The organism is Butyrivibrio sp. AE3003 (genome assembly GCF_000686065.1).
GTDB classification, from domain to species: Bacteria; Bacillota; Clostridia; order Lachnospirales; family Lachnospiraceae; genus Butyrivibrio; species Butyrivibrio hungatei_A.
The window spans coordinates 2,825,908-2,941,250 of sequence record NZ_JMLX01000001.1 but is presented as its reverse complement, the minus strand read 5'-3'; the positions used below and the strand labels follow the sequence as shown (position 1 = coordinate 2,941,250).

106 protein-coding genes, 5 tRNA genes, 3 rRNA genes and 1 riboswitch (3 of these 115 cut by a window edge) are annotated in these 115,343 nt (G+C 41.0%); of the genes, 20 read left to right on the top strand and 94 right to left on the bottom strand.

Annotated features, from left to right (window positions below):
• From mfd to CD00_RS19515, 3 genes are all read right to left on the bottom strand, one after another.
• Positions 1-24 carry the beginning of a transcription-repair coupling factor gene (mfd, locus tag CD00_RS0114120; protein ID WP_026656549.1) on the bottom strand. 3,531 nt of this gene lie to the left of the window's left edge, so the window shows 24 of its 3,555 coding nt (coding positions 1-24); its start codon is at positions 22-24; its stop codon lies beyond the left edge, outside the window.
• The gene (pth, locus tag CD00_RS0114115) at positions 25-594 is read right to left on the bottom strand and encodes an aminoacyl-tRNA hydrolase (protein ID WP_026656548.1); all 570 of its coding nucleotides are present in this window, start codon (positions 592-594) and stop codon (positions 25-27) included.
• Positions 595-787: 193 nt separating this feature from the next.
• Positions 788-1,900, bottom strand: a complete 1,113-nt coding sequence (locus CD00_RS19515; protein ID WP_051199179.1) for an Ig-like domain-containing protein — start codon at positions 1,898-1,900, stop codon at positions 788-790.
• A gap of 200 nt (positions 1,901-2,100) precedes the next feature.
• Here CD00_RS19515 and CD00_RS0114105 point away from each other — a divergent pair, with 200 nt between their 5' ends.
• Positions 2,101-2,382, top strand: a complete 282-nt coding sequence (locus CD00_RS0114105) for a hypothetical protein (RefSeq protein ID WP_026656547.1) — start codon at positions 2,101-2,103, stop codon at positions 2,380-2,382.
• Positions 2,383-2,460: 78 nt separating this feature from the next.
• Here the strand turns inward: CD00_RS0114105 and spoVG are convergent, their stop codons facing one another.
• The 3 genes from spoVG to CD00_RS0114090 are packed head-to-tail and all read right to left on the bottom strand — an operon-like array spanning position 2,461 to position 5,183.
• Positions 2,461-2,739 (bottom strand): septation regulator SpoVG, encoded by a 279-nt coding sequence (gene spoVG / locus CD00_RS0114100; RefSeq protein ID WP_026514385.1) that lies wholly within the window; start codon positions 2,737-2,739, stop codon positions 2,461-2,463.
• A gap of 55 nt (positions 2,740-2,794) precedes the next feature.
• Positions 2,795-3,913, bottom strand: coding sequence for a glucose-1-phosphate adenylyltransferase subunit GlgD (gene glgD / locus CD00_RS0114095; RefSeq protein ID WP_026656545.1), 1,119 nt, complete (start codon positions 3,911-3,913; stop codon positions 2,795-2,797).
• 1 nt (position 3,914) lies between these two features.
• Positions 3,915-5,183 (bottom strand): glucose-1-phosphate adenylyltransferase, encoded by a 1,269-nt coding sequence (locus CD00_RS0114090; RefSeq protein WP_026656544.1) that lies wholly within the window; start codon positions 5,181-5,183, stop codon positions 3,915-3,917.
• A 249-nt stretch (positions 5,184-5,432) separates the two neighbouring features.
• Here CD00_RS0114090 and murC point away from each other — a divergent pair, with 249 nt between their 5' ends.
• From murC to CD00_RS0114070, 4 genes are all read left to right on the top strand, one after another.
• The gene (gene murC / locus CD00_RS0114085; protein ID WP_026656543.1) at positions 5,433-6,827 is read left to right on the top strand and encodes a UDP-N-acetylmuramate--L-alanine ligase; all 1,395 of its coding nucleotides are present in this window, start codon (positions 5,433-5,435) and stop codon (positions 6,825-6,827) included.
• Between the two features lie 275 nt (positions 6,828-7,102).
• A complete protein-coding gene (locus CD00_RS0114080) occupies positions 7,103-8,206 on the top strand; it encodes a DnaD domain protein (protein WP_242827223.1) in 1,104 nt (367 codons plus the stop codon).
• A gap of 159 nt (positions 8,207-8,365) precedes the next feature.
• Positions 8,366-9,349, top strand: a complete 984-nt coding sequence (locus CD00_RS0114075) for an ATP-binding protein (RefSeq protein WP_026656541.1) — start codon at positions 8,366-8,368, stop codon at positions 9,347-9,349.
• A complete protein-coding gene (locus tag CD00_RS0114070) occupies positions 9,349-10,563 on the top strand; it encodes a ribose-phosphate pyrophosphokinase (protein ID WP_026656540.1) in 1,215 nt (404 codons plus the stop codon). Before CD00_RS0114075 ends, CD00_RS0114070 begins: the two co-directional genes overlap by 1 nt.
• Before the next feature lie 36 nt (positions 10,564-10,599).
• Here CD00_RS0114070 and CD00_RS0114065 read toward each other — a convergent pair whose 3' ends face one another.
• A complete protein-coding gene (locus tag CD00_RS0114065; protein ID WP_026656539.1) occupies positions 10,600-11,253 on the bottom strand; it encodes an HAD family hydrolase in 654 nt (217 codons plus the stop codon).
• 143 nt (positions 11,254-11,396) lie between these two features.
• On the opposite strand from CD00_RS0114065, the gene CD00_RS0114060 reads away from it, so the two are divergent.
• Complete coding sequence (locus CD00_RS0114060) at positions 11,397-12,026, top strand: lactate utilization protein (RefSeq protein ID WP_026656537.1); 630 nt, start codon at positions 11,397-11,399, stop codon at positions 12,024-12,026.
• A gap of 111 nt (positions 12,027-12,137) precedes the next feature.
• On the opposite strand, the gene CD00_RS0114055 is transcribed toward CD00_RS0114060, so the two are convergent.
• Both CD00_RS0114055 and CD00_RS0114050 read right to left on the bottom strand, forming a co-directional pair.
• Positions 12,138-12,872, bottom strand: a complete 735-nt coding sequence (locus CD00_RS0114055; RefSeq protein WP_034462149.1) for a DNA/RNA non-specific endonuclease — start codon at positions 12,870-12,872, stop codon at positions 12,138-12,140.
• 68 nt (positions 12,873-12,940) lie between these two features.
• Complete coding sequence (locus tag CD00_RS0114050; protein ID WP_026656535.1) at positions 12,941-15,664, bottom strand: hypothetical protein; 2,724 nt, start codon at positions 15,662-15,664, stop codon at positions 12,941-12,943.
• Positions 15,665-15,716: 52 nt separating this feature from the next.
• Here CD00_RS0114050 and CD00_RS0114045 point away from each other — a divergent pair, with 52 nt between their 5' ends.
• Positions 15,717-16,223 (top strand): DUF402 domain-containing protein, encoded by a 507-nt coding sequence (locus tag CD00_RS0114045; RefSeq protein WP_242827224.1) that lies wholly within the window; start codon positions 15,717-15,719, stop codon positions 16,221-16,223.
• Here CD00_RS0114045 and CD00_RS0114040 read toward each other — a convergent pair.
• The 7 genes from CD00_RS0114040 to CD00_RS18510 form a co-directional block, all read right to left on the bottom strand.
• On the bottom strand, positions 16,217-17,413 hold the full coding sequence (locus CD00_RS0114040) for a cell wall hydrolase (protein WP_242838977.1): 1,197 nt from the start codon (positions 17,411-17,413) through the stop codon (positions 16,217-16,219). The genes CD00_RS0114045 and CD00_RS0114040 overlap by 7 nt on opposite strands.
• 13 nt (positions 17,414-17,426) lie before the next feature.
• A complete protein-coding gene (locus CD00_RS0114035; RefSeq protein WP_026656532.1) occupies positions 17,427-17,909 on the bottom strand; it encodes a deoxycytidylate deaminase in 483 nt (160 codons plus the stop codon).
• A 9-nt stretch (positions 17,910-17,918) separates the two neighbouring features.
• Complete coding sequence (gene upp, locus CD00_RS0114030; protein WP_026656531.1) at positions 17,919-18,548, bottom strand: uracil phosphoribosyltransferase; 630 nt, start codon at positions 18,546-18,548, stop codon at positions 17,919-17,921.
• 33 nt (positions 18,549-18,581) lie between these two features.
• On the bottom strand, positions 18,582-19,010 hold the full coding sequence (gene rpiB / locus CD00_RS0114025) for a ribose 5-phosphate isomerase B (RefSeq protein ID WP_026656529.1): 429 nt from the start codon (positions 19,008-19,010) through the stop codon (positions 18,582-18,584).
• 87 nt (positions 19,011-19,097) lie between these two features.
• A complete protein-coding gene (locus CD00_RS0114020) occupies positions 19,098-20,156 on the bottom strand; it encodes an L-threonylcarbamoyladenylate synthase (protein ID WP_026656528.1) in 1,059 nt (352 codons plus the stop codon).
• A 1-nt stretch (position 20,157) separates the two neighbouring features.
• Positions 20,158-20,643: a glycosyl hydrolase family 18 protein gene (locus CD00_RS19510; RefSeq protein WP_051594221.1), complete on the bottom strand. Its 486-nt coding sequence runs from the start codon at positions 20,641-20,643 to the stop codon at positions 20,158-20,160.
• A 25-nt stretch (positions 20,644-20,668) separates the two neighbouring features.
• Positions 20,669-21,976, bottom strand: a complete 1,308-nt coding sequence (locus tag CD00_RS18510; RefSeq protein WP_051594220.1) for an SH3 domain-containing protein — start codon at positions 21,974-21,976, stop codon at positions 20,669-20,671.
• Positions 21,977-22,651: 675 nt separating this feature from the next.
• Between CD00_RS18510 and CD00_RS0114010 the strand changes: the two genes are divergently transcribed.
• Positions 22,652-23,449, top strand: a complete 798-nt coding sequence (locus CD00_RS0114010; RefSeq protein WP_026656527.1) for an adaptor protein MecA — start codon at positions 22,652-22,654, stop codon at positions 23,447-23,449.
• Positions 23,450-23,526: 77 nt separating this feature from the next.
• Here CD00_RS0114010 and nifJ read toward each other — a convergent pair whose 3' ends face one another.
• The gene (gene nifJ / locus CD00_RS0114005; protein ID WP_026656526.1) at positions 23,527-27,057 is read right to left on the bottom strand and encodes a pyruvate:ferredoxin (flavodoxin) oxidoreductase; all 3,531 of its coding nucleotides are present in this window, start codon (positions 27,055-27,057) and stop codon (positions 23,527-23,529) included.
• A 423-nt stretch (positions 27,058-27,480) separates the two neighbouring features.
• Here nifJ and CD00_RS0114000 point away from each other — a divergent pair, with 423 nt between their 5' ends.
• A complete protein-coding gene (locus CD00_RS0114000) occupies positions 27,481-27,651 on the top strand; it encodes a DUF362 domain-containing protein (RefSeq protein ID WP_026656525.1) in 171 nt (56 codons plus the stop codon).
• A 114-nt stretch (positions 27,652-27,765) separates the two neighbouring features.
• Here the strand turns inward: CD00_RS0114000 and dnaB are convergent, their stop codons facing one another.
• From dnaB to CD00_RS0113960, 8 genes are all read right to left on the bottom strand, one after another.
• A complete protein-coding gene (gene dnaB / locus CD00_RS0113995; protein ID WP_026656524.1) occupies positions 27,766-29,109 on the bottom strand; it encodes a replicative DNA helicase in 1,344 nt (447 codons plus the stop codon).
• Positions 29,110-29,112: 3 nt separating this feature from the next.
• Positions 29,113-29,559: a 50S ribosomal protein L9 gene (rplI, locus tag CD00_RS0113990; RefSeq protein WP_026656522.1), complete on the bottom strand. Its 447-nt coding sequence runs from the start codon at positions 29,557-29,559 to the stop codon at positions 29,113-29,115.
• Complete coding sequence (locus CD00_RS0113985; protein WP_026656521.1) at positions 29,560-31,617, bottom strand: DHH family phosphoesterase; 2,058 nt, start codon at positions 31,615-31,617, stop codon at positions 29,560-29,562.
• 125 nt (positions 31,618-31,742) lie between these two features.
• Positions 31,743-34,109, bottom strand: coding sequence for a phosphoketolase family protein (locus CD00_RS0113980; RefSeq protein ID WP_026656520.1), 2,367 nt, complete (start codon positions 34,107-34,109; stop codon positions 31,743-31,745).
• A gap of 420 nt (positions 34,110-34,529) precedes the next feature.
• Positions 34,530-34,715 carry a hypothetical protein gene (locus CD00_RS0113975; RefSeq protein ID WP_185750461.1) on the bottom strand — a complete coding sequence of 62 codons (186 nt, stop codon included), beginning with the start codon at positions 34,713-34,715 and terminating at the stop codon, positions 34,530-34,532.
• Between the two features lie 61 nt (positions 34,716-34,776).
• Positions 34,777-36,003, bottom strand: a complete 1,227-nt coding sequence (locus tag CD00_RS0113970; protein WP_026656518.1) for a M48 family metallopeptidase — start codon at positions 36,001-36,003, stop codon at positions 34,777-34,779.
• A 16-nt stretch (positions 36,004-36,019) separates the two neighbouring features.
• Positions 36,020-37,027, bottom strand: coding sequence for a hypothetical protein (locus CD00_RS0113965; protein WP_026656517.1), 1,008 nt, complete (start codon positions 37,025-37,027; stop codon positions 36,020-36,022).
• Between the two features lie 35 nt (positions 37,028-37,062).
• Positions 37,063-38,163: an MBOAT family O-acyltransferase gene (locus tag CD00_RS0113960; RefSeq protein WP_026656516.1), complete on the bottom strand. Its 1,101-nt coding sequence runs from the start codon at positions 38,161-38,163 to the stop codon at positions 37,063-37,065.
• A gap of 5 nt (positions 38,164-38,168) precedes the next feature.
• On the opposite strand from CD00_RS0113960, the gene CD00_RS20900 reads away from it, so the two are divergent.
• The gene (locus tag CD00_RS20900; protein WP_255346803.1) at positions 38,169-38,300 is read left to right on the top strand and encodes a hypothetical protein; all 132 of its coding nucleotides are present in this window, start codon (positions 38,169-38,171) and stop codon (positions 38,298-38,300) included.
• Positions 38,301-38,716: 416 nt separating this feature from the next.
• Here the strand turns inward: CD00_RS20900 and CD00_RS20435 are convergent, their stop codons facing one another.
• The 4 genes from CD00_RS20435 to CD00_RS0113935 form a co-directional block, all read right to left on the bottom strand.
• Positions 38,717-39,016, bottom strand: coding sequence for a hypothetical protein (locus CD00_RS20435; protein ID WP_207640504.1), 300 nt, complete (start codon positions 39,014-39,016; stop codon positions 38,717-38,719).
• Between the two features lie 189 nt (positions 39,017-39,205).
• Positions 39,206-39,388, bottom strand: a complete 183-nt coding sequence (locus tag CD00_RS0113945) for a hypothetical protein (protein WP_242827226.1) — start codon at positions 39,386-39,388, stop codon at positions 39,206-39,208.
• Between the two features lie 184 nt (positions 39,389-39,572).
• Positions 39,573-39,746 carry a hypothetical protein gene (locus CD00_RS0113940; protein ID WP_026656512.1) on the bottom strand — a complete coding sequence of 58 codons (174 nt, stop codon included), beginning with the start codon at positions 39,744-39,746 and terminating at the stop codon, positions 39,573-39,575.
• 68 nt (positions 39,747-39,814) lie between these two features.
• The gene (locus CD00_RS0113935) at positions 39,815-40,456 is read right to left on the bottom strand and encodes an HAD-IA family hydrolase (RefSeq protein ID WP_026656511.1); all 642 of its coding nucleotides are present in this window, start codon (positions 40,454-40,456) and stop codon (positions 39,815-39,817) included.
• A gap of 183 nt (positions 40,457-40,639) precedes the next feature.
• On the opposite strand from CD00_RS0113935, the gene CD00_RS0113930 reads away from it, so the two are divergent.
• Positions 40,640-41,284 carry a DUF4867 family protein gene (locus tag CD00_RS0113930; protein ID WP_026656510.1) on the top strand — a complete coding sequence of 215 codons (645 nt, stop codon included), beginning with the start codon at positions 40,640-40,642 and terminating at the stop codon, positions 41,282-41,284.
• An 88-nt stretch (positions 41,285-41,372) separates the two neighbouring features.
• Here the strand turns inward: CD00_RS0113930 and ltrA are convergent, their stop codons facing one another.
• From ltrA to CD00_RS0113765, 31 genes are all read right to left on the bottom strand, one after another.
• A complete protein-coding gene (gene ltrA, locus CD00_RS0113925; protein ID WP_026655921.1) occupies positions 41,373-42,767 on the bottom strand; it encodes a group II intron reverse transcriptase/maturase in 1,395 nt (464 codons plus the stop codon).
• A gap of 522 nt (positions 42,768-43,289) precedes the next feature.
• Positions 43,290-43,682, bottom strand: a complete 393-nt coding sequence (locus tag CD00_RS0113915) for a hypothetical protein (RefSeq protein ID WP_026656509.1) — start codon at positions 43,680-43,682, stop codon at positions 43,290-43,292.
• The gene (locus CD00_RS0113910; RefSeq protein ID WP_026656508.1) at positions 43,666-44,250 is read right to left on the bottom strand and encodes a hypothetical protein; all 585 of its coding nucleotides are present in this window, start codon (positions 44,248-44,250) and stop codon (positions 43,666-43,668) included. The genes CD00_RS0113915 and CD00_RS0113910 overlap by 17 nt, the downstream gene beginning before the upstream one ends.
• Positions 44,243-45,217 carry a hypothetical protein gene (locus tag CD00_RS0113905; protein WP_026656507.1) on the bottom strand — a complete coding sequence of 325 codons (975 nt, stop codon included), beginning with the start codon at positions 45,215-45,217 and terminating at the stop codon, positions 44,243-44,245. The genes CD00_RS0113910 and CD00_RS0113905 overlap by 8 nt, the downstream gene beginning before the upstream one ends.
• Entirely contained in the window at positions 45,210-48,335 is a 3,126-nt protein-coding gene (locus CD00_RS0113900; RefSeq protein WP_026656505.1) for a DEAD/DEAH box helicase, read from the bottom strand. The genes CD00_RS0113905 and CD00_RS0113900 overlap by 8 nt, the downstream gene beginning before the upstream one ends.
• A 110-nt stretch (positions 48,336-48,445) precedes the next feature.
• Positions 48,446-49,357: a serine/threonine protein kinase gene (locus CD00_RS0113890; protein ID WP_026656504.1), complete on the bottom strand. Its 912-nt coding sequence runs from the start codon at positions 49,355-49,357 to the stop codon at positions 48,446-48,448.
• Positions 49,350-50,654: a hypothetical protein gene (locus CD00_RS0113885; protein WP_026656503.1), complete on the bottom strand. Its 1,305-nt coding sequence runs from the start codon at positions 50,652-50,654 to the stop codon at positions 49,350-49,352. The genes CD00_RS0113890 and CD00_RS0113885 overlap by 8 nt, the downstream gene beginning before the upstream one ends.
• A 123-nt stretch (positions 50,655-50,777) precedes the next feature.
• A riboswitch (cyclic di-GMP riboswitch) is annotated at positions 50,778-50,861 on the bottom strand.
• 108 nt (positions 50,862-50,969) lie between these two features.
• Positions 50,970-52,247, bottom strand: a complete 1,278-nt coding sequence (locus tag CD00_RS0113880) for a sensor histidine kinase (protein WP_026656502.1) — start codon at positions 52,245-52,247, stop codon at positions 50,970-50,972.
• The gene (locus tag CD00_RS0113875) at positions 52,244-52,957 is read right to left on the bottom strand and encodes a LytR/AlgR family response regulator transcription factor (RefSeq protein ID WP_207640503.1); all 714 of its coding nucleotides are present in this window, start codon (positions 52,955-52,957) and stop codon (positions 52,244-52,246) included. Before CD00_RS0113875 ends, CD00_RS0113880 begins: the two co-directional genes overlap by 4 nt.
• A gap of 16 nt (positions 52,958-52,973) precedes the next feature.
• Positions 52,974-53,771: an ABC transporter permease gene (locus CD00_RS0113870; protein WP_026656500.1), complete on the bottom strand. Its 798-nt coding sequence runs from the start codon at positions 53,769-53,771 to the stop codon at positions 52,974-52,976.
• Complete coding sequence (locus tag CD00_RS18505; protein ID WP_207640502.1) at positions 53,737-54,624, bottom strand: ABC transporter ATP-binding protein; 888 nt, start codon at positions 54,622-54,624, stop codon at positions 53,737-53,739. Before CD00_RS18505 ends, CD00_RS0113870 begins: the two co-directional genes overlap by 35 nt.
• Positions 54,625-54,789: 165 nt before the next feature.
• Complete coding sequence (gene rpsR, locus CD00_RS0113860; RefSeq protein WP_026489979.1) at positions 54,790-55,053, bottom strand: 30S ribosomal protein S18; 264 nt, start codon at positions 55,051-55,053, stop codon at positions 54,790-54,792.
• 19 nt (positions 55,054-55,072) lie between these two features.
• Positions 55,073-55,528 (bottom strand): single-stranded DNA-binding protein, encoded by a 456-nt coding sequence (locus tag CD00_RS0113855; RefSeq protein ID WP_026656499.1) that lies wholly within the window; start codon positions 55,526-55,528, stop codon positions 55,073-55,075.
• Positions 55,529-55,546: 18 nt separating this feature from the next.
• Entirely contained in the window at positions 55,547-55,834 is a 288-nt protein-coding gene (rpsF, locus tag CD00_RS0113850; protein WP_026514351.1) for a 30S ribosomal protein S6, read from the bottom strand.
• Positions 55,835-55,941: 107 nt separating this feature from the next.
• A complete protein-coding gene (locus CD00_RS19920; protein ID WP_074461860.1) occupies positions 55,942-56,115 on the bottom strand; it encodes a DUF951 domain-containing protein in 174 nt (57 codons plus the stop codon).
• Positions 56,115-56,831: an NAD-dependent protein deacylase gene (locus CD00_RS0113840; RefSeq protein WP_026656497.1), complete on the bottom strand. Its 717-nt coding sequence runs from the start codon at positions 56,829-56,831 to the stop codon at positions 56,115-56,117. The genes CD00_RS19920 and CD00_RS0113840 overlap by 1 nt, the downstream gene beginning before the upstream one ends.
• Before the next feature lie 28 nt (positions 56,832-56,859).
• The gene (locus CD00_RS0113835) at positions 56,860-57,768 is read right to left on the bottom strand and encodes a S1 RNA-binding domain-containing protein (RefSeq protein ID WP_026656496.1); all 909 of its coding nucleotides are present in this window, start codon (positions 57,766-57,768) and stop codon (positions 56,860-56,862) included.
• Between the two features lie 78 nt (positions 57,769-57,846).
• A tRNA-Cys gene (locus CD00_RS0113830) sits at positions 57,847-57,917 on the bottom strand.
• A 27-nt stretch (positions 57,918-57,944) separates the two neighbouring features.
• Positions 57,945-58,016 (bottom strand) — tRNA-Glu (locus tag CD00_RS0113825).
• Between the two features lie 60 nt (positions 58,017-58,076).
• A tRNA-Asn gene (locus CD00_RS0113820) sits at positions 58,077-58,149 on the bottom strand.
• A 103-nt stretch (positions 58,150-58,252) separates the two neighbouring features.
• A 23S ribosomal RNA gene (locus CD00_RS0113815) occupies positions 58,253-61,118 on the bottom strand.
• A 222-nt stretch (positions 61,119-61,340) separates the two neighbouring features.
• Positions 61,341-61,413 (bottom strand) — tRNA-Ala (locus CD00_RS0113810).
• Positions 61,414-61,418: 5 nt separating this feature from the next.
• Positions 61,419-61,536 (bottom strand): 5S ribosomal RNA (rrf, locus tag CD00_RS0113805).
• 192 nt (positions 61,537-61,728) lie between these two features.
• Positions 61,729-63,273 (bottom strand): 16S ribosomal RNA (locus CD00_RS0113800).
• Together the 16S, 23S and 5S rRNA genes with 4 tRNA genes alongside form the textbook arrangement of a ribosomal RNA operon.
• Positions 63,274-63,481: 208 nt before the next feature.
• Positions 63,482-63,946 (bottom strand): CvpA family protein, encoded by a 465-nt coding sequence (locus CD00_RS0113795; RefSeq protein ID WP_026656495.1) that lies wholly within the window; start codon positions 63,944-63,946, stop codon positions 63,482-63,484.
• A 47-nt stretch (positions 63,947-63,993) separates the two neighbouring features.
• Entirely contained in the window at positions 63,994-65,217 is a 1,224-nt protein-coding gene (locus CD00_RS0113790; protein ID WP_026656494.1) for a DUF5711 family protein, read from the bottom strand.
• Positions 65,218-65,271: 54 nt separating this feature from the next.
• The gene (locus tag CD00_RS0113785) at positions 65,272-66,309 is read right to left on the bottom strand and encodes an aldose epimerase family protein (RefSeq protein ID WP_026656493.1); all 1,038 of its coding nucleotides are present in this window, start codon (positions 66,307-66,309) and stop codon (positions 65,272-65,274) included.
• A gap of 30 nt (positions 66,310-66,339) precedes the next feature.
• The gene (recR, locus tag CD00_RS0113780) at positions 66,340-66,939 is read right to left on the bottom strand and encodes a recombination mediator RecR (protein WP_026656492.1); all 600 of its coding nucleotides are present in this window, start codon (positions 66,937-66,939) and stop codon (positions 66,340-66,342) included.
• Entirely contained in the window at positions 66,939-67,286 is a 348-nt protein-coding gene (locus CD00_RS0113775) for a YbaB/EbfC family nucleoid-associated protein (protein ID WP_026656491.1), read from the bottom strand. The genes recR and CD00_RS0113775 overlap by 1 nt, the downstream gene beginning before the upstream one ends.
• Before the next feature lie 2 nt (positions 67,287-67,288).
• Positions 67,289-68,887, bottom strand: a complete 1,599-nt coding sequence (gene dnaX, locus CD00_RS0113770) for a DNA polymerase III subunit gamma/tau (protein WP_026656489.1) — start codon at positions 68,885-68,887, stop codon at positions 67,289-67,291.
• A 36-nt stretch (positions 68,888-68,923) separates the two neighbouring features.
• Positions 68,924-69,997 carry a 6-phosphofructokinase gene (locus tag CD00_RS0113765; protein ID WP_026656488.1) on the bottom strand — a complete coding sequence of 358 codons (1,074 nt, stop codon included), beginning with the start codon at positions 69,995-69,997 and terminating at the stop codon, positions 68,924-68,926.
• 124 nt (positions 69,998-70,121) lie between these two features.
• Here CD00_RS0113765 and CD00_RS0113760 point away from each other — a divergent pair.
• Positions 70,122-70,208 (top strand) — tRNA-Ser (locus CD00_RS0113760).
• A gap of 188 nt (positions 70,209-70,396) precedes the next feature.
• Here CD00_RS0113760 and CD00_RS0113755 read toward each other — a convergent pair.
• From CD00_RS0113755 to CD00_RS0113730, 6 genes are all read right to left on the bottom strand, one after another.
• The gene (locus CD00_RS0113755; RefSeq protein WP_026656487.1) at positions 70,397-71,542 is read right to left on the bottom strand and encodes a Yip1 family protein; all 1,146 of its coding nucleotides are present in this window, start codon (positions 71,540-71,542) and stop codon (positions 70,397-70,399) included.
• A 244-nt stretch (positions 71,543-71,786) separates the two neighbouring features.
• On the bottom strand, positions 71,787-72,452 hold the full coding sequence (locus tag CD00_RS0113750; RefSeq protein WP_026656486.1) for an NUDIX hydrolase: 666 nt from the start codon (positions 72,450-72,452) through the stop codon (positions 71,787-71,789).
• Between the two features lie 8 nt (positions 72,453-72,460).
• The gene (locus tag CD00_RS20245) at positions 72,461-72,631 is read right to left on the bottom strand and encodes a DUF6472 family protein (RefSeq protein ID WP_175531841.1); all 171 of its coding nucleotides are present in this window, start codon (positions 72,629-72,631) and stop codon (positions 72,461-72,463) included.
• A complete protein-coding gene (locus tag CD00_RS0113740) occupies positions 72,628-72,960 on the bottom strand; it encodes a cupin domain-containing protein (protein WP_026656485.1) in 333 nt (110 codons plus the stop codon). The genes CD00_RS20245 and CD00_RS0113740 overlap by 4 nt, the downstream gene beginning before the upstream one ends.
• A gap of 123 nt (positions 72,961-73,083) precedes the next feature.
• Positions 73,084-73,887, bottom strand: coding sequence for a YARHG domain-containing protein (locus tag CD00_RS0113735; RefSeq protein WP_026656484.1), 804 nt, complete (start codon positions 73,885-73,887; stop codon positions 73,084-73,086).
• 203 nt (positions 73,888-74,090) lie between these two features.
• Entirely contained in the window at positions 74,091-75,650 is a 1,560-nt protein-coding gene (locus CD00_RS0113730) for an ASKHA domain-containing protein (protein WP_026656482.1), read from the bottom strand.
• Positions 75,651-75,830: 180 nt separating this feature from the next.
• Between CD00_RS0113730 and CD00_RS0113725 the strand changes: the two genes are divergently transcribed.
• The 5 genes from CD00_RS0113725 to CD00_RS0113705 all read left to right on the top strand — a co-directional run bounded on the left by CD00_RS0113725 (position 75,831) and on the right by CD00_RS0113705 (position 82,575).
• A complete protein-coding gene (locus CD00_RS0113725) occupies positions 75,831-77,021 on the top strand; it encodes an SPFH domain-containing protein (protein WP_026656481.1) in 1,191 nt (396 codons plus the stop codon).
• A 15-nt stretch (positions 77,022-77,036) separates the two neighbouring features.
• Positions 77,037-78,092, top strand: a complete 1,056-nt coding sequence (locus CD00_RS0113720; RefSeq protein ID WP_026656480.1) for a hypothetical protein — start codon at positions 77,037-77,039, stop codon at positions 78,090-78,092.
• 36 nt (positions 78,093-78,128) lie between these two features.
• Positions 78,129-79,022, top strand: coding sequence for a TPM domain-containing protein (locus CD00_RS18500; protein WP_051594218.1), 894 nt, complete (start codon positions 78,129-78,131; stop codon positions 79,020-79,022).
• Positions 79,023-79,124: 102 nt separating this feature from the next.
• Positions 79,125-80,891: a GGDEF domain-containing protein gene (locus tag CD00_RS0113710; protein ID WP_026656479.1), complete on the top strand. Its 1,767-nt coding sequence runs from the start codon at positions 79,125-79,127 to the stop codon at positions 80,889-80,891.
• Positions 80,884-82,575 (top strand): GGDEF domain-containing protein, encoded by a 1,692-nt coding sequence (locus tag CD00_RS0113705; protein WP_026656478.1) that lies wholly within the window; start codon positions 80,884-80,886, stop codon positions 82,573-82,575. The genes CD00_RS0113710 and CD00_RS0113705 overlap by 8 nt, the downstream gene beginning before the upstream one ends.
• Here the strand turns inward: CD00_RS0113705 and CD00_RS19505 are convergent.
• From CD00_RS19505 to CD00_RS0113610, 20 genes are all read right to left on the bottom strand, one after another.
• Entirely contained in the window at positions 82,570-83,199 is a 630-nt protein-coding gene (locus tag CD00_RS19505; protein WP_051594217.1) for a hypothetical protein, read from the bottom strand. The genes CD00_RS0113705 and CD00_RS19505 overlap by 6 nt on opposite strands.
• A complete protein-coding gene (locus CD00_RS0113695; protein WP_026656477.1) occupies positions 83,196-84,038 on the bottom strand; it encodes a metal ABC transporter permease in 843 nt (280 codons plus the stop codon). The genes CD00_RS19505 and CD00_RS0113695 overlap by 4 nt, the downstream gene beginning before the upstream one ends.
• Complete coding sequence (locus CD00_RS0113690) at positions 84,035-84,745, bottom strand: metal ABC transporter ATP-binding protein (RefSeq protein ID WP_026656476.1); 711 nt, start codon at positions 84,743-84,745, stop codon at positions 84,035-84,037. Before CD00_RS0113690 ends, CD00_RS0113695 begins: the two co-directional genes overlap by 4 nt.
• A gap of 16 nt (positions 84,746-84,761) precedes the next feature.
• Complete coding sequence (locus tag CD00_RS0113685) at positions 84,762-85,850, bottom strand: metal ABC transporter substrate-binding protein (RefSeq protein ID WP_026656475.1); 1,089 nt, start codon at positions 85,848-85,850, stop codon at positions 84,762-84,764.
• A 91-nt stretch (positions 85,851-85,941) separates the two neighbouring features.
• Positions 85,942-86,265: a hypothetical protein gene (locus tag CD00_RS0113680; protein WP_026656474.1), complete on the bottom strand. Its 324-nt coding sequence runs from the start codon at positions 86,263-86,265 to the stop codon at positions 85,942-85,944.
• 209 nt (positions 86,266-86,474) lie between these two features.
• Complete coding sequence (locus CD00_RS0113675) at positions 86,475-87,758, bottom strand: sensor histidine kinase (RefSeq protein ID WP_026656473.1); 1,284 nt, start codon at positions 87,756-87,758, stop codon at positions 86,475-86,477.
• The gene (locus CD00_RS0113670) at positions 87,742-88,896 is read right to left on the bottom strand and encodes a hypothetical protein (protein WP_026656472.1); all 1,155 of its coding nucleotides are present in this window, start codon (positions 88,894-88,896) and stop codon (positions 87,742-87,744) included. The genes CD00_RS0113675 and CD00_RS0113670 overlap by 17 nt, the downstream gene beginning before the upstream one ends.
• 17 nt (positions 88,897-88,913) lie before the next feature.
• Positions 88,914-89,585 (bottom strand): LptM family lipoprotein, encoded by a 672-nt coding sequence (locus tag CD00_RS0113665; protein WP_026656471.1) that lies wholly within the window; start codon positions 89,583-89,585, stop codon positions 88,914-88,916.
• Positions 89,585-90,319, bottom strand: coding sequence for a response regulator transcription factor (locus tag CD00_RS0113660; protein WP_026656470.1), 735 nt, complete (start codon positions 90,317-90,319; stop codon positions 89,585-89,587). The genes CD00_RS0113665 and CD00_RS0113660 overlap by 1 nt, the downstream gene beginning before the upstream one ends.
• Before the next feature lie 327 nt (positions 90,320-90,646).
• Positions 90,647-91,951: an MFS transporter gene (locus CD00_RS0113655; RefSeq protein ID WP_026656469.1), complete on the bottom strand. Its 1,305-nt coding sequence runs from the start codon at positions 91,949-91,951 to the stop codon at positions 90,647-90,649.
• Positions 91,952-91,989: 38 nt separating this feature from the next.
• The gene (locus CD00_RS0113650) at positions 91,990-92,964 is read right to left on the bottom strand and encodes a GTP-binding protein (RefSeq protein ID WP_026656468.1); all 975 of its coding nucleotides are present in this window, start codon (positions 92,962-92,964) and stop codon (positions 91,990-91,992) included.
• Between the two features lie 186 nt (positions 92,965-93,150).
• Positions 93,151-94,215: an NAD(P)-dependent alcohol dehydrogenase gene (locus tag CD00_RS0113645; protein WP_026656467.1), complete on the bottom strand. Its 1,065-nt coding sequence runs from the start codon at positions 94,213-94,215 to the stop codon at positions 93,151-93,153.
• 222 nt (positions 94,216-94,437) lie between these two features.
• Entirely contained in the window at positions 94,438-94,926 is a 489-nt protein-coding gene (locus CD00_RS0113640; RefSeq protein WP_026656466.1) for a hypothetical protein, read from the bottom strand.
• A 128-nt stretch (positions 94,927-95,054) separates the two neighbouring features.
• Complete coding sequence (locus CD00_RS0113635; protein WP_026656465.1) at positions 95,055-96,077, bottom strand: acyltransferase family protein; 1,023 nt, start codon at positions 96,075-96,077, stop codon at positions 95,055-95,057.
• Positions 96,078-96,192: 115 nt separating this feature from the next.
• Positions 96,193-98,577 carry an HD-GYP domain-containing protein gene (locus tag CD00_RS0113630; RefSeq protein ID WP_026656464.1) on the bottom strand — a complete coding sequence of 795 codons (2,385 nt, stop codon included), beginning with the start codon at positions 98,575-98,577 and terminating at the stop codon, positions 96,193-96,195.
• A gap of 18 nt (positions 98,578-98,595) precedes the next feature.
• Positions 98,596-99,369 (bottom strand): response regulator, encoded by a 774-nt coding sequence (locus CD00_RS0113625; RefSeq protein WP_026656463.1) that lies wholly within the window; start codon positions 99,367-99,369, stop codon positions 98,596-98,598.
• A gap of 9 nt (positions 99,370-99,378) precedes the next feature.
• Entirely contained in the window at positions 99,379-102,165 is a 2,787-nt protein-coding gene (locus tag CD00_RS18490; RefSeq protein WP_081811926.1) for an ATP-binding protein, read from the bottom strand.
• Positions 102,122-103,609, bottom strand: coding sequence for a ligand-binding sensor domain-containing protein (locus CD00_RS20760; protein ID WP_051594215.1), 1,488 nt, complete (start codon positions 103,607-103,609; stop codon positions 102,122-102,124). The genes CD00_RS18490 and CD00_RS20760 overlap by 44 nt, the downstream gene beginning before the upstream one ends.
• 12 nt (positions 103,610-103,621) lie before the next feature.
• Positions 103,622-105,757 carry an HD-GYP domain-containing protein gene (locus CD00_RS0113615; protein ID WP_051594214.1) on the bottom strand — a complete coding sequence of 712 codons (2,136 nt, stop codon included), beginning with the start codon at positions 105,755-105,757 and terminating at the stop codon, positions 103,622-103,624.
• 307 nt (positions 105,758-106,064) lie between these two features.
• Positions 106,065-106,595, bottom strand: a complete 531-nt coding sequence (locus CD00_RS0113610; RefSeq protein ID WP_026656461.1) for a cysteine hydrolase family protein — start codon at positions 106,593-106,595, stop codon at positions 106,065-106,067.
• A gap of 157 nt (positions 106,596-106,752) precedes the next feature.
• On the opposite strand from CD00_RS0113610, the gene CD00_RS0113605 reads away from it, so the two are divergent.
• A complete protein-coding gene (locus CD00_RS0113605) occupies positions 106,753-107,211 on the top strand; it encodes a GNAT family N-acetyltransferase (RefSeq protein WP_026656460.1) in 459 nt (152 codons plus the stop codon).
• A 1-nt stretch (position 107,212) separates the two neighbouring features.
• On the opposite strand, the gene CD00_RS0113600 is transcribed toward CD00_RS0113605, so the two are convergent.
• The 6 genes from CD00_RS0113600 to CD00_RS0113575 form a co-directional block, all read right to left on the bottom strand.
• Entirely contained in the window at positions 107,213-107,686 is a 474-nt protein-coding gene (locus tag CD00_RS0113600) for a DNA-deoxyinosine glycosylase (protein WP_026656459.1), read from the bottom strand.
• Complete coding sequence (locus CD00_RS0113595) at positions 107,683-108,270, bottom strand: nitroreductase family protein (protein WP_026656458.1); 588 nt, start codon at positions 108,268-108,270, stop codon at positions 107,683-107,685. The genes CD00_RS0113600 and CD00_RS0113595 overlap by 4 nt, the downstream gene beginning before the upstream one ends.
• Before the next feature lie 64 nt (positions 108,271-108,334).
• Entirely contained in the window at positions 108,335-108,964 is a 630-nt protein-coding gene (locus tag CD00_RS0113590; protein ID WP_026656457.1) for a hypothetical protein, read from the bottom strand.
• Complete coding sequence (locus CD00_RS0113585; protein WP_242838976.1) at positions 108,954-110,234, bottom strand: AAA family ATPase; 1,281 nt, start codon at positions 110,232-110,234, stop codon at positions 108,954-108,956. Before CD00_RS0113585 ends, CD00_RS0113590 begins: the two co-directional genes overlap by 11 nt.
• A 94-nt stretch (positions 110,235-110,328) precedes the next feature.
• Entirely contained in the window at positions 110,329-111,480 is a 1,152-nt protein-coding gene (locus CD00_RS0113580) for a sensor histidine kinase (RefSeq protein WP_026656455.1), read from the bottom strand.
• Complete coding sequence (locus tag CD00_RS0113575; protein WP_026656454.1) at positions 111,480-112,184, bottom strand: response regulator transcription factor; 705 nt, start codon at positions 112,182-112,184, stop codon at positions 111,480-111,482. The genes CD00_RS0113580 and CD00_RS0113575 overlap by 1 nt, the downstream gene beginning before the upstream one ends.
• Positions 112,185-112,344: 160 nt before the next feature.
• Between CD00_RS0113575 and CD00_RS0113570 the strand changes: the two genes are divergently transcribed.
• A complete protein-coding gene (locus tag CD00_RS0113570) occupies positions 112,345-113,064 on the top strand; it encodes an ABC transporter ATP-binding protein (protein WP_026656453.1) in 720 nt (239 codons plus the stop codon).
• A 3-nt stretch (positions 113,065-113,067) separates the two neighbouring features.
• The gene (locus CD00_RS19495; protein WP_051594213.1) at positions 113,068-114,588 is read left to right on the top strand and encodes an ABC transporter permease; all 1,521 of its coding nucleotides are present in this window, start codon (positions 113,068-113,070) and stop codon (positions 114,586-114,588) included.
• A gap of 53 nt (positions 114,589-114,641) precedes the next feature.
• Here CD00_RS19495 and CD00_RS0113560 read toward each other — a convergent pair whose 3' ends face one another.
• Positions 114,642-115,343, bottom strand: the 3' portion of a protein-coding gene (locus tag CD00_RS0113560; protein WP_026656451.1) for a histidine kinase dimerization/phospho-acceptor domain-containing protein. It continues 18 nt past the right edge of the window; 702 of the gene's 720 nt are visible here — the last part of the coding sequence; its start codon lies beyond the right edge, outside the window; it ends in the stop codon at positions 114,642-114,644.
• Position 115,343: a 1-nt sliver of a winged helix-turn-helix domain-containing protein gene (locus tag CD00_RS21425; RefSeq protein WP_334291140.1), read on the bottom strand. 140 nt of this gene lie beyond the right edge of the window; only 1 of the gene's 141 nt is visible here; its start codon lies off the right edge, out of view — the gene reads right to left on this strand; only part of the stop codon is in view: it crosses the right edge, with 1 base visible at position 115,343. The genes CD00_RS0113560 and CD00_RS21425 overlap by 19 nt, the downstream gene beginning before the upstream one ends.

Sequence of the window (115,343 nt, the reverse complement as noted above, 5' to 3'; positions counted from 1 at the left end):
TAAAGGAGTTGTTATCGCTCTCATTTATTTTTTACCGTTAAATTTGTTCATGGCACTGTCAACGCCGTTCTCCATTATCTCGCAGACCGCATCGACAGCTCGTCCTATTCCGTCCTTGATTCCGGTAGCATCCTCGCCCTCGAAATGGCCGAGAACCCAGTTCACCATATCGTATTCCTTGGGCTTCTTGCCAACTCCGACACGAACTCTGCTAAACTCGTCGTGTCCAAGCTGCGCAATGATATTCTTAAGCCCGTTGTGTCCGCCGGCGCTTCCCTTAGGTCTAACCCTGATCATACCCACATCGAGCTCAACGTCGTCCGAGATCACGATGAGTTCTGTCTTGGTATCAACCTTGAAATAGTCACAGATAGGCCTTATCGCTTCTCCGCTTAAGTTCATATATGTAATAGGCTTTACAAGAATAACCTTCTGATCACCTATCTTTCCTTTTCCATACACAGCCTTGAACTTTGTCTCCGTGAGACCAATATTATATTTATCCGACAATGCGTCTATTGTTTCAAATCCCACATTGTGTCTTGTTCCGAAATATTTCTTTTCGGGATTTCCAAGTCCCGCTATCACATACATATTGCCAAAATCCTCTTCTTTTTTTGAAAAAAATTTCTTTATTATCCCTAACACTACTACATCTCCCTTGATATTACAATGTATAAAGCCTATTCAAAGTATACTTTGAAAGTTGCTTATAGTCCAACTATGAGCGCAAAAAGAAGACTGCACCGGAGTTTTGTTTCTCAGATGCAGCCTAGATTCTAATAAGTTATCTTATTTTATCAATATTGTGAACGCATTCGTCAAGTCCTATGATTTTAGTTGTCGATAAGCCGGTGTTCTCATCGTTTTCTATTTTTATGACAAAATCAATTCCAGCTTTCAGTTTATAACCTTTATATGTAACATTGATATCTGTTTGATTTGGCTGTGTATTCAATAGACTTGAAACCTCTATTACCAATCCATCCGGACTGCCTGGATCCGAAACAGTTATTTCACAAGAAGCAGTAAATGCCCCATCTTCTGATGTTGCAGTAATTACAGCACTCCCCGGTTTGAACGCACTAACAAATCCATCCGGATGAACCAACGCCACAGCACTATCGCTGCTACTCCATGTAATATTTTTGTTCGAAGCATTCTCCGGAAAAAAATTCACAGCAAGTTGCTTGTGTTCATATTGATTGAGTGTAAATGAATTTTCGCTAAATGAAATTCCGGACAAAAACTTTACTTCGGATTTAGGTATCAATTTTACGCCATGCATCTCTGCCCTTATTTCCATGTACAAAGAATTATCAAGAGGATACCTCAGCTGTTCAGGCGCTTTATTCCAAGGTTCTACAACAAACATGTTGTCATCGATGTATAAATTGGGACTATCAATATAATCCTTAAGTTCCAAGTGACCACCATTTATTCTAATACTTGAATCACTGTCAAAATGAGTACTGATATGATGTCCGGAAATATAGCCACCATTAATTGTGATATTCTTATAATATATTCCTATATTCTCTGGAAGTATAATAGAGCCGCCATTTACTTCAAGATTAATATCACCAGCTACCGAACTACTATATTTTATCGTTCCGCTATTAAGGATCATTTTTCCTGAATCAAATAACTTAACACCTCTTAGCTCAAGCGTTCCGTTTCCGGATATAGTTAATTCATGACCGTTTATGCCAATATAAAAAAGACTTTTGTCAGTATCAAGATTAAGAACACTATCTTCCTTAATTTCTAATTTTTCTCCCTCATTAAGCTCACTAAGATTAATTACTGTCGGCTCGGCAGCCTTTATCGGTTTACAACACAATACCAATGATAATAAAAACAGTGCAAAGCAAATAAACAATGAATGACTCTTTTTCATACGTTTTTCCTCCAATGTACATTTTTTCGTTATTGTAAGCACAATATATTAAGAATAGCATGCATTTTCGAAAATTCAACATATTTTTGACGAACAAATATACAAAATAAGTAAATTGAATAATAAATCAAAACAAAATGTGTTATTATATCATACAGAGGTTTATTACAAAAAATTAAATAAGGAGCTGGGGAAATACTATGGGAAACGTGATGATTGTCTCGCTACACATTTTTTTGGCTACAGTATGTTTATGGTCTATGTACAAGGCAGCAAAAAGACTTGTTGCTAAGAGAGCCGACAAAGAAGAGCATATTGATGATGTTTATGAATATGCCGGATTCGTAATAGCTGTAATTATGGTACTGATGTATATTGCTCTTATATTTATGGGGGCATACGGAATTACAAGTGCATGCCCGTTGGCGTGTGCGGCAATGTGCGTGAACAATCAGCGTTTAAATAACGGGAATGAAGCTTAATTTATATAAAAAGGCTTGCGGAATGGTCATTCAATCCGCAAGCCTCATTTTTACTCAATATTCTATTCAGCCGTTATGTCACGCTTCCCCCTCGCTGTCTTCTGCGGCTGCTTTATCATAAGCTTCCAGGATTGTGTCCTGAAGAACCTTTCTCATATCTGAGTTGATCGGATGTGCGATGTCACGATATTCGCCGTCCGTAGACTTCTTGCTGGGCATTGCAATGAACAAGCCTCTCTCGCCTTCGATTACCTTGATGTCATGAACAACAAATTCATTCTCAAATGTAACCGATACGATTGCGCGCATTTTTCCTTGTTTTGTAACTTTTCTTACTCTGACGTCTGTTATCTTCATCATATAACCCCCTCTTGGTCAAATAAATTTCATGAAGTCTGCAGTAATGGTTTACTTAGATCATGTATCTTTCGTTATTTTCAATAACTATTTTAATGCCGTCATCTTCCTTGTAGTAAGAGTTTGCCTGGATCGTGCCGTGACTTTCAACGATACAGTTCTCAATATGTGTATTGTCGCCGATGTAAACATCATTTAAGATGATAGCATTCTTAATGTAACAATTGTTTCCTATAAAAGCACCTTTAAATATTACGGAATCTTCTATTGTTCCGTTTATGATGCATCCGCTGGAGATAATGCTGTTTTTTACATTAACTCCTACGTTGTACTTGGCGGGTGGAAGGTCTACGACTTTCGTGTAGATTCCCGGATATTCTCTAAAGAAATACTGTCTTATCTCCGCTTTCAGGAAATCCATATTCGTCCGGAAGTAATCTTCAACGGAAGCGATGTTGTTCCAGTACTCTTTTATCTTGTATCCGTAGATGCGCTTCATATCTTTGTATCTGACAAGAATGTCACGCACAAAATCATATCGCCCTTCTTTATCAGCCTTCTCAATAAGTTCAATGAGTTGCCTTCGTCTGACCACGTATATTCCGCAGGATATCGTATTCGACCGCGATATTACAGGCTTTTCTTCAAATTCCTCTATCCGGCTCTCTTCATTCATTCTCACAGTTCCGAATCTCTCGGTATCCGTGTTTGCCGGCATATCCTTACACACAACCGTTATATCGGCCTGTTTCTGTATATGGTATTCGAGGAGTTTTCCGTAGTCCATCTTGTAAACGCAGTCACCGGAAGTAATGATCACATACGGTTCATGGCACGCTCTGAGGAAATCAAGATTCTGCGCAATCGCATCAGCCGTTCCCCTGTACCATAAGTTTCCGGATGCTTTTACCGCCGGGGTAAATACATATAAGCCGCCCTGCTTTCTACCAAAGTCCCACCACTTGGATGAACTCAAGTGTGCATTTAAGCTTCCCGCATTGTACTGAGTAAATACGGCAACCGTCTGAATATGAGAGTTTGTCATATTACTCAGGGCAAAATCGATACTTCTGTAAAAACCTGCCACAGGCATTGCGCAAACCGCTCTCTTCTGGGATAATTCCTGCATCCTGCTACTGCTGCCGCCCGCTAAAATTATGCCAATCGCCCTCATATCAATCACCTGCCTTATCTAGTGTCTTGCCGCTGTCAAGTTTACCGTCGCTGTAATCCTTTTCAGCAGTCACACCCGAGATAACCGTATTCTTTCCAATCGTCACATTGTCGGGAATAACCGACTTCTCTCCGATAGTGCAGAGACCTTCACAATAGATATTGGGCTTCGAGTCGTTTTCTTTTTCCTCAAAAGCTCCGATTCTTACGTTGTTTCCTATAGTAACCTTCTCGGCGATGATTCCTTTTTCTATGTTGCAACCCTCACCAATAACGGTCTCATTCATTATTATTGAATTGCTGACCACAGTACCTTTCCCGATCTTTACTCCGGGGCTGATAACTGAGCTGTACACCTTTCCGTAAATCTCACAGCCTTCGCCGATGATACTTCTCTCAACGGCGCTTTCGGGTCCCAGATACTGAGGCGGTTGAACCCCGCTGGAAGTGTATATCTTCCAGTATTCCTCATAGAGGTTGAATTCGGGGACAATGTCTATAAGCTCCATGTTTGCCTGCCAGTATGATGTAAGAGTTCCCACATCTTTCCAATAGCCGTCAAACTCGTATGCATATAATGACAATCCCTGTTCCTTGCAATAAGGAATAATATGCTTACCAAAATCAAGTCCCGACTGATCCTTATTGTTAATAAGAGAATCTTTTAAAGCTTCCCAGGAAAAAATGTATATACCCATTGATGCGAGATTGCTTCTTGGATGCTCAGGTTTTTCCTCGAAATCCACGATCTTCTTATTTTCATCTGCGATCATTATTCCGAACCTGCTTGCTTCCTCCATCGGAACCGGCATAACCGCAATGGTTACATCCGCTCCGCTTGATTTGTGAAAGTCAAGCATAGTCTCATAATCCATCTTATATATATGATCTCCCGAAAGGATCAGTACATAATCCGGATTATAATTTTCCATATACTCAAAGTTTTGGTAAATAGCATTGGCAGTACCGGTATACCATTCACTGTTGGAGCTTTTTTCATAAGGAGGAAGAACCGTGACTCCTCCGAAATTTCGATCAAGATCCCACGGTATACCTATTCCAATGTGAGAATTAAGCCTAAGCGGACGATACTGTGTAAGAACACCCACAGTGTCCACTCCAGAATTGATACAGTTACTAAGCGGAAAATCGATAATTCGATACTTTCCACCAAAAGAGACAGCCGGCTTTGCCATCTTTGCTGTCAACACTCCTAATCTGCTTCCCTGGCCCCCCGCCAGCAGCATGGCGATCATCTCTTTTTTTATCATGTTCCACCTCGTTGCGGATCCGGCTATAGCTGCCGGTTTTTGATACACCAAACTCACTGTCCTGTATTACAGAAAAAAATGTTACCTCTTATATATGAGTATATCATAAACATATTATTTAAAAAACATAAATACTCTAAATATAGAATATATTTTCACTCAATCAGGTTTCCGTTTTTGACTTTGTAAAAAATCGTGTTACAATATAGATTACGTTATAAAACGTATTCTATGAAATGAGGGTTTTTTATGTACACAATTGATTTCAGTAAGCCATCGCACGTTTATTTTATGGGGATAGGCGGTATCTCAATGAGCGGTCTTGCTCATATATTAATAGAGAAAGGATTCAAAGTTTCAGGTTCGGATTCAAAAGAATCCCCAATGACAAAAGCTCTTTCCGACCTTGGAGTTAACATTATGTACGGTCAGTGTGCTCAGAATATCACAGATGCGAGCCCTATTGACGTTGTTGTACATACAGCTGCCATCCATCCCGACAATCCGGAGTTCATGGCTGCAAAGGCAGCAAATATTCCCATTTTGACAAGAGCCGAGCTTCTCGGTCAGATAATGAAGGAGTATAAGATTCCCATCGCGATCAGCGGAACTCACGGGAAAACTACGACTACTTCAATGCTTTCAAAGATTCTTCTTGAAGCAGATACAGATCCCACACTTTCAATCGGTGGCGTATTCAGCGACATAGGCGGAAATATCCGCGTAGGAAAATCTGATTTCTTTGTTACCGAAGCTTGTGAGTACACTAACAGTTTCCTCAGCTTCTTCCCTAAGATCAGTGTTATTTCCAATATAGATGCGGATCACCTTGATTTCTTCAAGGATCTTGATGATATAAGAAACTCTTTTTCCAAATTCGCACATCTTCTTCCCGATGACGGAACACTCGTAATAAACGGTGACATCGAGAACGTTGGCGCGATCACAGAAGGACTGGGCTGTGAAATAATAACATACGGTTCAAAAGAAGATTTTGACTACTATCCTTCTGATATAGAATATGATGAGCACGGAAATCCTTCATTTAAGGCTCATATCCCCGGCGGAAAAGTGCTTGATGTCAAGCTCGCGGTACCGGGACTTCACAATGTGTACAATGCGCTTGCTTCAATCGCTGTAAGCAATATTCTCGGAATAGATTCCGATGTGGCAACAAAAGCTCTTTCATTATTCGGAGGCACAAGCCGCCGTTTCGAACACAAGGGAGAAATACACGGTGTTACCATCATTGATGACTACGCCCACCATCCCACAGAGATAAAGGCTACGCTCACTGCAGCGCAGAATTATCCACACAACAAGATATGGTGCGTATTCCAGCCACACACATATACAAGAACCAAGGCACTTCTTGATGAATTTGCCGAAGCACTTTCATTTGCCGATAAAGTGGTACTTGTTGACATCTATGCCGCAAGAGAGACAGATACATTGGGCATCAGCTCACGTACCCTCTGTGACAAGATTGTTGAACTCGGCCATGATTGCACGTATTTTCCTACTTTAGATGGCTTTTCAGAAGTCGAAAAATTTCTTTTGCAAAATTGCACTAAAGGAGATTTGTTGATAACCATGGGTGCCGGAGATGTAGTAAAAATCGGCAACGAGCTACTTGGTAAGTAATACTTTTCCACTTTTCCACTTTTTTGGTTCAATTTATAAAATACATTCTTCGTGGATAACAGTCAGACTTTTCAACAAGACCTATTTTCCCGGTCTTTTTGAGAGTTTGGCTGTTTTTTTAGATTTTTTTAATAATAATCCACGTTATCCACATTATCCACAAAGATTTCCACTTTTTGCAAGACGCTCAGATTCCGCTTCTCTTCGTCACTTTTCCCATATCATATTAAAAATTACCATGCTATAATCCTACATGTGATGAAAAAGTAAAGCAGGTGATTAGAGAGATGATGGGGCGAGTAACTATCAGTACTAAGGTGGGGGAGGATTCTACCAGTGTTTCAAATATCTTTATAGATGAATACATGCAGGATGCTAACGATGCGCAGATAAAGATCTACCTTTATTTGTTGCGCATGATGAAGGCCAATCTGCCTACAAGCGTTTCTGCGTTGGCAGATAAATTCAACCATACCGAGAAGGACGTAGTGCGTGCTCTCAAGTACTGGGAGAAAAAGGGTCTTATCAGTCTTGAATACGACAACTCGGATACACTTATAGGAATACATATGGAAGATATTACTTCTCAGAAACCGGTCGCTCCACGCAAGAGCGAACCAATTATGAGAACTGTTCCCGCTTCCAAACCCGAAAGCACAATTAAGGCAAAACCTAACTATACTGCCGCTGAACTCAGTGCTTTCAAACAGTCTTCCGCTGCGAATATCGTGTTCCCTGCAGAACAGTATTTTAAAAGACCTCTTACATCGACAGAGCTTATGACTCTGTTCTACATAAAGGATGAACTTAAGTTTTCTGATGATCTTTTGGACTATCTGATGCAATATTGCGTCGATAATCATAAGGCTGATTTCAGGTATGTGGAAAAAGTCGCAATAAACTGGACTCAGCAAGGCATCAAAACGCCAAAACAGGCTCGCGTGGAGAATTTCAAACATGATCACGAGATAATCGAGATCATGAAGGCACTCGGTATGGAAAATAGTCCCACGGAAAAAGAAGGAAACTTCATTAAATCGTGGCGTAGGGAGTTGGGTTTTTCAATGGATATCATTATGGAAGCCTGCGACCGTACTGTTATGGCGACACAGAAGAATCGTCTCAAATATTGTGACTCAATTCTTCGAAACTGGCATGCCAACAATGTTTCTTCAAGGGAGGATATTGCCAGACTTGATGCTGACTTCACTGAAGATCTCCGCAAAAAGAGATCGAAGGCTTCCGTGGCATCCATTAATACCAAAATCCGCTCCGACGAATCATATATTCGCCCAAGCGGAGTCCAGAACCGCTTTAATCAGTTCCAGCAAAATACATATAATTTTGCTGAGCTTGAGAAGCAGCTTTTGGACAACTGATGCTCATATTTGATTGGGGAATCAGATACGGGTACATACATACTCGGCCCTGTACTTTGGCTCGGTGGCGGCACAAGCCTTCCCTGAAACACGTACAGGGCATAAGTATGTAAGCGAAACGAATAGTGTAGCGATTTGCATTTTGAAAGGTATAAACATATGGCATTGACCAACGCGCAATTCGATGAAATAATGCACACTTATGAAGAGATGCGCTCTCTTCACAGACAGGAACTCGAGGAGCGAAAGCGCTCCGTCTACGAAACCATCCCCGGATACAGGGAACTGGAGGACAAGTCCTCTACCATAAGCGTTGATTTCGGAAAAAGACTTCTTTCAGGCGAAAGGCTTGACCGCTCGGTGTTAAGGCACCAGCTGGCAGAACTCGCCCGTCAAAAAAAATTGCTTCTTACCGAATCCGGATTTTCCGATGATTATCTCGATATGGGCTACTCCTGCCCTTATTGCAAAGATACAGGTTATATCGGTAATGAAAAATGTCACTGTTTCAAGCAAAAGATAATTGAAAAGCTCTACGACAGATCAAATCTCAAAGAAATGGCAAAGACTGCCAACTTTAAACTTGTAAATGAAAAATATTATCAGGGCGACGATCTGCAGAGATTCCGCGGTGCGCTAAAGACCGCTGAACTTTTTGTAAACTCTTTTAACTCTGACTACCAAAATCTTTTCATTTATGGTACAGTGGGTGTTGGCAAATCATTCCTGTCTACTTGTGTTGCCAATGAGCTGCTAAAAAAGGGACACTCCGTGATTTATTTCAGCTCATCGGGCTTGTTTGAACTTCTGGCAGAAAATTCATTTGACTACAAGAACAAACAAGAACTTCGCGGAATATATGATGATATCTATAACTGTGAACTTCTTATAATAGATGATCTCGGTACGGAGCGCACAAACAGTTTCGTGTCTTCCGAGCTTTTTTCATGCTTAAATGAACGAGATCTTCGCAAGAAGTCAACAATCATTAACACTAATCTGTCTTTGGAAGAAGTACAGATTATATATTCGGACCGTATTTTTTCAAGAGTTGCTAGCAACTATAAACTGCTAAAGCTCTCAGGTCCTGACATCAGGAAAATCAAAAAGATTGCCATAAAAGAAAGTGAGGATTTTCAGTAATGCCTAAAAAAGAAGAGAAACGTAATCTGGAAACAATTCCCGTTGGATCATTGGGAATCATTCCATTAAAAGGTGTTAAGACCTTGGCTGAAAAGGTTGATTACTATCTCGTAAAATGGAGAGCCGAAAGAGAAAACGAACACAAAGGAAGCTTGGCCTTTACAGGTTATGAAAGACCATCTTATATCCTTGAAGCAGAGGTACCGAGATTCGGAACAGGTGAAGCAAAAGGTGTTATTAAAACTTCCGTTCGTGGAGATGACCTCTTTCTTCTTGTAGATGTTTGTAACTATTCACAGACATACTCAATGTTTGGCAGAGAAAATCACATGTCTCCTGATGATCATTATCAGGATCTTAAGAGAATTATCGCTGCTGTCGGAGGAAAAGCCAGAAGAATAACCGTTATCATGCCTTTCCTCTATGAATCAAGACAGCATAAGAGAAATTCAAGAGAATCTTTGGACTGTGCTATTGCCCTTCAGGAACTTGTAAGCATGGGCGTAGACAACATCATTACATTTGATGCTCACGATCCGAGAGTACAGAATGCTATTCCTCTTAACGGTTTTGAGACCGTTAGAACAACATATCAGTTTATCAAAGCACTTCTTAGAAATGTCTGGGATCTCAAGATTGATTCAGACAACATGATGGTAATAAGCCCGGATGAAGGCGGAATGAGCCGTGCAATCTATCTTGCAAGTGTGCTCGGTCTCGATGTGGGAATGTTCTACAAGCGTCGTGACTATACACAGGTTGTAAACGGAAGAAATCCTATCGTTTCTCACGAGTTCCTTGGAACAAGTGTTGAAGGCAAATCTGTTATCATTGTCGACGATATGATCTCCTCAGGCGAAAGTCTTCTTGATGTTGCCAAGGCTCTTAAAGAGCGTAAAGCTGCAAGAATCTATGCTTTCTCAACATTTGGTCTTTTCACAGGCGGACTCGATGTATTTGATGAAGCATACAAGAACGGTATCATAGATAAAGTCTTCACAACAAACCTTATCTATCAGACACCTGAGCTTCTCTCTCGTGAATGGTACATAAGCTGTGATATGAGTAAGTATATTGCTTACCTTATCGATACTCTTAACCACGACGCTTCTATCAGCGATCTTCTCAATCCTGTTGAGAGAATCAACAGTATTATTGAAAGATACAACAGCGGCGAGCTTAAGGCTTCACTTGAAGCAGAGAAAAAAATCTGATAAAAAATACGAACTGTTTAGTTGAATGGAATCCACTCAACTAAACAGTTCTTTTATATTGATCAAAGAATCAATCTTCTTATATAGTACCTTCTGCAATTCTTCATCAGGCTGCGTCAGATCGGGAATCATGATAACATTGCAACCTGCGCGGTATGCGCTCATCACGCCGTTTGGTGAATCTTCAACAGCAAATGTTCTGTCCGGTGAAAGTCCAAGTTGCTCACACGCATATGCATATATATCAGGCGCGGGCTTTCCTTTTTCTACCATGTTTGCACATATTATCTTATCAAAGTATTCAAATAGTCCTATCTTTTTAAGATAACGCTCAGTCCTCTCATAATCATTGGCTGTAGCAATACATGTAAGTATTCCGTTTTCACGAAGCCAGGTAAGTATCTCTTTTGCCCCAAACTTAAGTGGTATTCCGCTCTCGCGTATCATCTCTTCGACAAGACCTTTTCTGTACTCTCTTACTTTCATATAGTTAAAGTCTTCGCCGTACCACTCTTTGAATTTCGCAGGTGCAAAAGGCCTCCCAAGAGACCTAAGTTCAAGCGCCTTCTCTTTTTCCATGGTATATCCGAAATGCGCAAGTGCCTTTGGCCACGCAATCTGATAATACTTCTCCGTATCAGTCAAAGTCCCGTCGAGATCAAAGATCACTGCTTCTGCTTTTTTATCCAAATCTATACCCTCACTCTATCTGCTTTTTCCACTATCCTATAATACCATGACTTCGTATTATTTATATTCCTATCCCACAATACTTTGTAATATAATTACCTATATGATTTCTTAATCGTTCGACTAAGGAGGTTTCTATGGCAATAAACGAAAACATTACGAAAAGAAATACCCTGCTTGCACAGAAAGTGATAAAGGGTCTTGAATCAAGAAATATGAGTGGATATTTTGCATCTTCCAAAGAAGAAGCACTTAAACTCGCAATGGTTCTGATTCCCACCGGTTCAAGCGTAACTATGGGCGGCGCAATGAGCGCTCACGAGATTGGTCTTGTACAGACATTAAAAGAAGGCAACTATAACTTTATCGACAGAGATGCATATGAAGATAAGCGCGCAGCCATGCTTGCTGCCTACGATGCAGATGTCTTTCTCTCAAGCGCAAATGCGATTACGGAAGACGGCGTCCTTGTCAACATTGACGGAAACGCAAACCGTGTCTCTGCAATCGCTCAGGGTCCCAAAAAGGTTGTATTTATCGTTGGCATGAACAAAGTATGCCCGGACGTTGACAGCGCCCTTAAAAGAGCAAGAAACGTTGCAGCGCCTATAAACGCTCAGCGCTTTGGGCTAAACACACCATGCTGCAAAACAGGTTCATGCATGGACTGCAAATCACCTGACACAATTTGTTGTCAGTTCCTCGTAACACGCTTTTCCAGGCATGCAGAGAGAATCCACGTTATCCTTGTAAATGACACTCTTGGATTCTGATCTTAGTAATATGAATAATAAAAAAGTTGGAGGTATTCTCCAACTTTTTTATTATATCTTCCTTCTTTATATACTTTATAATTCTAAAACCCTGATTCAATCAGTATTATCTTAAATTTCTTCAAGCCAGTTGCTGCCGTCGGCATAATTTAGCACTACTCCGGGCTGAACATTATAGCAAAACACATTAAAGCATATTCCTGCTCCGCCGTCCTCAACAGACAGTGCCTCGATATTCACTCCGCTGCATAAAAGGTTATCGCCTTCAAATACAGGTGTAACACGATACATTACGTGATTACCACTCTCCTTTACATATGACGCAACCATATTTTCATACGGAAGCATCCCATCCACGTTCAAGTATCTTGTTCCCGTCACGAAGTTCTTGTCATTGTCATTCTCTCCGGTCAGCTGAAATCCGATAAGGTGGCATCTGTTATATAAGTACGGAGGCTTTGATTTTACAACTCCCGGATACTTATTTTGCTTCCAGCCTGTAGGCTTTATCCTTGCAATAGATTCGCGCTTCTCGGTAGGCATAATATCCTGTCCAACACAGGCGACTGCTGTTGTACACCTTCCAAGAGCATCCTGTTCACCATATCTTTCAAACGATTGATCAACAATCTCATCCTCGGTAAATGTAGGTTTATTACCATTTACCTCTACAGAGGCGTTTCCTGAATAATCAGTTTCTGCGCTTACACTACTTGTAACACTTGTATCAGGTAATAATTCCGGATAAAAAACGGAAAAATAAACCGCGCAAAGTAGTGAAAGCAACGCCATGATTTTTTTGTAGTGTGCAGTCAGTTTTGTTTTTTTCTTCTTTTTCCTAGCCATATTAAGCTATTCTGCTACACTAAAGTGAAAATCCTGTGTCCTAAGTATGTTTTTTCAGAAAACTTTGCTTATTTTTCATTAGGTACATAAGAAATGAAATGATTTCCGTTTTTAGCAAACCAATCTTTCGCATCAGTCATGCCAAGCTTCTGAATTCTTCCCGCTCTCGGATCCAAATAATCAATATTCTGATTGTCATATCCAAGAAGCATTACGGCATCATCATTATTCAAAAATGCCATTACGGGAAGACCCTTACTTATGTAGTACAAAACTGTATCAAGCGCACATCCGTCAAGCTTAACTATATTTGCATCGGTAAACTGCGACCTCAAAATGTCTTCAACACTGTTTCCGCTTGCAAGCGAAGATTCGACATCCACATTTCTTCCGCCATAGTGATACAAAATAAGATCGATACAAACCGCTGTGGGATTCTTTGTTGTAATACCCTCATAGTTCTCTATCTTCTCTGTAAGCGAACCGATACGGTTATATGAAAGCCTGTCGCCCTTTCTCCAAATATAATTATTGGTATCTCCGACAACCGCTCCGAACTTAAGCTCAGCATCCTTAACAGCCTTCGCAGAATCGGTGTAAACTTTTGCCTTTCCTTTCATATCATATACATAATAAAAAGGATTTTTTCCCGCATCTCGTTTAAGTTCCACCTCAACGTTTCTGCTCTCTTCAAACAAAATCTGATTAGGTGTAAGAACTCTTATCTGCTTAGACTTTATTTCATTTTTGGTGCTGATCTGAACAATCTTCTCATACTCATCAACCGCAACCTGAGTTACTTTGTTTCTGACCTCTTTGTCCTCCTGAGTATACTTGAAGACATAATCATTCTCCATTCCAAGTTCATCAGTACTCTCATATTCGCCGTTTTCATTCTTTTTCACGGAATAGAAATTAATCTGCTTACCGATTTTCTTAATACCCGTTACATAACCGTATTCACTCGGCACCTCCCTGTCATCCAAAGGCTTGCTGCCTTCCTGCAGTGCCGCCATATTATGAACCTGTATTCTATACATCAGATATAAAGGATTGCCCAGCTGATCCTTAGCTACATCTCCGGCCCTTACGAATCCATAGACAAAATCTTCACCCCTAAATCCCATAAGGATTACCTTTTCGCCATTTTCAGCTGTTATCTCTTCTTTTACTTTCGTATCAAGATTCATTACATCAAATTTGGTCAGATCATCTCCCTGCCATGCAATTGTTCCCTCTGATTCCGAAATCTTATACGATCCTGCACCTATATCTTCAACGGCAAGATTATAAGTTCTGTCTGTGAGATTAACCTCATAGATATTCTGATCGAGCATTATATAAAGTATGTTACTGTCATTTACATAAGCAAGTGTATCCACGCAATCTTCAAGGATTTCCGCAGCCTGTCCGCATTCAATAAATACCTGCTCTTCAACAGCATTTAATGAAGCACTGTAGTTATACACCGCTATACCGACTCTTCCTTCATGTATACCTCTGTTCATGTATCCGGCAACAACAAAACGCACATCGCCGTCTTCATCCACATTAAGAATCTTTACCTTGTTGTTATCCCAGTTCGCTCTTATGTCGTCATTCTCTTTGTCATAGAATCCAAAAATATATGCAAGACGACCATCTACATTGTTATAGGAAAAAAGCCTGTTCTCACTTACAAATGCAAATACACTTCCACCTTCGCTTACTCCGCCGCTTTCCTTAAATTCAAAATCCGGTTCACAGATTCCCAGCGTAATTGAATTCTTACCGACAGAATAAGAAGACGTATCAAAAATACAGTTCATTTTTCTTTCGAAATTCAAAATGAACGGCCTCTTCTTTGTCCACTTTACCCTATAAACTTCCGTGACATTATATAATCTGTTGTCATTACCTTCCTGAGTGGTCACTCTGTACTGAAGCTTATAAGTTCCGACATCACTCTGGATATCATTTACATATATCTGAGGTTTGGTATGATCGGTTATCCTGACATCAACCGTTTCCTCTTCTTTATCCTTATCTTTTCCCAGACCGTTATTATTCTTGCTCTTGGTATCCACAGTACTCTTATCAAGAAGAGTTCCCCACGTCACTTGATCGAAGCTGCTGTGCAGATTAACTCTGGAAAAAGTATCATTCTTCTCTTTATCTTTATCTGTCTCAAGGTACTTCGCATATTCAGCTTTTGCTTTTTCCCTGTCGAACGTAGCTTCAGAAAAGCCTGTTATAAAGTCTATCTCGTTGTCGATGTTGTATCTCGTCTCATCTTCTTCCGTCCAGACAATCCTCGTATAGTACTTTGCCACAGAATTATTGACCTCAACCTTTATAACAAGCATATACTCTCTTCCGGCCAAAATAAGGTCCGCAACAGGCGCAAGCTGAATCTTACAATCAATGGTATTATCATGCTCTTTGAATTCAGTCTGATCCTCATCGGCAATAAGTCTATTGTCTTTACCGATATTTCTAAGCTCAAATCCCACATTCGATATCTTCTGACCGAAAGTATTGATTTTAAAAGACATGGTACGGTCCGCATTTATCGGCCAAACCGTTCCCCTTACATAGTTGGCGTTAACCTCCGACAGATACCCGTGAAGAGGATTAACCTCTTTATCGCCGCTCCGCATGGTTATGACAGGAAGCGATGCCGGAGACATCTTAGCGGTCATATCAGCCTTATCGATGTTAGACAACTTGCTGATCACAAATATTGAAATGATCAGAATGCCGAAAAAATATGCAATTTTAATAGTTGTTTTTTTGATAGTATTATCACGCATAATTGACTTTCAAATTTAATAATAGTAATATTTTCATAATATAATCATCAATATGGAAAGGAAAAATATGAATTATCCTGTTCTATATCGAAAACGTTTCATACCGGATGAATGCGTTGAACTTAAGGATGACGAGATTCTTAAGCTTGACGACTCTGTCATGATCACCAAATGGAAAGCTCTCAAAAAAAGATCTGATATATGCAACGGCTATTCCTGCTACTACTTCAAAGAGGGCTACAAGATCAGCAAATTTCTCAAAGCCGACAACACTCTTTCGCGCTGGTACTTTGACATCATAACCTATGACCGCGATACAAAGTCCAATACACTTACCGTGATCGATCTTCTTGCCGATGTCATAATCTTTCCCGACGGCAAGATGAAGATTGACGATCTTGATGAATTATCCGAAGCTTTTGAAAAAAAACTAATCAACGAGTCTTTGCTCAAAAAAAGCCTGCTCTCTCTGAACAGACTCCTTAACGAAATCTACGAAAATGGCATATCTTCACTGACAGCGCCCATAGAAGAAATCATATCCGGGCAAGATCAGTAAAATACATGTCCTCCGATATTACGTCCCGAAAGACCGGGAATAGGAGTTCTGAAATATACGCAGTTTTCGACATTCGAATAGCCTTTCATGGCCTCATCCGCTGCCTGAAAACATGATGCGGTAGCACGCCCTTCAGCAAGTGCAAGAGCAAGTCTTCCGCTCGCAACAGGCGAAAACTGCCTATTCTGGTAAATCACACCAACAACTGTATCCGGATAAACAGAACTAAGCACCCTGTTTATCACGACCGCACCTACTGCGACCTTTCCCTCATAAGGCTCTGCTCCTGCTTCACAATATATGAGGTTTGCAAGCAGATACCTGTCCCCTTCGGCAAACGTTACTTCCGAAATATCTCTCCATGTAGATGCCGCTGCCAATTTGGAAAGTCGCATCTCTTCCGCAAGTTTTGCTTCGAGCTGCTTTATATCTTCTTCCTGCGCTTTTATCTGTGCTTCAATCTCCTCAGCCTTTGCTTCCGCGTCAGATATATCATTTGCATACTGCTGAATTGTTCCCGAAGTCTGGCTCACGAGTCCCGCAACTCTGCTTTGTTCAGCCTGTTGTTTGGCATGATACATATCAAGCTGCTCTTTCTCGCTCTCAAGAGTTTCCTCTTTTTCCTCGATCAGCTCTTTTATCTGAATATATTCCGTAAGCTTCCTTCTGTCATAAGAAGTAAGCTGCTCAATATACTGATTCTGATTGAGAAAATCCGAAAAATTACTGAAGCCGAAAACCATCTCCATTACCATGAAGTTCTGCTTCTCATAGATAAACTGAATACGCTTTTTCATGGAAACATACTGGTTCTCCTGATCCTGCTTTGCAGCGTCAAGTTCTGCCAGTGTATTCTCAATCTCATTTTCTTTGCTTCCTATCTGTTCCTCAATCTGTTCAAGATTGTTACTTACTTCGCTAAGCTGTGTATTGAGCGTATTAAGCTGACCTTGCAAAGATGACTTTTCCTCGTTCATCTCTTCAATATCTTTTTTCTTGGTATCTAATTCATTTTCTGATTGGGCTTTTCTGTCTTTTGCATCCTGAAGCTGTTTCTTGGTAGATTCCGTGGCATACGAAATAGGAGACATCGACAGGCCCAGCAAGATAGCTGTCATTATCGATGCCATAAGAGAAAAGAGCATTCCGAACTTTTTAGTTGATTTACCCCTAACCCCGACTTTTCTCATATACCATTCTTGATCAAATAGTAATTTTTATATCTCTTCCGCTTCGCTCATATTTATAATATCTTACACCCGCTGCATCAAACATTTTCTTTGAAGCACGCGTTGTTGCGGAAGATTCGTATTTGTCGCTGTCATATACAACCGTCTTTATCCCGGCCTGAATGATTGCTTTCGCGCACTCATTACAAGGGAAAAGAGATACATAAATCTTAGCGCCGACAAGGCTTCCGCCTCTGTAGTTCAAAATGGCGTTAAGCTCACTGTGCGTAACGAAAGGATACTTCGTAGAAAGTTCATCTTCTCCGTCACGTTCCCAGGGAAAATCCTCATCCGAACACCCCTTGGGAAATCCGTTGTACCCCATGGAAAGAATGTTGTTATCCTCACTGACTATGCAACTGCCAACCTGCGTATTCGGATCTTTTGACCTCATAGCCGCAAGCTTGGCAACTCCCATGAAATACTCATCCCATGATATATAGTCTTCTCTCTTCATGTCTGCTCCTTATTTGGTTCCGAAAATTCTGTCACCGGCATCTCCGAGTCCGGGAACTATATAGCCGTGTTCATTTAACTTTTCATCCAAAGAGCCTACATATATGTCTACATCGGGATGTGCTTCCTGCATCGCTTTAAGTCCCTCGGGAGCTGCGATTATACACATGAAATGAATGTGTTTACATCCCTTTTCTTTAAGCATATTTATAGCTGCAACAGAAGATCCGCCTGTCGCAAGCATAGGGTCTACCACAAATATTTCTCTCTCTGAAACATCTGCAGGCATCTTGCAATAATACTCTACAGGCTTAAGTGTCTCGGGATCTCTGTAAAGTCCGATATGTCCAACCTTAGCTGCAGGAATAAGTGCAAGCATTCCGTCCACCATTCCAAGACCTGCACGCAAAATAGGAACTACGCAGAGTTTCCTGCCCTTTAGTTCCTTAACGGTTGTCTTGCATATAGGTGTTTCAATCTCAACATCGTGTAACTGAAGTTCTCTTGTTGCTTCATAACAGATAAGCATTGCAATCTCGCTTATTGTCTGTCTGAAGTCTTTTGTTCCCGTATCAATTCTTCTGATATAACCTATTTTATGCTGAATCAAAGGATGATCCATGATTACTACTTTTCCCATGCTGTCCTCCTAGCTTAAAGAGTCCCCCATAAGTTATTCCTCAATTTTGGAAATTCTGCGACTGTGTTTCTCCATATTAGAAAATTCCGTATCAAGGAATGTATCAACTATCTCAAGAGCAAGCAGATCTCCTACAAGTCCACCTCCCATTGCAAGCATATTAGCATCATTGTGTTCTCTTGTAAGTCTGGCTGATGTTGTCTCTGAGCAAAGTGCACATCTTACGCCTTTGACTTTATTTGCCACAATCGAAATTCCAATTCCGGTAGTGCAGATTACAATGCCTTTTTCGCACTCTCCGCTCGCTACAGCCTCTGCTGCCGCTCTTCCAAATTCGGGATAATCGCAGGATTCTTTGTTATAAGTACCAAAATCCTTTACCTCGAATCCTCTTTTCTGCAAATGCTCTTTTACAACCTCTTTAAGGTCAAATCCGCCGTGATCACTTCCAAGTGCTATCATGCCTGTTTCCTCTTTTCGTAATAATATGAGAACTGCCCGATCATAGGCTGTTCCCGTGGCTCTATATCATATTATAATACAAATCCTTTATAAGGATACCACATTATGTCCTGCGGCTTTTAAGAGCCTGTTCATAATTGCCTGCCCTATTCCGCTGTCATCAAATGATTCAGAAAACATAACATCTACGCCTTCATCGTCAAATTCTCTGAGTGCCTTGAAAAGTTCATGCGCTATTGTATTTTCATCTTCTCTTTTTCCAAGGCTCTTTACTGCATCAGCGTTGTATAAAGAAGTCGTTGAATCGGTTCCTATTACTCCGGTCCTCTTGCCTTCTTTCTTTGCCTTATCAGTCTCGCCGTTTATATATTCGACAACCTTGTCCTGAGGTCCGCTTACTATAGTAAGAGTTCCCTTTGGTGCGTAGTGTTTGTACTTCATTCCCGGCGCCTTGGGCTTAAGTGTCGAAGAACTGTCTATGATAGTCTTATCTATGCTGACCTTGCCAAGTACCTTCTCTATCATATCCGCAGTTATATATCCCGGTCTTAAGATCATTGGAACATCAGATGTAAGGTCGACAATCGTAGACTCAAGTCCTATTCCTACTTGTCCGCCGTCGATTATCATATCTATCTTGCCATCAAGGTCTTCTACACAGTATCTTGCAACCGTAGGACTTGGGCGTCCCGACGTATTTGCGCTCGGTGCCGCAATATATCCGCCTGAAGCCTTAATAAGCTCAAGCGCGATCTTGTTGTTCGGCATTCTGATAGCCACCGTACCAAGACCACCTGTTGTTTCAAGCGGTACCTTGTCGCTTTTATTCATTATCATGGTAAGAGGGCCCGGCCAATACGCGTCAGCAAGCTTTCTTGCCGCTTCCGAGACTCCCTCTGTTATAAGTTCAAGATCTTTTATATCTGCAACATGGACTATAAGCGGATTGTCAGACGGTCTTCCCTTAGCCGCATATATCTTTTTTGAAGATTCGGGATTAAGGGCATCTCCGCCCAGACCATATACTGTCTCAGTCGGAAATGCCACAAGTCCGCCGCGTTTAATGATCTCTCCGGCGTGCCTTATCGCATTCTCAGCCTCGGCATTGATATTATTCTCATCTATTACTACCAGCTCAGTTTCCAACTTACTGTCCCTCTGTATAACTTGCGATTACATCCCAGGCATCACTTGTTTCAAATCCGATTGCCCACTCTGCGACTCCTGCAAGATTTCTTGCTTTCATTGCTTCCAGCTTCTTTGCCAGAGACTGGGTATCTTCCACCCAGATTTTATAATTAGTGCCGTCTTTTGAAGTTCCTTCGCCGTAATTCTGGCCTGTTTCTTCATCCCATGAAACAGATATTCCGTTTGTCGAAAGGAAATCCTGCACATTATTCATATGCTGAACAACACTGTTATATTTTCCGTCTCCTTCCTTCCAAGCACGGCAATAGAAAGGTACTGCATTAATTACCTTCGAAGGATCCACATCCTGAAGTACCAGGTCAATACCCTGCTCAACAAAGCCAATGGACGCAACAGGTCCCGGCTCAGCACTTCCGTCCGTATGCTCATCATATCCCATCAATACGATATAATCGGCAACTATTCCCTGTTCTTTTATGTTCATAAACTTATTGTAGATAGGATAATAGTTATCTATAGAAAAAAACTATTCCCTGTGATCTACACGCGATTGACATTTCTCTTACAAACTCGATAAACGGCTGAGATTTCTCTTCTTGCAAAATACTCTCAAAGTCAAGGTTTAAGCCATCCGCTCCCAAAAGAGTAACCTGAGCCAAAGCTTCCTTTATAATCTTAGCTCTCTTCTCTGCATAAGGAAGAAGGTCCATAAGCTTAAAGTTTTCCTTATTTCTCATGTCATCAAAGACTACCCATACATCCATTCCGGCTTCATGAGCTTGCTTGACATAATCAGCAGAACCGATACTTCCTACGGTACCATCGGCCTCTGCAATATAGAGCCACTGTGGTGCAATTACGTTAAGTCCCTTTGTATTGGCAAGACAATCCGTAAGTGTCGCATTTCCGGCTTCAGATCCGATACAATGGAATCCGAGATTTATCAACTGATCCTTTTTAATTCTTGTATATTCAGGCTCCTGATAGTCTGTAACCGGATCAGGAGTAACCTTTCTGGGATCCTTAAGTTTCTTTTTTTCAATATAACCGATAAATGAATCGGCACTCTTTACCTTGACCCAATTTTCAAACTCTTCAAGAAGTACTACATCCTCGCCTTTATTCAGTTTTCTGATGACATCACTCTTAGGACCGCCCTTTATTCTAAGGTCAGTCTTTCTTGCAATAGTAGCAACAGCCTGTTCATCCCATTTCGCAGTCAGTTGAATGTGATTGGGCTCAGTAAACGCTTCATATGCGAAATTACTGTATTGTTTTACATAATCAAGCGCAACATAGAGGGTATCATCTCCCTCTTTGGAAATAACAAACTTCTCTTCACCCGAACCGCCTTTTGAATCGGTCCAGGTATTCTCACCTATATTCGATGTAATGATGGTATCCGGAGTTGTATACTTCAGCGTACCGTCTTCTTTACTGTAGTAGAATTTAGGATTAATGTTGTTTCGAATAACTTCAAGGTCTACGTAATACTCGCCGTCCCAGAGCTTTGCTCTTTTCTCTATGTACTCATCACCAAGTACGATCGCTACATCATCTTTACCCTTTATGTCAAAATAGGCTTTGAGATCTGCTTTTTTATTACTATATGAAAACATATGAGCAAGTGACTCTAAATCTTCGCCACTTTGAACTACGAAAACTGCTCCTAAAATAAAAATAAGGGCGATTATAAAAACCGCCGGATTGAATCTCCTTCTTGGTCTTCTGCGAGATCCTCTTCTGGATCTTGATCCGGACCCGGATCTCCTTCTGGAATTGGGGCTTGGTCTTCGTCTTGTATTTCTTCTTGTCATTATCTAGCTCCTTTACAATCGCCCTCTATTATAACAGACTATTAACTATACGTCATTATGAATGTCCCCTAAAGCAATATATTTAACTATTTATTGTATATGTTATGGCGGGGTGCCTCTTTATAAAAATTTCATTTGATGTTTTTATTGCTGTTTTGGGGACATTCTATCCGAAACGAGAGCCAAAAGGTCTTTACTTTGTGACAATTCCCTGCTAAACCATTTTTTCGTTCCAAATATGATTTGACGTATATTAATATGTATGAGATACCACTTCGCAAACCCTTGTCTCTACGCTCAAATACAGCGCAAATATATGGTATAATGATATTGTAAACAATATCTTTTGTTTATGCTCAATCTGTTGTGATTGTTGTGATGTAAAAATTGTTTGGGATTAATTTTTGAAACTATCTGTAAGACATTCTGCGAAGATTCGCAGAACCATAGACTAGTAGATAAATTATTCCTCAATCGCCTCCTTCCCGGATTTATATCCTCGAAAGGCATCTCACAAAATCCATCATAACAGATAAATCTTAAGATTTACCGTCGAAATTTCTTAAGATTTTATGTAGATGCGAATTTATTTTTAAAATATGTCGATACATCTATTGACATAGAAAACTCAATAAATTAGTATCTATGTATTCCAAAGTCAGGAGGTAACGCATCATGAAGATAGAAAAAGTCAACGATCACCAGATTAGATGCACGCTTACCAGAGATGACCTTGCGAAACGCGACCTTAAGATAACAGAACTTGCGTATGGTACCGACAAAGCAAAAGAACTTTTCCAAGATATGATGCAGCAAGCAAATATTGCATTTGGTTTTGATGCAGAAGATACCCCGCTTATGATAGAGGCTATTCCGATCAATTCCGAATGCATCGTTCTTGTAATCACTAAAGTAGATGATCCTGAGGAATTGGATACAAGATTTTCCAATTTTGCCCCCTCTATTCACGAAGAAGACGTAGATGATGAGGAATATGAGGATTACGGCGAAGCAGATTACGACGAAAATGAGGAAGCAGACGTTTCGTCCCTCTTTAAAAGACTGCAGCACAGCAACTTGAATGAGTATCAGGACTATAATGCAGGAAGCACTTCATCAGATGTAAAAAAACTTAAGGAAAAGACTTCAAGCGTCAGAAAAAAAGGCCAACCGACCAGAAGAGGCATACAGATTTTTTCCTTTGATTCTTTGCATGAAGCAAGCAAATTCGCGGTTATTGTAAGCAAAAAATTTAATGGTGAAAACACATTATATAAAGATGAAACAAAGGGTAAGTTTTACCTGATCCTTCATCAGGGTGATCTTGAAGATAATCTCTTCAAAAATATCTGTTCCTTATTAACAGAATACGGAACAGCCGAAATCGGAAGCAGTGCCGAGGAACAATATTTATCGGAGCACTTCTCAATTGTCTTAAAGGGTAACGCAGTACAGACTCTTTCAAGAATTTGACAGACTTTTTTTTACTAAATAAAATTGCCGGAGAAAATGATCTCTCATTTTCTCCGGCTTTCTTATTATCTTATGAATTACTCATCTCCGTACAGAGAAACAAGTTTTTCAAGATATGCTCTGTGCTCCTTAGCATGCTCAGCTGCTTTTGCATTGAGCTCTGCTGCTCTCTCAGGATTCTTGAGCTTGAGTGAAAGGTATCTAACCTCTCCGTCAAGGAAGCTCTGGAAGTCTTCTGTAGCAGGCTTGCTATCAAGAGTGAACTTCTTGTCCGCCTGAGGATTGAATCTGAACATATCCCAATATCCTGTAGCAACAGCCTTCTTCTCTTCATCCATAACCTTGTTCATGCCGGCCTTAAGACCCTGGTTGATACAAGGAGCATATGCGATGATAAGTGAAGGTCCGGGATAAGCTTCAGCTTCTGAGATTGCTTTGATAGTCTGGTTCATATCAGCACCCATAGCAATCTGTGCAACGTATACGTAACCGTAACTCATTGCGATAGAAGCAAGATCCTTCTGCTTAATCTCTTTACCACCTGCAGCGAACTGCGCAACAGCACCTGTAGGAGTAGCTTTAGATGACTGTCCGCCTGTATTTGAGTAAACCTCAGTGTTAACAACGAGAACGTTTACATCCTTACCGGAAGCAAGTACGTGGTCGAGACCACCAAATCCGATATCGAATGCCCATCCGTCACCACCGAAGATCCACTGTGACTTCTTAGCTGCGAAGTCTTTATTCTTCTTGATGTATTTAGCTGCATCTGAATTGTCGCCTTCAAGAGCTGCGATAAGTTCATTTGTAGCTGCTGTATTCTCAGCACCGTTACTGAATGTATCAAGCCACTTCTGAGCTACATCCTTAGCTTTTCCGCCATCGGCTACTACAGTCTCAACCTGCTCTTTGATTGCATCACGAAGTGCGTTCTGAGCAAGTACCATACCCATACCAAACTCTGCGTTATCCTCGAACAATGAGTTATCCCATGCAGGTCCATGACCTTCCGCATTTACGGTATAAGGTGTTGAAGGTGAAGAGTTACCCCAGATTGATGTACATCCTGTAGCATTTGCAACGTACATTCTGTCACCAAAGAGCTGAGTAACAAGTTTAACATAAGGTGTCTCACCACAACCTGCGCATGCTCCCGAGAACTCAAGGAGAGGCTGCTTGAACTGAGATCCTCTGATTGTTGTAGCTTTGAGCTTCTCAACTACATCTTTCTTCTCAGGAAGAGTTACAGCGTAGTCGAAGTACTTCTGCTCATCCTTATTCTCTGCGATAGCACCCATCTTAAGTGTCTCGCCTGCCTTATTTCCAAGACATACATTTGCGCAAGATCCGCATCCTGTGCAGTCAAGAGCCGAAATAACGATTGAGAACTTGTATCCGGGTACACCATTAACATCCTTAGTCTGAAGTCCTTCAGGTGCCTTAGCAACTTCGTCGTCTGTAAGAGCAACTGTACGGATTGCTGCGTGAGGACATACAAGTGAACAGAAGCCACACTCTACGCACTTTGTAGCATCCCACTTAGGAACATTAACTGCGATGCCTCTCTTCTCGTATGCAGCCGATCCTGAAGGTGTAGCACCGTCAACATAAGGAAGACAATCTGAAACTTTGAGGTTGTTACCTTCCTGAGCATTGACCTTAGTCTGGATATTATTAACGAAGTCGATAACATCCTTTCTGCTTCCCTCAGCCTTCTTGAAGTCAAGGCCTTCATCCTTGGCATCTTTCCAAGACTCAGGAATCTCAACCTTGATAAGGTTCTTCGGATCTGCTCCGGCATCGATAGCTGCCCAGTTCTTCTTAACGACATCTTCACCCTTACGGCCGTATGTCTTCTGTGCTGCATCTTTCATGAACTTAATTGCATCATCTTCAGGAATGATCTTTGTAATGTTGAAGAATGCCGACTGAAGAATTGTGTTAATTCTTGTAGGTCCCATTCCAACTTCAACACCGATCTTAGAACCGTTCATGATATAGAAGTTGATCTTATGATCGTACATGAACTTCTTAACCTGTCCGGGAATCTCAGTCTCGAGCTGTTCTACTGTCCAAGGGCAGTTAAGAAGGAATGATCCTCCGTCCACAATTTCCTGAACCATGTTGAACTTGCGGATATATGAAGGATTGTGGCATGCTACGAAGTCTGCCTTCTTGATAAGGTATGTTGACTTGATAGGAGTCTTACCGAATCTAAGGTGAGACATTGTAACACCACCTGACTTCTTAGAGTCATAATCAAAGTATGCCTGAGCATACATGTCAGTGTTGTCACCGATAATCTTGATAGAGTTCTTGTTTGCACCAACAGTACCGTCAGCACCAAGTCCCCAGAACTTACAGTTTGTTGTTCCCTCGGGAGTTGTAACGAGAGGAGCACCAACCTTGAGTGAAAGGTTTGTCACATCATCTTCGATACCGATCGTGAACTCTTCTTTTTCTGTATTCTCAAATACTGCAACAATCTGTGCAGGTGTTGTATCTTTTGAACCAAGTCCGTAACGTCCGCAGAACACCGGAACGCTTTCGAATTTTGTTCCCTTAAGAGCAGCGATAACATCAAGAGCAAGAGGCTCGCGATATGATCCGGGCTCTTTAGTTCTGTCGAGAACCTGAATTCTCTTAACAGAATCAGGAATAGCTGCAACAAGAGCTTTTGCTGAGAAAGGTCTGTAAAGTCTGACTTTTACTACGCCGACTTTTTTGCCCTGTTTCTCAAGGTAATCGATTGTCTCTTCGATTGTATCGTTTACAGAACCCATAGCAACGATAACTACTTCTGCATTAGGATCTCCATAGTAGTTAAAGAGCTTATAGTCTGTACCAATCTTGGCATTAACTTTATCCATATACTTCTGAACGATGTCAGGAAGTTCATTATAGCCTGTGTTACAAGCTTCTCTTGTCTGGAAGAAAATGTCAGGATTCTGAGCAGAGCCCATCTGGCAAGGATGATTGGGATTCAAAGCGTTTGCCTTGAATGCATCAATTGCCTCGTGATTTACCATCTCGTCAAGATCCTTGTAATCCCACACTTCGATCTTCTGGATCTCGTGCGATGTACGGAATCCGTCAAAGAAATTAATGAAAGGAATGCGTCCTTCGATAGCTGAACAATAAGCAACAGGTGTTAAGTCCATAACTTCCTGTACACTTGAATCGCAGAGCATTGCGGCACCTGTCTGACGGCAAGCATAAACGTCAGAATGATCACCAAAAATGTTGAGCGCATGTGAAGCAACACATCGTGCTGATACGTTGAATACTCCGGGGAGTCTTTCACCTGCTACCTTATAAATGTCGGGAATCATAAGAAGAAGTCCCTGAGATGCGGTATATGTAGATGTAAGAGCACCTACTACCAGTGATCCGTGCACAGCTCCTGCTGCACCGGCCTCAGACTGCATTTCTGTAATCTGAACCGTACGACCGAAAATATTTTTCTTTCCGGCTGTTGCCCATTCATCTACATGCTCAGGCATAACAGATGAAGGTGTGATAGGGTACATGGCAGCAACTTCTGTAAAAGCATATGAAGCGTATGCAGCTGCCTCGTTGCCATCCATGGTTTTCATGTTTCTAGCCATTTTGTTTCCTCCTACCTTATATTTTGGATTATTTTTGGCACTTTTATTAAATTGTGTTAAAAAAAAAGGAATAGTGCAAAAATTCCGTCAGCAAGCTTTCATCTCCGAAAACAGTGCGACGGACTAATTTTCACTCGTATTCTGCCATTAACAATACTATCATTAAATTACCTTGGATGTCAATGATAGCAAGGGTTTGACGACTTTTTAACAAACTCGTTTTCGGTACATTTCGAACGTTATTATCTGTTAATTGTTAATTATATAACGTTATTGATTGATAAAAGTTTTCGTTTACTGTATTGCTTAAACGCTTTACTTATTATATGATATAGACGTATCAAAGGTTGGTAATGGCAAATACCAATCGTTTTTTGCTACACTACTTTTATTTATGGCATTTAATGATGGAAGGAGATTATTATGGCATACGTTATTAATGATGGCTGCATCAGCTGTGGCTCATGCGCTGCTCAGTGTCCTGTTTCTGCAATTTCACAGGGTGACTCACAGTTCGTTATCGACGCAAATACATGCATCGACTGCGGATCTTGTGCTGCTCAGTGTCCTGTAGGTGCTATCACACAGGGCTAACGCCAAGCAAGTAAATAATAAAGAGCATTTTCCAAGTTACTTGGATAAATGCTCTTTTTTATTTTCGAATGATTGGCTTTAGCCCTATGAGCTTGCCTCACTATCTTTTCTGCCTCAATGCCCCTTCTCCAAGTTCGCAAACTTGGTAAATTCGGGAAGCCAAAGAAGATCAACCGTTCCGATCGGGCCATTTCTCTGCTTTGCAATGATAATGTCCGCAACACCTTTTTTCTCAGTGTCTTTGTTATAGTAATCATCTCTATAAATGAACATTACCATGTCGGCATCCTGCTCGATAGCTCCGGATTCTCGAAGGTCTGAAAGCATGGGCCTGTGATCGGGTCTTTGCTCAACCGCACGGGAAAGCTGCGAAAGCGCAACAACGGGCACGTTAAGCTCTCTGGCAAGGGCCTTAAGTGATCTTGAAATATCCGAAATTTCCTGCTGACGCGATTCGGAGCCTCTTCCGGATCCTCCTGTCATAAGCTGCAAGTAATCGATCATGATTATATTAAGGCCATGATCCATCTTATACTTTCTGCACTTTGAACGAAGTTCCTGAATCGAGATACCGGGAGTATCATCAATAATGAGTTTGGAAGAGCCTACAACATCTGCACTTTCGATGAGATTCTCCCAGTCCATATCAGACATATTACCTGTTCTGATATGCTGTGAATCAACATGAGACTCCATCGCAAGTAGTCTGTTTACAAGCTGTTCCTTTGACATTTCCAGTGAGAATATCGCAACACATTTGTTGTCATGGAAAGCCATATGCTCTGCTATATTAAGTACAAAAGCGGTTTTTCCCATTGAAGGTCTGGCCGCGATAAGTATCAGGTCTGAAGGCTGAAATCCTGCTGTGCTGTAATCAAGATCAAGGAAACCTGTAGAAAGACCTGTAACGTTTCCTTTCATCTTACTTGCCTGCTCGATACGGTTCAGTGCGTTCATTACTACCTGATCGATAGAAACAAACTCACCTGTATTTCTCTTCTGTGTGATCTGGAAGACGCTCTTTTCAACATCATTAAGTATCCCTTCCATATTCTCAGAGTTTGAATAACAGGTATTTATTGTCTCTTCGCTTACACGGATCAATTTTCTGAGAGTGGATTTATCCGCAACAATCTGCGCATAATACTTTACATTCGCAGATGTCGGTACCGCCGAAACAAGTTCTCCGATATATTCGGCACTGCTGACCTGCGGCGGAACATTCTTTTCCCTGAGCCTGTTTTGAAGCGTGACAAAATCGACAGCACTTCCTTCACGGTTGAGCTCTACCATTGTCTCAAAAACCGTCCCGAGCTGTCTGTTATAAAAATCGTCCGGATTGACAATCTCGGACGCAATTTCTATTGCTTCTTTATCCATCAGCATCGCCCCGACAACAGATTGCTCTGCTTCCAGACTGTTGGGCGCGACACGCTTTAATAGAGTTTCCTCTGCCATTTCTTATTGTTCCTTTACACTCACTTTTAACACAGTAGTAACCTGAGGATGGAGTTTGACCGGAATCTCATAAGTTCCAAATGACTTTATAGGTTCCGGCATCTGAAGTTTCTTTTTATCAATATCAAATCCAAACTGAGCTTTTGCAGCTGTTACTATTTCCTTTGTGGAAACGGATCCGAATACTCTTCCGCCCTCTCCTGCTTTCATTGTGAGCTGTACTGTCTCTTTGCTTATCTTTTCGCCATAAGCTTTGGCTTCATCAAGACGCTGCTGCGCCAAAATTGAATCTCTTTTCTGCTGATTCTTAAGTTCGTTAAGATTTTTCTGTGTAGCCTCTACACCGAGTTTTTTGGGAATCACAAAGTTCTTTGCATAGCCATCGCTGACTTTTACGATCTCACCTTTTTTACCCAAACTCTTTACGTCTTCAAGTAATATAACCTGCATTTATGACAATTCTCCTTCTTCAATCATTTTATCAATTACATCCTTAACTACATCAACTGCCTCTTCTATCGGCATTCCTTCTATCTGGCATCCCGCAGAGCTCATATGGCCACCGCCGCCGAGTCTCTCCATAATGACCTGAACATTGACTTCGTCTATGGATCTGGCACTTACATACACTTTGTTCTGATAATCAGTGCATACAAAACTTGCTCTCACACCCTTGATGTTAAGGAGCTCATTTGCTGCCTGTGCGCCTACTATTGTAGGACTCTGTATATCATCGCTCTTCATAACAGAGATAGCATATCTGTCACGATATATCTCTGCCTGACTGACTGCATCAGCCTTAGCCTTGTACTCATTTGCATCTTCACGGAACAGTTTTCTTACTCTTGTAACATCCGCTCCGTTTCTTCTAAGAAAAGCAGCAGCTTCAAATGTTCTGACACCCGTCTTGTTCATAAAGTTATTGGTATCTACCATCATTCCCGAATACAGGCTGTCAGCCTCTTCGTTGTGAATCTTGACGTTCTCTCCGATGTACTGAAGAATCTCGGAAACCATCTCACACGCAGATGATGCATAAGGCTCAACATATGAAAGCGTCGCATTCTCTATAACTTCTGTTCCCGCTCTGTGATGATCGAGAACAACTATAGTCTTACAAAATCTCAAAAGTTCCGGACACTCTGTAATGCTCGGTTTATTAACATCAACAACTACCAAAACGGTATTGTTTCCGGCAATATCAATCGCCTGCTGATTGTTGATTATCATATCGTCTTCATAATCGGGATTACTCTTAAACAAGTCAACAAGTGGCTGCATTGATGCTGTCACGTCGTTCAAAACTATGTGACATTTCTTTTCCAGAGTTCTTGCAATCCTGTAAATACCGACAGATGCGCCAAAGCTGTCCACATCGCCCATTCTGTGTCCCATTACGATAACGGTATCTTTTCCCGAAATAATCTCGCGAAGCGCGTGAGCTTTAACTCTCGCCTTAACTCGAGTACTCTTTTCAATGGTCTGGCTCTTTCCGCCGTAATAAGACGTGCTGTCCGCGCTCTTTACAACAGCCTGATCGCCACCTCGACCAAGAGCAAGGTCTATGGCATTGCGCGCAAACTCGTAGTTCTGCGCATATGAAAGGCCGTCAAGGCCAAGTCCGATACTAAGTGTTACAGCCATCTCATTTCCGATATTTACTGTCTTAACGTCTTCAAGAATATCAAATCGTTGCTTGATAAGAGTCTCGCAGGACTTCTTAGGCATGACAACAAAATATTTGTCTTTTTCTATCTTTTTGGATATTCCATTGCTTGATGCAATGTATTTATTGATCTTTCTGTCTATGAGAGCGGTCAAAAGAGATCTTCTTACCTCTTCTACGCTGTTCAAAGCCTCTTCATAGTTATCTATGTAGATAAGTCCTGCTGCCAGCGACTGATTATCAACTTCCTGAATAGCGAGCCTGAGTGCCGTCTCATCATACAGATAAACGGCTATAAGGCTTCCCTCATAACTCTTGGAATCTATTATGTCACTGTTTACCGCCATCTCATGAAGAGATATTCTCTTAAACTTGATAGTGAAGTTGCTGCTCTCATAGTCTACCTTATAAGATACTTCCTCATTATCAACCGGAAACTTATCCGCCGAAACCCCCGGAAAAATGGAAAAGATAGTTTTCTTATAAAGTCCCTTCTCCATATGAACCGCTTTTTCAAATGCTGTATTTGCCCAAACAACCTTACCCGAATCATCAAGAATGGCATGCGCAAGATCAAGGTCTTTTAATAACCTTTTCTGAATCTGTCCATACTGTGTCGCAAAGCTGATAAGCTCATTCATTATGATGGGTTTGTTGTAGAAATTAAGGTACATGACCGAAACAAAATAAAATCCTGTAAATATCAAAAGAATCAGACCCGCAGAGTCGTCCACAATAAATACCGCAATATTTACAAAAAGCAACAGTACTCCCAAGTATGCCAATACTTTGAGATATGTCACTAATTTTCCTTTTAGTTTAATTCTGTTTTTAGTAGCCATATTATTAGGTCCTCTTCTGCAATTCTTTGGACATTCCAATCTTTATTATAACATAAAAGGCATCTGCGACAATACGTCGCAGACGCCTCCATTATCATTTGAAATACACAGAAGAATGTGATTGATTACTTCACACCTGTCCACTTCCACTCAGCAACTTCAGGCATATCTACGCCGATGTCGTGAATGTATGTCTTATGCTCAACGAGCTTATCTCTCATCTTCTGGATGAGGAATGCGCCCTTGTTGCCGAACTGAGGCATGTTGTTAAGCATAGCGATTACAAGGTCGAAACGGTCAATCTTGTTCTGAACTCTCATGTCGAAAGGAGTTGTGATTGTTCCTTCTTCATGATATCCGTAAACGTGGATGTTTCTGTTTGTTCTTGTATATGTAAGCTCATGGATAAGAGTCGGATATCCATGGAATGCAAATACAATAGGCTTATCCTTTGTAAAGATTGTATCGTACTCTACGTCTGAAAGTCCGTGAGGATGCTTGTTCTTAGGCTCCATCTTCATAAGGTCAACAACGTTTACGAAACGAACCTTAACTTCAGGCATCTCTCTGTGGAGAATATCAACTGCAGCAAGAGCCTCAAGTGTAGGTGTATCACCGCAGCATGCAAGTACGATATCAGGCTCTTCTCCTGTATCTGTTGAAGCCCAATCCCAAATGCCGATACCCTGTGTGCAGTGCTTAACAGCCTGCTCCATTGTAAGCCACTGTGGTCTGGGATGCTTACTTGCTACAATAGCATTTACGTAGTTCTTGCTCTTCAAGCAGTGATCCATTGTTGAGAGCAAGCAGTTAGCATCGGGTGGAAGGTAAAGTCTTACAACGTCTGCCTTCTTATTTGAAATATGGTCAAGGAATCCGGGATCCTGGTGTGTGAATCCGTTGTGATCCTGCTGCCATACGTTTGATGTAAGAAGGAGGTTAAGAGATGCAATAGGCTGTCTCCATGAAAGACCGTTGCAAACCTTAAGCCACTTAGCATGCTGAGCTGCCATTGAATCTATAATACGGATGAATGCTTCGTAACTAGCGAAGAATCCGTGTCTACCTGTAAGAAGATATCCCTCGAGCCATCCTTCACACATATGCTCTGAAAGCATTGAATCCATTACACGTCCGTCTGATGCAAGGAACTGGTCTGTATCGTTGTCGATAGGGTTGTTCCAATCACGGTTAGTAACTTCGAATACCTTGTTAAGACGGTTAGACATTGTCTCGTCAGGTCCAAAGATACGGAAGTTCTTGTGCTCATCGTTAAGCTTGAATACGTCTCTGATATATCCACCAAGCTCAATCATATCCTGCTTCTCAACAGCGCCGGGAGCGGGAACATCGATAGCGTAATCACGGAAATCAGGAAGTCTGAGGTCGTGAAGAAGCTTACCACCGTTAGCATGAGGGTTAGCACCGATACGTCTGTCTCCCTTAGGAGCGAGCTCCTCGAGTTCAGGAATAAGACGTCCATTCTCATCAAAGAGTTCCTCTGCATGGTAGCTCTCGAGCCATTCCTTGAGGATATCAAGGTGCTCAGGCTTATCCATCATTACAGGTACCTGGTGTGCCTGGAAAGATCCCTCGATCTTGTTTCCGTCTACGAACTTAGGTCCTGTCCATCCCTTAGGAGTACGAAGAACGATCATAGGCCATACAGGTCTTGTTGTATCACCTGTTGTTCTTGCATTCTTCTGAATAGCCTTGATCTCATCCATAACAACATCAAGAGTCTCAGCCATCTTACGATGCATTTCCTTAGGATCTGTTCCTTCAACGAAGTAAGGCTTCCAGCCGTTACCCTTGAAGAATGCCTCAAGTTCCTCGTGTGAAAGGCGAGAAAGAATTGTAGGATTAGAAATCTTAAATCCGTTAAGATGAAGGATAGGAAGAACTGCTCCATCAGAAACGGGGTTAAGGAATTTGTTTGACTGCCATGATGTAGCAAGAGGTCCTGTCTCTGCTTCACCGTCACCAACTACACATGCAGCGATAAGATCAGGGTTATCAAATACTGCACCAAAAGCGTGTGCGATAGAATAACCAAGCTCACCACCCTCATGGATAGAACCGGGAGTCTCAGGAGCAACGTGGCTTGAGATACCGCCGGGGAATGAGAACTGCTTGCAAAGTTTCTGTAAGCCATCCATATCACGGCTTACGTTAGGATATACTTCACTGTATGATCCCTCAAGGTATGTATTGGCTACGAAGAAGTTTCCGCCGTGACCGGGACCTGAGATAAGGATCATATCCTGATCATATTTGTTGATTACTCTGTTAAGGTGAACATAGATAAAGTTCTGTCCGGGTACTGTTCCCCAGTGACCTACGATTTTCTTTTTGATATGCTCCTTCTTAAGTGGTTCACGAAGAAGCGGGTTCTCAAGAAGATACAACTGTGCTGCTGCGAGATAATTAGTTGCACGCCAGTAGGCGTCCATTTTTCCTAAATACTCATCAGTAATTTCCATGTGATTCATATTATTCCTCTCCCTTTATTATTAATTACATACCGACATGATATATTGCCGATACAAAGTGCCATACCCAACCTTCTGTATATCTTTTATAAAATCTCATGTCGTTGGTATTTCTATTGTAAGATAAGCTATTTGAAGAACATTTACTATATTATTATTGCTAAATCTTTATCAATTATTGCTATTGTGAAAAAAATATCGCATTACCGTTCCTTGTAACCCGCATGGTTATGCATTCCGTTAATAAAATAGCAATCGTGAAATTGCAAATAATGCTCCCGCTATATATAACCCTGTAACGAATTCGCCTTATTTTATCACACTTTCGGGAGCTTTTTCGTTATTTTATAGATATTTAATAAACGTGATTGCGCAAATCACAACCACGTTTATTTTCAACACTTCTATATTTTCGATTATTTAGGTATCATCAGAATCATCTGTCAAAAACAACATTCCCAAAAGCCAGTCATCATCCTTCTCTCTTTGAAGCTGTTTCTGCTTACGATCGAACTCTTTGCGTTCGCTCTTACTCATGTTACCCACAAGATCTTTGTACTGTTTGTCCGTAATCCGCACGTCCTTATCTTTCTTTCCAAAAAACATAACCGTCACCATCCTTTCCCCGATCACACAATGGTATACGTCAACAAAAAACCTTAATTATTCAGCCCCTGCTTTGAACGCCCTCAATCGCTGTAATTCTCTGCGACAGCGTTGGATGCGAATAATCCAGCACAACCTTTACAGGATGTGGATTGATATCCGACAATGCCTCTTTATGAAGCCTCTTAAGCGAGGAAACAAGGTCATGTCCATAACCTTCTTTTGCCGCAAAAGCATCCGCCTGATACTCATGCCTTCTCGAAAGATAGTTGGATATTATATTGAGTCCGTTTGAAACAGGCCAGGTTATAAATGTTACCAATATCTCTGCGAAGAAATAATTGATTCCGTCAAAACCAAACGCTGTATAAAAACCGGGAATATTTAGCACAATCCACAATGCTATAAATACCAGCAGTATTCTTACCATAGAAAACGGAAGTGACTTAACGGTATGCTTATATTTTGCATGCGCAAATTCATGTGCAAATACGGCAACAATCTCATCATCGGTAAAATTATTGACAAGATTGTCATCCAAAGATATGGTCTTTAATTTTCCAAATCCTGCACAGAAAGCATTCGAAGTCGTAGTTCTTCTGCTTGCATCCCTCACTACGATTTTCCTGACGCGCATTCCATATTTCTCGCAAAGTGTCAGGAGCTTACTCTTTAATTCTCCATCCTCCAACGGAGTAAATTTGTTATAAATTCTCATAAGCGGAACTATTATCAAATTCAGAATAAGCATAATAACCATCATTGCAACAGTGCCGACCAGAATTGCCATATTGCCAAAGGCCTCAAATATAAACATTGTGAGCGCTATGATAAGGAATGACATTATACCTCCAACGAGGATATTCTTTATCATATCAACAAAAAATGTCTTCTTCGTAGACTTATTAAGGCCGTACTTCTCTTCTATAACGAAAGTATCATAATACTTAAAAGGCACATCAATTAATTCAGACAATGCCGTAAGCACGAATATAAAGATCAAATACTGTACATAGACATTGCAGTCTTCAAGTACCTTAAATCCCCATGCATATGCATTTGATATCAAAAGAATCGCCAAAAAGACTATATCGGCTATATTCCATATGGTATATAGTTTTCCGCTCTCTGCCTTGTAGTTTTTCCAGTTCGCATACTCTTTTTCATCATAAACATCTCTTACATTCTCGGGAAGTTCTCCCTTCTGATGCTTATCATTAAGATATCTGATCACTGCGTCGAATCCCTTATTCAGGAAAAAAGAAATCAGAATTATTGTCTTAAGCATTATTCACTCCTCCGGGTCAGGTATTCTCTTTAACATACTCTGCAATCTCTTCAAAATTTCTTTGCCACGACTCGTATCCCTTTTGGCCTCTTCTGTCCGGAATCTCGTAGCGCCTCTTAAGTTCCTCGCCAAGATAATGGGTAAACTTATATGCTCCCCAGTAATTTAAATGTGATTCATCATTAAAATCTTTTTCAAAATCAAGTCCGATCTCACCGTAGTCATAATTTGTACTATTAAACTGCACTCCATAATACTCGGCAATCTCTTCTAATCTATTATATACTTTTTCATCCTCCGAAGAAGTAATATACGGAGTCACGACAAGAAATAGTTCGATATCATTTTCCAGCGTATATTCAATAATCTTGGTAAGGAATATCTCAGACTTAACGGTCACGCCTACACTTGCCGTCTCATCAATGACCGGCTCTTCTTGCGGCTCTCGCTTAAGATATGGCGTAAACCCTTTAAAAGTCAGCATTTTCTTCCTTACAGTAAACGGATAAAGAAAATCCTCCGCTTTAAGTGTATCAACTCTTCCATGATATGTTATAAAATCAGGAAAGATCCTGCTAATCTTGCGAGATTCAACGCTGTCAATGATCATCCCCATTTTATTAAATGAAAATCTCATTCCGTTAAGATTCTGATTGAGCCAGGTATACTGATAATTGTCCTTAAATCTTGCCGGAGAATACAGGTCAAGTACAACAACTTTCGGCTTCTGATACTTACAGAATTCTCTAAGATAATAATATGTACACCAAAGCGGCTGCTCGGCAGCACTGTAATCGTACGACGCTATACCATACTCATTCCACAAAAGCCCCGTATCTATATCGCAGTGCACATGACTCGAGCCCATCATCACCACGTCAATTGTATTTCTGGGCTGATAATATAACCCTCTTGCCTGATTTATCCCATGCTCCGATTTTATGCAAAACACGCCGTCCAGATACCACAAAGTAAAGACTGTCAGGCATATGAAAAAAATCTGTAAAGCCCTCTTTTTTAACATATAATGCGTTACCCCACTTCAATACACAACAAAACTCAAAAATTCATATACATAAAATTACTTGCGCTATAGCCCGGTCCGTAAAGGCCAAATACTATAATTGCAATTATTATAAGATAATATATAAGATACCTTACACCACAGGCATAATCCTGCAGCACAACGGGAAATGGCTTATTTTTCTTATAGCTTATTACATCCATCAATATAACGATCAAAATGAACACCAATAAGAAATTTGTTCGAGCCGTCTCTTTACACAATTCATTGTACTGCGCGATAAAAGTAGTTCCCGCATTTCCCGCAGTAAACATGGCAATACAGTATTCAATGGCAGTCTTAAGGCCACTGGCTCCAAAAAATATCCACGCAAAAGAAACGCAGCAAAAGGTAATAATGCGCCCCTTAACTACTGATAAAATGCTTTTATCCTTGTCGCTATTCTTTTTCCTTCTGATCAAAACATCAATGACGGAATATATACCGTGAAGCATTCCCCACACCAGGAAATTAAGCCCATTCCCGTGCCATATGCCACATAAAATAAAAACAATCGACACATTTATGCACTGTCTGAGCACTCCTCTCCTGTTTCCACCAAGCGGAATATAAACATAATCTCTAAGCCACATACTAAGAGATCTGTGCCACCTGCGCCAAAAATCTGAAATATTCACAGCCAAATATGGTGCCGTAAAATTCTGAACGAGATTGATTCCAAAAATCCTTGATACTCCCACAGCTAACGCCGAATATCCCGCAAAGTCACAGTAAATCTGCATGGTGTACGACAACGATCCGAGCATAAGCCATAAACTGCCACTGTCTCTGTAACCATTAAACAACTTAGTCACCAAAGCGCCCAGATTATCTGCGACCACAAGTTTCAAAAAATATCCGTACAATATGTATCCAAAAGCCTCGGACATTCTTTGCTCATCCAGAAATCTGACACTTTTAAGCTCTTTTACCTGTGCCACGAAATCTTCTTCTCTTTCTATGGGTCCACTTACAAATTTAGGAAAAAAGCTCATATATAGCGCAAAGAACATGATATTCTTTTCCGCACGTATCTTACCGTTGTAAATATCAACAATATATCCTATTGCCTGGAACGCATAGTAGGAAAAAACCAATCGGAATGATCAAATTTGAAAATCTCGGAATTCTGGATGAAAACTTCAGAAAAGACAATGAAAAAACCAGAAGAAATAAGCACGCAAAAAGACAGGCACCTGCTACCCTGTTTCTATTCTTATCTTTAAAAAACTGAATCAGTAATCCAAAAGCGTAGACAATGGCAGTTGTCACCAAAAGCACAACTACAGCTCTTTCATTAAGATGATATATATACGAAATACTCGAAAGAAGCAGCACAAGCGGTCTTGCTTCCTTTCGAACCATAAAAAAAACTGCTATCACAATACTCAAAAAGACAGCAGTGTACAACGAAAATGCCACAAACAATCCTCCAAACAACTAACTTGTGTTTTTTATTCTACCATTTATCGAATATGCTGTCATCCATGCACTTTTTCACGAAAAAAGGCTCCCGTTATCGCAAAAACGGAAGCCTATATTACATCTAATGCTATATTTTCATTAATCTAGCTGTTCTTCTAAATCATAAAAATCTCTTTTTCATAGACCATTTTTGTTCCAAAGAAAAAGAGGCGGTCAGTAACCACCTCATAGTTTCTTATATTCATCATATATTTTAACCGAAAGTATAATATCAACAATGTAAATCGCATTCCCAACCAAATATCTTAACGCTCTTATTCCCGACATACGTCTTAGCATAATAAGTTTCAGCGTACAAAGTTCTTCAGGTATCAATGTACTCAGGAATACTCCAAAATCTATCAATACAAAAACCGGCAAAAATAACACTCCGATTCCAAAAAAGAATGTTCCAAAGAAAACAAACAAAGCCGAGAACACGAAAAACATTACAAAATACGGTATCTGTATAAACTTGTTTATCATAGTGATCCGCGCCAGTTTTTTCTTATCCTTGCATGTAATGCCGAGAACAATAGTAACTATCAGCTGCGCCAGGAAAATACATAAACATGTCAAAAATGTACTTTTCAATTCTTCACTTGGTCGAAAAAAAACCGCAAGAGCATACAAATACGGTGATATCCCGTTAATATACAAAAGTTTTTCCATATTTTACGTCAGTCTCATAAACAAGTTTACAACTCCAACCACAAGCAGTATCGGGAAAGCAATGGAAAGAAGTCCGCCAACTACCAGTCCTACCAAAATAAGCGGCAAGAATACCAAAAATGTTACGACCTTGAAGATTCCCCAAGTTGCTTTAAAAGCAAATCCGATCATCCTTCCGAAGATCATAAAGAACAATATAATAAAAAGCAGTGACAACATATTTTCCACCATCCTTTCAAACATAAGCAATTGTCATCTAATGCTTGCTGATAAATATATTATATGCTGCCCTTCTATTAAAATATATATTCATTGTGGCGAAAAATACATTCCTATTTCTCTTTTTTTGCAAATTAAAAGCAACTTATCCTCACTCCACTATCGAATACTGCATAAGTTCGTACTTAAGCTTAGTTCCTTCCGCTATTCCATCGGGCAAAAGAGCTCTTGCAACGAGCTTCAGATCATCCGACTCGATATCAGTTCTGCGAAGATTCGCATAATCGCCGTCAATACTTTCAACTACATAAAACCATGTTCCCATCTGGCTTATCTCCTTTCAAATTCGATATGAAATTTCTCTATCATAGTAAAACGCGCCAACAGCTATCATTATCTCACTGCCTCGTATAGTTCATCCATACTGCTAACAATTGCAACTGCACCGGATTTTTTCATCTCATCAATATCACCAAATCCCCACGTCACCGCAATACAAGGAATTCCAAGTTCCGCAGCTCCGAGGACATCATAATTAGTGTCACCGATCATCACTGTATCCGACTCGTCTTCTCCTATCTTATCAAGAAGGTATCTTATTACATCGTCCTTCTTTTCTCTGCTGCCGTCTACAGTTGCCCCCGCAATCTCATCAAAATATCCCGTCATATCAAAATGATCGAGTACTTCTATCGCCGTCTTTTCAGGCTTCGATGTGGCAACATATAATTTATATCCTTCGTCTTTAAATTTCTTTAAAAGATCTATCATTCCGCGATACGGCGCATTTTCAAACTTTCCGATCGAATTGTAGCGCTCTCTGTATATTGTTACCGCCTTGTCCTTGTCTTTTTCCTCAACTCCGTGTTTTACGAAGCTGTATCCGAGCGGAGGTCCGATAAATGTATAAAGCTCACTTTCTTCCGGCGGAGTTATCTGCATCTTTTCAAATGTATATAATGCACTTTTTGTGATTCCTTCCGATGAATCAGTCAGTGTTCCGTCAAGATCAAATAATAGATTTTTATACTTCATCCAATTCCTCTCCTGTCTAAACCTTTTACACACTTTAGCACACAGGCACTTTAAAAGTAAAGATTTATCGCTTATCTGACAACAAAAGCAACTTTTGAAAAGAAATCGCTACCAAATGATAAGATTTCTCTGTAAAATAGCAATATGATTATTATTATCAATAATTCTTGAAAGGAGAAGGTTATGAAAATATATAATGTAAACGATCCTGAATTCACAAATTACGGTAGGATCATCGAGGGTTATGAAGAAGAGAAGAAGGCAATCGTGGAGGCTCTTAAGTCAAGCACTCCCGTTCCCGAGGGAACAGACTATGTTGCCGAGGAGCCTGCACTTCAGTCTCTCGCTGCAGCAACATCAATTACAAACAGCCTCTTTGGCGGTTCCGATATGCAGTTCGGATGGTGCAACGGACACAACACCAAGCTCAACTGTCTTGAGTATCACCGTTCATCAGAGATCAACCTTGGTTCAACAGATTTCATTCTTTTACTTGCTAAAAGAGAAGAAATCGTAGACTACAAGATTGATTCAAGCAAGGTTAAAGCTTTCCTTTGCCCTGCAGGCACAATGATCGAAGTATACGCTACAGCTCTTCACTATGCTCCCTGCCAGGCAAGCAAAGATTCAGGATTCCAGGTTCTTGTAGGACTTCCTAAGGGAACCAACGTTGGTAAGCCTGAATTTGAAGCTCGCAACCAGGAAGACCGCATGCTCACAGCAACAAACAAGTGGCTCCTTGCTCACGCAGAAGCTTCTGAAGCAGCAAACGGCGCATGGGTTGGAATCACAGGCGAGAACATCGACATCGCAGGAGATCTTAAATAATTTTCATATTACTTTATATAGAGTAGGAGGCGGTGACTAACCGCCGTCCTCTCGCAACACCGTACGTACCGTTCGGTATACGGCGCTTTCAATAGTTGACGTGCACAGACTGATAGGCTGTGGCTAAATCATAGAAGCCACTGTTTATCAGTCTTTCTTTTGTCATTGCCATGTTGACTGCAACTGTATGTGTGGTAAACCAATGTCCGCGCCGACTGTTACCAGCCATAAGCGCCAAGTCCTTGGGCACGCCCATCTTTATGAGATTGCGTACTTTAGTTTTTGGCTTCTTCCACTGTTTCCATATACACATACGTATTCTGTGATAGAGCCATCCATTGATTTCGTCTATGTTGTACTTCATGCTTGCTATACCGTAGTAGTTAAGCCATCCTCTCGCATATACCTTGATTTTCTCAAGACTAGGTTTGATGGACTGCACAGACTTACGGGAAGATAAATCTTTCAGCTTTGACTTGAACTTCTTCAATGACTTTGGATGAACCCTGACGAAAACGCCACTTCCGTTCCTTCCCAATGCAAAGCCAAGGAATTTAAAATTTTGAATTGCAAACACGCTGACCGTACGACTTTTCTCTCGATTTACTGTTAACTTCAGTTTCTCTTCGAGATATTTTGTACTGCTTTCCAAGAGTCTCTCTGATGCTCTTTTGCTTTTCGCTAGAAGAACGATGTCATCTGCATATCTTATGCAGGGCACACCCCTTTTCAGAAACTCTTGGTCGAACTCATTGAGGTAGATATTCGCAAGAAGTGGAGATAAATTCCCACCTTGCGGCGAACCTTCTTCAGTATCAATGACCACTCCATTTTCCATTACCCCACTTTTCAGATAACGCTTTATTAGTTGAACTACACGTTCATCCTTCACATTCCTTCTGAGGAGATTGATAAGAATTTCATGATTCAAGGTGTCGAAATACTTTGATAAATCCAAGACTACTGCAAAAGTGTAACCTTGTTCTGCGTATTCTTTTGCCTTCTGTATAGCGTCCTTTGCGCTTCTGTTTGGGCGATAGCCGTAGCTTCCTTCCACAAACAATGGTTCATAGATTGGCACTAACTGTTGAGTTATTGCCTGTTGGAGTGTTCGGTCTATCACGGTAGGTATGCCAAGCTTACGCACACCTCCATCTGGTTTTGGAATCTCAACTCGCCTGACTGGCGATGAAGTATACTTGCCGCGGTATATGCGGTCAGTTAACTCCTGCTGATGTTCCTTAAGGTACGGAAGTGCCTTTTCGATGGTCATACCATCAATACCTGGCGCTCCCTTGTTTGCCTTAACTCTTTTATACGCTCTGTTAAAGTTATCCTTATACAGTATCGCTTCCAAGAGCTTCGGCTGTGCACTGTCTCTTTCTTTCCATATCCGATTGAACGACCTAGACGCTTTCGCATACCCTTCGTGTTCCGCACTATCTCTTTGCGAACAGCCATTATTATCAATGTTTTCTGCCATTAAAGGTCATTCCTCCTTTCTCGGTCATACTTAAGACTCCTACTGATTCGGTCCTTCGGTTAACATGTCCATGTTTCCATATCCATGTCCCTACTATGACCTCTGCTGACTTCTGCATGTTCAGCACCGCCTCGTTGCCTTGTGCGGTGGTTACTCCTTTCGGAGCATTTCATGCAGACCTCCCTAGGTACCACACGTTTCTTCCACTCCATCCATCTGCCTCATTTATCATGCATGATTCCGTGTAGTTATTGGGCTTCGACTTGCTAAGCAGCCTTACCCTCATGCATAACCTCGTATGAGATTTCTGTTCGTCAGACCAGAGATTTGCCCATGAGTTAGTATGTTCCTCACATCCAGCTTCCTTCAGATTCCGCCTCACGACGGACACCCTTGCTTTCGGCTATATCCTTCCCACTACCGGGCGGATTCGGGACTTTAACCCGTTAGAAACGTGCGCCGCTAGGCGCACTTAGAAAAAAGATGTTGAGGCAACACCTCAACATCTTTTTTGATGCTTAATCATTTCACCATAAATAACCATGATATAATGCAAAAAGTAATTGTATTGATCACAGATGCTTTTACCGCCGACATGGCATTACGCTTTGTTAAGCCATCAACTTTTTTTCCAATCGAGAAGATCATAAGCCCAACAGCCGAGAGCAACCACACAATCAAAGAAATAATAAACATTGTCAATATAACTCTTTGCATTCCGGGAACCGTAAGCCACAACACTATTTCCATTACTACTGAAGACCAGAAAAGAAAATCTCCATTCTTTTTATAGACATCAAAAAGGCTGGATGCATCTCCCATTCGCATTTCTATCACAAACAGCCAGACAAATGCAAGAGACATCAGCTGTAATACTACACAAATAAAAGCAAAAATACTATTTAATAAACCCATTTATAAACCCTTTTATCCTTTCCAACGCATTTAGTTTTTCAATATTCGTACTGACCTCTTTTAAGATACTTCCAACCCTTTCGGTCAATACAGCGCTTGTTTTACTTACGGTCTCAAATTGTTCTTTGTGAATAACAATAAGGTCAAACGAGCCATGAAACAATCTATCCAATGGCTTCGCTATGATCTCAAGCATCAAAGAAAGAATATCTCCTGCTTTATAAATCGCCGCGAAACATATGGTGAAAATGTTTTCTAACAACGTCTGGGCTGTTATAACTCCAGATTGTACATTCAACACAACAAGAGTAATAGTCGCAACCGACAGTATAAAACCAACAACTCCAGGCTTATATGTCTTTACGCAAAACTCATAGCGAGCTTTTGCGCCTTTCTTCCATTTTTCATTTACCCTGTCACGCAAATCTCGCCATACTGCTGCAATTTCCTCTTTTGCAATTTTATCAATATATTCTTGAGGAATTTCTTCTGAACAGTACACACAATATCTGTCTATTATGCTATTTTCACGACCACACTTACATTTCCAAAAATTATTATCATCCATTGACTACGTCCCTGCTTTCATCAATGATAGAATCATTTGAATCGTTATAGTCATTACTCAAAATAATCTCTCTGATTGCATCCTCAGTAAGCTTAACTTCATTATCAAACAATTCTTTTTTCTCGAGCAGATATTCAAAGTACCGGTCTTCTCTTACAAGATACTCCTTGTTCCTCTTTGGATAATCAAACTTAATGGAATCAGATTTCGCTATAGCAATGGGTATAATACATTTTTCCCACTTCTCTTCTTTTTTTTCGAAATACGATATCGCAATAAATGGATATTCAAATTTTCTCATTTTAACAAAGAACGCTGCTCTATATCTGATTTCTTTTGATCTCAGATTACCAATTTCATTTATGGTATTTCCGTCCGTCAAATACCCTTCCTTAATGTACATCTGAAGTCGTTCTGTTATTTCTTTTTCAAGCTCAGAATCAATTACTACTGCTTCTAAAGGAAGGATATTAGGATTAATTCTGTCACTGAACGTTACCATTTTTTCTTTGGGCTGCTCAGCTTCAGCTCTAATAATTGTTCCGGTAAGTGAATCTGCCTGAATTTCACGTTTCACATCATAAAGCGCATGCTGAAACAATTTTTCTATATCTTTATTGTCTTCCAAAGTCTGCTTGCCGGCTTCCGTCAGTTCACCGGTATTTGGATTAATGTGCCCGTATGTATAAATTTCAGTTTTTAATACCTTATCCAGCATATGTATATCTATACCGGTAAGTTCATTGATAATGTTGATATCCCGTATACCTGCGGAATATAGCCTTAGCGCAAGCAGTTCAACACTATCATATTCATCTACGATATATTCTTTTACATCCGCCTCAATTATTGAGATTGGGCAAAAAAATTTACGAAAAATATCAACATCGTTTTCCTCAAACATCTCAGGGCAACATGTTCTAAATAATTTCAGATCATCATTATTGGTTAGTGAAATTTCAGACATTGCTTATTCCTGTCCTCTCATAAAACTCATCGGCATAGTAAAATTCGCCTTTATCACTCTTAGCTTGATCCAGCACCTTTGTCATGAACTCCGAATATTTCTTTTCGCTTTGATTTGGAACCGGCTCGCCTGTTTCCTCATCAATCTTTTCATATTCACACGTAGTCAGATAATCAAAATCACCTATTATCACCAACTGAATCTGGCATCGTGTAAATGCAACATTCAATCTTCTAAGTTCTTTCAGGAAGCCAACCCTAGCCCTTGAAGGCGGAACACGCTTTGCGTCGGCGCTACGCGTGCAACTATATATGATAAGCGGTCGTTCCTGTCCCTGAAAGCTATCAAGTGATGCTGCTATACTATATACTTGATCCGGTGAAAAACCAAGATTCTCTTCCGTTATCTTCTGCCTTATAAGCCTTACCTGCTTACCGTACGCAGAGATAATACCAATCTGAGGCGTGCTCACTCCCGACTTATCGGCCTTAAACGCACTACCTGCAAGTGATGCGACAATCTTCGCTGCCATCTTTGCCTCAAGATCATTGGAATATCCACCGCCTTGCTCAGCTGTCTCAAAACGATTCTTTTCCCTGCTTGTTGAAATCGTTATAAGAGGAGTAGTAGTACCTGAAATGATAGGATTCCATCTACCCATATCATAGTGCGCATGATAATTTCCTTTATAGAACCAATCAGATATGACATCCGAAATATTACCCGGCATTCTGAACTGCTCATCCAACCTTGTCAGATTGGGAGTGTTTTCATCCTCCTTCTCAAATCTTGTAAAAAGATATTCAAAGAAACTCTTATTCAATAATTCAATCTGCTTCTCGGGAACCTCGTTATCTCTGCAAAGTTTTACAACAGCATCATTTGCTGCCGGAGGTATCTGCAAATGGTCTCCAAGCATAAGTGTTTTGGGTGCTCTGGTCATCGGCACTATAGCGTTATGAATCTGTATCTGACCACTTTCGTCAATGATGGAAACATCAAAGTTTAACTTTCTGAACTTTGGTCTTGTATTGATTCCTATACAAGTAGCACCGACAACATTTGAGTTTTCCACCAAAAGATCTGTAACAATCTCTGTTCTATGAGTTTCAATCGACTTTCCCCAATCGTCCAATGTCTTCTTCACGATAACAAGTCTTGCATATATATCAGTCAGTTTTCTTCTATAATTATCAATCTCTGTAACAGGATCAACATTATCGCTCAAAAGATAGTCTGCAGATAAAGGTTCTATCGGAAAAGGCCCTTCATTTTTCATATCAAACTTGTAACCACTACATTTTTGAAGTATTTCCCCATATGTTTTTTTGGCAGAAACATATTTAGCATCGGTTATTAAAGCTTTGAATTCATCTGCACTTCTGTTGTACTCTTTTATACTTTCTATGTATCTGTCCGCTTTCTCCTTAAGCTTCTTATTCAGATATTTTGTTGTTTTATCAAGCAAAAAAATAATCGGTTTAAGAAGGAAACTCAGAAAACCTGTTTTTTTCTTTAAGGCAAAATATGCAATATCTTTACGGATTCTTAGCTCATATATACTTCTATAATTTATAAGAGCGTTGCACTTTTCATTATGCAAATCTGATAACTGCTTAAGTTTTTCTTTTTGTACGAGTGCGCTGTCCCAGGTAGTCTGACGACAATCTGCAAAAAGTTTATAATCATCATAGACAGACTCGACATAAGCCAGCGTCTCCTTGATGCCTGACATGTCTTTTAATATTCCGCTTTGGCTCATCTTGAGTTTTTCTATATAATCCTCAGCTGTCTTTCCAACTTGTTGTTCAGGTGCATACTGCTTGCAGTTATCCTGAATCTTGTCTATGTTGCCTATTCTGATTATCCTGGCATTTTCATCTCTTCCGACTCGCTCCAATACATTATCTACGGCTGAATTATTCTGAGATGATACCAGCACTCTTTTTCCATGCTTAACAAAATATTTTACCCAATTGACTATTACAGTGGTCTTTCCTGTTCCCGGAGGTCCCAATACAAGCTGTATATCTTTTGTCTTGATTCCTCTCTCAATAGCCAGCATCTGTGAAGTGTTTGGCTTCTGCTCTTTGCTGAGTAGTTCTGCTTTAAACTCATCCCATCCCGGAGCCTCATCTTCTTCTGCAGAAGGATGACCTTTTCTTCCAAAAAGCTTATACATATATCCGGAATCTACGGTTCCGTTTTCAATACTTTGAATTACTCTTTCTCTTACACGCTTCTGGACATCATTTATCTGCAAAAACATATGACCGTTATTTTTCACCAGAATACTATCGTCAAACTGCTCAATGAATTCGACAATAAAGCTCGTGCCATTTTCTTCATCAATACGGTCGATGATTATTCCTTTTATCTTCCTTCGGAAATCCTCGTTTATTTCTTCATTTGTCTCGATTGCAACTCTGCTTTCCGAACAATAAAGCTCACTATCGGGATCGAATGAAGATGAAAAGAATTTATACGTTTTCTTTTTTGCCTTACCTTTAACAAACTCACAATAATCGTAGTTAACGTAATTATCCTTGTATGCATCAAGCTGTTCTACCTGATCTTCATACTTTGTAAAATTCTTTATCGGTTGAATAATCTCTCTTGCGAATTTGTTATCAACCTTAAGTTCTTCACTTCTTTCGGTACTAAAAAAATACGCATCGATACCATCGCATAGCTCTGTCAAAACTTCCGGGGGCATTCCCCAATCCTCGGAAGTTTCTTCATTTAATGTATTCTTATAGCCATCCGCAACTATCGCTGTTCGACCTTCGGCAACAATCAAAAAAGTTCCATGATTATAGAGGTATTTCTTTTGAGCCTGAAACTCTCTTCCGGAAAAAATACTTGTAATAGAGAAATTATTATCATCCGAACGGATTGCATTAAATTTATAATTTGCAGTCATAAAGACATAGTAATTACGATCATCACGCACAATATGATTACATACTGTCACACAATCCGCGTTCACGATCTCATCAATTATTCCATCCCTATCCTCAGGTCTATCCGCAGCTACTCTACCTCCCATAAAGAAGCAAAGTTCTTCTTTTAAGGTAAAATAGTTAATAGGGCGAAGATTCAATATATTATTCTGCATAAGGATTCCTCATTAGTTCTACCTCATCCGGTACGTTAATGTGAAGAGGAAACGTTTTTAGTTTTTCTTCTGAAGCTCCCAGAATTTTAATATCAAATTCATCCATAATATCAGCTATTCTTTCTTTTGAATGTGGCTCTTTGATTTTCACGATATGAAATCCTGTCAAGTCCATGTCCTGATTTCCTTTCTCTGTTAAGCGCTTCGTAGAAGGCTCTTGAATCCATATATCTATCTTTGGGATTTAAGGATAATGCTTTGCTTATCACCTTAAAAAGTCCGGGATAAAAACCTCCTCCTATGCTTGATATGTCTTTAAATGTCAACCATGAACTACCCGATCTGTCGGGCAAAACATCAACTCCGTATTCAACCGGTTCTATCCCAAACAATTCCAATGCTATCTGACCAAGTGCATATACATCTGTTGCCTGATATACAAAGTTATTGTTTGCTCCCGAAATCTGCTCAGGTGCCATATATCTTGCAGTACCTGTGCCCTTATCCGCCAGAGCAAGTCCACTTATACCATAATCCAAAATGTAAACAGAATTTCTCTTGCTTACCACAATAATGTTTTCAGGCTTGAGATCCTTATGTACAAATCCCCTCAATCCGTGAATATATGAAACAGCCTTAGCAATGTCCATCAAAAGATTATATGCTTTGTCATACCACACTTTATCTTTTCTAAGGTTGTGCCTGCTCTCCAATATTGCTCTAAGACTCTTTCCTTCAACATGCTGCATCTCGATTATTATCTTTGACTCTTTATTATCTACGAAATAATTATAGATTTTAGGCGCAAAATCCGAATGCTGCTCAAGTGCTACTTGATTGCTGATTTCCTCAAGGATTATCCTCTTTTGTTCTTTATCCTCAAAACGCATAACCTTCAAGATAACTCTTCTATTAAGATCATTATCTATGGCTATATACACGCTTGTTCCGGCTTCCTCGTTTGTATGTACTGTCTGCTCGATTCGAAAGCTTTTTGCGTTTGCAAACTCAATCTTATTCATTATCCATTTCCTCTAAAAGAATCCTGTCAAATTCTCTCATGCCCGGTATCTGTGAAAGCGAGGCAGCTCTTACTATTCCTTCTATCTCATCAACAAAGTCGTCAGAGTAGTAATCATACAAAACAGAACAATCCACCGCACCGCCTTTTTCAATTGATGTATCAAGGCATGCTAACAAAACCATTACAAGTGAATATACATCCCCAGCTTCCCATTCTTTGTTATCGTGTTCTGATTCAAGAAGCATTCTCGGATGCGTATATACATTATTCTTTTGTCTCTGCGCAACCCACGCTCCGACTGTCTCCATGCTCTTTTCTTTATAATCAATTTTTGCTGTTTCAAAGCATCCAATCTTCGCTTCATATCCGTCTTCAAAAGAAGATACAAAAATACATGTGGGTCTTATATCCCTGTGATGAATATTTATTTTAGAAGAAGCCAGCCTGCTCAGTCCATTTGCAACCTGCTCTATGATATCCAGAAGTTCATACGGTTTAATTTCTTTTGCAATCTCATCGAGTGTCTTAGTATTTTCACGTATGTTATATACTAGATATTTAAGATTGCAATACGCGCTTGTTCTTAACTCTTCACCCGCAATAATATTGTTCGAGCCCCTCATATTCTTAAAGAACTGCTGAGCTTCCATATCCCTGTCACTAAATGCTGTTTTTTCATCAGTGTTTAAAAAGGGTCTTACATATACATATGTAGAAATATTATTGTTATTCTTTCTGGCAATATATTTGAAATTGCCCTCTATAGATTCGTAGGGCTTTTTCGGAATCTTTTTTATAACTTCATATTCCCCAAACGGAAGCATATCCGCTTCCATTGGTTTCATTCGCTTTTTATCAATTTTGAACAAGCTTGCAACAGACTTATAAAACAGCATTGTAAGCTTACAAGCCATTGTCACGTCTGCATGTTTACCCTTTATTTCATATTTTCTTATGCCGGATACTTCCTTTGAAATATGTACAATTTCATTTGCCTGATTCTTGAGCTGATAAAATGAATTTATATTACATTCACCATACCAAAGCCCTCTTATACCTTTACTTTTCCCCATTATTCCTGACAACGAATCCGGAAGATCCGTAAATCCCGCATCAAGACAAAGACCGGAAAACAAGACTTCAAGTGCCTGTCTGATATTTATAATGCATGAGTCCGGATCCATGCGCGCATTTGACTCAACTGCACAACATATACTGTGAAGCTCTTTCCACGCACCAAATTCCTGAGTCTTATTATTGGGCATTCTCACCTTGATCAAAAAATCAAAAAACATCAGCTTATTTCCTCCACCACGTACTGAAATTTTCCGGTAAAAAAGAAATAGCATTACAGGGGCCACCTATAATGCTCTATTTTTAAGGTACAAAAAAAAGCGATACTTCCGCATCGCTACCAAAAAAGCAACTGGCTACCTACCCTGTTCAACATAGGCCCTATAGCTTTGCGTCACTAGATCACTCTAGTTTTGCCACCGAAATACTATCACATAAATACACAATATGCAAGTAATTGTTCATAATTTTCTGATTGTTTTGAAATTTAACTACAATTTAATTTTCGTCAAAATATTAACGCACATCGGCAATTTTTAGACTTTTTGACGATGTGCGTTATTTATATATAAAACAATATTTACAGTGAAATTTTTCCCATCATCACATATCTCGAAAGTCCCCTCATAACTTTCAACAGCTGACTTAACTATACCCAATCCAAGTCCATGCAAAAATTCATCTTTATCACATGTATCATCTTTCTTTGTGTACGGATTTGAAACTTGTACAATCAGAGCATTCGCGCTATAGAACATAAAACAGCTTAATATCTTATCCCCTGAATCAAGGCTCTTCAAAGCATTGATTGAATTATCAAAAAGATTTCCAAATATTTTTATGCAATCATGATATGAGATTGGTAAACCGGCCGGGATATTTATATCTTTCTTGACTGTAATTCCGTTTTGTTCGGCTGCAGAAAATTTAATGTTCAGAACTGTATCAATAGCTTCATTCCCGGTGTTAACAAAACTATTTATAGCAGATTGTTCATCTATAAGTTCCTGTAAATGATTCTGCGCTTTGTCATACTTTTTTTCTTTCAAAAAGCCTGAAATCAACTGCATATTATTCTGCATGTCGTGCTTTATTGTTCTTATGAGTTTTTGGTTTTCAGACAACTCTTCATAATACGAACGCTGCCAATTGGTTATCTTTTCATACTCTTCGTTCTGTCTTCTAACCTCATAGGATGCACTGATCAAGTCATACAAATGAATGATCATAATATTCACATACAAGACAAGAACTGCTAATGGTACCAATAGGGGTATCCTTTCTTGATTTGAGCTAATACTCAGGCTTTCGCTTAGCATGGCAATGCACGTAAATGCAATGAAACTAATGATCGGAACCGATAAAAGCTTCAGCAGAACACGCATATCAACTTTTCTGTTTTTTATAGTTTGATACCTTGCCACTATTTCAACAACAATATAAAAGCATAAATGTGGAATAAATAGAACATATCCGGAATTTAAAGAACTACCCTCAATTAAATACATCAACGTTTGCGCAAATCCGGCAAAAACTATGAGTACAGTAGCATATGCAAATTTCACTTTCTTTTCGCCTTTGTATGCACATAAAAACAGGCAGCTCCAGAAAGAAAGCGAAACAAGATTGCAATATTTAAGGTCATATTTTATAAAAACAGAAAATAAAATGACGAACAGAACGCTCATCACCTTTTTTATCAGATCATATTTCTTTATTGCCTCTAATACCCTATCGTAGTAATGCAAGACAATCCAAATATCAAATAAATTCAGAAGAAAATAGAGAAAGATGTTAATCTTCGCATGATTCATAGTCCAATTCTCCATTTCAAATATCTCATATGCTCTAGTTTAACACTTTTGTGGTATTTCTTACTGATAGGCAACCTGACGCCGTTATTCAAAATAATCTCATCGGAATAAATAACTTTAACATAATCCATATTAACAATGTATGAAGCATGGATTCTTACAAACCAATTGTTGTCCACCATTTTCTCAAGATCGGACATTTTTGAATAAAAAGAATAGTTTTCATCTGTTGTATAGACATTTATTTTTCGCTTATTCCCCTCAAAATACATTATGCTCTCACAGCGTAACTGTATTTTGGCTTTATCAACAGAAATGAATATATATTTTTGACTGGAATAAATATAATTTACCGCTGCTTGTATTACATCTTCAAGCTTATGCGTATCTATAGGCTTATTTACAAATCTGAACGGCTGTACTTCAAACGAGCTAAAGACATAATCCGAGTATGCCGTAACGAAGATAATAACAGCTCTTTGGTCTATAGCCCTTATCTTCTTTGCAGCTTCAAGCCCATTAACTCCGGGCATCTCTATATCAAGCAGGTATATTTGGTAGAATACATTAGGATTTTTATTCAGATAATCTAAAAGACTTTCACCGGTCTCAAAACAATCGACCTCAACATCTCTGATTCTGATGTTCTCAATAACATCTTCCATTAACGCGAGATTATCTTTGTTGTCATCACATATTGCAATCTGCATCCAGTCACCGCTTCTCTCAAAATTCTTTATTCTCAAATGATTTTGTTCCAAGCACCATAAACACTACATAGTATAGCATACATAAAAGCAATTGAATCAGCACACATTTCCCCCTCCCTGTACTGCTGATACTTAACACTTCTGTAGTCTCCAAAATATCTTCTGATAACTGATAAATATAATTCATCGGATTAATATATTTTACAAATGAATACGTCAGCACGTGATTGCAAACCAAAGATGCAACAAAAGAAATCACTATCGTTATAATCGGTTTATATCTTGTCCCAATACACAATGCAAGCTGTGGAATAAAGAAAAACGTATACATATATATCAAAAGCAAAAGACATAATAAATCTGCTACATTATTTCCAAATATTTTTCCTGATGTATAAATGCTGCCGTTATTCGCGATTCCAAAATAAATAGCCAGCATTACAATAATTGTAATCACAAAGAAAACCGCAGTAATAACTTGTAACGCTAAGCTTTTACCTATAAACAAATTTCTCCTGTTCCTTATTCTCACAGTGAACAAAGAAATACTTTTATTGTCAATTTCACCTGATAACATTTGAGTTCCCAAAAAAGCTGTCACAACCGGGCCAATAAAAAGAACTGTTGTTGTTACAAGTTGCAATGTTATCCAAAATAAAGCATTCTGATTTTTTACTCCTTCATACATTTCGTTTCTCATACCGATCGCATAAATAAATCCAATGGCTACAATTACAGCAACCGCCAAGATATCATTACGCTTTAAAAATTTTAACAATTCAATTTTTATGATATGCAATATCGATATTTTCATAGCCATTCTCCTCAAACAGATCATATAAAGATTTGCGTTCTATTTCTAAATCCAAAACGTCAATACTTAATTCATCAAGTTTATCAAGAACCTGTTTTAAATCTTCGACATGTTCAATCAATATATTGTCTTTATCAACTTTTACCCCTGACTTTTCAACTTCTTCCGGGTTCAAAGATCGGTCACATTGAACAACATATTTTTTGCTGTATTCCATCACGCCATCAAATTTCTTTTCACCGTTATCTATTAAGACCACCCGATCACATATTTCCTCAACATCTTCCAAGTCGTGGCTTGAAAACAATATTCCCACTTTTTCATCGTGCGCTTTTTCCAGAAGGATTCTTTTAAATATATTTTTCCCTATTGGATCCAATCCCACAAACGGTTCATCCAGTATAAGAAACTCCGGATTGTTTAAAAGAGCTTGCGCCAGCCCCAACCTTTGTTTCATTCCAAAAGAAAATGCTTTTGTCTTTTCTTTTGATTTCTTTTCTAATCCAACCGCATTCAACAGATTATCTATTTTTGCTTTCGGAACTTTTCCCCCCAATGTTTTGATTAATATATCCAAATTCTCATATGCATTCATATAGGGAATAAAAGTAGGCTCAATCAGTATTCCGAATTCATTAAGCCTTGAATTGTCTTTAAGTAGCGTATCGCCTTTATAAACTATATCTCCCCCTGTAGGAAAAACATTCCCTGCAATACTGTTTAAAAGAGTAGTTTTCCCTGCTCCGTTTTTTCCTAAAAGAGCAACTATCTCCCCTGCATTAACTTTAAAATTTACACCTTTGAGCGCTTTGAATCCGCCATAATCTTTCTTTAAATTTCTGATCTCTAACAAAGACATATTCTCACCTCTGAAAATTTATATAAGAATACTATCATTAGAAATCAGCTTTTATTCTGTATTGTAATTTTTGGTATAGAACCGAGTAATAAATGGCAAAAAAGACACTTCTTAGAATCTCTTCTAAAAAGTGTCTTCAATAATTTACTTATATACTGATTACTCAGCTACGTAAGGCATAAGTGCAAGGTGTCTTGCTCTCTTGATTGCTGAAGTAAGCTCTCTCTGGTGCTTAGCGCAGTTTCCAGTGATTCTTCTGGGAAGAATCTTGCCGCTCTCAGAAACGAACTTCTTAAGCTTAGCTGTATCCTTATAATCAATTACGTTATCTTTTCCGCAAAATACACAAACTTTCTTTCTTCTGTGCATTCCGCCCTTTCTCCTCATAGGAGCATCGGATTTATCAGACTTTGTGAAAGCCATTATAATATTCCTCCTTCAATTAATTGAACGGCAGCTCCTCGTCAATTCCGTCGGGAATATTCATGAAGCCGTCGCCGGCTGCAGAAGGTGCGGGCTCTCCTTGGGGAGCAACGCCTCCAAATGATCCTCCGTTGGAGGATGCTGCATTCTTGGATTCAGCGAATTCCTGATCCTCTGCAACTACATCAGTTGTGTATACCTTAACGCCATCCTTATTGGTATAACTACCTGTCTGGATACGTCCTGTTACGATAACCTTAGTGCCCTTCTTAAGATATTTCTCAGCAAACTCGCCGGCTCTTCCAAAAGCTACGATACCGATGAAATCAGCTGTCTGAGCATCCTGTTGATCTCTTCTTGCAAATCTTCTATCCACAGCAAGTGTATATCTTGCTACAGCCATAGGCTCATTGCCCTGTGAATATCTTACGTCGGGATCTCTTGTTAAACGTCCCATTAGTATAACTTTGTTCATATTTTCGTCCTCTTCTATTTAAGCCTCGTTCTTAACGCATAAATATCTGATGACACCGTCCATAATACGCATGCGAGCTTCAATCTCTGCAGGAGTTGTTGCTTCGCCATCGAACTGGATGAAATAGTAGAAGCCTTCTGTCATCTTCTCGATTTCATAAGCAAGCTTCTTCTTTCCCCACTCATCAATATTGGTAATCTGACCACCATGCTTCTCGATAGTCTTCTTAACCTTCTCGATGACTGCTGTTCTGGCATCGTCTTCGATCTTTGCACTAACAACAACGGCTAATTCGTATTTGTTCATGCTATTTGTTACCTCCTTTTGGTCTCTGGCTACTTGTATCAGTCAAGCAGCAAGGAATTTATCACAGAATAATATGCTATCATATATATGTTCCAAATGCAAGCATTTTATCGTATCCCTTTAATGCTCTTTTCCAATGTTTTCCTGGAAATCATTACCTGATGACCGCAACCAAGGCATTTGATTCGAAAGTCCGCACCTACACGCAAAACTTCCCATTCAAAACTACCGCAAGGATGTTGTTTCTTAAGTTTTATTATATTTCCAACCTGAATATCCATTAAATCTGATCCAAAATCTCCCCTATTGCACCCTGTACTACCAGATCAGCCTGTCTGTCCCTCGGTGTAGCCGACTTGTTGATAAGAACAAGCTTATTTCCCCTGTAATAGTCAATAAGTCCTGCCGCCGGATAAACAGCCAGTGAAGTTCCACCAATTATAAGGACATCAGCATTACTGATATACTCAACAGCTTTCTGCATTATCCCCATATCAAGGCCTTCTTCATACAAGACCACATCAGGCTTTATCCTGCCGCCACAACTGCATACGGGAACTCCTTCCGCATTGGCCATGTAGTCAAAATCATAGAACTTACCGCATTTTTCGCAATAATTTCTATGTACGCTTCCGTGAAGTTCCAGAACTTCTTTACTACCGGCAGCCTGGTGAAGGCCGTCAATATTCTGTGTAATAACAGCACGGAGTTTACCTTGCTTTTCAAGTTCGGCAAGCTTAAGATGCGCTTTATTGGGCTTAACCCCAGTAATGAGAAGTTTATCCTTATAGAATCTAAAGAACTCTTCAGGCATTCTCATATAAAATGTATGACTTAAAATCTGCTCCGGAGGGTACTTGTACTGCTGATGATAAAGACCGTCTTCGCTCCTGAAATCAGGAACACCGCTCTCTGTCGATACTCCCGCACCACCAAAAAAGACAATATTATTCGAACCGTCAACTATTTCTTTTAACTCTTTTACAGCTTCGTCCATATTATCCCCCTTCATTATTTATGTATGATCAAAAACCTGCTTTCTTAAGAAGCGCAGCCAAAGATGTTGTTGCATCTCCGTCACTTGGATATTCAATCTTTTCTTCTGTAATCTCAGTCGCAGCTATATCTTCAAGCGCTTTCATACTAAGACTAAGCTTTCCGTCTTTAATTGAAATAACTTTGACTTTTACCTTCTGTCCGACTTTAAGAACAGCTGAAGGATGTGCAATTCTGTTGTTACAGATCTGAGAAATATGAACAAGTCCGCTAAGACCGTTACCCAAATCAACAAATGCACCGTAATTCTGCAAACTCTCAACTGTTCCCTCAGTAACAAGGCCAACTTCTACGTTAGAGACCATTTCTTTTCTCTTAAGATCAGCCTGTTCTTTGAGATAATCTTTAGCTGAAAGAACAAGTTTTCCATTCTCTTCATCAGAAGTAATTACTCTAACCTTAGCAGTCTTTCCAACATAATCAGCAAGTTTGTCTTCTTCCACAAAAGAAAGATCAAGCTTAGATGCCGGAATAAATCCTCTTATTCCTTCAAGGAAAGCCACTGCTCCGCCTTTAACAGCTTCAGATATCTTAACATCAACATACTCCCCGGATTCAAGTAATGCATTAAGCTTATCCCATGCAAGAACTTCATTTGCTCTTCTCTTGGACAAAAGAATATTTCCTTCTCCGTCGTCTGTTGAAATAACAGTAGCAAATACTTCATCTCCGACATTTATATCTCTATGTATAGAAAACTTGGGATCATCACTAAGCTCCTCAAGCCTTATTATTCCCTGAGTATAATATTTAATATCCAAAATAACTTCGGTATCATTTACACCGATAACAGTTCCGTCAATAATATCTCCTTCCTTTATCTTTCTGAAGGAGCTCTCAATCTCCTTGCTAAAATCTTTCATCGTTTCTTCTGCCATAAACTAACCTCCAAATAAATCAGATAAAAAGATTATAGCACAAAAAAACTGTGAATATTTAATACTCACAGTTTTTAGAGGTGACAGGCGGATTTGAACCGCCGCTCAAGGTGTTGCAGACCTATGCCTTACCGCTTGGCTATGTCACCAAATATGTAATTGATAATGAATCTTAGTGACTCCGACGAGAATCGAACTCGTGTTACCGCCGTGAAAGGGCGATGTCTTGACCGCTTGACCACGGAGCCATATTACAGACCGTAGTTACAGTCTTCATTAGTACCAAACTTCCTTTGCTTAGTACTTAGCTCCCCCTGTCGGACTCGAACCAACGACACTTCGGTTAACAGCCGAATGCTCTACCGACTGAGCTAAGGAGGATTATCGGTACATCTAAAAATAAAGAGCCGTTTTACGACTCTCATTGTACCTTCAAAACCGAACACTGAATTATCTCTTCCAGATTTATCTATACACCTATCTTTTGGATAAGCCCTCGACCTATTAGTACACATCAGCTGAACATGTTACCATGCTTACACCTTGTGCCTATCTAACCTCGTACTCTACAAGGGGTCTTACTGCTAAAGCAGGGATATCTCATCTTGAGGGGGGCTTCACGCTTAGATGCCTTCAGCGTTTATCCCGTCCGGACGTGGCTACCCAGCCTTATGCATCTGGCGATGCAGCTGATACACCAGCGGTCCGTCCATCCCGGTCCTCTCGTACTAAGGACAGCTCCTCTCAGATATCCTACGCCCGCGCCGGATAGGGACCGAACTGTCTCACGACGTTCTGAACCCAGCTCGCGTACCGCTTTAATGGGCGAACAGCCCAACCCTTGGGACCTGCTACAGCCCCAGGATGCGATGAGCCGACATCGAGGTGCCAAACCACTCCGTCGATGTGAACTCTTGGGAGTGATAAGCCTGTTATCCCCAGGGTAGCTTTTATCCGTTGAGCGATGGCAATCCCACTTTCATACCACCGGATCACTAAGTCCTACTTTCGTATCTGTTCCACCCGTCGGTGTCACAGTCAGGCTCCCTTCTGCCTTTGCACTCTACGAATGGTTTCCGTCCATTCTGAAGGAACCTTTGAGCGCCTCCGATACTCTTTCGGAGGCGACCGCCCCAGTCAAACTCCCCGGCAGACATTGTCCCCGGACCAGGTAATGGTCCTTGGTTAGAAGCCCAGCATCATAAGGGTGGTATCCCAACAGCGACTCATATGCAGCTGACGCCACATACTCAAAGTCTCCCACCTATCCTGTACATATAATACCGGACCCCAGTATCAACCTGGAGTAAAGCTCCATGGGGTCTTTCCGTCCTGGCGCGGGTAACCAGCATCTTCACTGGTACTTCAATTTCACCGGGTGCATTGCCGAGACAGTGCTCAAATCATTACGCCTTTCGTGCGGGTCGGAACTTACCCGACAAGGAATTTCGCTACCTTAGGACCGTTATAGTTACGGCCGCCGTTTACTGGGGCTTAAATTCAAAGCTTCGATTGCTCTAACCTCTCCTCTTAACCTTCCAGCACCGGGCAGGCGTCAGCCCATATACCTCACCTTTCGGTTTCGCATAGACCTGTGTTTTTGCTAAACAGTTGCTTGAGCCTCTTCTCTGCGGCCTGATTGCTCAGGCTCCCCTTATCCCGAAGTTACGGGGACATTTTGCCGAGTTCCTTAACAATGCTTCTCCCGTCGGCCTTAGGATTCTCTCCTCATCCACCTGTGTCGGTTTACGGTACGGGTTGTATATACGCTATAGTGGCTTTTCTTGGCAGTCATATCTGATGCTTCACTACTATAATTCGTTCCCCCTTGCGGGACCGGTTCTTCCTTCCCCGGCTCATCCCTTTTGCCTGCGTCCCCACAGTTCTGATATATACAAGTGCAGGAATATCAACCTGCTGTCCATCGCCTACGCCTCTTCGGCCTCAGCTTAGGTCCCGACTTCCCCAGGGCAGATCAGCTTTACCCTGGAATCCTTGGATATTCGGCCTGAAGGATTCTCACCTTCATCTCGCTACTCATTCCGGCATTCTCTCTTCACAGCGCTCCGCTGCTCCTTTCGGTACAGTTTCTACGCCCCTGTGAATGCTCCCCTACCGATCATATGTACCCGTAGATACATACCATCCCTAGGCTTCGGTGTCGTGTTTCAGCCCCGGTAATTTTCGGCGCAGGACCTCTCGGCTAGTGAGCTATTACGCACTCTTTGAATGTGTGGCTGCTTCTGAGCCAACATCCTAGCTGTCTATGAAATCCCACATCCTTTTCCACTTAACACGTACTTTGGGACCTTAGCCGTAGATCTGGGCTCTTTCCCTTTTGACTACCCAACTTATCTCGTGTAGTCTGACTCCTGTTCACCACCTTATTGGCATTCGGAGTTTGATAATCTTTGGTAAGCGGTGAAGCCCCCGCGGATATTCAGTGCTCTACCTCCAAAAGGTTTGATACAGGGCTAGCCCTAAAGCTATTTCGGGGAGAACCAGCTATCTCCGAGTTCGATTGGAATTTCTCCCCTATCCACAGCTCATCACCACCCTTTTCAACGGATGTGTGTTCGGACCTCCACAGCCTTTTACGGCCGCTTCATCCTGTCCATGGATAGATCACCCGGTTTCGGGTCTATGTATAAAGACTAGTCGCCCTATTCAGACTCGGTCTCCCTTCGGCTATTCACCTTAAGTGCTTAACCTCGCCTCCATACATAACTCGCCGGACCGTTCTACAAAAAGTACGCGATCACACTTCATTTAGATAGTGCTTTCGCAGCTTGCAGGCACAGGGTTTCAGGTTCTCTTTCACTCCCCTCCCGGGGTCCTTTTCACCTTTCCCTCACGGTACTATTCGCTATCGGTCACTAAGGAGTATTTAGCCTTACGGGGTGGTCCCCGCACGTTCAGACAAGGTTTCACGTGTCTCGTCCTACTCTGGATACTGTCTCGCTTCAGTCGCTTTCGTATACGAGGCTTTCACTCTCTCTGGCAGGGACTTTCCATTCCCTTTCTACTAGCAACTTCCATCGATTATACAGTCCGAACCCCAGGGAGCAAGCTCTCTGGTTTGGGCTCTTCCGCGTTCGCTCGCCGCTACTTACGGAATCACTTTTGTTTTCTCTTCCTCCGGCTACTTAGATGTTTCAGTTCACCGGGTTCCCTCTTTAAACCTATGGATTCAGTTTAAAGTGACAGAGGTCTTCTCTGCCGGGTTGCCCCATTCAGATATCTGCGGGTCATAGATTATTTGCATCTCACCGCAGCTTTTCGCAGCTTATCACGTCTTTCATCGGCTCTTAGTGCCAAGGCATCCGCCCTGCGCCCTACATAGCTTAACCATTTTTTACTTACCGTCTCCGGTAAGCGGTTAGCTGTATAGAATCAGTCGTATCTTTCGATAACTATTCTCTGATATAAGTGATATAGCGTTATCACTTTATATCTACTAAAATCTTGATTGTTTCTGGATTTTTCGATGTCTTTTAATCGTAGTTTCTGATTAAAATCTTTCATTCAGTATTCGGTTTTCAAGGTACAAATCGTCAGCTTTTGCTGACTAATGGAGATGGAGAGATTCGAACTCTTGACCCCCTGCTTGCAAGGCAGGTGCTCTCCCAACTGAGCTACACCCCCATTTAATCCGGCAGCCACCTAGCCTCCCATGCAGTTGCCCACATAGTACTTTCGGCCGCTATGGTCTTAACCGTCGTGTTCGGGATGGGAACGGGTGTTACCCCATAGCGCATCACCACCGGAAATTTCGTGAAGCTTTGGTAAGTGCAATCTGTATGATTGTGGCAGTTTCAAGCTTGCTTGATAATCTGACATAATCATGCAGATTATAAGCGGCCTTGCCGCGACCGAGGAACCTTGTTCCGAGGTGTCACTTACTACTTGACCTCTAGACAGTAATACAACTCCTTACTTCGATTCCGCTTTTTTCCTTAGAAAGGAGGTGATCCAGCCGCAGGTTCTCCTACGGCTACCTTGTTACGACTTCACCCCAGTTATCAGACCTGCCTTCGACGGCTCTCTCCTTACGGTTAAGTCACCGGCTTCGGGCATTTCCGACTCCCATGGTGTGACGGGCGGTGTGTACAAGACCCGGGAACGTATTCACCGCAGCATGCTGATCTGCGATTACTAGCGATTCCAGCTTCGTGCAGGCGGGTTGCAGCCTACAGTCCGAACTGGGTCGTTATTTTTGAGATTTGCTCACCCTCGCGGGGTCGCGTCCCTTTGTTACGACATTGTAGCACGTGTGTGGCCCAGATCATAAGGGGCATGATGATTTGACGTCATCCCCACCTTCCTCCAGGTTATCCCTGGCAGTCTCCATAGAGTTCCCATCTTACTGCTGGCTACTATGGACAAGGGTTGCGCTCGTTGCGGGACTTAACCCAACATCTCACGACACGAGCTGACGACAACCATGCACCACCTGTCTCGGATGCTCCGAAGAGCTACAGGCATTACCCTGTATTCATCCGGATCTCAAGATCTGGTAAGGTTCTTCGCGTTGCTTCGAATTAAACCACATGCTCCACCGCTTGTGCGGGTCCCCGTCAATTCCTTTGAGTTTCATTCTTGCGAACGTACTCCCCAGGTGGAATACTTATTGCGTTAGCGACGGCACTGAATGTCTATGACACCCAACACCTAGTATTCATCGTTTACCGCGTGGACTACCAGGGTATCTAATCCTGTTTGCTCCCCACGCCTTCGAGCCTCAACGTCAGTTGCTGTCCAGTAAGCCGCCTTCGCCACCGATGTTCCTCCTAATATCTACGCATTTCACCGCTACACTAGGAATTCCGCTTACCTCTCCAGTACTCTAGCCTAACAGTTTCCAAAGCAAGCCCACGGTTGAGCCGTGGGGTTTCACTTCAGACTTGCTAAGCCGTCTGCGCTCCCTTTACACCCAGTAAATCCGGATAACGCTTGCCCCCTACGTATTACCGCGGCTGCTGGCACGTAGTTAGCCGGGGCTTCTTAGTCAGGTACCGTCATCTCTCTTACGAGTCTTTCTTCCCTGCTGATAGAGCTTTACATACCGAAATACTTCTTCACTCACGCGGCGTCGCTGCATCAGAGTTTCCTCCATTGTGCAATATCCCCCACTGCTGCCTCCCGTAGGAGTTTGGGCCGTGTCTCAGTCCCAATGTGGCCGTCCGCCCTCTCAGGCCGGCTACAGATCGTCGCTTTGGTAGGCCGTTACCCTGCCAACTGGCTAATCTGACGCGGGCCCATCTCATACCACCGGAGTTTTTCACACTGTATCATGCGATACCGTGCGCTTATGCGGTATTAACAGTCGTTTCCAGCTGTTATCCCCCAGTATGAGGCAGGTTGCCCACGCGTTACTCACCCGTCCGCCACTAAGATTTAACAAGAATCTGCCGAAGCTTCATCAGCGTTAAATCTCCGTTCGACTTGCATGTGTTAGGCACGCCGCCAGCGTTCATCCTGAGCCAGGATCGAACTCTCACGTTTAAAAGTTTAATCCGGCTAAGAACTTAAGCTTGGCTTTTCGTTCTGTCCGTTAATTTACATTTTTTTTCTGAATTATTCTCTTGGAATCTTTCAGGGTTGCATTACTGTTTATTTGTCAAAGTGCTTTGTTTGCGCTGTCCTCAGCGACAGCTTACTTAGAATATCACAGGGTATAGGCCGTGTCAACACCTTTTTTAAAATTTTTTGATTATTTTATAAAACTTTTTAAAAATTGGTCTTTAAAACTCCCAAAAGCCTCTCCCCATGCGGCCTGGAGGGTTGTCAAGAGTTTTATATCAGTAATGTATTCTATCAGGTATAAAATCGCAATTGCTTCAATCAATCCAAGCACCGCTCCAAGAATCCTGTCAAAGCTTCCCAGCACAGGTATTTCCTTCATTTTCCGAAGGTTTTCCCCGATCGCGGTCATTACTCTGTAAACAACGAACGCCACAATCAGATATCCAATCTTTGGAATTATGCCTCCAAAGCTCTTATCCAGGACATTTTCCATTATGCCCATAATAAAATACACCGATGCAAATGTCGCCAAGACAGCAATTAAGCCTGCCGCTTCCGCAACCAGGCCAATATTTGATCCGTATGATATTCTCCATAAAATAATACAGACTACCGCAACTGTAATTACAATCTGTGAAATGTCTATACTCATAATAATCCTCTGTCCGTGCTTCTTAATACAAGCACAACAATATAAACTCACTTAAGTACCAATGTATCAATGCTTTCTCTTGTTGCCAAAATGAAATTACTCTTTGAACCTGTAGGTATCATTGTCCTTACCGGTTCTTCAAATGTTCCCTGATACTTGACTCTTCCGTTCATATCTTTTATCAGATAATCATTTTGATTATAGATAACAATCTGCTTATTACTAAAAATAATATCCGCGCCGTCGATATCATAATATGTGGTCAACACGTGATTTCCCGCCGTGTTATACACTTCAAGCCTGTATGCTCCCTTATCGGAACCTTCAGCAAACACAAGTCCGACATAAGAATCACTGTAACGCACAGATCTTATTTCATCGTTCTCTATTGTTTCCTCCGCCTGCTTCTCAGGTTTCTGCGATCCTGAATAGAACATGATCTTGTCATTGGAAACTGAAAATGACTTATCAGAGTCAAAAAACTGAACAAAAGGAGCAACGGAATTATTATAATTGTAAGAGCTGACCAGATTATCTTCTACATTTTTTCCAACATCGCCAAAATTATAAAAAGCAACTTTCGATATTATATTTCCATCTTCAGGTCCGAGGTACGATACGCACACAAGCTGACCGTTCGGAGAAATACTGATCTTCTGCGGATATCCATAATCTTTCATTGTTGTTCTGAATCTGGCAAGTTCTTCACCTTGCGCGCTGTAAAGATATATCCAGGCAACGTCTTCTCCGTCAAGAACCGCAGCAACCACACCCTGCGATGACACGCAAAAATCTCTCATAGGCATGTTTATATCCACTTTTCCCAACAGACCGTTGATATCGCCCACATAGATCTCGTGGCCGTTATCATCTCCGATAGCTATGGTATTGGCGCATGTTCTTGCTTTTGGATTCTGCATCTGATACGGCTGAGTCCAAAGTGCCTTTCCGGATGAATCATAGCAACTCACGCCGTCCTTACTGCACCGCACCATGTGTCCGCCGAGACTTACTATCTTAGTATCGTCTTCAATAGATATAGGCACGCCTTTTACCGTAATCGCTTCAGAATACACCTTGTCACGCCAACTTATGTATATGACCGAGATCATAACCGTACAAAATACGATAAGAACCACCGCTCTTATAAAAACTTTAAGCTTGTGGCTCCTGATTTTTTCTTTGTAAGAGGTCTGCCTGTCAGATGCACCGCTCTTTTTCCTGCTATTCAATTTACCAGCATATGTACTAAAGTCACGTACTTCTGCCAAGACAAACCTCCATAATATCAGCTTCGCAAAAAGCTTTTTTCTAATTTATCAGAATTATACGAACTGATAGATTGTTGTTGTATCATAAACCTTATCAGGGCCAAAAACAGGCTTAGGGAAACCTTCCTGATTGATAGAGTTGGGATAGAACTGTGTCTCAAGGCACACTCCTTCTCTGCTCTTATAGCTTACTCCACCCTTGCAATTTTCTCCGCTAAGGAAGTTCCCTGCATAGAGCTGAACACCCGGAAGATCGGTGAAGCACTTCATTGTGATACCTGTCTGAGCTGATGAAAGAACAGCGATCTCATTGATAGAACCGTCAGCATTATCAACAACATAGTTGTGATCGTATCCGCCAACAGCCTTAAGCTGCTCGTTATCTGCATTGATATCTTTTCCGATAGTCTTCTCTGCAAGGAAATCAAAAGGTGTTCCGACAACACTTGCAATCTCGCCTGTAGGAATAGCTGCAGAATCGATTACAGGTGTATAGTGTGACGCATTAAGCTTAAGTGTATGATCAAGGATCGATCCCTGACCGTTCAAGTTAAAGTATGCGTGATTTGTCATATTGATAAGTGTATTTGCATCACTTGTTGCATTGTAATGGATAGACAATGAATTGTCGTCTGAAAGAGAATATGTAACTTCAAATACTCTGTTTCCGGCAAATCCAAGGTCGCCATCCTCTGATTTAAGAGTGAATTTAACGCTGTCATCACCTTCTACGGCATCCCATACTCTCTTATGGAATCCATTATTCATATCTGTGTGAAGGTTATTGGGTCCATCATTAACAGGAAGAGAGAATTCTTTTCCGTCAATCTTGTACTTAGCTTCGCAGATTCTGTTAGCTGTAGGTCCTACAGTCGATCCGAGGAAGCATGAGTTCTCAAGATATCCGGCAAGATCGTCATATCCAAGAACAACGTCAACAACCTTTCCATCCTTATCAGGTACAAAAATATTCTTGATAGTAACTCCGAAGTTGATAACAACAACCTCAACATTGTTCTTGTTTGAGATATGGTACTCAAACACCTGCTCCTTATTTGGTGTTTCTCCAAATAACACTTTTTTTACTGCCATTTTTTACATTACCTCCATAATTCGTGAACATTACAGTTCTGTTCTACCTTCCAAAGCCCTGAGCAAAGTAACTTCATCAATATATTCCAAGTCTCCGCCTACAGGAACACCACTGGCTATTCTCGTAACTTTAATGCCTGTGGGTTTGATCAGCTTACTTATATACATTGCTGTTGTTTCACCTTCAAGACTTGAATTGGTCGCTACAATAACTTCCTCAACATCTTCTGTCTGAAGCCTCTGCATAAGCTCAGCCAGTCTTATATCCCCCGGACCAATTCCCAACATCGGGGAAATCGCACCATGCAGTACATGATACACCCCTTCGTACTTCCCGGTTTTCTCATATGCCGCCAGATCTCTGGCATTTTCCACAACCATAATAATCTTGTGATTTCTGTTCTGATTACCGCATATAGGGCAGATGTCTTCATCGGTAAGAGTACAGCACACTTTGCAGTAATGCACATTTTCTCTCGCACTTGTTATTGAATCGGCAAGCTTTTTTACCCTGTCCTTAGGGAGATTGATTATATAAAAAGCAAGCCTCTGCGCCGATTTGCCACCTATTCCCGGCAGGGAAGCAAGTTCATCTATCAGCCGATTAATATGTCCGCTGTAAAGATCCATCAGAAAGGAAATCCTCCGCCTAATCCGCCTGTCATCTTGCCGATCATGGCTCCGCTTGCTTCGTCAGCCTGCTTCATAGCCTCGTTAACTGCGGCAACTATCATATCCTGAAGCATCTCAACATCATCGGGATCAACCGCATCAGGTGATATAACAACGCTCTTTAAAGTCTTATTTCCATATACAGTCGCCTCTACAGCACCGCCGCCGGATTTGGCAGTGAATTCTTTGGTCTCAAGTTCTTTCTGACTCTCCTCCATCTGACGCTGCATTCTCTGCGCCTGTTTCATAAGATTGTTCATGTTTCCGGGCATTCCGCCTCCGGGGAAACCGCCTCTTTTAGCCATTTCTAGTTCTCCTTTTCTTCATCTTCTGTAACTATATCAAAATTTATAGCTTGCAAATTTACGAAGTTTTCTTCAAAAGTCTGCTGTGGCTCAACATAGCGCGTCTCAAATGCCACATGCTTGCCGATAGAATTATCAAGAACATTTTGAAGATCCTCAGCCGACTGTCCCGAAGAATATTTATCGGCGAGTTGCTTGTTGTCAAAAACAATCTGCAGTGCATCGTTGTTTCCAAGACTCAACTTTGCTCTCTGCAGGTAGGTCTTCATGGGATTTTCCATTCCCGCGATAACCCTCGGCCAATTCGAAACAATTCGCTTTATATCATCGGGAACAGCCCTGTCCAGCACCTTCTTTTCCCTTACAATATCAGGACTCCCGGAGGCGGCCGCAGCACTCGTTGTAACAGCGATCTGTCCACCCTGAATTCCCTTTAACAGCTTCGAATTCTCTTCGGCATTCTTCTCCAGGATCCTAAGCCTGTCCTCGAGCGAATCTTCACCCGGCTCCATCTGCGGCTTACACATCTTGATAAGAGTTATTTCTATAAGTACCCTCTTCTGCGTAGCAAAGCGCAGCTGAGAAGAAAGTTCGGAAAAAATTCTGATATATCTAAGAAGAACGTCTACATCAACGCCTTCTGCCTGTTCCTTCAGCACTTTCAGGTTATCGGTGGAAATATCAACAACATCTTCCATCTGATCCGAAGCCTGAATAAGCATAAGATTGCGCAGATACCAGACAAAATCATTTACAAACTGCGAAAGCTCTCGTCCCTGAACGACTACATCTGCCAATATCTTGAGTGCTTCATCCGCGTTCTGACTATATATTGCGGAAAAGAGCTTGCTAAACACCTCAGTGTCAACGGCTCCGAGCACATTCAGCACCTTATCGTAGGTAAGCTCTTCGCCATAATTAAACGCAACGCACTGATCAAGTAGACTCAGAGAATCTCTCATAGATCCGTCTGCAGTCTTTGCAATATATCTGAGCGCCCTCTCCTCGACCGTGATTCCTTCCGAATCAACAACTTCTCTGAGGCGCTGCTCAATACTGTCCACTGTAATCCTATGGAAGTCATATCTCTGACATCTTGAAAGAATTGTGATAGGAATCTTATGAACTTCCGTTGTTGCCAGAATAAACATTACATATGACGGAGGTTCCTCCAGAGTTTTCAAAAGCGCGTTAAAAGCACCCGTAGACAACATGTGAACCTCGTCTATGATGTACACTTTGCGCTTTCCCTTTGTCGGAGAATAAGAAACTTCGTCTATAATCTCTCTTACATTATCAACACCGTTGTTCGACGCAGCATCGATCTCTATCACATTCATGCTGTTTCCGGCGGCAATCTCCCTGCACATCTCGCATTCACCACAGGGGCTTCCGTCTATCGGATGTTCACAATTTACGGCTTTTGCCAGAATCTTGGCAACAGAAGTCTTACCTGTTCCGCGTGTTCCGCAAAACAGGTAAGCGTGTCCGACTCTGTCAGATCTGATCTGATTTTTCAGCGTGGTTACTATATGATCCTGTCCTTTTACATCTTCAAAAACAGGTGGTCTGAATTTTCTGTATAATGCAACATAACTCATCTAAAATAATTGCTCCAAACAAAACTTTTTTATTGCTTAATCTCCGAAGCAAACTCCCAAAGCCTTGGCCTCTTTGATTATTCCGGCATCAGGTGCCACAGATTTAAGCTTGCCCGCAATTTCCTTAAGCGGAACCTTAACTATCTCTCTGTTCTTGTAAGCCACCATATATCCGTACTGCTTTTTAAGCACAAGCCAGCCGGCTTCCGCACCGAGTCTCGATGCAAAAACTCTGTCATAAGGATCAGGCGCTCCACCTCTTTGCATGTGGCCGGGAACGGTAACTCTTACTTCGTGTCCGGTCTTTTTCTGGATCGCATCGGCAATCTCATATGAAACAGAAGGATATTTGCGGTTTGCTACCTTCTCTTTATATTCTTTCTTGGAAAGTTTGGCGTCCTTCTTGGAAATCGCGCCCTCTGCAACCGCGATAATGGTAAATCTGCTGCCGTGCTCATCACGAGCTCTTATCGCATTGCACACCTTGTCTATATCATAAGGAATCTCAGGTATAAGGACTACATCCGCTCCGCCCGCAATTCCTGCGTTAAGAGTAAGCCAGCCTACCTTATGTCCCATTACTTCAATGATAAATACTCGTCCGTGCGAATCGGCCGTAGTATGGATGTTATCAATTACGCCCGTCGCAATATCAACCGCACTCTGGAAGCCGAATGTCATATCCGTTCCCCACAGATCGTTGTCGATAGTCTTCGGAAGAGAAACAATATTAAGTCCTTCTTCGCTCAAAAGATTCGCAGTCTTCTGTGAACCGTTTCCTCCGAGTATCACGAGACAATCCAGCTTTAACTTGTAATAGTTCTGCTTCATTGCCTCAACTTTATCAAGTCCGTTCTCATCCGGATCCTTGATCGTCTTAAAAGGTGTTCTCGAACTTCCGAGTATTGTGCCACCTTTTGTAAGTATGCCCGAAAAATCCCTGGAAGTAAGCATACGAAAATCGCCGTATATAAGCCCTTTGTAGCCATTCAAAAAACCGTAGAACTCAACTTCTTCTCCGCTATTGGCGATGCATTTCACAACACCTCTCATAGCAGCATTCAAAGCCTGACAGTCACCACCGCTGGTCAACATCCCGATTCTAATCATAATGAATAGGCCTCCTCCTATTTTTTATCGCATACTACCGTTAATTATACAAAATAATATTCCCAATGCCAAGTTAATACCGATTGACGAAGGCCTGTATAATAAGTATAATGTAAAACGTTCTGGAGTCGTATCAAAGTGGTCGTAATGAGGCGCACTCGAAATGCGTTTGTCCTTTTTGGGCACGAGGGTTCGAATCCCTCCGACTCCGCTATATTGTAAAAATGCTGTTTTAATCAGTAATAAGAATTGGTTTGTTTGATCATGGTAATATTTTACCATGAAAAAAGAGAAGTAATTGGCTGTTTCCAGCTATCACTTCTCTTTTTTTCATGGACTGATTATTTCACAGCCCCTTTGAATGGCAAAAGCACATTTCCCACTATACATTCATGCGGACTACTTAAGGAATGCATCGGGAATGTACAATTTAACTGAGTTTGAATAGATAACAAAAAGAATTATCAGGAACATCAATATTACTGCAGAGTATAGATACAGCATAGCGTTCTTGTTTCTCTTATATTTCTCAAATACAATACCGAATACCATACAGAGCACCACTATTCCAAAGATAAGATAGATGCCGATTCCAAGCATTGCTTTTATCATTGTAAAGAATATTGCAAGTATTATGCAGGGAATCATAAATGCTGACTTGATACCCGCAATCGCAACAGCTTCCTTAAACTCGATATCGATATTCATAGCTCTTCCTGCGGCAAACATAAGAAGTGCAAATACTACCGCAAGCAAAGCAGAGAACAACATGGCAAGGATAAAAGATCCTCCTGCCGAAAATGTATATCCTGACAGATCCATGAACGGAAATACCTGTTCCTGCATCTCATTGTTTATCTTACAAATAACTACAGCCACAAAAATTGATGAGAATATAATCTGAGCAACCATAAATATAAGCGCGGAAGTAAAATTCTTTCCTGCGGCAAAAGTTGCACCGTTGGTAACGGGCTTGCTGAACAAGTCAACAAATCTTGCAAATGCTTCAGATGCATCCTCTTTGATCGCAACAAAATCAACCTCAGGCTTCTTTGCAGAACGCTCCTTTTTACTCTTTACTTCCTTCTTGGCAGGTTCTTCCTTAACTTCCGCATTTGAAACAACACTGAATACCGGCTTGGTATTAACTAATCCTTCAGCCTTTGTTTCTACTGTCTCTTCAGCTTTTGCTTCGGCAGTCTCTTCTTTTACTTCAGAAGCTTCTTCTGTTGTTTCAGCTTTCATCTCAGCCTTCGGCTCTGCTTTAGCCTTTGCTCTTGTCTTTTTTACAGCCTTCTCTTCAAGTTTTTCCTCTGATGATTCCTCAAATGTCTTCATCTCCTCGGCAAATGTTTCGCTCTTCTTGGCACGTGTGGATTTTCTCTTAGGCTTAGCCTTACGCTCTTCCTCTCCGAATTCTCTTTTATCCATCATATCGAAAACTTTTCTTATCTCGTCATTGGCTTCACGTTTATTCTGCGCTTGCGCACATGTACAAAGTTCTCCGTCCGCAAGTTCTTTTCCACAATATTCGCATACACCCATCTGTATTACCTCCTGCTATCCATCCCCCTCTATCGCATGCCTTGAATAAAGTGTCTGATAGCCTGTTTCTAAATTGATAATTATACTTTACTTGTAAATTAACATTCCAAGTATACTTATGTTACCATTCTTGTTACCATTACGTCAATATGTATTTGTAATAATCTACGAAAAATAATACCGATCACAAGCAAATTCGCTTATAATCGGTATTTTAATAAAATTTTATTCTGTTAAAAAAGTGTTATCTATGTTCTTTCCACATGTCGCTTACAAAATACATCAGTGCCGACCACGTATATACTGAATAGAAGTGTCCTCTGTCATCCATTCCTTTTTTCAAAAGATCTTTTGCCTTAGCCTTATCAACAAAAACAAATCCGTCAAAGCACTCCTGCCCTTCAGCTCCCGACTGCGTAAGATCAGACAGATCGTGCCCCTTCAAAACGACTCCGACAAGAGCATTGCTCTCATCCGTCATTCCGGGAGTGCTGAACAAAAGCGGATTGATAACATATACTTCATCCCTTGATTCATCGACAACAATTCCCGTCTCCTCGTGGATTTCCCTGATTGCAGTAGTGATAACCGGAGAACCGCCGTCCTTATCTTCGGGATCTACAAGTCCCGCAGGAACTCCGAGCAAAAATCTTCCGACAGGATATCTGTACTCATATGAAAGAAGAAGCTTCGGCTCATCGCCGTCTTCAATAACCACTACACAGCTGACGGCATCGGGAACCATTTTCTTAAACTCTTCATCACTCTTAATAGAAGCAAGCTCATCAAGCGGCCTTCTTGTCGCATTAAAATAATGTCTTCCTTCATCGTACTGAAGATCAAAAACCCTGATAAACTTTTCATCGAACACGGGCTTAACTTTTTCTTTTGTAATCTTTGGTCCTTCCATATCGCACCTCACATCTGATGTCTTACTACTTTGTATTCATCATTGTCCTGATAATACGGACAATCCTTGTTGTTTCCGGACATAAGCCTATAATAATCATCTTCGTCCATATTGACCATGCATGTATAACATTCCCAGTCTTCGTCATAGACATAATTTGCACAAGTATCACAGATCATACAAAATCCTCTCTCATTGGATTAAAGATATCAAGAAGAACACCCTTCTCAAGACACACGCATCCGTGCTCGACGCTGTCTGTCTTAAGCATTGTATCCCCTGCTTTAACCACCTTTTTTACACCATCGATCTCAAATTCAAACTTTCCGCTCACAACATAAGTAATCTGCGTATGCGGATGGTGATGAAGGGCTCCTATAGCACCTTCCTCAAAAGTATTCTCAACGCACATCAGGTCTTTGCTGTACGCAAGAACCCTTCTCACTACGCCATTACCCTGATCCTCAGGCTTAACATCATCATAAAAAACCCATCTATCATCTAACATGAATATACCTCCAAAATAATTTTACAGAACAAACCTCTATCTCAAGATAACAAAGATAGAGATATGATTCCATTCTTTTTTACTTACGCAATAAAAATATAAACATATATAAATTGCATACTACTATCTGTCCAATTCTGCCAAAACTTCCAAATTTGCTTTCTCATACAAATTTAAAACATCAGGTTCAAATGATTTTTCTTTGTCAGGGACATACCATAATTGCATTTCAAAATAATTCTGCAACTTATCATCATTAAAAACATATCCATGTCTGGCATATATTTCATTTTTTATAATATGTATCATCAATTTAGGCATTTCTTCAAATTGTTCCTTTGAATACACAACACTATCTGTGGAAAGTAATGGTTCAAAAATCCACGAACCATCCGTAACCATCTGACTTTCTTTATATCCATTTACAAATTCATAATATTCCTTATCATTAACTATATTCTCTCGCTTTTTCTTCTCCTCCATAATCTGCTCCGCAGACCAATAAGATTGATATTTTTCTTCGCTTTCCTCATCAATCTCACATTGTTTTTCAGCATTCATATTACCTGAGTTCATTCTTTTTAAAGAAAAAGTACCATCTAACGCATATTCACTACTAACTTCATCATCTCTATCAATTTTCACAATTACTTCTTCTTGTGAAAGAAGCACTTCTATTGATCCATTATTTCCCCATCCATCATCTGTATAATCAAGCATAACTTTTCCATTCTCTATAACTCCGACTATATTTTCTATAGTAGCCACCCGCTGGCTCTCTGCTTGTTGATAAAAAACATTCCCTTTAAGTTCTCCATTGCTACTTTTTTCAATCGTGAATATCATTCCGCCATTAGCAACAATTTCATCATAAGTTTTTCCATCTGTGCTCCAAATACCCTCACACATAGCATAAGCATCCTGCATATATCATTGCTCTTGTATAATTCATTTTCTGAACAGCCCAGCAAAAATAACAAAAGCACATATCCAAACATCCACGCCTTTTTTCTTGTGATTCTTTGCATGATATCCCCCCACCATATATTAAACCAACTGAAACTTCGCAGTTGCAAAACAGCGAAGTTTCAGTAAATAAACAATATAATATCTTCGTTAATACAACGCCATCAGAAATTCATAGCATCAACAAAAGAATCGTCAAAGTCTTCTTTATTAGCGAGCACAACCTCCGTTGCACATTCACTTATCTTATTCAGATTAGATAAAGCTTCCTCTTTTCTTCCGGTAATAATCTCAGAAAGCAATTTCACTGCGCCTTTTAGTGCACTGTTCCCGATACTCTCGGCTTTTCCTGCAAAGCTGTCGGGAAAAAGCCTGATATACCTTATCCTATCATAATTAAGATTCGTTCCAAATCCGCCTGCAACATACACCTTGTCAGGAGCATCATCTCCTACAAGTTCTTTAAGTCCTGTGTAGACCGCGCCCTTTGCAAGCTGGATATTTCTTATGTCATGCTGCGAAACGCTGACTTTCCCGTCATCCGTAAGGGCAAAGCCCTCGTCAAAAAACTCATCTGCAAGAAGCCCGCTCTTATCGGCAATCCCGTTTCGCACAAGTTCTGAGACCGCCTCCATAACTCCTGTTCCGCAAAGTCCGATCGGATCCTTATCTCCTATCGTCTTAACCTTGGTAAAAAAGCCGCTTCCAAAATCCCCTGTCACATCAACATGGCATACAGCTCCCGGAATGGATGCCACTCCGCACGATATGGTACCGCCCTCGAATACTGGGCCTGCCGCAGTCGAAGTCACCTTAAGATTTTTTCCGTCAAAAAAGGCCATCTCTCCGTTGGTTCCAAGGTCTAACAGAAGTTCTTTCCTGCTCTCTTTATTTATAATTTCCGAACAGTAAATTCCTGAAACGATATCCGCTCCGACAAATGCAGATATTCCCGGCATTGTCACAAGCTTTGTCCCAAACATCTCAGTTTCATATACGCAGTTATCAACCGGCTTATACGGATATTTTCCGAGTCCCTCGATATCAAGACCTCTGAAAATATGAAGCATCGTGGTATTCCCCGTAACAACTATCGCAGCCAAGTCTCCAGAAGCTCTTTTACCAAGTTTTTCAATCAATGCTGAAATATCATCAAGCACCAACTCTCTGAGTTCATCAAGCTTTTCCTTGTTTCCCACAATACCTAAGCCGGACGCATACGCAATCCTCGATATAACATCCGCTCCGACACGCCTCTGATGATTTATACCGCCTGCCGTATCTATTATTTCTTTTTCCCCGTCAAGCGACACTCCCACAAGTGCCGCCGCGATCGTCGTTGTACCGATGTCGACAGCTATGCCGTACTTATCATATTTTTTTCCGGAAAAAGAGCTCTTTGCCGTCTCCGCCACGATATCCTCTTCGGAAGATCCCGCGCCATCGATACACACCTTGCAATCCGTTTCAAGACTGCACCTGCACAAAAGTCTTACGCCCTGCGCAATTTCTTTTTCACTTAAAAAACTCTTATCGAGTGTATTCGGATAAGGCGCGCCCTCCGTGAATCGCACTTTGCACTTCCCGCATCTGCCCACTCCGCCGCACGGATAAGATGCCTCAAAACCCGCATCCGCAAGAAGCCCTTTTAACTGCTTTCCTTTAAGGGTTTCAAGAGTAACATTATTATTTTTGTATTCAATGCCGACCCTGATTTTCTTCACTCTTACCACCGCGCAAACTGTTTTTTTTCTACTTTAGAGTATCATACCATTATTTTCCCGATATTATAGTTTTTTAAGATTAAATGTGCGAAAATATTACTTGTAAACTCACAAAAAATCTAAAATAAACAGAGGTTTTCCACAATATACTCTGAATTTTAGTTATGAAAGGAGACAGTTATGGGGCTTATTCAAGCAGCAATGGCAGCCGGAGGCAGCGTACTCGCCGATCAGTGGAGAGAGTATTTTTACTGTCCTTCATTATCAAGCGACACATTACTTACAAAAGGTGAAAAAAAGGCCGGAAGAGGCTCAAATAAAAAAGGATCCGACAACGTGATCTCAGACGGATCAATCATCGCCATCAACGAAGGTCAGTGCATGATCCTTGTTGATCAGGGACAGATTACCGAGATCTGCGCCGAGGCAGGCGAATTCGTATACGACGTTTCAACCGAATCTTCAATCTTTTACGGAAACTTAAGCGAATCTATCGTAAACAGTTTCAAGGAATTCGGAAAAAGAGTTGGATTCGGCGGAGTTGCTCCCAAAGACCAGCGCGTATATTTCATAAATACAAAAGAAATCCTCGGAAACAAATACGGCACGGTCAATCCCGTTCCATTCCGCGTAGTTGACACAAATATCGGCCTTGATATGGATGTAAGCATCAAATGTCACGGCGAATACAGTTACAGAGTTGTTGATCCCGTTCTTTTCTACAAGAACATCTGCGGAAACGTGGAGGGATCTTTCACCAAGGAAAAAATAGATTCGCAGCTTAAGAGTGAGCTTCTCACAGCTCTTCAGCCCGCATTTGCAAAGATCTCCGAGATGGGCATAAGATACAGCGCGCTTCCCGGTCACACAACCGAGATTGCAAACGCTCTCAACGAAGTTCTTTCAGATAAATGGGCAGGATTCTACGGAATCACCATTACAAGCTTTGGCGTAAGCTCTGTAATCGCAAACGAAGAAGATGAAAAGACTATAAAAGAGCTTCAGCGCGCAGGCGCACTCAGAAATCCCAACATGGCCGCCGCCACTATCGCAAGTGCACAGGCACAGGCTATGCAAGATGCAGCAAAAAACACCGCAGCAGGCCCTATGATGGCATTCGCAGGAATGAACATGGCTCAGCAGGCAGGTGGAATGAACGCAAACCAGCTCTTTGCAATGGGCGCACAGCAGCAGGCTCAGCCCGCTCAGGCATCTGCAGGATCGTGGACATGTTCATGCGGTTCTGTAAATACAGGTAACTTCTGCTCTAACTGCGGTGCCAAGAAGCCTTCAACTTCATGGACCTGCTCTTGCGGAACTGTAAATGAAGGAAACTTCTGCACAAGCTGCGGTTCACCCAAAGCAAATTGATTTATTGAGGATAATATGGCTTTACAAGAATATGAATGCCCCGCCTGTGGCGGGGCTATGGAATTTAATCCCAAAACCCAGAAACTGAAATGTCCATATTGCGATTCTGAATTTGATGTAAAAGACTATGTGGCAAACCACAACTCAAGCAGCACCGGCACGCCGACAGAAAACACTTCTTACGAAACCGGAGAAAGCGAACCTCTTTTTATCTATTCATGCGGTTCCTGCGGCGGTGAGATCATCACTACAGAATCACTTGGCTCTACCAAATGCCCTTTTTGCAGCAATAACATCGTAGTAAAAGAGAAATTTACCGGCGAATTCAAGCCGGACTACATAATTCCTTTTGCCAAGACAAAAGAGGACGCGGTAAGCACCTACAAAAGCTATGTAGCTGAAAGAAAGCTGGTGCCGCCGGTTTTTGCGGAAAAAAATCACATCGATGAGATACGCGGAATTTATGTCCCTTTCTGGCTCTACGATGCTACCGAACATTTCAGCGGCGAATACAAGGCAACAAAGCACAGATCATGGTCCGATTCAAGATATTATTACACGGAGACCAAGTACTACAGTGTGCTTCGCGAAGGTACCGAAAGTTTCAAGCAGGTTCCCGTTGATGCTTCAAAGGAAATGCCTGACGACCTCATGGATTCCCTTGAACCGTTTGACAGAAGCAAGATGCTCTCGTTTAACATGGGCTATCTCGCAGGTTTCCTGGCAAACAAATACAATGTAACTTCTGAAGAATCGATATCCAGAGCCCTGTCACGAATGGAACATACGACTACCATCGACTTCCAGCAGACAGTTTCAGGGTACGATTCTGTGACTCCCGTGAATGTTACATGCAGTACGGTTAACTCTTCCCACAAATATGCACTCTACCCCGTGTACATACTTAACACGAGCTGGAATGGCCAAAACTATCTTTTTGCCATGAACGGACAAACCGGTAAATTTGTAGGAAAACTTCCTTTTAGTTTCACGCAGGCTTTGAAGTACTATATACCGTTTGCACTCGGATTTACCGCACTTGCTTATATTGCCATGTTCTTTTTCATGTAACTTCGCTATACCAAAAGGTTATTACAGTAAAACAATATGAAAAAAATAATTTTTATAAACAAACATATACATATATTGGGACTTCTTGTTGCAGTATTTATCTGCTTTTTCACAAGTCTTCCTGTTCATGCCGACCAGACGCCTCTTTGGGACGATTACTCGATTCCCGCAACGAGGCAAAAAGAAAGACTCCTTGACCAGGCAGAGCTGCTTAGTTCATCCGAAAAAGCCACAATACTCAGCAAGCTTAACGAACTCAGCGAAAAACAGCACTGCAACGTAGTCATCCTGACCGTAACTTCCCACTCGGGAAGCATTGAAGCTTTTGCTGACGATTATTTTGATTACAACGGATTTGGTGCCGATTACAACGATGCCGGAGTTCTCTTTGTTCTTTCCATGGATACAAGAGAATGGGCCATAAGCACATCAGGCGACGGAATTTCTGCTTTCACCGACTACGGCCAGGCGGAAATGACCGACGAAATGCTGCCCTATCTAAAAGACGGCGACTACTACGGTGCATTTGAAGTCTATATCGAGAAAGCCGACCATTACCTTGATCTGTTTTACGCAGGAACACCGTATGATATCGAGGAGGGCTCGGGAACTTCATATGATTCCGGAAGCACCTACGATCCTAAGAGCCACATTTTTCTGAGCATCCTCATAGGACTTGCAACCGCGATCATACCTATAGGCGTTATGGCAGCGAAGCTAAATACCGTTCACATCAACAACAGTGCATCGGAATACCGCACCCATGACGGAATTCATATGAAAGTTCATACCGACACTTTCATTACAAGCAGCGTATCAAGGGTAAGAAAATCCGAAGACAACGGCTCCAGAAGCCACTCCGGAGGCGGCAGTTCTTTTCACACCTCAAGTTCCGGGCATTCTCACGGAGGAAGCCACGGACACTTCTGATATAATCTGTATATTTATTTTTTATCATTTCTTTATTAACTGTTTTGTGTAAATTAAGTCTTCTTTGAGCTATACTAGATATAAGTTCAAAGGAGGCTTTTTTTGAAAAAAGGTACAAAGATGCAGGCAGCCATTTTAGGTATATTGGCTATTGCCATAATGACTACTGTTATCTTATTTCTCGGATCGCCAAAACTGAATACACCGCCCAAAAAAGATATGGTTCAGCTGGATTCCGGTTGGACTGTTTCGCATGGACACAAATCTTTTACGGCCGTATCCCTGAAAGATGCAAATCTCGGCATGGTCAATAAAAATGAAATTGTTATTATCGAGAACACGCTTCCCGAGTCAAACATATATCCGGCATCAATCCACTTTCGTTCCATACTTGCAACAGTTGACGTATATATCGACAACGACCTTGTCTACACCTACGGCCATCTTCTTGCTGACGATAACAGAATGGTCCCCAAAATGCAGAACTTTATTTCTCTTCCCGAAGGCTACTCCGGAAGAAAAATAAAAATAGTAATGGTATCCTGCGAAGATGAAGCCTTTTCAGGATTTTCAGAAATATACTTCGGAACATTCGGCGACATATCAACATATCTCATTCAGAAAAACAGGCTTTCCCTCATAATAGGTGCCTTTCTGTGCATTTTTGGCTTTGTACTTGCCATACTGGCGCCAATCCTTATTTTCTCAGACTTTCATGATTACAGTATTATCTTCAGTGCCCTTATATCGCTTGCAATCGGCATATATGTCCTTTGCTACAACGACATATTCTGGTTTTTCACAGATCACGCCAGCATAGCCAACTTTTTGGAGTATTTTTCTCTCTTCACACTCCCTGCTTCTATCGCAGGATTTGTCATGTCCTCCAAACAGACCAAGCATATATTGCTCTGCAAAATATTTTTGATAGTTGACACTATTTTCATTGTTGTGACTTCAACTCTGCACATTTTAAATATCATTCACATATGCAAATTTATACTGTTCCTACATATACTTGCCATACTGGAAGGCGTGACCATTATAAGCTCAATAGTAATTACGGTTATATCCAGAACCAAAGCAAGAAACGAGTTTGAAACAAGAATCTATTCCACCAATCTGCTCATTATCGGATTTATCCTTTTGCTCGGCTGTGCAATGATAGACATCATCAAATTTAATGTCCTTAAATATTTTAAGATGGGCGAAATAAATGCCACCATCAACTTTATGACGATAGGCTCGTTCTTCTTCATGCTCTGCCTTTTGGTCAACTACTTCTATCACTGTATCGAATATATCAATGAAGCAACCGTACAGAGCCAGCTTGAAGGTCTTGCATACACAGATTCCCTGACAAGACTGGCAAACAGGGCAAAGTGCGAGCTATCCCTTGCCAATACAAGAGGCCGCTACACAATAATAAGTGTTGACCTTGATTATCTCAAATACACAAACGATAACTACGGCCATTCCGCGGGAGATACCTTGCTTAGCGGTTTTGCAACCATGCTAAAAAGCAGTTTCATAGACGCTTCACTTGTCGGAAGAATGGGCGGCGACGAATTTATAGTCGTGCTTCCATATATTGATGCGCCGAGAAGAGACACCGATCTGGCAATCCTAGAAGACCTGATGAGCTACAGAAATGGCAAAAGCAGTAGGATACATTATTCTGCCTCCTGGGGATACGCCGAAAGTATCGATCCCTCACTGAATAACCCTTCTGCTCAGCTTGTATACCTGCTTGCCGATAAGAGAATGTATTCCATGAAAAAGAAACATCACAACGAATCACTCGGCAGACTATACAATGACCTCATGAAAAACCAGGCAATGAAGGAGGTGAGCACAAGTAATGCGTAAACGTCTTCTTTCAATCATTGCGCTCAGCGGCATAACCGTCGTCGTAATATTCCTTGCATGCTTTTGGTTTCTTGATATGACTCACGACTATCCTTCCGTTCAGTTCAACTCAAACTGGACCGTAAGAGTAGGCAATGAAGAATTTCCGCATGTAAAGCTCACAGAGATCAATACTCTTTTCTCCGTTCCTCCAAAACGTGGTGACACAGTCATCATGTCGCTTAACATGCCGTTTATAGGTGATATTCCGCTTCCGGCAATTGTATTTAGAACCAATTATTCTACAATCAAGTGCTACCTTGACGGCAAACTCATATACGAGTACGGAATGGACAAATTTGACAACAACAAATTTGTCGGAAGAAGATATCACTTCATAACAATTCCGCGCAACTATAGAAAAAGCTACTTAACATTCAAGCTCACCGCGTGTGAGAAAGACGCCTTTTCATTCTTTGACCCGGTGTATTTCGGAAACCACCCCGACCTTTTGACATTCATTATCAGCAATAACCAGTTTGTCATTCTGATCGGAATGTTCCTGTTTACTTTCGGTCTCTTTTTGCTGACACTGAGCCTTTTGTTTGTCACGTACCTGCCGGAATTAAAGATTCAGATATTTGCATCAATCCTATGTATAAACATAGGCTTTTATCTCATGTGCTATTCAAATATGCTTTCGCTGTTTATAAACACCGACATTGAGACCGAACTGGAGTATTTCACGCTATTTCTCTTTGTTCCTCTGTGCTACATAATCCTATACTTCATGAATGAGATAAAGCTGAAAAAGACAGTGATCGGACTGTTTGTTGCAAGTATAGTAGTGCCTATTCTTCAGCAGATTTTGTACTTTATTTTTTCCATTCACTTAAAACGCACCCTTATACTGTTCGACATAAATGCGCTTATAATCTACGTTCTGATTGTCTATTGCTTTGTAAGGACAATTGTAAAAAAGAAAGCTCTCTTTATAGAAAACCTGCAGATGATAGGTATGTTCGCACTTTCAACTTCAGGATTCATACACCTTATAGGATATACGCTGACAACCATTCGCGTCTTGCCCGCGCAGACGGCGACTTTCCCGATAATAGGTCTGGGCGCGATTATCTTTGCAATGTCACAGCTTGCATACTACCTGCTGTACATAACAAAAACTTTTGCTCAGAAAAAAGAACGTGAATCGCTTGTCCACCTTGCTTATGCAGACGGACTGACAGATCTCCCCAACAGGGCAAGTGCCGACAGAGAAATGAAGGTGCTCGACAGATCCCAACGGGACTACTGCATAATCAGTATCGACTTAAACGGGCTTAAACCCGTAAATGACAAAATGGGTCACCCCGAAGGCGATAAATATATTTTGGATTTCTCAAAGATACTCACCGGCACCTTCGCCCAATACGGAATGTGCGCCAGAATAGGCGGAGACGAATTTCTTGTAATAATAAAAGACGCCGTTTCACTCGACATCGATGATCTGATAAGTCGAATGAACAGCGCCCTTGATGTTATGAATGCAATCTACCCTGATTACGTACGAAGCGTTGCGGCAGGTTACGCATACCGGCACGAATGCCCCGAAAAGGGCTCGCACGAGGTATACCTTCTGGCCGATCGCCGTATGTATGAAACCAAGAAAATCATGCATGAAAAACTTGGAATAGATGCCAGACTATGATTCACATAGTTTGGCATTTCTGAGTGTACAGTACTGATACTGCCCCTCTTCATACAAATCAAAGACTCCTTCTACCGTTATCGGGTCCTCTTCCTTCGGGTAATTATCGGGATATTTGTAATCACTTGTAAGTTCAAACTCAACTCCCTGCGAGCAGCACGCCGTGGCATCTTTTATAATGCAGGCAAAATAGCGCTTACCCGTATCCTCGGCAACATACTCGGAATAATTTCCCGTCATCTTGATAGTCTTTCCAACGAAATTTTCAGGATAATACATCATGTTATAAACAGTTGTGTATATCATTGTCGAAGACTGTTTGGTCAGATCGACGTAATCTCCGTCCACCTTAATCTCTTCCGCGGTATGAAAACTTGTTGCAGCCGCCGAGTTATCCGAAGCGCCCGAAGTGTCACCATAAGAAGCATCATCCTCTTCATATTCTCCGTACTCTGCGATCAAAGACGACATATCACTTGCAGCCATCTGCTCAGCGATCACATCATCAACAGTTTTTGCACCGCTTCCGGGCCTTGAGCTTACCGCACTTGAATCATCTGCGCATCCCGAAGTAATAAGCACAACCAATGTCATCACTGCTATATATCTCATTTTTTTCATCATGCTTTTCCTCCTGTTCCTTTTCCGATAAAATAAGCCACCGCAAATACAAAAACATCAACCGCTACAATAGTAGATCCGACAGGCGTTCCGACAAGCATCGATATGAGCATTCCTGATATTGCACATATAACGGATGAGATTGCCGAAAATATCGTAACGCTTTTGAAATTCTTTAATATACTCATGGCAGAGAGCGCGGGGAATATCACAAGCGCCGATATAAGCAGCGAACCTACAAGATTCATGGAAAGCACTATTATCACTGCGATCATTACCGCAATGATAAAGTTATAAGCATCTGCTTTTACCCCGGTAGCCTTTGCAAAATCCTCATCAAAAGTAACCGCAAATATCTTGTTGTACATAAAAAGAAATAATGCCACAACAATGATCGACAACACCACACATACCATAACTTCCGACATCGTAAGTGTAAGTATAGACATCGAACCAAACAATGTACTGCACACATCTCCTGAAAGATTCGCGGAGGTTGAAAATTTATTTACGATAAGATAACCAAATGCCAACGCTCCGACAGAGATCATCGCAATTGCGGCATCGCCCTTTATCTTTGCGTTATTTCCGCTCCTTAAAAGGAAAACGGCGCAGATAACGGTTATCGGCAAAATAACGGCGGTCTGGTTTGCAATCTTTAGTACAGTTGCAATCGCCATCGCTCCGAAAGCAACGTGCGAAAGTCCATCTCCAATAAACGAATATCTCTTAAGAACAAGTGTCACTCCTAGAAGCGACGACGACAGTGCTATAAGCGTTCCTACTATAAATGCATAAACAACAAACGGATATTGGAAGTATTCCACTAACTTCTCTATCATGCAAGCTCGCCTCCTTCCATATTCATAAAGAACTTTCCGACATTACTCGATACATACTCATCCTTGGTGCCAAAAAACAAAGTTTTCCCGATATGAAGTATGTGGCTTGCATACTTAACGGCAGCGGCTATATCATGCGATACCATGATTATCGTAACTCCGCTGTCATTCAGCTCTTTTATAAGTTCATACATCTCAAACGTAACTTTGGGATCAAGTCCGGAAACAGGCTCATCCAGAAGAAGAACTTTTGTGGTGGCACAAAGAGCCCTTGCCAAAAGAACTCTTTGCTGCTGACCACCTGATAACTCTCTGTAACACCTGTTTTTCAGATCGGTAATACCCATCCTCTCCATATTCTCACGGGCAATCTTCCTTTCTTTTTCCGTATAAAAAGGTCGTAGTCCCATGTGAGACTGACATCCCGAAAGAACAATCTCAAATACGGATGCCGGAAAATCTCTTTGAACAACCGTCTGCTGAGGCAGATAGCCTATCTCATTCTTTTTTAGCCCATCACCGAACAGAATCTGTCCACCAATAGATGCCTGTAATCCCAGCATTGTTTTCATGAGAGTTGTCTTACCTGAACCATTCTCTCCAACAATGCAAAGATAGTTCCCTTTTTCAACTATGAAATTTAAATCATCAACAACCACAGTCCTATCGTATCCAAGCGACAGATTCTGCGCGGAAATGAACGACATTATAACACCTCCCGCCTTATTTAAGCGCTTCCTTAAGTACTTCAAGATTTCCTTCCATTACAGAAATATAAGTTACTCCCTTTGCCACATCATCAGAAGTTGTTGACTGCAAAGAATCCATTGTAAGGATGTTCTGATCCTTCTTTGCTGTGTTCTGCTTTACAGTATCGGCAATCTTCTTGTCCTTTCCTTCAATGGTCAGGATGGAACCAAGTCCGAGTTCATCTACTTTCTTTGAAAGGAAGGTTATTGTTTCAAAGCTTGCTTCAGTCTCTGCTGAGCAACCTACAAATGCTGCATAATATTCAAGTCCGTAATCATCAACAAGGTAACGGAACGGGAAACGGTCTGCGAAAAGAACTGTCTTCTTGCTTCCTGCCTTAACCGCATTCTCATATTCTGCGTCAAGAGCTTCAAGCTTTGTAATGTAGTCGTTTGCGTTCTTCTCATAAACGTCTTTGTTAGCTTCATCAACAGAAACCATTCCGTCTTTTATGGCACTGCAAAGTTTAGCCGCATTCTTAAGTGAGAGCCATACGTGCTCGTCGTATTCTACTTCTTCACCTTCTTCATGCTCTTCGCCTTCCTCATGCTCGTGTTCTTCACCTTCTTCGTGCTCTTCGCCCTCTTCATGTTCGTGCTCGTGCTCCATACCTTCAACAATCTCTTCTTCCTTGATGTCATCGCCAAGTACGTCGAGAAGGTTGATAACTACCATATCTTTATTGGTTGCTTCCTTAAGCGCATCATCTACCCATTCATCAGACTCTCCGCCAACATAAATGAACATGTCGCATTTTGAGATCTTAGCAATATCTTCTGCTGTGGGCTGATAGCTGTGAAGGTCTACACCGCTATCAAGAAGCATTGTGATGTCTGCATTTGCAGGGTTCTCTCCTGCTATATTCTTAACCCAGTCATATTCAGGGAAAATAGTTGTCACAATGCTTATATCACTGTCGCCTGCTGCCTCAGATACAGCTTCCGAAGCATTTACTGCTGATGTTCCTGCAGCTGATGCATCCTGAGCATTTCCATTTCCGCATGCGCAAATAATGCTGCTTGCCATTACGGCAGCAACCAAAACTGAAATATATTTCTTCATAATATTCCTCTTTCTTATTCATTTTTTTATTATTGTATTGGATAAAAAATATGATCATGTAGCAGCAAAACGCTACACAAAAGAGGTTGCTTCAATTATCGAGACGTACCTTGAAGCTGACAAGTGTAGGATGAGAAATGTTCTCATTTTCTCTAGGCAAAATAATCGAGACGATCATTACCGCAACTACACTTATAGCAAGATGTATAAGACCTGTAGAAATCTGATTAAGAAACTGCTCGCACCTTGCAATATTGTGACATACGGGACACTCTACGCCATGGCACTCATGATGCTGTTCCTTAACTATATATATTGTGGAAAAGAGCATGGTAAAGCTGAGTGCTACCGCCACAAATACCGCTATCACTCTGCGCACATTATTATGTTTCTCAACTGCGCCATTATAATTCATGCTTGCTTCTCCTAAAACTTCCTCAAGTTTAGTTCATTGTTTGCAAAAATGTCAAGCCGAAGGGCCTGGAGAAGTTTCAGGCAGATATTTCTTCCTTAAGGAACAAATATCTGCCATACTAAGCCCGGTAGCATTAATTATCAGCGAAGTGGTATAGCACTATGAACCATATAATTACACAAAAGTAAAATAAGTGATCCAGCATAGCATTACTCCTCGTTTTCTGTAACATTTTCTATAATCGCATCAAATTCAAGAATTACCTTAAAGAAATCACCGTCTATGAAGATGTTCATAGTTCCACCCATGGCCTCGGTGAGACTGTGAGCGATAGAGAGGCCGAGTCCGTTTCCGTCTGTATATCTTGATTTATCTCCTCTGACAAATCTTTCCATCAGTTCTTCAGGTGAGATGTTTAATTGTTCACGTGATGTATTTCTAAAAGTAAATCTAAGTTTATCGCCATTGTTTTCAAGGTCTACATAAGCTCTTGTATCTGCCTGAGCATATTTGACAATATTACTCATAATATTATCGAACACCCTCCACAAATACCTGTTGTCTGCAATGAGGTGCATTTCACTGTCACAGCTGTTAACAACGACTTCTATTTTCTTTTCCTTAAGTCGTTCCGCGAATTCCCCGATAGACTGATCCAGCAAAACCTCCGCATTTACTTCCTCCATATTAAGCTCAATATTTCCGCTGGAGATTTTTGATGCTTCAATAATATCTTCAACAAGTTTTTTAAGACGAAGCGACTGTCTGTTCAGAACTTCAAGATATTCTTTTGCATTCTCGTTTTCCAGGTTCTCTTTATCGAGAAGATCAACGTAATTTATTATGGATGTGATAGGCGTCTTAATATCATGAGATACATTTGTAATAAGCTCTGTCTTCATGCGCTCACTCTTTGTGCGCTCCGCCAAAGCTATCTCAATTCCCGCCTGAATATCGTTGAGGGCTGTTCCGGTTTCTTCCATAAACTGCGGCATTCCCCTCACATCAACATGTGCTGTCATATCTCCCGCCGCAAGTTTTTCTGCAGAGTCTTTTATCTTCGAATAGCTTCGAATTCCCCAGAATATAAAGGCTGCGAGTACCACCTTATCCATTAAATAAGCAAATAAACCATCGAACCATACACCTACATACCATTCTAAAGCTACATTTATCACAATCAGAATTATAGGTATTAAAACATAAGCAATCCATATCCGCGTCTTCCATCCAAATTTCATCATTAGCTTTATAATAAACATGTTCTTATTCAATCTATGAAGCTTGAAATTAACTGCAACTAATGAACAGAAGCAAAGCCCTACCGCCATTCCAAGTATAAAGCTTCCCCCTATACCAAATAGCACCTTATAATACGACCAATAATCAAATCTATTTTTCAGCTCAGCTATTATTACTAAAAATATAAGCTCCAAAGCTACTGTTGCAATAAATGCTAAATCTACCGGAATCCCATCAAACGGACCTGCCACAATTTTTTTTGCTCTGTTTTGTATGGCCTGCTGCTTTAATAAATAACCCAAAACATACCCATATCATTACAAAAGAAATAATACTGACTATAGGAACGAAAGGCTTAATCGTATATGCTACGCTGACAATCTTCTTAGCTTTTGCATAATAATCATTTGCATGACCTTTGGTGGAAAGTTTAGCTTCATTGGGAAAACAAATGAAAGTAAAACGCTTGTTTTGGGAATTTTCCACTTCGCTTCTGATTTTTGGTGGATCATTAAAATAAGTAAAACGTGTTCCAACCGCATCAAAAGAGTCAATGTCTTTTAAAGTATCATGAATCGGAGAAAGATCCGCCACATAATCCCCATCCAATATACCTTTTTGGCCATAGGAACTATTCAAACACAATTTATAGTCTTCTATAGACTTTGAAATAGGATCATACGCATTGCCTGCAATAAAAAGCTTTTCATTTTCTTCTGTAGCTTCTTCGCCATTCGTGTTATTCATGGACCATATTTTACTAAAAGTGCTATCCATATTGTGAGCTTCAGCAACATAATCATCCATTACCCTCCCATACCAAAATGAATCCAGAGCAAAGAATCGATCATTGGCATAAACATATGCTTTACTTCCCAAGGTATCGTATCCTATACCTTGAACTTCAAATACTTCCTCACGTCTGCTTGTATCTGTAAGTATGCTATTCTGCGCCCCGAACATTCCTAAGAATTGTTCACTTCTATTAAAAACTGTTTTGTCATTTACTGTATATGAATTAATAAATAATTCATTATTCCATGATGGCACTGAAACACCGGCAAAATTTCGATAAAGGTATATGCTGTTATCATTTAAATCTGCATCTTCCGATATAGCCCCGTCAATAACTCCATAGTAACAGTTCATCCCATTCAAAAGATCGGTATTGAATCCGGAATCATATTTAGAAAGAGCTAGCACAGCATATGCTTTTCCCGCATCATCAAAAACTTCTTTTCTAAATGAGTATGTCGTTGAACCATCACTATGATATGTTTTTGCACCAATAATATAACTTGCAACTATACTCACTAAAAAACACACTGTAAAGAATATACATGCTATTGCCAATAATATTTTTGCTTTTATACTGTAAAAACGTTTCATCTTCTTTCCTCAATCCGTCACCACAGACGGGTCATAGTATTGTTTGAATAGGTAATTGCTGTTACCACACGGTCCTTATCATCAATATCAAATGAAACCGAGTAATTCTTGTAACTATAAGAGAATTTTATCGAGATATCAATACCATCCACGCCGGTAGGAGCTTTACCACCGTACGCAGCTATTACATCATCGCAAGCACTTCCCACTCCTATGCCTCTGGAAGTTTTTACATTTGAATCATGGATTACTATTGCCTGTGTTTTATCTTTAATAGTTAAAAGCTCTATTGAATCAGGAGCATTGCCAAATATATATGATTTGTCAAGTTCATTATATGGTGAAGTCTTTTCCTCAGTTGGATTACCGAGAGCTTCAATATTTTTCTTTGCATCATTTTTGACGGAAACGCTCTTTCCGTTATATTCAAAAGATAGATCTGATTCCGGTATCGTATACGATGGATCAGATATAACCACCGCATTCAGTGTATCCGATGTATTTGCTACATTCGATATTTCAGGTGTATTTGATGTGTCAGATGTATTCGATATTTCAGGTGTACTTGACACATTCGATGTGTCAGACGCATTCGATGCATCAGATGTATTTGATTGATTCGCCTGTCCACAGCCTGCAAGTGTAAGCACCATAGCAGATATTATTAAAAAACCAGTTCTTTTTTTCATTACACTTTCCTTTCCCGAGGTGTTCCCTTCTCAATCTTATATCCTCGCCCCCAGACAGCTATTAAATATCTGGGATCTGTACTGTCATATTCCAATTTTTCTCTAAGATGCCTGATATGAACAGCCACCGTACTTTCGGCGCCTATCATGTTTTCTTTCCAGACACTTGTATATATTTCTTTTGGAGAAAAAACTTCACCCGGATGAGTCATCAATAGTTTCAATATGTCATATTCCAAGGGAGTGAGCGAAACAGGGTTTCCATCCAGCGTTACTTCTTTTGCCTTATCATTTAATTCAATACCGCCGATAGTAATCATGTCTGTATTAGGTATTACTTCCGGAGTGCCTTTAGCCCCAAGCATTGTATAACGACGAATCTGGGATTTTACTCTCGCCATCAGCTCAACCTGATTAAACGGCTTGGTAACATAGTCATCTGCTCCGACCGTCAGCCCCACAACTTTATCTGCATCCTCACTTTTTGCAGTGAGCATGATTATAGGCACATTGGATATCTTTCTGATCTCTGCCATTGCAGTTATTCCGTCCATCTCAGGCATCATCACATCCATAAGGATAAGATGAATGTCATTTCCGATAGGACTCTGCATTATTTCAAGCGCTTCTTTTCCGTTATAAGCTGCCGTAACACTCATGCCTTCACTTTCAAGGTAAATCCTAAGCGCGGATACGATGTCCTTTTCATCATCACAAATAAGAATATTGTTCATTTTTTCTCCCGTATATTTTCAATGATTAATCATAGATACATTGTATTGAAAAAATTTTTAAGTTCCAATAGGGGAAATCTTTAAGAATTGTTTAAGATGGGATACTTGCGACTGTTCACGACTATTTGAGCATTAGAAACATGAACAAAATTATGGTCAACACTTATGAGAAAGCGTAATATCCGTAGGAGTGTCCAAAAAAGAAAACGCGACACTAATGTATCGCGTTTGTATCCTGACAAGTGTCTAATTTGCAAAATTGTCTGCGGAGTGTTAGAGCCTGTTCTGATAAGATCCGCTACATTGGATCCGTATGGATTTTTCCTCTTATGCCGCTTGAGTCTCATCTTGCTCTGCAGGTATAGACAGTTCTTTTACCTGCTTACTTCTTGAAAGCAACATGCAGCTTGCAAATCCTGTAATGCCGGTACACAAGAACATAATCGCCATTCCGGTTCCGTCTGTATTTCCAAGCAAACGTACAATCATAGAGGATACTTCCGTTCCACTATTTACAAATGGTTCAAAGAGGTACTCAGACAGCGCGCCGCCCAGCAAGATTCCCATAGGGATTGCAGCAAACTTCATCGCATTCCTTACCGCAAACACTCTGCCCTGTATATCTTCGCGCACATTTGTATATATCAGTACCGACTGCGCCGCCATAGTAAACGGAATCGGCAAACTTGCCGCAATTCCTGCAATGCTCCATACAAAAACATTCTGTCCAAATGCCATGAGCAAATCGCCGAATGCGAATGAAAGCGCTGCGGAATAAAACAGCATCTTCACTTTGTTCTTCGGCATTTTCAATGTGCTAACCAAAACTCCTCCAACAATTCCACCTGCTCCGATGAATGACGTTACAATGCCAAGTACCATTTCATTGTCATTGCTTCTTGCAAGAATCATAGGTGACAAAATATTTTCATAAGATAAACGTGAAAGGAAATTCATTAAGGTCATGCAGATGATGATATAGAGGACTCCTTTGTTCTCTTTCAAAAACTTCACTCCGCCAAAGAAGCCGTCAAACATCCCATCTTCTTCCTCAGGGTCACTTCCCTTGGGAATCTGTATAACAAAGAACATTACTGTGATTGCAAAAAGGAATGTCGCGATATCAAACATAAGCACAGACGCAATTCCAAAAAATCCCATCAAAGCACTGGCAAGCATTGGATAAAGCACAACGCTTACATTCTCTGATATAGAGCTTAATCCGCTGATCTTCTCATATTTATCCTCAGGTACGATCAAGCCTAGCGCTACTGATGAAGCCGGTGATTGTATAGCTTCCATGACGCCCAGCACAATATTTATAACATATATATACGACAAGTTCATTTTCTGTGTATAAAGAAGCACACATACAATAACGGAACAAAGCGCAGAAGCCGTATCCGTAAGCATGATGATTTTTTTCTTATCATGGCGATCCACAAATCCGCCTATAAAAAAGCTTGTTATTGCCTTTGGTGCAAATGTGAAAAAAGTAAGCAGCGATACCTGCATAACAGACCTACTCTGCTGATAGGCCCAAATGATAAGCGCATAGCTTGTCATCATACTTCCAAGTTCTGAGACTGCTTGGCTTAACCAGAAAGATATATAATTAGTCTTGTTATTCATGTCGTCCCCCTAAGATGTCTCTTTAATAACAGACTATATCACCTTGGTCTTATCTTTGTATAGCCCTTATCTGCAACCTTCTTCGGCATATTTTGCGCGAGTGAATACTTCCCATGATCTACCAACAGTTTCTCCCGCTCTATGCTAGATCCGATGAACACTGCCTGATAAGGCTCTTCTCCGCCTGTGATCACGTATGAATTGTCAGCGATGTCGAAACGAAGAGCTTCATTGCCCACTTTAACAACACCTTTGGCGCGGGCTATATCGCCGTATTGCTTCCTCAATAGATCGTCACAGAAAACGGCAAGTGCTCCTACAGAATTAAACTCCATGAGATCAAATGTCATTTGCTCAAAAGCCTGCTGCCCACTATTATCTGCACCTTCATCCTCGCCGGCACCGACTGCGTGCGCTTCCTCATCCGACATAACCTCCGTCCACCAATCCTCGCTCTTGCCATCTTGGTAAGATTCCGTTATCTTCGCATCGGGATTTATCTCTCTTATCTGCTTCTTTACTTCTTCCAGCTCATCAGCATCCATTCCCTCAGTCTTTGAGAAGATTACGTGCCCCGCATTCAAAATCTGGTCTCGCATAAGCTCCCTGTACTCATGAAGATTTGATGAAAAAGACTTCGCAGATACTATTACAATAGGACTTACCGGAATAATTTTCTCGTACCTGACTTTTTCAAGGCCGGCAAGAATATTGCTTAGTTTGGCAACGCCCGACGGTTCTACGATCAGATACTCGGGTGCGATTCCCGTTGATACTGTAAGGATTGAGTACAAAAAAGAATCTTTCTTGCTGCAGCAAACACAGCCTTCCATGAACTCAAGAACCTGCATATCCTTATTATCTGTAGAGCCTGAAATTTCGAGGCTGTCCAGATTTGTATCTCCGAATTCATTTTCCAGAACCGCAGTATAGCGCTTAGTATGTTTTAACAACTCTTTTATAAATGTGGTCTTTCCGGCTCCCAAAAAGCCTGTAACTATCAGTACTTTCATATGATCATCGCCGGTGCGTCGGCGTATTCTCCTTCTTAATAAGGGTATAAGGAACTTCCGCTCTCACTTCGTTCGCCGTAAGACGTTCGAACCAGCCTCGAAAAAACCTCAGCAGGTTCTCTCAGCAAGAGCAGTCGCAAACTTTAAAATCTGCGACTGCCCTATAATTTTAATAAAAGTTAAACATTACTCATTTACAAGCTTTACAACCGGCTTGATAAGGTCTGCCGGCTTATCTTTCATAAGCTGCAATGCTTCGGGAATGTGATCCCATCCTTCAAATATATGTGTTGCAAGCGGGCTTACATCAAGTCTTCCTGAAGATACCAGTGCTCCCAGTTTCTCCATACGAAGTCTTCCACCCGGCATAAGTCCTCCGCGGATCTGCTTATGTCCCATTCCAACACCCCAGTCGGTTCTGGGAATGCTGATATAATCGCCGCTTCCGAGATAGTTAACGTTACCGATAAGTCCGCCGGGTTTAACCGATTTAACTGCCGACTCAAAAGTATCGACATTACCACCCGCGATAACTACTCTATCTACACCTTTTCCTGATGTAAGTTCCATAACCTGATCTTCTATAGATCCGTTTTTGTAATTGATAAAGTCGGTTGCGCCGTACTTCTTAGCTGCTTCAACACATTTAGGACGTGTTCCTACAGCAATGATCCTTGACGCACCACGTAGTGACGCCCCGGCTACACTCATAAGTCCTACGGGACCGATACCGATAACAAGAACCGTGTCACCAAACTGAACGTCAGCAAGCTCTACTCCGTGGAATCCTGTGGGAACCATATCAGAAAGCATACATGCATCTACAATGTTGATGTTTTCCGGCATATGTGCAAGGTTTCCGTCCGCATCATTAACGTGGAAAAACTCGGAATCCAAGCCATCCTTAAAGTTGGAGAACTTCCATCCTGCAAGCATTCCACCTGAGTGCATCGAATATCCGGCCTGAGCCTCAAGCGAACTCCAATCGGGTGTGATAGCAGGTACCAAAACTCTGTCACCGGGCTTAAAGTCCTTAACAAGTTCACCTACTTCCACAACTTCCGCACAACCTTCATGACCAAGGATCATGTTATGACGATCACCAACAGCACCTTCCCATACTGTATGTACATCTGAAGTACATATTGCAATGGCAAGCGGTTTGCAGATTGCATCGAGCGGTCCACACTTCGGAACGTCTTTTGTAATCCATCCGACCTCACCGATCTTAAGCATTGCAAAACCCTTCATTGTCTTCTGCTCCATAAGATGTTCTCCTCCTTTATTAAATTATGCAAAATTGAGTGTTGATATCATCTTATATGAAAAATGCACATACAGTCAATCATTATCCGTATATTTATGTGCACTTTTCTGTATTTTTAAAAATGAGCGCACAAAAAAGGAAGCTCTTTTCACAAAGCCCCCTTCTACTATCATTTCTTTTTTATAAAAAAGTATAACATCAGGCCGTCAGTTACCAAGCGCGGTGTTAAGCACATCAGCGACGCTCCTGTATTTCTTATTTGCCTTATCTCTGCCAAAGCCTGCATTATGCCCGCCGGCCAGGTGCTTTATCATATCCGTCTTTATCTCTATATAGCTGCTGCCTGAATCGGCTGCCATCTCGGAATCTGACACTTCACCGGGCAAATAGATAAACTCCGTCTCATTCACTACGCTTTGGAGCTTCTCCCAGTCCTGTTCGGTTATCTGCTGCCTTTCGCTTGAAAATCCCCCTTCAGGGAATTTGCCTTCAAAGAGCTCCTTGATATCAAGGTCATCGGTTGCTCTTATCAAATAATGTATCACCGAACAATCCGATGACACTACATACATATCGATATCCTGACCGTCCACCGGGCAAACAACGTAGCTCACCTTGCTAAGATAAAGATCTTCCGCTCCGCCATTCCCGCATCCTGCGAACAAAAACGCGCATGCTACCGATATAAGAAGCATTGTAATGATATACTTCTTTTTTTACTGTCCTATACATAATTTCACCCTTTCCATTAACCAATAAGCCGGTTCCCCTACCGTTATTCGCTTATTTTTCTACTATTCTGAACACCCATATATTTCGGCAATTATGTGACCATTCTGTATAGTTCTATTTTTCTCAAAAAATATTTTGACAATACGTAAAGCGGCACACTTATAAAGAAAAACGCAATAATAAACGATAATACAAACACAAGATCCTGAGGCATAGTTATCCTTTTTATTACAAACAAAAGAAGCATATGGCCCACATATATATCCAAAGTATAGCTTCCCATCCGGTACAGTATATCAAAAATTCTGAATCCGGCAATAAAACGGCTCACAAAATATATCGTAGTCATACCCAAAAGTCCGCATGCCCAGACAGAAAGTTCAATTCCAAACGTCTTAAACGAAAATGGCATATCGTCAAAGCCGTAGACAAGGTCCGTTGAATAGCATCCGGAAGCCATAACCGTAACCGCTATCCATCCTACAAGGCAAAAGATAAATATAGCGCCCCGCATTTTCGGCTTGATCGTCCCAATCTTAGGAAGCACATCATATTCGCCGCATACATACCCCAGAAGTAAAAAGCCATACAGCCATTTAATTTTCCACATACAGAAAATTTCCGTAGTGCAAAAGATAATCAAAAGCGCCCATATGCCTATATTCAAAGCCGCTCTCAGCGCCTTCTTATCCGTCACTTTGTGGATCAGTATAAAAAGCATATGTGCAAAAAAGAGCTGAATAAAAAACCACACACTTCTTGCATATATAAATATCTGCACGGCATCATCCATGAGAATGCCCATCTCCATGCCTTTTCCCGCTACTGTTACCACAGCGTTTGCCATAAAGGCGACAAACGACCATGTAATATACGGAACGATCAATCGCAAGCACTTCTTTTTCACAAGCTCTTTTTCCGAATACTTCTTAAGTTCCTTATACAGGAAAAAACCGCTCACAAAATAGAAGATCGGCATGTGCACAAAGCTGATAAAACCCGAATACACTCCTACCGTATTTGAAGCTACATGACCATAAACAACCATGATGATCGCTATAGCTTTATATATGTCCATTTCTTTTAATCTGTTCGTTACTATCTGTTCTTTCATTCGTTCTTCTTGTTACTTTTTGTTGCATTCTGATATGCAGATTATTCTATCACCCCCGCTTCTCATATTCATTAAAATTTTTATGAACATTCTATCAAATATTATGCATATCTTGTTATTTCATAATGCGGATATCCGTAATTGCGACTTCATCACCCGTAAGTGCCACATAAACTTCATCATATTCACCGTGGAAGGTGGTCGTATTTTCTATGGCAATACCAAGATTTTCCGTCTCCGTTGTAATCTTATTTCCATGTCTTTCAAAGAGTACAAAACAGTCTATGCCTTCCTTTGTCTCTTCTTTCCATTTTTCCCAACCTTTGAAATTTTCATTTTTCTTCATAAATACTTTGTTTTCCGCAATATCTTCATCGCCCGACACTTCGCCGTTTATCTTTATCATTGCGTATTCACGATAATCCTCGCCTCCAACCTTTCCGTCCGAGGAATAAAACAGCACGATATAAGGGCAATGCCACACAAGATTGGCTGCCGGAAGGCTCATGGAATGGAAATAAAGCCTTACCTCATCTTCAAGCTCGATTCCTTCAGTAGATGCAGACCTTGTCCTGTCAATCTGGATATTAGGAAGGTCAGACTCAATACGATCTGTATATCTTATAACATCTGAAATTCGCTCTATATCACCTTCGCCGATTTTTTTGCCGGTCTCTTCAACAATAATATTTTTTATATGGCAATTTTCACCCGTAATACCAATATATGCTTCTTTGGTATTGTCTTGAAGAGATATGACCGCCTTGACCTTGTGATTCATGTACTTCATCTCAAGCGTTATGTGATCGTCATATTTGGCCATTCCTATCTCATACTGCCCTTTTTTCTTCTCCTTCTTTACAGCCCTTCGCTTTTTCTTTTTTTCCGGAATCTCAACTACTTCAATTTTCATATTCCTTGCCGCAGTTGAAACATAATGTCCGTCCGGCCAGATTTCTCCGTACTCCAGATATCTGTATGCGTTTATTGCTTTTATGCTCTTATGAAATCGCTTGTCATAGGAATCAAACAAAATAATCGAAGGCGATGAATATTCCCCTTCCTTAAGTTCAAGCTGATCGCAGTCAAAATATATCTTCTTTACAACATCTGTTATATGAACTCCAAGAGAAACCTGCTCCTTGTATGCCCTGCAGACAATCTCAGAATCCATAACTCTGTCGTCTTTTTTACACGAGTTTTCTCTATCCATTATATGGAGCATTATCTTGGAATAGACAGGATCGAACTGCGTTCCGGACATCTCAACAAATTCCTGCCTGACCATGATATACGGAAGCGGTTCACGGTACCTTTTATTCGAAGTCATGGAGACATACGCATCCGCAACTGCAATGATCCTTGCAACATCGGGAATTTCTTCTCCCTTAAGTCCCTCAGGATAACCACTGCCGTCATACTTTTCATTGCTGTAAAGAACCCCGTCCCGCAGATACGGATATTCCTTGATATCTGCCAAGATCTCGCCGCTTATTATCGGCTTCTTCTTAAGTATCTTTTGTTCATCCTCTGTAAGATCTTTCTGCTTCTCAATAATACTGTCAGGAATTCCGACCATACCTATATCGTGGAGAAGCGCTGCATAGTACACGCCTTCACACTTCTGTTCATCCATGCCCGAGCGCATTGCGATCTCTTTTGCAATATCGGCAACTCTTTGGGAATGGCCTTGTGCATATTCGTCTTTATTTTCTATTGCTTTTACAAGAGCCGAGGTTGTCTGGTCAAACAGACGCTTCATGCGCTTTTCTCCGTCCTTCAGCTCGCCTATCTCGATCTTGTGTGCCCTTATTACCGCACGGTTTACATCGATATAGCTAAATACATACAAGAAGATCGCAACCAGAACCATGAAAATATCAACAATAGATATTCCAAACGCAAATATCTGAATAATTCCCGCTATGATAGGCGCAAATATGCAGGTCACGATAGAAACGCGTGCCAATCTGCTTATAGCCTTTTGAAACTCTAGTATAACCGTTAACTGTATAAGCGGACACAGCACAGGCATAATGTAACACAGCAAAAACAGCGATCCTCTGTTATATATATTTCTTTCATCAATGTAATAGATCCATCCGGTAAAATGCGAGATTACTACAAACATTATCTGTACAATTGCCGCAATATTCACAAATCTAAGTCTTTTGAGCATAGTTTTTTGATTTGCCTCAACCCTCAGCAGATCGACTATGTAAAGATTCAGTCCCAATATAACCACCGGAGTCATCGCAAATACAAGGAAATTACTGAGCCTGACCATAATATATCCCGTCATTGTCGTATTTCCGGAATAGATATACGACAAACGATCGAAGAAGATAAGAATTGCCGCAGATGACTCTACAGTAAAAATTATCAATCTTCTTTTTTTCTCCAGAAACTGCGTAAAGAACAACAGAAATGCAAATGCCATACACGTAGAGGAAAGGCCCAGCATAATATCCAGTTGATACTTCTCTATAATCTCAAACATTTCCACCTGCTCCTTGTACTATACTCCATGCAGAACAAAAAACTCTTTAAGCTTTTCCAAGAGCTCCTCTTTCTTTATATTCTTTAAAAAATATCCCTCAGGCCGAAGTTCAACAACAGCCATAACGCTCTCCTTATCGCTTTTACCCGTAAGAAAAATAACAGGTATCGAAGATGTCTCCGAATCGCTCCTTAGCATCTCAAGAACCTGCGGCCCGCTCGTTACCGGCATCTCATGATCCAGAAGTATCAGATCGACCTTGCTTTTTCCAAGATACTTGATGGCCTGAAGCCCTGAATTAGCCATAAATACTCTGTACGTATCTTTCAGCCACTGTCTTACAAGAGAAAGATACTGCGGATCGTCATCAACGATCAGTATGCTCTTTCTGTACTCTCCCGATTCGGATTTATCAAAAAATTCCCTTATGGCTTTAATAAATTCATCATTATTGACGGGTCTGGAAAATGTCTTGTACAGCAGATTCTCGCTCAAATGCTTCGCTGTATTGTTAAGGTCTATCTGCTCGCCTATAAGTATCAGCTTGCTGCCGTTTTCTTCCATGGTATCAATCAGGAAATGCAGTGCATCTTCTCTTGGATTGACCTCTTCGTCCATATAAAGGATGTACAGCGATATGTCTTCTCCGGAAGCGTTGAGGGCATCTACTGTAAAAGGAACAAAAGCGCACTCAAGCCCAACCGCCTGTACCTTTTCAATAATGGCTCTCAAAATAAACGTCTCTTTTTCTCCGGTGAATATGATTTTTTTGCCTGATATGATTTTTCCCATTTTGCTCCTTTACTTTGAAGTGTTGATCAGTGCTTCCATTCCGTCCCAGTCAAACAGTTTGAACAACCTGCCAAGTTCCTTGAAAAACTCTGCATCCTTATCGGGAAGAGAATACTTCGATATACTTTCCAAAATCATTTCAACAGAATCATAGTCCATCTGCGGTATAAGATCGGTCAGCGCTCCGTATGCATCTTTTAGCTCATCCTCAGGTATCATCTCTTTCGAAGAATCTGATACATTGGCCTCCTTAATCCTTCCAAGCTTTTCTTTATAAGAAGCATACTCTTTCATGAGATTGTCTTTATAGCTGTCAATATAGACCCTATCGTTATTATTGCCCGCCTCTTCCATCTTGGCAGCGAATTCTTCAAGCCCGAGTGCACCTATGATTCGAGCAGAACTCTTAAGCGCATGGACTTTGATCGTAAACAGTCTTATATTTCCCTCATCATATGCATTATTCAATACCCTTGAATTCTCATCAATTGTTTCAAAGAAAAGATCCAGTCCGAAAAGATAACTCGAAATTCCTCCCGAGTTCTTTATTCCTTCGGGAACAGATATATCTTTTACATCATATATCCACAGCATATCCTTAGGCAGTTCGGTAAGTTCTTCTGTCGCATCCACACTCTCAGACTTTTCCATCTTATTCTCGGGAATATGCTTCATAATGGTAGTTTCCAAAGTCTCTATATCCACAGGCTTTGCAAGATATCCGTTAAAGCCCTTCGACTTATAATATTCCTCACCTGAAACCGAATTTGCAGTAAGCGCATATACGGGAATATCGGGCTTTATTTCCCTTATTTTTGCAAGCGTCTCTACTCCGTCAAGTCCGGGCATCATGTGATCCAAAAGAACTACGTCAAAATCGCCGTCTTTTATCTTATCTATAGCATCCGCGCCGCTTTCAGAAGTTGTCACAAATACTTTGGTTGCTTTAAGAAGCCCCTTAATAACGCTCAGGTTCATAGGGTTATCATCAACAACCAAAATGTCGGCATCGGGCGCAATAAACTTAGGTACATACGGTCCACCCGCCTTGCTTTCATCATGCTCGATAAATATGCCGATCGATGTGGCATCTACAATCTTCTGCGATATTATAAAGATAAATTCAGACCCTTCTCCATATACGCTGTCACAAAAGATAGTTCCTCCCATGAGCTCCGCGAATTTTCTCGAAATATCCAGTCCAAGGCCTGTTCCTTGTATACCGCTGTTCTGTTCTTCATCAAGTCTTTCATATGCTGTAAAAAGTTTGTCCATATCTTCTTTTTTTATTCCTATTCCGGTATCTTTTACCGAAATGCGAATAACTGCCTCCCTGTCATTGCGCTCTTCCATCGACACGTTTAGTGAAAAGCCTCCGACTGCAGTATATTTCACGGCATTGGTAAGGAGGTTGAGTACTACCTGTTTTATTTTCTCGGCATCTCCATACATCCTCTTGGGAAGAATCTCATCAATAACCACGTCAAAGCTTAGCGCTTTTTCCGTAGCCCTTATTCTGATCATTGATACAATGGAACGCAGAAGTTCCTGCGTGTCATATTCGCGTTCCACAAGGTGCATCTTTCCCGACTCTATCTTGGATATATCAAGAAGGTCATTAATAAGACCAAGCAGCGATTCTGCAGCATTCCTGATATCAAAAGCATAGTTCATGACCGACATGAAATACCCTTTGGGCACACTTGTCGGATCTTCTCTCATTATCATTTCATTCATTCCCATGATAGTATTGATAGGAGTTCTGATCTCATGGGATATATTGGCAAGGAATCTGGACTTTGCCGTGTTCGCGTTCTCTGCCTCTTCCTTCGACTTCTTTATCTCTTCATACTGCGTTTTTATAACAGTAAGTCTCATTACCTGCCATACGATAAAACCGGCTATCGATGCAACAAGTATCAAAAGAATGAGTCTTACTACCACCAGCTCCAAAAGTCTCGGAGCCTTTCTTATGTTGAATACATCTTCCTGAAGTACTTCACGCCCTCCGGCACTTAAGATCTGGACATGCAATTTATAATTTCCATACGGAAGACCCGTATATTCAAGAGCCGACAACTTGCTCCTTTGAGTGATAATTCCATCATCGGGTCCGCCTTCCAGATACAGACGCACATCGGGATTCATCATAGAATAATCCATTACAGATGCAGATATCTGTACACGTCCGTCCGAAGCAGGTATCTGATAAACTTCGTTTTCATCCTGCTCTATTTTTTGGTTATCACAATATATGGACTTTACATCCATCAAAACTTCCAGCGTGCCGTCATAATACTTATTGATATTTACTTTTGCCACACCATTTCTTCCGGCCATGTATAGATTTCCGTCCTGATCCTTATATCCGAAAGAATTACTTGTTATCGCATACGGAAGTCCGTTAGCTATCGTGTATATCTTAAAATCAGTTATGGCATCATCTTCCATATCATCGGCATTTACCACATAGACACCGTAAGATGACAGTATCCATGCGTTATCGCTGTTGTCAAAATACATATCGTAATTGTTGTTATAAGGAAAAGATGTAACATTCGTCACCAATCCGTTTTTCATATATTCAATGGAATTAGACGTGACGATCCAAGCGATATCTCGCTTTTCATCCTTTACAATCCGCATGACGACATCACTTGTAAGCCCGTTATCTCTGCCGATTTTTTTGATACGGTCTTCTTCAATTACATATATTCCGTCGCCGTCGGTACCCGCAAGAATTGCGCCTTCATCATTTTCTACCAGAGTCAAAAAAAACCGTGTTCTTAGCGCCATCGGAAGCACCTACCGTACGAACGATCTCAAAATCTTTTATAACGGCAAGTCCGCCATTCGTACCTACAAGAATACTTCCGTCTTTTCCAATGGTTATGCACCTTATCTGATTGCTGGGCATTCCGTTTTCTGTCGTATATGAAATAATCTCGCCATTAGTTTCATAACATACAAGCCCGAGGTCATGCGTATACGTGGAAACCCACATATTTCCATCGTTATCCTCCGCAATACTTCGAATTCTCGCATCACCCAGATAAAAAGTCAGATCATTCTCTATTGATTCGCCGTTTTTCCCAATAATATCAAGGCCCATCTCTGTTCCGATGTAAATATCCCCGTCATGCAGAGCAACAGCGTTGGTTACTCCCGTAGTTACTCCCGTCACATGAGTTATGTCGATAAAGTTATTTGCAACAACTTTCATAACTCCGAGAGTAGACGAAGCCACCCACAGATTTCCCTGATAATCAGACGTAACCATCTCAATTCCGCTGTCAAACGCAACATTGGTAAGTTCTTTAAAAGAACTGTCCGTGTCAATGTAACCTATCATACTTGTTGATGAAACCCAGACTCTGTTGCAGTCGTAGTTAAGCCAGTGTACGTTACTAAGCGGATCCACTGATATTCTTTCCAGATTATTAGTCGAATTTCCAAATTTCCCGTAATATATAACGCTTTCGTCCGTTCCAAAGTATAAATTTCCGGCATCATACGGATCGGCAAGGATAGTTGTTATCTTTCCGATTCCAAGATCTGAGCTTTGGTACAACTCTGTGATTGCACAGTCATCTATCGCAAATACTATACCGTTGGCAGTCTGCCCATATATTCTTCCCGAAGTGTCTTTGTCCAGTTTAAGGACTCTCTCTTCAGCTATTCTTTCATCGTTAAGAACGCGAAGCGTATTGGTCTGATCAACATAACATACTCCTGATGTCGTTCCGATAAAGATGTTTCCGTTGTTGTCTTCCTCAAATATTCTGATTGATGATGAAGGCAGACCTTCTTTGTACGAATAGTGTATACTCTCCGTACCATCAAGAACCACTACACCGTTATCATTTGTTCCGACCCAGATTCTACCCTTACTGTCCTCAAAGAAACCTCTTGCGCTTGTAAGATATGAATGCGCATCAATCCTGTCAAAAGTCGAACCGTCGTAGCGAATAACTCCGCTGTAACCGCCAATCCATATATATCCATTTCTTGCACCCATAAGAAACATTGCATCGGAAGTCGGAAGACCATTCGATGCATCATATAATTCATAAGAATACGAGACACCCGGAATCTGTCCGGTTACCGCATATCCTCCGCCATAGTAAGAATGAGTGCCGACTACCGTATCATACTTAGCATATACGTTTATATGCATCAGCATCATTAGGCAGCCTGCTGCTATAGCCATGAATGCTATTTTTTTGTGTACATTCTTCACAGGCAACCTCCATCAAACCTTCTGATTATATTTATTAAGGATTACCTTTATCTCAGGGATTGAATCCATAAATACCTCTACACACTTGGGGTCAAACTGAGTTCCCGCACCCTCGCTTATGATATCCAGCGCTTTATCCAAAGGGAATGCCTCCTTATATACACGCGGCGAAGAAAGCGCATCAAAAACATCCGCAACAGCCATGATCCTTGCAGACAGCGGTATAACTTCTCCGTGTAGTCCTTCGGGATAGCCTTTTCCATCCCAGCGCTCATGGTGGTATGCAGCCATATTCCTTGCTTCTTTAAGATATACCTCACCTTTTACCGTATTGATTGCCTTCTCGATAATCTCTCTACCTGCGGTGGTGTGAGTTTTCATTATTTCAAATTCTTCAGGTGTCAGTTTGCCGGGTTTATTAAGGATCTTGTCGGATATATTGATCTTACCCACATCATGAAGAGGAGCACTTCTGACAACATCGGACTTAAACTTGGCACTGATCTTTTCGGGATAGTAGCCTTTCTTTTCAAGACCCTCCACGATTATCTTTACATATTCGGAAGTTTTCTGGACATGCGCACCTGTATCGGAATCCCTGTTCTCGACAAGATCCGCCATTGTGATGATAAGTCCGTCCTGCATCTTCAGCGTTGCCTCTGAAAATCTTCTTACACTACGGATCTTCTCTGTCTGATTGAGCGCCATATCGCATATTATCCTGTACATCTTCTCAATCTCGTCGCCTGTCTGAATATCAATGGCTCTCATCTGTCTTACCGCCTCATCAAGTTCCACCTGGTCATCTCCGGCCTTGATGAAGTTCTCAACACTCTTTTCTATGCTGTTTATCGGGTATACCATACCTGTTCCGGTACTCCACAGACCAAATGCTATTATCAGGATAAAAAAAGATGTCATTATGAATAACACACGTAGCAAAAAGCCCTGCATATAGTCTGAAAGAAACGCAAGTGATGTCTCTGCTACCGCATAACCCATACAGATTCCATTTTTGTCTATGATCGGACAATATGCGCTCATAAACCAACCGGAATGCGACAGAATTTCAACAGGCGCAACCTCTTCTCCTTTAAACAGCGCTCCGACATACGGCTGCATATTCTCATCAAATTTCTCTTTTTCGCCCGGAATGTGCTTTCTTACGCCATCCGGAACTATATCAAATACGATGTACCAGCCGTCACTACTGAGCTGATTTATATAGATACGGTCAACTCCCGTAACTGCTTCTTTGATACTGATAAGTTCTCTTTCCGTTCCCTCATATGCATCCGCATATATGCCCTTGGCAATACATTCATCTATGATATTGGGATCGACTTTTTGAGCTGCGAAACGTGCCACATTTAAGGCAATTTCTGCCTTTTCCGCTTTTGCATTTTTAAAGTACAGAGTTATTCCAACGATTCCCATTATCACGGTAAGCGCCAATGAACATCCGACAAGCATCACTGTTATTCTGATCCTAAGAGAATGTATCGAAGAAAAACTAAGTGAACCTATCCTTTTTACTTCACTTATCGATAGCGGCTTCTGTTTCCACCCGCTGTTCCTAATATTTTCACATGTTCTGTCAGGAATAAAATGTAGCAGAAGAAGTGCCACAAAAATTGACACGCCCTTATCCAGAATATTCAGCAAGATATCGATGATGAAATAGGACCAAAAATCGCCGATTCCAAACTGTATTGTAAAAGCCTCGACCAAAGCATCAAACGACTGGGTCTGTGGCCTTCCCATAGCGCCCCACTGAATAGCCGCGCCAAGAGCACCGCTTCCTATTCCTACGGTAAATACAAATATAAGTATCTTTTTTATATGATCGAACTTTTTTTCTCTTACAAACCACGCCGTATAAATTGCCACAAGCGCGCTTATAAAGCCAAAATAAATCGCCTCTCTGTTAAATATAGTGCTGACCGCATTCGTCAGTACCGCAGTTACTATTCCCGGAAAAAGACCTCCAATCAGCGATACAAATATAGTTCCGACTGCATCGAGGTAAATAGGCAAATCATACTTGCGGGCAACAAATGACATAGCTACATTCATTGCGATTCCGAAAAAGATGGTCAACACGCGAAGTAATCTATTATGACTTGTTTTTTGTAAAGTAATTTTCAACCCCTATACCTCCAAAAAACGCAAAATGCCAAAAGATGGAACAAATTTCTTACATTCTCCATCTCTTGGCATATCATAATCATATATAACAAATCGCAAGATTCGACTCTGAAAAAACAACATAACTTCGTCACCCTAAAAAAATGCAACATAAAAAAACTGAAATAATCAACTTTTCGTAAATATTTTAGCACGTTTTAGGTTGTGCAACGAACACTTGCTGTATTCTTTATCGTTATTTAATATTTATACATTATCATACAATACTCTGCGGCTAGATTCGAGGCTCTCAGGCGTATCAATACGCTCATTTACCCTGCATACGGCTTCTTGCTTCTTCCATAGTGATACAGTTTGCATATCTTTTCGGCCACATGAATTCGTTATAGTAGCGGTAGCACGATGCCCTGTCCATAAACTCATTGTCATAGGTCGAATTGGTATATTCGGGAACCAGAACCTCAAATCCGTTGTCAAAACCTGTTCTGATCGTCGCATCTATGCAAAAGTTTGTCATGATACCCACCATCATCACAGTTTTTACACCTTTTCCCTTAAGATAATCCAAAAGACCTGTCGACGGGTGAAGTGCACTGTTTACGTTCTTAGTAAATATCTTTTCCCCATCGTTTGGTGCAAATTCATCGAATATCTCAAAATCTTCATCCCCTACGCTGAATCCCGTTCCGGGGCCGTCATCATGCTGAACAAAAATTACTTCTTTGTTGTTCTCTCTTGCAAGAGCGATAAGATCCTTGATGTTGGATTTTAGCTTTTCAAACTCATAGAGCCTGTCATCCGTTATCCCTTTTTGCGTGTCGATTACAAGTAGTACCATGGTGTCCTCCCTTAAGGTTTATAATTTATTATACGCGATTTTTCATTACATCCATAGTCATCATCTTCAACTATTCATATTCTCTGATGTATGGACATCAAATGATACGGTGATATAAAATGTTTTTACATTTATTCAGCTGAAAGGATTTTGCATCATGGATTATAGAATAGCTACTTTAGAAGATATAGACCTCTTGACCACTTCACGAATTGAGGTATTACGTGCAGCCAACAAGCTTGACGACTCAGTAGATATGTCTGAGGTTGAGACTTCTTCAAAAGAATATTATAAAAGAGCTCTGGCAAACGGAACCCATGTGGCTATCCTCGTCATGGAAGGCAACTCTTTTGTCGGCGCAGGCGGAGTAAGCTACTATGAAGTCATGCCGACATATCACAATCCAAGCGGCAAGAAAGCCTATATCATGAACATGTACACCAATCCCGCATATCGTCGGCAGGGAATTGCCTTTAAAACCTTGGATATGCTCGTTCAGGATGCCAAAAAGCGCGGAATTACGCAGATATCACTTGAAGCAACAGACATGGGGAGACCACTATATGAAAAATATGGCTTTGTTCCCATGAATGCAGAAATGGAGCTGGGAAACTGATTCACCTTATAATCTTCCATGCCTCAACCAGCTTATCCACATTCCACGCCGCATTGGCTGGGCTTGTGGATGGCAGGCAGATTGCGGATCTTTCTATATTTTTTTCGGTGTATTTCTTGTAATACTTCTCTGCCGTCTTACCGTTTACGTATATTGCCTCAATATCAGCGTTATCAAGGATTATCTTAAGATCATTCGCCGTTACGTTCTTTATGCTGGAATCCGAGGATCCCGTTATATCACACGAATGAATGACGTCCCAGAGCGCTATGTTGTTTCGCTTAAGTAGCGCTTTCTTCTCATCTATTGTCTTCGGAACTTCCTCCTCAAAAACCGCCGCAATGACTTTCCAGAATCTATTTTGCGGATGTCCGTAGAAAAACTGCGCTTCTCGTGATTTCACCGAAGGAAAACTCCCAAGAATAAGCACTCTCGAATCCTTGTCAAAAAGAGGCGGTATCGGATGTACTATCATCTAAATTCCACCATCTCGTCAAAACTCTTCCTCGGTCTGGGATTTGGTGTCTCATCCGGAACTCCCACTATAACGGCGCTTATTAGCTGTCCCGCTATTCCAAGATAGCTTGCAAGCTCCTGATAAGCATAAAATGTGTTGGCGATCCAAAGCGTTCCATATCCAAGTTCTGTCGCAGCAAGAAGCATATTTTGAATTGCCGCACCTATGGAAAGTGAATCACAAATCTCAGTAATTCTGTCATTGACATTGATATCCACAAAAGGGATTTTTCCGTTGGAGTTTTCCACAAAGATAACCACAGGAGCCTGCCTCATTATCCCCAAAGTATTGAAGGCATCCGAAATAAGCGGTTCGATTCCGGGCACATCCTTAAGTTCTTCTTTAGACCTTTCAAGCCCCTTCTCCATAACATTAAGAGCGTCTTCTTTCTTCTCGCCTTCCATCACAATGAACTTCCACGGTTGTCTGTTCTTCGCAGAAGGCGCAAGAATTCCCGCTTCAATTATTTTCTTTATATCATCCTTATTAACCGCATCTGCCTTGTATTTCCTGATGCTGTGTCTTGCCGAGATTTCTTTCATGTGTTTGTCCTCCCATCTATCCACTAAAGATTCAAATAATCTGCCCCAAAATAACATACCTATCTTATTCCAATACCTGATTCAATGTCGTTATCCATGTCGAATCGCAACTATCAAGATAACTTATAAGCTTATTAAAATTTGTGCTCCCAACAAGCTTCTCATCCCTTGTTGCCTTGCAGATATTATTTCTCATCGTATCATAATTTGCATCGGTCACATATTTCATAAGCTCGTCAATCTGAGCTGCTTTGCCTTTATAATCTTTTACACCTGTGAACCTCTCTATAAGAGGTGCATTAACTTTCTTTGCAGGAGATTTAATAGTTTCATCTGTCCAATGTTTAGATACAATCTGCATTGTACAAGGATTTGCAAATATTACTATTTCTTCGGCGGCGTTATCTATACCATGAAACTCATTGATTTTTCGCTTTATGTCTTCATACTGCTCGTATGGTTTTTTCTCTGTATCGCAAAACACCAAGACTGCTTCATATGAGCCATTCTGATATCTGTCCTGATAACGCGCCGGAATATTCCCATTACCTTCTGCATTTACCAAAGAAATGTCATAAATATCATTCCAAACATGAAGTTCTCTAAGTCTTTCAAGGTACTTATATTCTTCATTTCCCTCACAGATAATGCAAACTTTATGCTTGAATGATATGCGTGGAAGTCTATTCGCCATCAGACATATCCTCCTTTGCATTTCCCTTTATACCCAAAAGAGTGTCAATCAGCTCAGGCTCAGGCAAAGCTGCAAAAGCTCCCTTTCTATATTTTTCGATAATATCCGAAGTATCTCTAACACCATTCTCAGCAGTGAAATCGGCAAGTGAATATACATATACGCCATTATCATCTTTATCCACAAACCATATCTGCTCTTTTCTAAACAGTCGCTTACAATCCATAAGGTTTATATCATGAACTGTAAATATCATCTGTGCATCTGTATTAAGTTCATTATTGAACATCGCAACCGTTGCCCTTGTCAACTTAAAATGTATACTACTGTCAAGTTCATCTATAACAAGTATTCTTCCCTGCTCAAGCGCTTCTATAACATAGCTTGCCATAGCCGCTATCTTCTTTGTTCCGGTAGAATCAAAAAGCATACTGGGAACCTGAACTCCCTTATAAGTTGATACCAGCCTTATCTGATCCATAATCTTCTCAGGAAGATCCAGCACATCTTCTTCTGGCTTTTCCCCTACATCTCCGCCATTAAACTTTATGTTGCTCATCTCAACATATTCAAAATTGTCCATGTAAAGATCTGCGTTCTTGATAAAACCGACAACTTTTTCCTGAAGCTTATTCTTATTTTTCATAAGCTCAATCGTATGCTCCATAGGAATATTATTCATGTTTATAATGTCGATTTTTTCCGCAAAGCCTGTTAGTATCTGTTTCATCTCATCTGTATGTTCAAACTTACTCGTATCAATCAGATGAAAAATAACATTGTTCTTTGCAACAACCGGCATCATTGCAAGCAATTCCGTATCGGCAGATGTATATTCATCTTTCAAAGCATCTCGTCTGAGCCAGCATATTTCCTTCTCATTGTTATACTGATCTTTTAAAATCTCATCAAATGACTCATATACAAATTCTTCTTTTCCAACATCATACTTAAAATCATATGAGAACTTTCTTCCGGCACTTAAAAAAGTGATTCCAAGCTCACATATATCGCTTTCGGTAAAAATATTGGACATAAGGCCGTTCGTTTTATTAAGTAACACATTTTTTATAGCCTTAATACACCTGATAAGGCATGTTTTTCCTGCATTATTAGGCCCATATATACCAACTGTCTTAAGAACATTAAAGTTGTTTTCTTTATGCACATTCGAAGCAAATTTCTTGTTTCGCATGTCTGCTTTCATTGAAAATGTAATCTGTTCATCAAAGGCGAAACAATTCTTTGCCCTTATCTCTATAATCATCATATAACCCTCCACAAAAAGTACGGTATACATTAATTATAGCGGCCTATATTTTTTATGCAATATTTTTCCACAAAAAATATAGGCCGCTATATTGTCACAAATCTATCTCACATTTAAAGTACTCATTTTCCTCTGCCGAGAACTTTACTGCATATTTATATTTTTTTGCCACCTGCTTAACAACGCGAATTCCAAGGCCATGCTCGGGAAGATATGCATTCTTTATTCTTTCGTTAAGTACCTTGATCTTCTGCTCCGGTGCGCCCTGTCCGTTGTCACATATAGCAAGTTTAGCCTTACCATTACCGCGCTCAGATAACGTAACCTTCATCTCACAGCCTTTTTCATTATGAACAATTGAATTTGTAATAAGGTTCTCGATCATGCGCCTGATCAGCGTTACGTCCGCCTGGATACTGTAGTTCTCAAGCTGCTCATCCACTTCCAGGTCAAAAGAATAATCTTCATAAGTATTTATATAATCGCACAATATATCTCTCAGGATCGATGTGAGATTTATCTTTTCGCTACTCCACTTACCTGTTCCCGATTCCAGCTTATTCTCGGTGTTGAGATTCCCTATCAGGTCTCTTATCTTAAAGCACTGCTTTTCCTCGATGCTTCCCTTTTCCACAGAGCCCATAACTATGCTGAGCGGCGTCCTTATATCATGCGAAACTCCGGCAATCCACTCAGTCCTTGCTTTCTCTCTTGCAAGCATCCACTTACGCGTTATCAGAACCGGCAACAGCAACAGGATAAGCATATTTGCAATAAGCATATACGGACCAAATCTGATCATGCCATCCATAGTTTCCATATTTATTTCCAAAATGTACTTCCATATGCTGCCCTTGGGATGTCCGACCACCAAAATGCCGTCGTCCCTCGCCCAGTTATAAATGGGATAATCATTCAGATACCAATGTGAAAAAGAAGCCACCTCTTTTATCCCATAGAAATCCGGAATTTCCGCCGGCTTATTATAATTCCAGATCACGTTCCCGGAATCATCAATTATCATGGCAAAAGAGCCTGTCCTGTCCAAACGGTCATATATGGATTGATCCACATTATACACGCCGCCTTCGTTAACGATCTTCTCCGATACTTTTTCTATTCGATACGTATCAAGATATTTCTTCTCTTTCTGCACACATATAAAGAACATCACCAAAACATCGATCACTATAAGTGACACCAGAACCAGCATCATGGAAAAGATGTATCCGGATAATTTTTTCATTACTTTCTTCCTCTTATATTCAGCCTGTATCCAAGTCCACGAACCGTCTGCAGATATTCGGGACTCGACGGATCTTCTTCAATTTTTTCCCTAAGCCTTCTGACGTGTACTATAAGCGAATTCTCAAGTCCATAGCTCCCATCCGGCCATAGTGTATCCATTAGGACATTCAGCGACACAATTTTTCCCTGATTATCATATAGTTTGGAAAAGAGCTGAAACTCTTTTGCGGTCAGCTCCGCCTCTCCGTCAGGTCTTATCACGATTCCCGAGTAAAGATCCACTCTCACAGCCCCGAGATTGACAATCTTATTCTCTGTTAAGTGATACGTCCTTCGCAAAACCGCTTTTATCCTAAGGAGCAGTTCCTCAGGCGTATAGGGCTTTGTCACATAATCGTCGGCACCAAGTCCGAGTCCTTTTAACCTGCTTGTTTCCTCATCCCTCGCGGAAAGAAAAATCACCGGTACATTAAGTCCTTGCTTCGTCCACTGCTCATAGAGCGAAAGTCCGCTGATATCAGGCATCATTATATCCAAAACAACCAGATCCACCTGATTTTTTCCCATAATCTCATCTGCTTCTTTCCCGTTTGAAGCGCGCAATATATTCTTAAATCCATTCTCTGACAGGAGCCTGTCGTTAATCTCCAATATCTGCTTTTCATCATCTACGAGAAGGATGCTGCAATCTGTTAAAACCATAGTTTTTTCCTCTTTTTCTTTTCAATAATCAGTATACACACATATCTTTTGCAATGAAATAACCGTGCCCACAGCGTAATGTAATTGTAATGTAGCTGTCATGTTCAGGTAAGCTTTCCTTTTTATACTGTATTTATCAACAATATGCGGAGGAAAAATCATGAAGAAATATATAATCGAAACCTATGATCTATGCAAAAAAGGCGGTCATAAATTCAGGGTAAAAGACGTAAATCTGGCGGTTCCAAAAGGATGTATATACGGCTTTCTCGGCCCCAACGGCGCGGGTAAAACCACAACAATGAAGCTTCTTCTGGGACTTATACAGCCCGATGGCGGAACTGTGGAGATTCTTGGTCAAAAGATGTCTCCCGGAAGCAGGTTCGATATAAACATGCGAACAGGAAGCCTTATAGAAAGTCCCGGCTTCTACGGGCATCTCAACGGACAGGAAAACCTTGAGATAATCGCTCGTTATAAAAATCTTGGTTCTGCCGACATAAAAGAGGCTCTTTACACAGTCAGTCTCTATGACAGAAAAGATGACAAAGTAAAAAACTATTCGCTTGGTATGAAGCAAAGACTTGGCATCGCAATGGCTCTTATGGGAAAACCCGAGCTGATCATTCTGGATGAGCCGACAAACGGTCTCGATCCCGCAGGAATAAACGAGATCAGGAATCTGGTAAAAAGTATTCCCGAAAAATATGGTTCAACGGTTATCATCTCAAGTCACCTTCTCTCTGAAGTTGAGCAGATTGCCGATTATGTGGGCATTATAAATAAGGGAAAGATGATCTATCAGGGGCTCTTGTCGGAACTTGAAATCGGCGATGCTTCTCTTGAAGAAGTCTTCCTCGAAATGACAAAAGGAGCTTAAAAAATGGGCATTATAGGAAATCTTTTTATCGAACTCAAAAAACATAAACGCCGCTGTAATCTGCTGTTATTCATTGCGGTGATTGTTGCCGAGATGGCATTTTTATACGGAAATTTCCATGGAAAAGAAGCTACTTCCGCCGGATGGATGCTCCTCTTTTATAATATTCCCATCATAAACTGCGTGTTTTTCCCGGTATCGATCGCTGGATTTGCTTCCAGGCTAATGGACATTGAGCACAAGGGCGAGATGCTGAAATGCTTATACACCTTCTCCACACCGCAAAAGATTTTTTTCACAAAATATCTTTATGGAGCGATATGCACACTTATCCTGGTCGCAATGCAATGCGGCTCGATCATACTCTGCTGCGGAATTCTTGGTTTTGACAGCGACTTCCCGCTTAAATATCTGCTTATACACGGGCTGATCACTTATATAACCAGCATGACTCTGCTAAGCATACACTTGCTTTTGTCGTTTTTTTACAGGAATCAGGCTCTTAGTATTTCAGTGGGAATTCTTGGAAGTTTCACTGCATTTTTCTCATTGGTCCTTCCTGAATCAATCATACAGAAGTTCCTCCCCTGGGCAACTTTCGTGACATCGGGCTTTGTCACAATGGACTGGAATCGTAACACGAGGGAAGTAAAATACGCGCTTGGAACCCCCGACTACACATCAACAATCATCTGCATTGGATGGATAGTTCTTTTAACCTGTATCACACTTATGCTGCTCAAGAAATCCGGTGTTGAAGAGGCGGAAAAGATAATGAGCAAGCGAAAGACAACGAAGATAGCGCTACACAGACGTCCTGTTGAGATTCTGAAATTGAAGGGGTCACCTGCTTGGATTGCCTTTTTCATAGTTCCTGCAATATCGGCGGCAATCGGAACCGTGAACTATCTCGCCAATCTGAGCATCTTAAAAGAAGGCTGGTACTCACTGTGGACTCAGCACACGCTGTTCTTGTGCTATTTCTTCATGCCTGTCATCATTGGGATTTTTACAGGCTGTATCTGGCGAGTAGAACACAGCGGAACAAATATGAACCTATTAATGACTCATCAAAGGCCTGCAATGATAGTACTCGGCAAATATGCGGCCACTTGCTTTATCACATCTGTTTCACTGATCTGGGTCGTTGCCTTGTATCTCATTGCCGGATCAATGATTCACATAGACGGAGAATTGCCTTCGGGAATCATTCAGTGGATTGGTTTGGGAATCCTTAGTTCGTGGGTTATTTGCGCCTTCCAGGTTCTTGTTTCGCTTGTTATAAGAAACTTTGTCCTTCCCATAATTGTCGCATTCCTTGGAGGGTTCGCAGGTCTTTCCTGTATTGCAAAGGATATGCCTTACCTGACACCGTTCTCCTTGTTCGACCTTGCCATGAATCAGCGGGAATTGGGAAATGCGAATATCGGCGCATTTACACTCTCGTCTGTGATATTTATTGTAGTGTTTATCATGATTTCTATCCTGTATCTTAGTCGCAGTGATGTAAGATCTAACGAATGAGTTTTACTCTTTTATTCTCTAAATGCTAGCGTGCGAGCGATATTGCGAAGCGTTTATTTTTCAAGAATTTCCAAAACGCTTTTTGCAATGCGTTCAGCACTGCTAATTATCGCATCAATACTCTCTTTGCTGTCTTCGTCAGGGTCTTTTTCCAAAAGAAGATCCGCGTTCCCCCTGATGATAGTAAGCGGAGTTTTAAGGTCGTGCGCTATCTGCGCCATCTCCTGTTTTGTCTCATAATCTTTGCGCCACTTTTCCTCAGCCAAAGTATATATAAGCTTTTTTAGCCTGTTTATCAGAACGACAGAAGGAACCAGGATAACCAGAATATATGCCAAAACCGTAAGTCCAAACGCCGTCCACTCTCCCGAAACGCCAACGCTGTAGTGGATATAGATTATAGAATCGCCTATCTTTTTGGCCATATAAGCTTCCTGACCGTCAAGATATTTTTCTTTCCCATTCGATTTATACTGTGAAATGTACTTTCTTAGCTTCTCTTCATTTCCGTCATTGATCCCTGAAGCAATTTCTTCGCCGTCTTTTTCGGCAACATAATCCGCATTTTCGGGAAAAGAATTAGTATCAATTTTGCCCGTAGCTTCAGCATTTTTAATCCATGTCTCAACCTTCTTTTCGGTATCGTCTGCCCTGACCGCCGTCATATTTTGAAAGACGATTACGGCAACTACCGTCACAACACATAATAAGCTTGAAATTATCAAAAAATATATTCCCAAAACTCCGCTGAATTT

What these genes read in the sequence shown, in the direction of transcription:
- CD00_RS0114050 (WP_026656535.1), bottom strand. Translation starts at nt 15,664, where the DNA reads ATGCGTGATAATACTATCAAAAAAACAACTATTAAAATTGCATATTTT.
- glgD (WP_026656545.1), bottom strand. Translation starts at nt 3,913, where the DNA reads ATGAGGGCGATTGGCATAATTTTAGCGGGCGGCAGCAGTAGCAGGATG.
- CD00_RS0113630 (WP_026656464.1), bottom strand. Translation starts at nt 98,577, where the DNA reads ATGTTTGAGATTATAGAGAAGTATCAACTGGATATTATGCTGGGCCTT.
- CD00_RS0114045 (WP_242827224.1), top strand. Translation starts at nt 15,717, where the DNA reads ATGGAAAGGAAAAATATGAATTATCCTGTTCTATATCGAAAACGTTTC.
- pth (WP_026656548.1), bottom strand. Translation starts at nt 594, where the DNA reads ATGTATGTGATAGCGGGACTTGGAAATCCCGAAAAGAAATATTTCGGA.
- CD00_RS0113610 (WP_026656461.1), bottom strand. Translation starts at nt 106,595, where the DNA reads ATGGTACTACTTGTAATCGACACGCAAAAAGGGATAACGGATGACAGG.
- rplI (WP_026656522.1), bottom strand. Translation starts at nt 29,559, where the DNA reads ATGCAGGTTATATTACTTGAAGACGTAAAGAGTTTGGGTAAAAAAGGT.
- CD00_RS0114070 (WP_026656540.1), top strand. Translation starts at nt 9,349, where the DNA reads ATGCCTAAAAAAGAAGAGAAACGTAATCTGGAAACAATTCCCGTTGGA.
- CD00_RS0113605 (WP_026656460.1), top strand. Translation starts at nt 106,753, where the DNA reads ATGGATTATAGAATAGCTACTTTAGAAGATATAGACCTCTTGACCACT.
- CD00_RS0113840 (WP_026656497.1), bottom strand. Translation starts at nt 56,831, where the DNA reads ATGGACGAAGCTGTAAAAGAGTTAAAAGAAATAGTTGACGGTTCGAAT.
- rpiB (WP_026656529.1), bottom strand. Translation starts at nt 19,010, where the DNA reads ATGATAGCACTTGGAAGTGATCACGGCGGATTTGACCTTAAAGAGGTT.
- CD00_RS0113970 (WP_026656518.1), bottom strand. Translation starts at nt 36,003, where the DNA reads ATGCTTAAGACAATAATTCTGATTTCTTTTTTCCTGAATAAGGGATTC.
- dnaX (WP_026656489.1), bottom strand. Translation starts at nt 68,887, where the DNA reads ATGAGTTATGTTGCATTATACAGAAAATTCAGACCACCTGTTTTTGAA.
- CD00_RS19505 (WP_051594217.1), bottom strand. Translation starts at nt 83,199, where the DNA reads ATGATGAAAAAAATGAGATATATAGCAGTGATGACATTGGTTGTGCTT.
- dnaB (WP_026656524.1), bottom strand. Translation starts at nt 29,109, where the DNA reads ATGGCAGAGGAAACTCTATTAAAGCGTGTCGCGCCCAACAGTCTGGAA.
- CD00_RS0113900 (WP_026656505.1), bottom strand. Translation starts at nt 48,335, where the DNA reads ATGCAGAATAATATATTGAATCTTCGCCCTATTAACTATTTTACCTTA.
- CD00_RS0114055 (WP_034462149.1), bottom strand. Translation starts at nt 12,872, where the DNA reads ATGGCTAGGAAAAAGAAGAAAAAAACAAAACTGACTGCACACTACAAA.
- CD00_RS0113875 (WP_207640503.1), bottom strand. Translation starts at nt 52,957, where the DNA reads ATGCAGATTGCAATATGTGATGACAACAAAGATAATCTCGCGTTAATG.
- CD00_RS0113775 (WP_026656491.1), bottom strand. Translation starts at nt 67,286, where the DNA reads ATGGCTAAAAGAGGCGGTTTCCCCGGAGGCGGAATGCCCGGAAACATG.
- CD00_RS0113985 (WP_026656521.1), bottom strand. Translation starts at nt 31,617, where the DNA reads ATGGCTACTAAAAACAGAATTAAACTAAAAGGAAAATTAGTGACATAT.
- nifJ (WP_026656526.1), bottom strand. Translation starts at nt 27,057, where the DNA reads ATGGCTAGAAACATGAAAACCATGGATGGCAACGAGGCAGCTGCATAC.
- CD00_RS0114035 (WP_026656532.1), bottom strand. Translation starts at nt 17,909, where the DNA reads ATGAAGAGAGAAGACTATATATCATGGGATGAGTATTTCATGGGAGTT.
- CD00_RS18500 (WP_051594218.1), top strand. Translation starts at nt 78,129, where the DNA reads ATGAAAAAAATAATTTTTATAAACAAACATATACATATATTGGGACTT.
- CD00_RS0113575 (WP_026656454.1), bottom strand. Translation starts at nt 112,184, where the DNA reads ATGGTTTTAACAGATTGCAGCATCCTTCTCGTAGATGATGAAAAGCAG.
- CD00_RS0113785 (WP_026656493.1), bottom strand. Translation starts at nt 66,309, where the DNA reads ATGGCAGTAAAAAAAGTGTTATTTGGAGAAACACCAAATAAGGAGCAG.
- CD00_RS0113935 (WP_026656511.1), bottom strand. Translation starts at nt 40,456, where the DNA reads ATGAAGTATAAAAATCTATTATTTGATCTTGACGGAACACTGACTGAT.
- CD00_RS0113670 (WP_026656472.1), bottom strand. Translation starts at nt 88,896, where the DNA reads ATGAAACGTTTTTACAGTATAAAAGCAAAAATATTATTGGCAATAGCA.
- CD00_RS0113890 (WP_026656504.1), bottom strand. Translation starts at nt 49,357, where the DNA reads ATGAATAAGATTGAGTTTGCAAACGCAAAAAGCTTTCGAATCGAGCAG.
- CD00_RS0113695 (WP_026656477.1), bottom strand. Translation starts at nt 84,038, where the DNA reads ATGATAGAGAAGTTAGTGGAATACTTCCAATATCCGTTTGTTGTTTAT.
- upp (WP_026656531.1), bottom strand. Translation starts at nt 18,548, where the DNA reads ATGGGAAAAGTAGTAATCATGGATCATCCTTTGATTCAGCATAAAATA.
- CD00_RS0113570 (WP_026656453.1), top strand. Translation starts at nt 112,345, where the DNA reads ATGAAGAAATATATAATCGAAACCTATGATCTATGCAAAAAAGGCGGT.
- CD00_RS0113750 (WP_026656486.1), bottom strand. Translation starts at nt 72,452, where the DNA reads ATGGAAGGACCAAAGATTACAAAAGAAAAAGTTAAGCCCGTGTTCGAT.
- CD00_RS0113585 (WP_242838976.1), bottom strand. Translation starts at nt 110,234, where the DNA reads ATGATGATTATAGAGATAAGGGCAAAGAATTGTTTCGCCTTTGATGAA.
- CD00_RS0113880 (WP_026656502.1), bottom strand. Translation starts at nt 52,247, where the DNA reads ATGAATCATGCGAAGATTAACATCTTTCTCTATTTTCTTCTGAATTTA.
- CD00_RS0113940 (WP_026656512.1), bottom strand. Translation starts at nt 39,746, where the DNA reads ATGGGAACATGGTTTTATGTAGTTGAAAGTATTGACGGCGATTATGCG.
- CD00_RS19510 (WP_051594221.1), bottom strand. Translation starts at nt 20,643, where the DNA reads ATGAACATAAAAGAACAGGGAATAGTTGCCGATTATATCGTATTGATG.
- CD00_RS0114075 (WP_026656541.1), top strand. Translation starts at nt 8,366, where the DNA reads ATGGCATTGACCAACGCGCAATTCGATGAAATAATGCACACTTATGAA.
- rpsF (WP_026514351.1), bottom strand. Translation starts at nt 55,834, where the DNA reads ATGAACAAATACGAATTAGCCGTTGTTGTTAGTGCAAAGATCGAAGAC.
- CD00_RS20245 (WP_175531841.1), bottom strand. Translation starts at nt 72,631, where the DNA reads ATGATCTGTGATACTTGTGCAAATTATGTCTATGACGAAGACTGGGAA.
- CD00_RS0113930 (WP_026656510.1), top strand. Translation starts at nt 40,640, where the DNA reads ATGAAAATATATAATGTAAACGATCCTGAATTCACAAATTACGGTAGG.
- CD00_RS0113655 (WP_026656469.1), bottom strand. Translation starts at nt 91,951, where the DNA reads ATGAATAACAAGACTAATTATATATCTTTCTGGTTAAGCCAAGCAGTC.
- CD00_RS18490 (WP_081811926.1), bottom strand. Translation starts at nt 102,165, where the DNA reads ATGGCGCTAAGAACACGGTTTTTTTTGACTCTGGTAGAAAATGATGAA.
- CD00_RS0113590 (WP_026656457.1), bottom strand. Translation starts at nt 108,964, where the DNA reads ATGGCGAATAGACTTCCACGCATATCATTCAAGCATAAAGTTTGCATT.
- CD00_RS0113755 (WP_026656487.1), bottom strand. Translation starts at nt 71,542, where the DNA reads ATGGGTGTATGCGAATATTGTGGAAAAGAACTTGCGGACGGAGAACTT.
- CD00_RS0113910 (WP_026656508.1), bottom strand. Translation starts at nt 44,250, where the DNA reads ATGGATGATAATAATTTTTGGAAATGTAAGTGTGGTCGTGAAAATAGC.
- CD00_RS0113680 (WP_026656474.1), bottom strand. Translation starts at nt 86,265, where the DNA reads ATGAATTATAATGGCGCAGTTGAGAAACATAATAATGTGCGCAGAGTG.
- CD00_RS19920 (WP_074461860.1), bottom strand. Translation starts at nt 56,115, where the DNA reads ATGGATATTCAGGTTGGAAATATAATAAAACTTAAGAAACAACATCCT.
- rpsR (WP_026489979.1), bottom strand. Translation starts at nt 55,053, where the DNA reads ATGGCTTTCACAAAGTCTGATAAATCCGATGCTCCTATGAGGAGAAAG.
- CD00_RS0113915 (WP_026656509.1), bottom strand. Translation starts at nt 43,682, where the DNA reads ATGGGTTTATTAAATAGTATTTTTGCTTTTATTTGTGTAGTATTACAG.
- CD00_RS0113685 (WP_026656475.1), bottom strand. Translation starts at nt 85,850, where the DNA reads ATGAAGAAATATATTTCAGTTTTGGTTGCTGCCGTAATGGCAAGCAGC.
- ltrA (WP_026655921.1), bottom strand. Translation starts at nt 42,767, where the DNA reads ATGGCAGAAAACATTGATAATAATGGCTGTTCGCAAAGAGATAGTGCG.
- CD00_RS0113625 (WP_026656463.1), bottom strand. Translation starts at nt 99,369, where the DNA reads ATGGGAAAAATCATATCAGGCAAAAAAATCATATTCACCGGAGAAAAA.
- CD00_RS0113945 (WP_242827226.1), bottom strand. Translation starts at nt 39,388, where the DNA reads ATGATCTTCGGAAGGATGATCGGATTTGCTTTTAAAGCAACTTGGGGA.
- CD00_RS0113735 (WP_026656484.1), bottom strand. Translation starts at nt 73,887, where the DNA reads ATGCAGGATGCTTATGCTATGTGTGAGGGTATTTGGAGCACAGATGGA.
- CD00_RS0113980 (WP_026656520.1), bottom strand. Translation starts at nt 34,109, where the DNA reads ATGAATCACATGGAAATTACTGATGAGTATTTAGGAAAAATGGACGCC.
- CD00_RS0114090 (WP_026656544.1), bottom strand. Translation starts at nt 5,183, where the DNA reads ATGATAAAAAAAGAGATGATCGCCATGCTGCTGGCGGGGGGCCAGGGA.
- CD00_RS0113660 (WP_026656470.1), bottom strand. Translation starts at nt 90,319, where the DNA reads ATGAACAATATTCTTATTTGTGATGATGAAAAGGACATCGTATCCGCG.
- CD00_RS0113650 (WP_026656468.1), bottom strand. Translation starts at nt 92,964, where the DNA reads ATGAAAGTACTGATAGTTACAGGCTTTTTGGGAGCCGGAAAGACCACA.
- CD00_RS20900 (WP_255346803.1), top strand. Translation starts at nt 38,169, where the DNA reads ATGATCAAATTTGAAAATCTCGGAATTCTGGATGAAAACTTCAGAAAA.
- recR (WP_026656492.1), bottom strand. Translation starts at nt 66,939, where the DNA reads ATGGATCTTTACAGCGGACATATTAATCGGCTGATAGATGAACTTGCT.
- CD00_RS0113690 (WP_026656476.1), bottom strand. Translation starts at nt 84,745, where the DNA reads ATGTCGTTCATTTCCGCGCAGAATCTGTCGCTTGGATACGATAGGACT.
- CD00_RS0113975 (WP_185750461.1), bottom strand. Translation starts at nt 34,715, where the DNA reads ATGTTTTTTGGAAAGAAAGATAAGGACGTGCGGATTACGGACAAACAG.
- CD00_RS0113870 (WP_026656500.1), bottom strand. Translation starts at nt 53,771, where the DNA reads ATGAAAATATCGATATTGCATATCATAAAAATTGAATTGTTAAAATTT.
- CD00_RS0113665 (WP_026656471.1), bottom strand. Translation starts at nt 89,585, where the DNA reads ATGAAAAAAAGAACTGGTTTTTTAATAATATCTGCTATGGTGCTTACA.
- murC (WP_026656543.1), top strand. Translation starts at nt 5,433, where the DNA reads ATGTACACAATTGATTTCAGTAAGCCATCGCACGTTTATTTTATGGGG.
- CD00_RS0113645 (WP_026656467.1), bottom strand. Translation starts at nt 94,215, where the DNA reads ATGAAGGGTTTTGCAATGCTTAAGATCGGTGAGGTCGGATGGATTACA.
- CD00_RS19515 (WP_051199179.1), bottom strand. Translation starts at nt 1,900, where the DNA reads ATGAAAAAGAGTCATTCATTGTTTATTTGCTTTGCACTGTTTTTATTA.
- CD00_RS0113705 (WP_026656478.1), top strand. Translation starts at nt 80,884, where the DNA reads ATGCGTAAACGTCTTCTTTCAATCATTGCGCTCAGCGGCATAACCGTC.
- CD00_RS0113885 (WP_026656503.1), bottom strand. Translation starts at nt 50,654, where the DNA reads ATGTTTTTTGATTTTTTGATCAAGGTGAGAATGCCCAATAATAAGACT.
- CD00_RS0113600 (WP_026656459.1), bottom strand. Translation starts at nt 107,686, where the DNA reads ATGATAGTACATCCGATACCGCCTCTTTTTGACAAGGATTCGAGAGTG.
- CD00_RS0113720 (WP_026656480.1), top strand. Translation starts at nt 77,037, where the DNA reads ATGGCTTTACAAGAATATGAATGCCCCGCCTGTGGCGGGGCTATGGAA.
- CD00_RS0113725 (WP_026656481.1), top strand. Translation starts at nt 75,831, where the DNA reads ATGGGGCTTATTCAAGCAGCAATGGCAGCCGGAGGCAGCGTACTCGCC.
- CD00_RS0114040 (WP_242838977.1), bottom strand. Translation starts at nt 17,413, where the DNA reads ATGAGAAAAGTCGGGGTTAGGGGTAAATCAACTAAAAAGTTCGGAATG.
- CD00_RS0113855 (WP_026656499.1), bottom strand. Translation starts at nt 55,528, where the DNA reads ATGAACAAAGTTATACTAATGGGACGTTTAACAAGAGATCCCGACGTA.
- CD00_RS20435 (WP_207640504.1), bottom strand. Translation starts at nt 39,016, where the DNA reads ATGATAAACAAGTTTATACAGATACCGTATTTTGTAATGTTTTTCGTG.
- CD00_RS19495 (WP_051594213.1), top strand. Translation starts at nt 113,068, where the DNA reads ATGGGCATTATAGGAAATCTTTTTATCGAACTCAAAAAACATAAACGC.
- CD00_RS0113580 (WP_026656455.1), bottom strand. Translation starts at nt 111,480, where the DNA reads ATGAAAAAATTATCCGGATACATCTTTTCCATGATGCTGGTTCTGGTG.
- CD00_RS0114000 (WP_026656525.1), top strand. Translation starts at nt 27,481, where the DNA reads ATGGCATACGTTATTAATGATGGCTGCATCAGCTGTGGCTCATGCGCT.
- CD00_RS0113795 (WP_026656495.1), bottom strand. Translation starts at nt 63,946, where the DNA reads ATGAGTATAGACATTTCACAGATTGTAATTACAGTTGCGGTAGTCTGT.
- CD00_RS0114105 (WP_026656547.1), top strand. Translation starts at nt 2,101, where the DNA reads ATGGGAAACGTGATGATTGTCTCGCTACACATTTTTTTGGCTACAGTA.
- CD00_RS0113640 (WP_026656466.1), bottom strand. Translation starts at nt 94,926, where the DNA reads ATGCTTCTTATATCGGTAGCATGCGCGTTTTTGTTCGCAGGATGCGGG.
- CD00_RS0114010 (WP_026656527.1), top strand. Translation starts at nt 22,652, where the DNA reads ATGAAGATAGAAAAAGTCAACGATCACCAGATTAGATGCACGCTTACC.
- CD00_RS0113740 (WP_026656485.1), bottom strand. Translation starts at nt 72,960, where the DNA reads ATGTTAGATGATAGATGGGTTTTTTATGATGATGTTAAGCCTGAGGAT.
- CD00_RS0113595 (WP_026656458.1), bottom strand. Translation starts at nt 108,270, where the DNA reads ATGAAAGAAATCTCGGCAAGACACAGCATCAGGAAATACAAGGCAGAT.
- spoVG (WP_026514385.1), bottom strand. Translation starts at nt 2,739, where the DNA reads ATGAAGATAACAGACGTCAGAGTAAGAAAAGTTACAAAACAAGGAAAA.
- CD00_RS0113835 (WP_026656496.1), bottom strand. Translation starts at nt 57,768, where the DNA reads ATGGCAGAAGAAACGATGAAAGATTTTAGCAAGGAGATTGAGAGCTCC.
- CD00_RS18510 (WP_051594220.1), bottom strand. Translation starts at nt 21,976, where the DNA reads ATGACAAGAAGAAATACAAGACGAAGACCAAGCCCCAATTCCAGAAGG.
- CD00_RS0113965 (WP_026656517.1), bottom strand. Translation starts at nt 37,027, where the DNA reads ATGTTAAAAAAGAGGGCTTTACAGATTTTTTTCATATGCCTGACAGTC.
- CD00_RS0113905 (WP_026656507.1), bottom strand. Translation starts at nt 45,217, where the DNA reads ATGTCTGAAATTTCACTAACCAATAATGATGATCTGAAATTATTTAGA.
- CD00_RS0113765 (WP_026656488.1), bottom strand. Translation starts at nt 69,997, where the DNA reads ATGATTAGAATCGGGATGTTGACCAGCGGTGGTGACTGTCAGGCTTTG.
- CD00_RS0113635 (WP_026656465.1), bottom strand. Translation starts at nt 96,077, where the DNA reads ATGAAAGAACAGATAGTAACGAACAGATTAAAAGAAATGGACATATAT.